The 115343-nt window shown below is 61.1% G+C and carries 97 protein-coding genes and 1 tRNA gene (2 of these 98 only partly in view); 44 read left to right on the top strand and 54 right to left on the bottom strand.

Features of this window, described 5'->3' with window-relative positions; translation table 11 throughout:
- On the bottom strand, window positions 1-265 hold the 5' end (the start) of the coding sequence (locus D0Y96_RS06740; RefSeq protein ID WP_117298550.1) for a sigma-70 family RNA polymerase sigma factor. Its footprint begins 329 nt before the window's first position; the window shows 265 of its 594 coding nt (coding positions 1-265); it begins with the start codon at window positions 263-265; its stop codon lies off the left edge, out of view.
- A gap of 103 nt (window positions 266-368) precedes the next feature.
- Between D0Y96_RS06740 and D0Y96_RS06735 the strand changes: the two genes are divergently transcribed.
- On the top strand, window positions 369-1115 hold the full coding sequence (locus D0Y96_RS06735; RefSeq protein WP_117298737.1) for a TlyA family RNA methyltransferase: 747 nt from the start codon (window positions 369-371) through the stop codon (window positions 1113-1115).
- A gap of 685 nt (window positions 1116-1800) precedes the next feature.
- On the opposite strand, the gene D0Y96_RS06730 is transcribed toward D0Y96_RS06735, so the two are convergent.
- The 8 genes from D0Y96_RS06730 to lpxD form a co-directional block, all read right to left on the bottom strand.
- On the bottom strand, window positions 1801-3969 hold the full coding sequence (locus D0Y96_RS06730; protein ID WP_350448992.1) for a CHAT domain-containing protein: 2169 nt from the start codon (window positions 3967-3969) through the stop codon (window positions 1801-1803).
- Between the two features lie 311 nt (window positions 3970-4280).
- Entirely contained in the window at window positions 4281-5093 is an 813-nt protein-coding gene (locus tag D0Y96_RS06725; RefSeq protein ID WP_117298548.1) for a choice-of-anchor P family protein, read from the bottom strand.
- 169 nt (window positions 5094-5262) lie between these two features.
- Window positions 5263-5958 (bottom strand): zf-HC2 domain-containing protein, encoded by a 696-nt coding sequence (locus D0Y96_RS06720; RefSeq protein WP_117298547.1) that lies wholly within the window; start codon window positions 5956-5958, stop codon window positions 5263-5265.
- A 91-nt stretch (window positions 5959-6049) separates the two neighbouring features.
- Complete coding sequence (locus D0Y96_RS06715; protein ID WP_158562265.1) at window positions 6050-6682, bottom strand: RNA polymerase sigma factor; 633 nt, start codon at window positions 6680-6682, stop codon at window positions 6050-6052.
- Window positions 6683-6991: 309 nt separating this feature from the next.
- The gene (locus D0Y96_RS06710; protein WP_147324953.1) at window positions 6992-8869 is read right to left on the bottom strand and encodes a sensor domain-containing diguanylate cyclase; all 1878 of its coding nucleotides are present in this window, start codon (window positions 8867-8869) and stop codon (window positions 6992-6994) included.
- Window positions 8870-8996: 127 nt separating this feature from the next.
- Window positions 8997-9371 (bottom strand): hypothetical protein, encoded by a 375-nt coding sequence (locus D0Y96_RS06705; protein WP_252263524.1) that lies wholly within the window; start codon window positions 9369-9371, stop codon window positions 8997-8999.
- Window positions 9368-10120 (bottom strand): response regulator, encoded by a 753-nt coding sequence (locus D0Y96_RS06700; protein ID WP_350448991.1) that lies wholly within the window; start codon window positions 10118-10120, stop codon window positions 9368-9370. Before D0Y96_RS06700 ends, D0Y96_RS06705 begins: the two co-directional genes overlap by 4 nt.
- 126 nt (window positions 10121-10246) lie before the next feature.
- On the bottom strand, window positions 10247-11251 hold the full coding sequence (lpxD, locus tag D0Y96_RS06695; RefSeq protein WP_117298735.1) for a UDP-3-O-(3-hydroxymyristoyl)glucosamine N-acyltransferase: 1005 nt from the start codon (window positions 11249-11251) through the stop codon (window positions 10247-10249).
- Between the two features lie 187 nt (window positions 11252-11438).
- Between lpxD and D0Y96_RS06690 the strand changes: the two genes are divergently transcribed.
- From D0Y96_RS06690 to D0Y96_RS06680, 3 genes are all read left to right on the top strand, one after another.
- Complete coding sequence (locus D0Y96_RS06690; protein WP_117298543.1) at window positions 11439-13922, top strand: ABC transporter permease; 2484 nt, start codon at window positions 11439-11441, stop codon at window positions 13920-13922.
- A 239-nt stretch (window positions 13923-14161) separates the two neighbouring features.
- Window positions 14162-15745: an acido-empty-quinoprotein group A gene (locus D0Y96_RS06685; protein WP_252263523.1), complete on the top strand. Its 1584-nt coding sequence runs from the start codon at window positions 14162-14164 to the stop codon at window positions 15743-15745.
- Window positions 15746-15975: 230 nt separating this feature from the next.
- The gene (locus D0Y96_RS06680; protein ID WP_147324951.1) at window positions 15976-17571 is read left to right on the top strand and encodes a PQQ-binding-like beta-propeller repeat protein; all 1596 of its coding nucleotides are present in this window, start codon (window positions 15976-15978) and stop codon (window positions 17569-17571) included.
- Window positions 17572-17585: 14 nt separating this feature from the next.
- Here D0Y96_RS06680 and D0Y96_RS06675 read toward each other — a convergent pair whose 3' ends face one another.
- From D0Y96_RS06675 to hpt, 7 genes are all read right to left on the bottom strand, one after another.
- Window positions 17586-18956, bottom strand: coding sequence for an MFS transporter (locus D0Y96_RS06675; protein WP_117298540.1), 1371 nt, complete (start codon window positions 18954-18956; stop codon window positions 17586-17588).
- A 152-nt stretch (window positions 18957-19108) separates the two neighbouring features.
- A complete protein-coding gene (locus D0Y96_RS06670) occupies window positions 19109-19900 on the bottom strand; it encodes a biopolymer transporter Tol (RefSeq protein ID WP_215601611.1) in 792 nt (263 codons plus the stop codon).
- 51 nt (window positions 19901-19951) lie between these two features.
- A complete protein-coding gene (hpf, locus tag D0Y96_RS06665) occupies window positions 19952-20641 on the bottom strand; it encodes a ribosome hibernation-promoting factor, HPF/YfiA family (RefSeq protein ID WP_117298539.1) in 690 nt (229 codons plus the stop codon).
- Between the two features lie 64 nt (window positions 20642-20705).
- Entirely contained in the window at window positions 20706-22463 is a 1758-nt protein-coding gene (locus D0Y96_RS06660; RefSeq protein WP_117298538.1) for an RNA polymerase factor sigma-54, read from the bottom strand.
- A 194-nt stretch (window positions 22464-22657) separates the two neighbouring features.
- Entirely contained in the window at window positions 22658-24472 is a 1815-nt protein-coding gene (locus tag D0Y96_RS06655; RefSeq protein WP_350448990.1) for a SpoIIE family protein phosphatase, read from the bottom strand.
- Between the two features lie 153 nt (window positions 24473-24625).
- Complete coding sequence (gene deoC, locus D0Y96_RS06650; protein WP_117298536.1) at window positions 24626-25405, bottom strand: deoxyribose-phosphate aldolase; 780 nt, start codon at window positions 25403-25405, stop codon at window positions 24626-24628.
- Window positions 25406-25435: 30 nt separating this feature from the next.
- Complete coding sequence (gene hpt, locus D0Y96_RS06645) at window positions 25436-25984, bottom strand: hypoxanthine phosphoribosyltransferase (protein WP_117298535.1); 549 nt, start codon at window positions 25982-25984, stop codon at window positions 25436-25438.
- Window positions 25985-26078: 94 nt separating this feature from the next.
- On the opposite strand from hpt, the gene D0Y96_RS06640 reads away from it, so the two are divergent.
- The gene (locus D0Y96_RS06640; protein WP_117298534.1) at window positions 26079-26873 is read left to right on the top strand and encodes a prolipoprotein diacylglyceryl transferase; all 795 of its coding nucleotides are present in this window, start codon (window positions 26079-26081) and stop codon (window positions 26871-26873) included.
- Between the two features lie 49 nt (window positions 26874-26922).
- Here D0Y96_RS06640 and D0Y96_RS06635 read toward each other — a convergent pair whose 3' ends face one another.
- From D0Y96_RS06635 to D0Y96_RS06615, 5 genes are all read right to left on the bottom strand, one after another.
- Window positions 26923-27369, bottom strand: coding sequence for a type II toxin-antitoxin system VapC family toxin (locus D0Y96_RS06635; protein WP_199480194.1), 447 nt, complete (start codon window positions 27367-27369; stop codon window positions 26923-26925).
- A complete protein-coding gene (locus tag D0Y96_RS06630) occupies window positions 27362-27640 on the bottom strand; it encodes a FitA-like ribbon-helix-helix domain-containing protein (RefSeq protein ID WP_117298533.1) in 279 nt (92 codons plus the stop codon). Before D0Y96_RS06630 ends, D0Y96_RS06635 begins: the two co-directional genes overlap by 8 nt.
- A gap of 172 nt (window positions 27641-27812) precedes the next feature.
- Entirely contained in the window at window positions 27813-28499 is a 687-nt protein-coding gene (locus D0Y96_RS06625; protein WP_117298732.1) for a M48 family metalloprotease, read from the bottom strand.
- A 90-nt stretch (window positions 28500-28589) separates the two neighbouring features.
- Entirely contained in the window at window positions 28590-29543 is a 954-nt protein-coding gene (locus D0Y96_RS06620; protein ID WP_117298532.1) for an alpha/beta hydrolase, read from the bottom strand.
- A complete protein-coding gene (locus tag D0Y96_RS06615) occupies window positions 29543-29719 on the bottom strand; it encodes a hypothetical protein (RefSeq protein ID WP_158562263.1) in 177 nt (58 codons plus the stop codon). The genes D0Y96_RS06620 and D0Y96_RS06615 overlap by 1 nt, the downstream gene beginning before the upstream one ends.
- A 98-nt stretch (window positions 29720-29817) precedes the next feature.
- On the opposite strand from D0Y96_RS06615, the gene D0Y96_RS06610 reads away from it, so the two are divergent.
- Window positions 29818-30126: a Rieske (2Fe-2S) protein gene (locus D0Y96_RS06610; protein WP_117298531.1), complete on the top strand. Its 309-nt coding sequence runs from the start codon at window positions 29818-29820 to the stop codon at window positions 30124-30126.
- 213 nt (window positions 30127-30339) lie between these two features.
- On the opposite strand, the gene tpiA is transcribed toward D0Y96_RS06610, so the two are convergent.
- Window positions 30340-31092 carry a triose-phosphate isomerase gene (gene tpiA / locus D0Y96_RS06605; protein ID WP_117298530.1) on the bottom strand — a complete coding sequence of 251 codons (753 nt, stop codon included), beginning with the start codon at window positions 31090-31092 and terminating at the stop codon, window positions 30340-30342.
- A gap of 141 nt (window positions 31093-31233) precedes the next feature.
- On the opposite strand from tpiA, the gene D0Y96_RS06600 reads away from it, so the two are divergent.
- Together D0Y96_RS06600 and D0Y96_RS06595 are read left to right on the top strand one after the other, a co-directional pair.
- Window positions 31234-31461 (top strand): type II toxin-antitoxin system Phd/YefM family antitoxin, encoded by a 228-nt coding sequence (locus D0Y96_RS06600; RefSeq protein ID WP_117298529.1) that lies wholly within the window; start codon window positions 31234-31236, stop codon window positions 31459-31461.
- Window positions 31458-31901, top strand: a complete 444-nt coding sequence (locus D0Y96_RS06595) for a type II toxin-antitoxin system VapC family toxin (protein WP_117298731.1) — start codon at window positions 31458-31460, stop codon at window positions 31899-31901. The genes D0Y96_RS06600 and D0Y96_RS06595 overlap by 4 nt, the downstream gene beginning before the upstream one ends.
- 31 nt (window positions 31902-31932) lie before the next feature.
- On the opposite strand, the gene D0Y96_RS06590 is transcribed toward D0Y96_RS06595, so the two are convergent.
- The 4 genes from D0Y96_RS06590 to gap form a co-directional block, all read right to left on the bottom strand.
- A complete protein-coding gene (locus D0Y96_RS06590; RefSeq protein WP_117298528.1) occupies window positions 31933-32652 on the bottom strand; it encodes a GIY-YIG nuclease family protein in 720 nt (239 codons plus the stop codon).
- A 308-nt stretch (window positions 32653-32960) separates the two neighbouring features.
- Window positions 32961-34175, bottom strand: a complete 1215-nt coding sequence (locus D0Y96_RS06585) for a phosphoglycerate kinase (protein ID WP_117298527.1) — start codon at window positions 34173-34175, stop codon at window positions 32961-32963.
- An 83-nt stretch (window positions 34176-34258) separates the two neighbouring features.
- A complete protein-coding gene (locus D0Y96_RS06580) occupies window positions 34259-34633 on the bottom strand; it encodes a RidA family protein (RefSeq protein WP_117298730.1) in 375 nt (124 codons plus the stop codon).
- Between the two features lie 302 nt (window positions 34634-34935).
- Complete coding sequence (gap, locus tag D0Y96_RS06575; protein WP_117298526.1) at window positions 34936-35940, bottom strand: type I glyceraldehyde-3-phosphate dehydrogenase; 1005 nt, start codon at window positions 35938-35940, stop codon at window positions 34936-34938.
- Window positions 35941-36298: 358 nt separating this feature from the next.
- On the opposite strand from gap, the gene D0Y96_RS06570 reads away from it, so the two are divergent.
- The 5 genes from D0Y96_RS06570 to D0Y96_RS06550 all read left to right on the top strand — a co-directional run bounded on the left by D0Y96_RS06570 (window position 36299) and on the right by D0Y96_RS06550 (window position 40181).
- Window positions 36299-37042, top strand: coding sequence for an AAA family ATPase (locus D0Y96_RS06570; RefSeq protein WP_434090773.1), 744 nt, complete (start codon window positions 36299-36301; stop codon window positions 37040-37042).
- A 155-nt stretch (window positions 37043-37197) separates the two neighbouring features.
- Window positions 37198-37974, top strand: coding sequence for an ATP-binding cassette domain-containing protein (locus D0Y96_RS06565; RefSeq protein ID WP_117298728.1), 777 nt, complete (start codon window positions 37198-37200; stop codon window positions 37972-37974).
- The gene (locus tag D0Y96_RS06560; RefSeq protein ID WP_117298525.1) at window positions 37971-38651 is read left to right on the top strand and encodes an ABC transporter permease; all 681 of its coding nucleotides are present in this window, start codon (window positions 37971-37973) and stop codon (window positions 38649-38651) included. The genes D0Y96_RS06565 and D0Y96_RS06560 overlap by 4 nt, the downstream gene beginning before the upstream one ends.
- 88 nt (window positions 38652-38739) lie before the next feature.
- Window positions 38740-39597 (top strand): glycine betaine ABC transporter substrate-binding protein, encoded by an 858-nt coding sequence (locus D0Y96_RS06555; RefSeq protein WP_350448988.1) that lies wholly within the window; start codon window positions 38740-38742, stop codon window positions 39595-39597.
- Entirely contained in the window at window positions 39597-40181 is a 585-nt protein-coding gene (locus D0Y96_RS06550) for a DinB family protein (RefSeq protein WP_117298523.1), read from the top strand. Before D0Y96_RS06555 ends, D0Y96_RS06550 begins: the two co-directional genes overlap by 1 nt.
- A 184-nt stretch (window positions 40182-40365) precedes the next feature.
- Here D0Y96_RS06550 and D0Y96_RS06545 read toward each other — a convergent pair whose 3' ends face one another.
- The 6 genes from D0Y96_RS06545 to argJ all read right to left on the bottom strand — a co-directional run bounded on the left by D0Y96_RS06545 (window position 40366) and on the right by argJ (window position 48343).
- Window positions 40366-42123, bottom strand: coding sequence for a capsule assembly Wzi family protein (locus D0Y96_RS06545; protein WP_350448987.1), 1758 nt, complete (start codon window positions 42121-42123; stop codon window positions 40366-40368).
- Window positions 42124-42502: 379 nt separating this feature from the next.
- Window positions 42503-45199 carry a pyruvate dehydrogenase (acetyl-transferring), homodimeric type gene (gene aceE, locus D0Y96_RS06540; RefSeq protein ID WP_117298522.1) on the bottom strand — a complete coding sequence of 899 codons (2697 nt, stop codon included), beginning with the start codon at window positions 45197-45199 and terminating at the stop codon, window positions 42503-42505.
- 82 nt (window positions 45200-45281) lie between these two features.
- Window positions 45282-45665, bottom strand: a complete 384-nt coding sequence (locus D0Y96_RS06535; RefSeq protein ID WP_117298521.1) for a hypothetical protein — start codon at window positions 45663-45665, stop codon at window positions 45282-45284.
- Window positions 45662-45970 (bottom strand): hypothetical protein, encoded by a 309-nt coding sequence (locus D0Y96_RS06530; protein ID WP_117298520.1) that lies wholly within the window; start codon window positions 45968-45970, stop codon window positions 45662-45664. Before D0Y96_RS06530 ends, D0Y96_RS06535 begins: the two co-directional genes overlap by 4 nt.
- On the bottom strand, window positions 45967-46911 hold the full coding sequence (locus D0Y96_RS06525; protein WP_117298519.1) for a thiamine pyrophosphate-dependent enzyme: 945 nt from the start codon (window positions 46909-46911) through the stop codon (window positions 45967-45969). Before D0Y96_RS06525 ends, D0Y96_RS06530 begins: the two co-directional genes overlap by 4 nt.
- A 211-nt stretch (window positions 46912-47122) precedes the next feature.
- On the bottom strand, window positions 47123-48343 hold the full coding sequence (gene argJ / locus D0Y96_RS06520) for a bifunctional glutamate N-acetyltransferase/amino-acid acetyltransferase ArgJ (RefSeq protein ID WP_117298518.1): 1221 nt from the start codon (window positions 48341-48343) through the stop codon (window positions 47123-47125).
- 52 nt (window positions 48344-48395) lie between these two features.
- On the opposite strand from argJ, the gene D0Y96_RS06515 reads away from it, so the two are divergent.
- On the top strand, window positions 48396-49178 hold the full coding sequence (locus tag D0Y96_RS06515; RefSeq protein WP_117298517.1) for an ABC transporter ATP-binding protein: 783 nt from the start codon (window positions 48396-48398) through the stop codon (window positions 49176-49178).
- 83 nt (window positions 49179-49261) lie between these two features.
- On the top strand, window positions 49262-49516 hold the full coding sequence (locus D0Y96_RS06510; RefSeq protein WP_350448986.1) for an ASCH domain-containing protein: 255 nt from the start codon (window positions 49262-49264) through the stop codon (window positions 49514-49516).
- 33 nt (window positions 49517-49549) lie between these two features.
- Here the strand turns inward: D0Y96_RS06510 and D0Y96_RS06505 are convergent, their stop codons facing one another.
- The 3 genes from D0Y96_RS06505 to D0Y96_RS06495 form a co-directional block, all read right to left on the bottom strand.
- Window positions 49550-50014, bottom strand: a complete 465-nt coding sequence (locus tag D0Y96_RS06505) for a VOC family protein (protein WP_117298515.1) — start codon at window positions 50012-50014, stop codon at window positions 49550-49552.
- Between the two features lie 92 nt (window positions 50015-50106).
- Window positions 50107-50922 carry a helix-turn-helix domain-containing protein gene (locus D0Y96_RS06500; RefSeq protein WP_117298514.1) on the bottom strand — a complete coding sequence of 272 codons (816 nt, stop codon included), beginning with the start codon at window positions 50920-50922 and terminating at the stop codon, window positions 50107-50109.
- Window positions 50923-51045: 123 nt separating this feature from the next.
- On the bottom strand, window positions 51046-52026 hold the full coding sequence (locus D0Y96_RS06495) for a hypothetical protein (RefSeq protein ID WP_117298513.1): 981 nt from the start codon (window positions 52024-52026) through the stop codon (window positions 51046-51048).
- A gap of 532 nt (window positions 52027-52558) precedes the next feature.
- Here D0Y96_RS06495 and eno point away from each other — a divergent pair.
- Both eno and gpmI read left to right on the top strand, forming a co-directional pair.
- Window positions 52559-53851 (top strand): phosphopyruvate hydratase, encoded by a 1293-nt coding sequence (eno, locus tag D0Y96_RS06490; protein WP_117298512.1) that lies wholly within the window; start codon window positions 52559-52561, stop codon window positions 53849-53851.
- Between the two features lie 91 nt (window positions 53852-53942).
- Complete coding sequence (gene gpmI, locus D0Y96_RS06485) at window positions 53943-55544, top strand: 2,3-bisphosphoglycerate-independent phosphoglycerate mutase (protein WP_117298511.1); 1602 nt, start codon at window positions 53943-53945, stop codon at window positions 55542-55544.
- 115 nt (window positions 55545-55659) lie between these two features.
- Here the strand turns inward: gpmI and D0Y96_RS06480 are convergent, their stop codons facing one another.
- Entirely contained in the window at window positions 55660-57189 is a 1530-nt protein-coding gene (locus D0Y96_RS06480) for a carbohydrate porin (RefSeq protein ID WP_252263521.1), read from the bottom strand.
- 115 nt (window positions 57190-57304) lie between these two features.
- Between D0Y96_RS06480 and D0Y96_RS06475 the strand changes: the two genes are divergently transcribed.
- Window positions 57305-57580 carry a metal/formaldehyde-sensitive transcriptional repressor gene (locus D0Y96_RS06475; RefSeq protein WP_117298510.1) on the top strand — a complete coding sequence of 92 codons (276 nt, stop codon included), beginning with the start codon at window positions 57305-57307 and terminating at the stop codon, window positions 57578-57580.
- A gap of 48 nt (window positions 57581-57628) precedes the next feature.
- Here the strand turns inward: D0Y96_RS06475 and D0Y96_RS06470 are convergent, their stop codons facing one another.
- From D0Y96_RS06470 to D0Y96_RS06460, 3 genes are all read right to left on the bottom strand, one after another.
- Window positions 57629-60220, bottom strand: a complete 2592-nt coding sequence (locus D0Y96_RS06470; RefSeq protein WP_117298509.1) for a [protein-PII] uridylyltransferase family protein — start codon at window positions 60218-60220, stop codon at window positions 57629-57631.
- Window positions 60221-60602: 382 nt separating this feature from the next.
- Window positions 60603-60941: a P-II family nitrogen regulator gene (locus D0Y96_RS06465; protein ID WP_117298508.1), complete on the bottom strand. Its 339-nt coding sequence runs from the start codon at window positions 60939-60941 to the stop codon at window positions 60603-60605.
- 39 nt (window positions 60942-60980) lie between these two features.
- Window positions 60981-62357, bottom strand: coding sequence for an ammonium transporter (locus D0Y96_RS06460; protein WP_286676387.1), 1377 nt, complete (start codon window positions 62355-62357; stop codon window positions 60981-60983).
- A gap of 346 nt (window positions 62358-62703) precedes the next feature.
- Here D0Y96_RS06460 and D0Y96_RS06455 point away from each other — a divergent pair, with 346 nt between their 5' ends.
- From D0Y96_RS06455 to D0Y96_RS06440, 4 genes are all read left to right on the top strand, one after another.
- Complete coding sequence (locus D0Y96_RS06455; RefSeq protein WP_117298506.1) at window positions 62704-63276, top strand: NADH-quinone oxidoreductase subunit B; 573 nt, start codon at window positions 62704-62706, stop codon at window positions 63274-63276.
- Window positions 63277-63597: 321 nt separating this feature from the next.
- Window positions 63598-65295, top strand: a complete 1698-nt coding sequence (locus D0Y96_RS06450) for an OmpA family protein (RefSeq protein WP_117298505.1) — start codon at window positions 63598-63600, stop codon at window positions 65293-65295.
- Between the two features lie 214 nt (window positions 65296-65509).
- Window positions 65510-67501, top strand: coding sequence for a WD40/YVTN/BNR-like repeat-containing protein (locus D0Y96_RS06445; protein ID WP_252263520.1), 1992 nt, complete (start codon window positions 65510-65512; stop codon window positions 67499-67501).
- 10 nt (window positions 67502-67511) lie between these two features.
- Window positions 67512-68024: a GNAT family N-acetyltransferase gene (locus tag D0Y96_RS06440; RefSeq protein ID WP_158562261.1), complete on the top strand. Its 513-nt coding sequence runs from the start codon at window positions 67512-67514 to the stop codon at window positions 68022-68024.
- 6 nt (window positions 68025-68030) lie between these two features.
- On the opposite strand, the gene D0Y96_RS06435 is transcribed toward D0Y96_RS06440, so the two are convergent.
- The gene (locus tag D0Y96_RS06435; protein ID WP_147324949.1) at window positions 68031-68579 is read right to left on the bottom strand and encodes a hypothetical protein; all 549 of its coding nucleotides are present in this window, start codon (window positions 68577-68579) and stop codon (window positions 68031-68033) included.
- 266 nt (window positions 68580-68845) lie between these two features.
- Between D0Y96_RS06435 and mqnE the strand changes: the two genes are divergently transcribed.
- Window positions 68846-69982 (top strand): aminofutalosine synthase MqnE, encoded by a 1137-nt coding sequence (gene mqnE / locus D0Y96_RS06430; protein WP_434090771.1) that lies wholly within the window; start codon window positions 68846-68848, stop codon window positions 69980-69982.
- Window positions 69983-70069: 87 nt separating this feature from the next.
- Here the strand turns inward: mqnE and D0Y96_RS06425 are convergent, their stop codons facing one another.
- The 4 genes from D0Y96_RS06425 to D0Y96_RS06410 all read right to left on the bottom strand — a co-directional run bounded on the left by D0Y96_RS06425 (window position 70070) and on the right by D0Y96_RS06410 (window position 74743).
- Entirely contained in the window at window positions 70070-70702 is a 633-nt protein-coding gene (locus D0Y96_RS06425; protein ID WP_117298501.1) for a cation efflux transmembrane domain-containing protein, read from the bottom strand.
- Between the two features lie 26 nt (window positions 70703-70728).
- A complete protein-coding gene (locus D0Y96_RS06420; RefSeq protein ID WP_117298500.1) occupies window positions 70729-71889 on the bottom strand; it encodes an OpgC family protein in 1161 nt (386 codons plus the stop codon).
- 173 nt (window positions 71890-72062) lie between these two features.
- Entirely contained in the window at window positions 72063-73256 is a 1194-nt protein-coding gene (locus D0Y96_RS06415; RefSeq protein ID WP_117298499.1) for an acyl-CoA dehydrogenase family protein, read from the bottom strand.
- 89 nt (window positions 73257-73345) lie between these two features.
- On the bottom strand, window positions 73346-74743 hold the full coding sequence (locus D0Y96_RS06410; protein ID WP_158562257.1) for an oligosaccharide flippase family protein: 1398 nt from the start codon (window positions 74741-74743) through the stop codon (window positions 73346-73348).
- Window positions 74744-75205: 462 nt separating this feature from the next.
- Between D0Y96_RS06410 and D0Y96_RS06405 the strand changes: the two genes are divergently transcribed.
- The 4 genes from D0Y96_RS06405 to D0Y96_RS06390 all read left to right on the top strand — a co-directional run bounded on the left by D0Y96_RS06405 (window position 75206) and on the right by D0Y96_RS06390 (window position 79317).
- Window positions 75206-76291 carry a M24 family metallopeptidase gene (locus D0Y96_RS06405; protein ID WP_117298724.1) on the top strand — a complete coding sequence of 362 codons (1086 nt, stop codon included), beginning with the start codon at window positions 75206-75208 and terminating at the stop codon, window positions 76289-76291.
- 67 nt (window positions 76292-76358) lie between these two features.
- Window positions 76359-76862: an acetyl-CoA carboxylase biotin carboxyl carrier protein gene (gene accB, locus D0Y96_RS06400; protein ID WP_350448985.1), complete on the top strand. Its 504-nt coding sequence runs from the start codon at window positions 76359-76361 to the stop codon at window positions 76860-76862.
- 2 nt (window positions 76863-76864) lie between these two features.
- Window positions 76865-78229 carry an acetyl-CoA carboxylase biotin carboxylase subunit gene (gene accC, locus D0Y96_RS06395; RefSeq protein ID WP_117298496.1) on the top strand — a complete coding sequence of 455 codons (1365 nt, stop codon included), beginning with the start codon at window positions 76865-76867 and terminating at the stop codon, window positions 78227-78229.
- 677 nt (window positions 78230-78906) lie between these two features.
- Window positions 78907-79317, top strand: a complete 411-nt coding sequence (locus tag D0Y96_RS06390; RefSeq protein WP_117298495.1) for a hypothetical protein — start codon at window positions 78907-78909, stop codon at window positions 79315-79317.
- Between the two features lie 96 nt (window positions 79318-79413).
- On the opposite strand, the gene D0Y96_RS06385 is transcribed toward D0Y96_RS06390, so the two are convergent.
- Window positions 79414-80046 carry an FMN-dependent NADH-azoreductase gene (locus tag D0Y96_RS06385; RefSeq protein WP_158562255.1) on the bottom strand — a complete coding sequence of 211 codons (633 nt, stop codon included), beginning with the start codon at window positions 80044-80046 and terminating at the stop codon, window positions 79414-79416.
- Between the two features lie 109 nt (window positions 80047-80155).
- On the opposite strand from D0Y96_RS06385, the gene D0Y96_RS06380 reads away from it, so the two are divergent.
- Complete coding sequence (locus D0Y96_RS06380) at window positions 80156-81352, top strand: BaiN/RdsA family NAD(P)/FAD-dependent oxidoreductase (protein ID WP_350448984.1); 1197 nt, start codon at window positions 80156-80158, stop codon at window positions 81350-81352.
- On the opposite strand, the gene pyrF is transcribed toward D0Y96_RS06380, so the two are convergent.
- Both pyrF and D0Y96_RS20590 read right to left on the bottom strand, forming a co-directional pair.
- Window positions 81349-82119: an orotidine-5'-phosphate decarboxylase gene (pyrF, locus tag D0Y96_RS06375; RefSeq protein ID WP_117298493.1), complete on the bottom strand. Its 771-nt coding sequence runs from the start codon at window positions 82117-82119 to the stop codon at window positions 81349-81351. The genes D0Y96_RS06380 and pyrF overlap by 4 nt on opposite strands.
- Before the next feature lie 40 nt (window positions 82120-82159).
- Window positions 82160-82663, bottom strand: coding sequence for a septal ring lytic transglycosylase RlpA family protein (locus tag D0Y96_RS20590; RefSeq protein WP_117298492.1), 504 nt, complete (start codon window positions 82661-82663; stop codon window positions 82160-82162).
- A gap of 274 nt (window positions 82664-82937) precedes the next feature.
- Here D0Y96_RS20590 and thiD point away from each other — a divergent pair, with 274 nt between their 5' ends.
- Window positions 82938-83765, top strand: a complete 828-nt coding sequence (gene thiD, locus D0Y96_RS06365; RefSeq protein WP_350449000.1) for a bifunctional hydroxymethylpyrimidine kinase/phosphomethylpyrimidine kinase — start codon at window positions 82938-82940, stop codon at window positions 83763-83765.
- 10 nt (window positions 83766-83775) lie between these two features.
- Here thiD and D0Y96_RS06360 read toward each other — a convergent pair whose 3' ends face one another.
- Window positions 83776-84057 carry a hypothetical protein gene (locus D0Y96_RS06360; protein ID WP_117298490.1) on the bottom strand — a complete coding sequence of 94 codons (282 nt, stop codon included), beginning with the start codon at window positions 84055-84057 and terminating at the stop codon, window positions 83776-83778.
- Window positions 84058-84101: 44 nt separating this feature from the next.
- Complete coding sequence (locus tag D0Y96_RS06355) at window positions 84102-84644, bottom strand: TlpA family protein disulfide reductase (RefSeq protein ID WP_117298489.1); 543 nt, start codon at window positions 84642-84644, stop codon at window positions 84102-84104.
- A 12-nt stretch (window positions 84645-84656) separates the two neighbouring features.
- Between D0Y96_RS06355 and D0Y96_RS06350 the strand changes: the two genes are divergently transcribed.
- The 6 genes from D0Y96_RS06350 (at window position 84657) to truB (ending at window position 88914) form a co-directional block, all read left to right on the top strand.
- Window positions 84657-85751: a glycosyltransferase family 2 protein gene (locus D0Y96_RS06350; protein WP_117298488.1), complete on the top strand. Its 1095-nt coding sequence runs from the start codon at window positions 84657-84659 to the stop codon at window positions 85749-85751.
- Between the two features lie 112 nt (window positions 85752-85863).
- Window positions 85864-86322, top strand: a complete 459-nt coding sequence (locus D0Y96_RS06345) for a hypothetical protein (protein WP_199480192.1) — start codon at window positions 85864-85866, stop codon at window positions 86320-86322.
- A gap of 56 nt (window positions 86323-86378) precedes the next feature.
- Window positions 86379-86786 carry a 6-pyruvoyl trahydropterin synthase family protein gene (locus D0Y96_RS06340; protein WP_117298487.1) on the top strand — a complete coding sequence of 136 codons (408 nt, stop codon included), beginning with the start codon at window positions 86379-86381 and terminating at the stop codon, window positions 86784-86786.
- 75 nt (window positions 86787-86861) lie between these two features.
- Complete coding sequence (locus tag D0Y96_RS06335) at window positions 86862-87299, top strand: 6-carboxytetrahydropterin synthase (protein WP_117298486.1); 438 nt, start codon at window positions 86862-86864, stop codon at window positions 87297-87299.
- Between the two features lie 32 nt (window positions 87300-87331).
- The gene (folE, locus tag D0Y96_RS06330; RefSeq protein WP_117298485.1) at window positions 87332-87940 is read left to right on the top strand and encodes a GTP cyclohydrolase I FolE; all 609 of its coding nucleotides are present in this window, start codon (window positions 87332-87334) and stop codon (window positions 87938-87940) included.
- A 98-nt stretch (window positions 87941-88038) separates the two neighbouring features.
- Complete coding sequence (gene truB / locus D0Y96_RS06325) at window positions 88039-88914, top strand: tRNA pseudouridine(55) synthase TruB (RefSeq protein WP_117298484.1); 876 nt, start codon at window positions 88039-88041, stop codon at window positions 88912-88914.
- Window positions 88915-88921: 7 nt separating this feature from the next.
- Here truB and D0Y96_RS06320 read toward each other — a convergent pair whose 3' ends face one another.
- On the bottom strand, window positions 88922-89542 hold the full coding sequence (locus tag D0Y96_RS06320) for an arylesterase (protein WP_117298483.1): 621 nt from the start codon (window positions 89540-89542) through the stop codon (window positions 88922-88924).
- Between the two features lie 52 nt (window positions 89543-89594).
- Between D0Y96_RS06320 and D0Y96_RS06315 the strand changes: the two genes are divergently transcribed.
- Complete coding sequence (locus D0Y96_RS06315) at window positions 89595-90293, top strand: ABC transporter ATP-binding protein (RefSeq protein WP_117298482.1); 699 nt, start codon at window positions 89595-89597, stop codon at window positions 90291-90293.
- Entirely contained in the window at window positions 90290-92875 is a 2586-nt protein-coding gene (locus D0Y96_RS06310) for an ABC transporter permease (RefSeq protein WP_117298481.1), read from the top strand. Before D0Y96_RS06315 ends, D0Y96_RS06310 begins: the two co-directional genes overlap by 4 nt.
- A 109-nt stretch (window positions 92876-92984) precedes the next feature.
- Here D0Y96_RS06310 and D0Y96_RS06305 read toward each other — a convergent pair whose 3' ends face one another.
- The 4 genes from D0Y96_RS06305 to D0Y96_RS06290 all read right to left on the bottom strand — a co-directional run bounded on the left by D0Y96_RS06305 (window position 92985) and on the right by D0Y96_RS06290 (window position 98768).
- Window positions 92985-96071 (bottom strand): efflux RND transporter permease subunit, encoded by a 3087-nt coding sequence (locus D0Y96_RS06305; protein WP_117298480.1) that lies wholly within the window; start codon window positions 96069-96071, stop codon window positions 92985-92987.
- Window positions 96072-97154 (bottom strand): efflux RND transporter periplasmic adaptor subunit, encoded by a 1083-nt coding sequence (locus D0Y96_RS06300; RefSeq protein ID WP_117298479.1) that lies wholly within the window; start codon window positions 97152-97154, stop codon window positions 96072-96074. It lies immediately after the preceding gene.
- On the bottom strand, window positions 97151-98404 hold the full coding sequence (locus D0Y96_RS06295) for a TolC family protein (protein WP_117298478.1): 1254 nt from the start codon (window positions 98402-98404) through the stop codon (window positions 97151-97153). Before D0Y96_RS06295 ends, D0Y96_RS06300 begins: the two co-directional genes overlap by 4 nt.
- 91 nt (window positions 98405-98495) lie before the next feature.
- A complete protein-coding gene (locus D0Y96_RS06290) occupies window positions 98496-98768 on the bottom strand; it encodes a hypothetical protein (protein WP_147324947.1) in 273 nt (90 codons plus the stop codon).
- A gap of 387 nt (window positions 98769-99155) precedes the next feature.
- Between D0Y96_RS06290 and D0Y96_RS06285 the strand changes: the two genes are divergently transcribed.
- The 7 genes from D0Y96_RS06285 to D0Y96_RS06255 form a co-directional block, all read left to right on the top strand.
- Window positions 99156-99229, top strand: a tRNA-Gln gene (locus tag D0Y96_RS06285).
- Between the two features lie 856 nt (window positions 99230-100085).
- The gene (locus D0Y96_RS06280) at window positions 100086-102875 is read left to right on the top strand and encodes an RNA polymerase sigma factor (RefSeq protein ID WP_117298475.1); all 2790 of its coding nucleotides are present in this window, start codon (window positions 100086-100088) and stop codon (window positions 102873-102875) included.
- A gap of 35 nt (window positions 102876-102910) precedes the next feature.
- Window positions 102911-106792: a TonB-dependent receptor gene (locus tag D0Y96_RS06275; RefSeq protein WP_117298474.1), complete on the top strand. Its 3882-nt coding sequence runs from the start codon at window positions 102911-102913 to the stop codon at window positions 106790-106792.
- 19 nt (window positions 106793-106811) lie between these two features.
- Window positions 106812-108191, top strand: a complete 1380-nt coding sequence (locus tag D0Y96_RS06270; RefSeq protein WP_147324945.1) for a hypothetical protein — start codon at window positions 106812-106814, stop codon at window positions 108189-108191.
- On the top strand, window positions 108188-109462 hold the full coding sequence (locus tag D0Y96_RS06265) for a hypothetical protein (protein ID WP_147324943.1): 1275 nt from the start codon (window positions 108188-108190) through the stop codon (window positions 109460-109462). Before D0Y96_RS06270 ends, D0Y96_RS06265 begins: the two co-directional genes overlap by 4 nt.
- A gap of 152 nt (window positions 109463-109614) precedes the next feature.
- Complete coding sequence (locus tag D0Y96_RS06260; protein WP_158562254.1) at window positions 109615-114021, top strand: Ig-like domain repeat protein; 4407 nt, start codon at window positions 109615-109617, stop codon at window positions 114019-114021.
- A gap of 583 nt (window positions 114022-114604) precedes the next feature.
- Window positions 114605-115343, top strand: partial view of a hypothetical protein gene (locus tag D0Y96_RS06255; protein WP_147324942.1) — the start only. 1064 nt of this gene lie beyond the right edge of the window; the window shows 739 of its 1803 coding nt (coding positions 1-739); it begins with the start codon at window positions 114605-114607; its stop codon lies off the right edge, out of view.

Below are 115343 nucleotides of genomic sequence, written 5' to 3'. Positions count from 1 at the left end.
GTCCTGCAACAAAGGCTCCGGGGCTTTTCCAGAGCTGAATCAGGATCTCCTGCATGACGTCTTCGGCCTCAGCCGGGGTGCGCAGCACACGGAGCGCAACCGAGTAGACTAAAGAGGCGTAGCGATCGAAGAGGACGGACATGGCGGACTGATCTCCGGCCTGGATCAGCGACAGAAGGACGGAGTCCTGCTGCTCTGTGGCTCGGGGAGCTCTGTCGGAGGAACGGGACAGAGAACCTGCCGGATTTTCAGAATCCTTCGACATGCCGCAAGAACTCAAGGTATTCCATCGTTACAGATCATTGCAATAGATGCAGATCGCCGCGATACCGCCGTCTGCGGGTTTTACAGCATCGATTTTTCCTCTCATGAAAATACGCCTCGACAAGTTGTTGATGGATCGCGGACTGACGCCGACACGGGAGCGGGCGCAGGCGATGATTCTTGCCGGACGCGTGCTGGTGGACGAACAGAAGGTCGAGAAGCCGGGGCACAGCGTGTCTGCCGATGCCGTGCTGCGGCTGCTGGGAGAAGAGCCGCGCTACGTGAGCCGCGGTGGAATCAAACTGGAAGCTGCGCTGCAGCGCTGGTCTATCGATCTGACGGGACGGTTTTGTCTTGATGTGGGCGCGTCGACCGGCGGGTTCACCGACTGCATGCTGCAGCACGGCGCGGCCAGGGTGCTGGCAGTGGACACCGGCTACGGCCAGATCGCGCAATCGCTGCGAAGCGATGCACGGGTCACGCTGATGGAGCGCACGAATGCGCGTCTTCTGAAGCCAGGGGCGCTGCCGGCGGGAATATCCTTCCTGTCGATGGATGTGTCGTTTATTGCAGCAACGCTGGTGCTGCCGGCTGTGGTGCGGGCGATTGCCCGGGAGACTGGACAGGACGCAGGGCTGGAGGCGGTGGTGCTGGTGAAGCCGCAGTTCGAGGCGGGCCGCGAGCATGTAGGCAAGGGCGGCATCGTGCGCGACGCTGCGGCGCATCGTCTGGCGGTGGAGCGAGTCAGGGAATGCGTGACGGCGCTGGGCGGCAGCGATGCAGATGTGATGGAGTCGCCGATTACGGGAACCGAGGGGAACCGCGAGTTTCTGCTGCACTGCCGGTGGTGATCAGGAAGCGCTGCCGTGCATGATGCAGGCAGCCGCAACCATGGTCAGCCGCATATCTTCCTTCTGCACGGCTACTTATCCTGCAATAACAACAGACTAAAAGCAGGATGATGTCAGCATGCCCTGGCAAACCGGTTCGGCACGCCCGTTGAGCCATGCGCAGCCGGATAACTGTCAAGGAACTGAAGTACGCGTTCCATCAGAGGCATGTCGGAATAAGTTATATCTTCTTTTGTCCTGGACGGATAACTATAGTTATCTTTGCAGCATTCAGTTCGTTGGTGAGATGGGGGAGCCGATGACCGGGAGCTGTTGCTGAATTGCAGACTGTCGTGCTCTTGCCGAGACATATCATCTCCTGCGAAATAATTTCTCCACAACGTCCGGTCGAATCGCATAGTGCGGATTTTTTCGGACTTTGAGAACCAGGCATCATGCAGCAAAAAAGAGAAACAAGGGGAGTCGAACGGTCTCGTGCGGGCCATTATGCCACTTTACGGACCATTGCAACGGATAAATCTGAGCTATGAGGGAGTAGTTACCAGGCCGACAGCGAAATCATTACCCCGGAGTCCTGCTTCCTCCGAGGGTATGGAACAGGGCAGTTTCGATCAGGGTACCTGCTTCATCCTGCCTGTGGGGTAGTGAGATCAGCAGTCATTTCGTTACAGATATCCCTGCCGGATCAGACGCCGCCATAGAGCTGGAAGGTTGCCCAGTAGAGCGGCTTCCGGTAGATGCTCCGCGAATGAATGACGGAGAGCTTGGCGTCGCGCAGAGCGGAGTCGGGAGCCTGGCCCTGGGCGAGCGCGCTGTAGAGGCGATCCATGAGCTGGGGCGTGGAGGCGTCGTTGGCCTCCCAGAGTGTGCCGATCACGTAGTGCGATCCGGCGCGGAGGAAGGCCCAGGAGAGGCCGATGAGGCCTTCTCCGGCGTACTCGCGCGAGCCCGAGCCGTAGCAGGCGGAGATCGTTACCAGGTCGGCATGAATGGGATGGCGGATGATGTTGCGCGCGTAGAGCTTGAAGTTGTCCGGATCGCCGGGCGTGCGGGAGAGCACGACGGCGGAGTCGAGCGGGCTGAGGCGGCTGGCCATGCCGTGAGCGACAAAGTGGATGTAGGAAAACTCCGCGGGATCGCTGGCCGCATAAGCGGCGGGGACGGCTTGCCGCCCGGTCAGCACGAGGCGCTTGGCGGCAGGGAAGTGATCTTCCACGTCCTGCAGCTCGGTTGCGGCGTTGGGAAGGTTTTCGTACTCGGCGCCGGGAGAGACAGGATTGCCGATGAGGAGCAGGTCCTTCGGCGTCTTTGCGGCGCGATGCGTGGCGAAGGCGTTGAGCATGCGCAGCGAGTCGGCGCTGGTGAGGGTCACGTCCTCGATCCAGAAATGCGGCACGGGCCGGGGCACGAGCAGGGTTTCGAAGTTGAGCTCGTCGAGGCTGCCGTCGGAGATGATGAAGACCTTCGATCCTTTGGGGATCATGGCGGCGGCGGGAGCGATGAGCATGTTATAGAGCGCGAGACCGTTCCTGTCGCCCGTCGCAACGACGTCGGAGGAGCTGAGGATGGCGTCGCCGTAGGCGCGGATGCGGGCGGCGATCTCGGCCTTCGGCGGCAGACGGTAGAAGCGCACCTGCGAGCCGCTGACGGCCCAGAGCCAGGACTCGTCGTCGCCGAGCCACCAGGAGAGGATGACACCGTGCAGCTTTCGTGCCACGGCTTTGGGATCGAGGCCCTGCTCGAAGAGCGAGTGGGGAAGTTTTGCGGTGACGCCGAGTCCCATCTCGAGCGTGCGGGCGCGACCGAAGTCGAGGAGACGGAGAGCGTCTTCGGTTTTGCCGCGGCGAATGAGCCAGCCGGCGTAGTCGCTGTAGATCTTGTCACCGTTGGCGAAGAAGGGAAGGCTGGACTCCTCGCTGGCGACGGGGGGACGCTGCGCTTCGAAGGAGCCGATAGCTTTTTTGTACCAGGTGTCGGTGGCGGCGGCCTGGTTCTGCTCGGCGTAGACACCGGCGATGCGGTCCTCGAGGTCCCAGTGCAGGTCAGGGTAAGGCGTGGAGGAGGCGTGCACCTGGAGGAAGGCCTTCAGCGCAGCGGAGTGGTCACCGGTCTTGTCGGCGATGGCTCCCTGAAGGGTCTGCAGGTCGAGCATGGCGCGCTGATCGTGAATCGACTGCGCGGTGTTGAGGGCGGCAGCGGCATAGCTGCGGGCCGCGTCGGTCTCGCCGGACTGGAAGGCGAGATAGGCAAGATTGACCTGGATGGCGGCGATATCGGGAGCATCATGAATGGCTTCAGCAAGGACGAGCGCCTTCTGATGCAGGCCGATGGCGTCCTTGAGATTGCCCAGATACCAGGTGTCATGTCCAGCGGCAGCGGTCCATTTCACCTGGTCCTGGACAGCGCCGAGTTTTTCCGCCTGCTCCCTGGCCTGCTCATAGCTGGCCAGAGCGCGTTCGTAATCTCCCATCTCGTGATAGGCCCAGCCGATGTTTCCAAGGTTTCTTTCAAGATGCAGGCGGGCGCGAATAGATCGAGCGATATCTGATGATTCGTTCATCCGGTCAAGAGCTTCATCAAAATGTTCTTCGCGTAGAGCTACGACGCCGAGATTCGAGAGGGCTCTAACTTCGAGATATTTGTCCTGTTGGTGGCGTGCGACCGCCAGGCTTTGCTGGAATTTCAGCTCTGCATCAGATAAATCGCCACGGTTAATACTTACAATTCCACTGATGCCAAGAAGTTCCCCCCGCAGTGGACAGCGATCATCTGAACATAATATGCGCGCACGCTGTAGCTCCTGTTCTGCCTGGGAGATGCTTCCCTGACTCACATATGCCCATGCCTGAAGCATCCTCTGCCGAATCAGAAGATCATCTGACATTGCCTTGGGGGGGAGCTGGGTTTTCAGGATGACAAGAGCATCTGAAGATCGCCCCTGCTGGAGACGGATAGTGGCTTCCAGAAAGCGAAACTTCCAAGCCCAGCGAGGGCGTGTTTTTTCAAACTCGAGAGAGAGTTCGTGCGCCATTGTCTGCGCTTCAGTTAACTCTCCATGTAGATAGAGAGTTTGAACCGTCCGGTATCCTGCTTCAGGTTGCGGTAAAGATCTGTGTTTGCAGCCTGGAAGCAGGAGTAGGAGGGGAAAGATAATCAAACGGAAAATCAGCCTGAGGTGCTGCCATTCACGCCGCCGGTGGCCACGCTCACTTTGCCCGAGACGGGGCAGCCGAGCTCGGCCTGCAGCATGATCACGCGATACGAGTTCTGGTCCAGAACCACTTCGCCAAAGTAGAATTTGCCGACATCCGGAATGTTCACGCAGTGACCGTAGGTCTCTCCCGGAAATTCGCCATAAATTGTGTCGACCAGCGAACAATGGAGATAGCCTCTCTCATGCAGCTCTTCTTCGGATTCTACCCAACCGTAGCGTTCATGTATCCATTCGCGCAGGGTCTCGTGGCCGCCGCGTGATTTGTGCTGCTCACGGATGGCTTTGCGGAACTCGCGGTCGTAGTAGACGGCGGTGTCGGGAAGATTGGGCGCGGGCGTGAGAATACGGGGATTGATTTTGGGAATGATGGGCTGGCCGGCAATGCGCAGATTGACGTACTGCGAGCCGATGAAGTTCACCTTGGGATGGCGCTTTTCGTGGCGCGGGTGTTCGACGGAGATCTGGGCCACGATGCGGTCGGCGGTGACGATCTCCAGAATGTTCAGACCCTCGACGACGGAGCTGATGAGGGTGGTGAAGTTTCCGTTTTTATCGCTGACCGAGCCGAGGGCGTGCGTGTAGGCGTTCTCAATGCGGACGATTTCGCCGTAGTTGAAGTTGCCGGTGCGTTTTGAGGTGAAGCCGCCCGCCGCGGGTAAAGAAAGCTCGGCCTGGGAAGGCACGACGCTTCCGAGCGGGTGATTGAGCGTGCCGCCGAGGGCATTGCCGTCGGCGTGGTAGTAGTGAACCCTGTCCGTTGCCATAATTCCTCTTTCGAACGGTCGTATTGCGGCTGCACTTACCACAATAGAAACGCCCTGGGGGAAGGTCAACGAATATAGAAGTGCGAGCCGACTTTACGAGCGCATTTTTACATCGGAGGCCGGAGAACCGGCCGGAGGCCCGTGCGCTGCTCCCTGACCGCTGCGAAGGTCAGGAGCGAATGGTGAGAAGAAACGAGTCCCGCGAGAGATCGACGGGGGTCGCGTCCCCTCCGGATTTCGGAATGCCCTGAATGATCAGCGTATTGACGCCGGCCTTCGTGGTATCGGGGGAGATGCTGATGGGTACGGCGTCTGTGGTGCGGGAGGCCGGGATGGTCATCGTCCAGATACGCGAGCCGGAGGGGGAATAGAGCGAGCAGGTGTATCTGGAGAAGCGATCCTGGGCAGGGATATCCACGGAGAGCACAAAGCGCTGATGCGGCTGCGTGACCACCTCGGGCGTGGGGCCGCCGCGGCTGCTGCCGTCGGCCAGGGCCACGGAGGAGAGAAGCTGCGGACGGTCGAGAGAGGCGACGTCGCCGCGCAGAGAGGGAACCGTAACGGCGTTCTGGAAGACGATAATGGCGAGCATGGCGGCCATGGCGGGAATGAGCACGGCCGGCCTCATGAACAGCGGGAAACGGATCAGCTTTTTATCTTTACTGACGGCAGGCGCCATGACTTCCGGCTGCCTGGCGAGCTCGAGTTTCGCCGCGTCCAGAAACAGTTGTGCGGAGCGCAGATCGGAGAAGCATTCTTCGCAGCCGAAGTAGTGCTCTTCGAAGGCGTCGCGCTGTTCGGGTGTCAGCTCGTGCAGCAGGTATTTCTCAACTGCCGATATACCAATTGCATCCTTGTGGTCCATGGACCGGTTCCTCAATATGAGCGGCGCCGAAATCGCTTTGGAACGATCTCCTGTGCTTCTTACTTCCGATTCCGCTCAGCTCAAAATCACTTCAATTTAATAGTGCAGCAGGGGCGTAAACGTGTCGTCCAAAACTCGATCCACTTCCACCGGAACCCGGAGGTGATTTTATCTGTTTGATATAAGACGATTTAAACGATTGTTTGGCGCGATGCACCAGTACCCGAAGATATTCCCTGTCGACGCCGAGCTCGCGGCAGATCTCGTCTTTGTCGCGCTCCTCAAGAAAAATGCCCTTCAGCAGGAGGCGGTCGCGGGCGGGAAGCTGGTCGAGGATGCGGCCGACGATTTTACGGGTGTCCATGGAGATGACTTCGCCGAGGACGCTGCGTCCTTCGGCAGGGATGTCCATCTCCGAGGCATCCTCCATGGAGTCGCTGCGGTCCTGTGAGCGGTACTGCTCGAGGAGCACATTGTTGCAGATAGAGTTAACGAGAGCGCCGAGAGCGGCGGCGTTGCGGATGCCTTCTTTGCCGCGGAGAAGGGCGAAGACACGAGCGAAAGTCTCCTGCCGCACGTCTTCGATGGCGTCACGGGAATTCAGGCGAGAACGCAGCTTGAGATGAATGAGCTCGCTGAAATAGCTGACAAAATGCGCCTCGGTGCGAGGATCACCGACGCGAAGATTCTCAATATAAACTTCATCGAACTTATGGAACTCCAAGCTATGGTCCTCAAAACAGAGTACTTCAGTCTCATTTGGGGGAGGGAATGAAACACAACAGGAATGATACATGCTGCAGAGCAGATGGGGTAAGGAATGTTGCGGGGGCATCCTGGATGGCATGATCCGGGGAAACGGACAGCGGGGCGACGGGGTGAGGCGGCAGGCCTGTTGCCGGTGAATCGTCCATTACCGGGCAGTGGCTGAGGCGGCGAACGCTGAAGATCGTCCCACGGGTACCGTAATTACTTTGCCAGGTAAATTTTCTGCATTTCTCTGGCCGGAGGGCCCCGAGAAGAGCAGGAGGCGTCACGCGGTTTCTTCCGGATGGCCGGCGGACGGGAGAGAGTGCCGGCGGGTCTTCACTCTGTTTCTTCCTTCGTGCTTGGCCTGGTAGAGCGCTTCATCGGCGAACTCCACGAGCGTGACCGCCTTGCTGCCCCGGGGGGGGACGACCGCGGTGCAGCCGATGCTGACGGTGACGATGCCGGGCTGGTTACCTCCGTGCTCGATCTCGCGGCGCATGACGGCTTCGCGAATCTCTTCGCCAAGAGCGGCGGCGCTGGTTTCCTCTGTATCGGGCAGGATCACGGCGAACTCTTCACCGCCGAAGCGGGCCACGATGTCGGCGGAGCGGCGCACGACTTCAAGGGCGGCGGCGGCAATCTCGCGCAGGCAGGCATCGCCGCGCACGTGGCCGTAGATATCGTTGTAGGACTTGAAGTGATCGACGTCGATGAGCAGCAGGGCGAGAGAGGTTCCGGAGCGGACGGCGCGGCGCCACTCATGATCGAGCGCATCGTCGAAGCGGCGGCGGTTGGCGACGCCGGTGAGGGCGTCGACGATGGCCATCGCTTCGAGCGTCTCGTAGGCATTCTGCAGCTCTTCTTCGGCGGCCTTGCGTCTTGAAACGTCGCGCGCCACTTTGACGAAGCCGATGGGCTCGTCGGTGAGGCTGTCGCGATAGAGACTGAGGCTGGCCTCCATCCAGACATACATGCCGCCTTTTTTCCGGCAGCGGTAGATGATGATCTGGCCGCGGTCGAACTTGCGCACTTCGTCAAGGGTCTGCTGAAAAGCGGGACGATCGTCGGGGTGGATGACATCGGTGTGGAAGGAGCCGCCGACCAGATCGCGCGGCGCCCAGCCGAGGATGGGCGTGACGGCGGGCGAAACGTAGAGCCTGCGTCCGTCGAGATCGGTGAGAACGATGACGTCACGCGCGTTCTCGGCAAGCATGCGGAAGCGCCGCTCATTTTCGCGGGTGAGGTCGGTGTGCCTTCTGCGCTCATGAAAGACGAGCGAGACGACATTCACGCTGACGATGATGGCGGCGAGAAAGGCCTGCAGCACCAGAAGGCGCTGCAGCAGCGGCGGATACGGCAGCGGTCCGACACGGTAGCGGTGGAGCGTCATGAGGCTGGCGGCGAAGGCGATGAAGGGAATGCCGATGACTCCGCCGGCCCAGCCGAGCTCGAGCACGACGAGAACGAGCGGCGGGAAGATCAGGAAGCTGAGAAAGAATCCCCCGGTTGAGAATGCGGTGATGGAGACGAGGATGAGGAGGGAAAGCAGGAGCAGCGTTTTGCGGCGGCGGCCCGAAGCGAAGAGGCGCAGCGGCTCCTCGCCGAAGAGAGCGAGGACGGCCGGGGCCACTGCGGCGATGCCCAGAGCGTCGGGCAGAAAGAGCCAGAGGAAGGCATTCCGCCAGGGGACGGCGTGCGGACGGCGAAGAATGAGGGTGGCGAGGAGAGCTCCGGCGGCGGGTCCGATGAGAACGCCGTAGAGGGCGAAGCGCAGAAGCTGCGGGGAGTGTGTCAGATCTGTAATTTTCTTCCCGGAGCGGGTAAGAAGCCAGGCGGCCAGAGTAACTTCGGCGAGATCACAGAGGCTGAGACAGAAGTTATCGGCGAGGGCGCTTCGTGTTATGAGATGAGAAAGAAGAAAACCGGTGAAACCAATCGCCAGGAAACCCGGCCAGCGCCGCACAGGGTTCAGGAGCAGGAAGGCGAGAAGCAGGCCGTTCGTGCTCCAGAGCGGAGCGATGTGATCGAAGCCCGCGGTGTACCGCAATCCCACCCAGGAAGCCGCGATAACGAGGATGAGCAGGGCCGCCAGGGTTGCAGGGTTTTGTGCGGCCGGGTGATTTCGCCCGGTATCTGAGGTGAGCTGCATCTGTGAGTACAAGTGTGCTTAACAGCCTACCCGTAAGAATACAGGCGGGCAAGAAAGTTCAATTACGGCTATAACTGCCGGAATATCCGGCTGGCCTGAGTCATACAGGCAGGCATGTAATTCAATTATCGAGCTGTATTTACGGTTTTGTAACCAGATCCGTCGCCCATTTTACGTGGTCTCCGGCTTCGACAGAGACCTGCAGGGTGCCCTGCTCGCCTTCGGACAGCTGGGGACCGGTTGCATTCGTGGGTTTTCCGGAGTCACCGGTGAAGGTGATCGTCACGGGGCCCGAGCCCTGGACCTTGAAGCGATAGTGGAATGCCTGCTGCGGCGCGATCTGATCGGTGCCGAAGCTGGCGCTGGGGTAATCCACTTCGATCAGCCGCAGAGGGGTATCCGTGTGATTGGTGATGGTTGTCTGCACGTAGCGCGAGCGGCAGCCGCTCAGCAGGCAGATCCCTACAGCGGCCGGAAGGAGCATGATCCGGCCCTTTTGCAGAAGGAGATTCATAGGATGGTCTTTCGTTCGAGGATTCGCGCCGTCAGCACCACGCCGGTTTCGCGGGTGTGCAGCGTAATGGGGAAGATGAGCACGTTCCAGACCCATTCGACGCCTCTGCGCGGCAGATTCAGCAGGCCCCTCCAGGTGCGGTCCATGTAGGTTTCGCGCGTCTCGGCGACGGTGCGGATGGTTTCGAGCCAGTCGGGGACGAGCTCCGGCATCTCCTCGAACATGTTGCGCCCCTGGAACCATTCGCGAGGATGTTCGAGCAGGCGGGCGCAGGTCTCGTTCACATACTGCCAGTTGCCTTCGGCGTCGAGGATCTCGAGCACGACGTCGTCGCCCATCGCCATATTGATGCGCGAGTAGAAGAAGTCGCGGGCGTCGACGACGACCTGTTTGCCGCGGAGGCGGGCCTCGAAGGAGCGCAGAGCCGTCAGCAGATCGTCGATGGAGCTGTAGCCCTTCAGCAGATGCATATCCTCGACGCCGCCGAAGCGTCGCTCGAGGGTGGCGGAGAGGATGATGATCGGGACTTCCGGGCGCCGCCGCCGCAGCTCGGCAGCGACATCGGTGCCGAACTTACCGGCGCCGAGGTGGTAATCGAGGACGGCGATGTCGATGCCGTCGAGCATCTGCCCGGCCTCCTCCACGGTGCTGGCAGTTTCGGTGAGATAGCCGTACTTGCGGAGGATGGTGGACCGCAGAAGAAGGTTCTCCGGATGATCGTCGAGCAGCAGAACGCGGACCGGCTCCACGACTGCCTCACTGCTTCCGCCCGCTCCTTCTGTTTCCGTGTCTCTGTACATGAACTTTGTTTGATGCGATTCCGGCAGTATATGCCGCCATGACATTTATATAGACGGCGTTCCAATGGTAATAGGTTACTCAGGGTTCTTCTCCCGCCGCTGGAGCTGTTTGATCAGCTCGGGCAGACGGCTGAAGATGGCGGTGGAGCGGAGCCACTGGCGGTTGTCGAAGGCCGGCGATCCGCTGATGACCTTGCCGGGCGGCACGTCGTGGGAGACGCCGGACTGCGCGGTCATGATCACGCCGTCGCCGACTTTGCAGTGACCGGCAACGCCGACCTGGCCGGCGAGGATGGCGTTTTTTCCGATCTCGGAGGAGCCGGCGAGGCCGACCTGGGAGCAGAGCAGGGTGTTTTCGTCGACCGAGGAGCCGTGGCCGACCTGCACCAGGTTGTCGATCTTTACGCCGTCGCCGATGCGGGTTTCGCCGACGCTGGCGCGGTCGATGCAGGAATTGGTCTGCACCTCGACCCGGTTGCCGAGGATGGCGGGGCCGGACTGCACGATCTTGAACCAGCGGCCGGTCTCGTCCTTTGCGAAGCCGAAGCCGTCGGAGCCGACGACGGCGCCATTCTGCAGGACGACATCGTCTCCGAGGCGGCAGTGCTCGCGCACGACGGAGTGAGCGTGGGCGAAGAAGCGATGGCCGATGGAGACGCCGGGATAGATCACGACATGAGGCAGGAGGACGGCGCTGTCGCCGAGGATCACGTTCTCGCCGATGACGACATAGGCGCCGATGTGGGCGTTGCGGCCGATCTTTGCCGAGGCGGCGATGACGGCGGTGGGGTGGGTGCCGGGCTCCCATGCGGGAGGGCGGTAGAAGATCTCGACGGCGCGAGCAAAGGCGAGGTAGGGGTTCTTTGTGCGCAGGGTCGCAGCTTCGATCTCGGGAAAGTCGGGCGCGACGAGCACGGCTCCGGCCTGCGTGGTGCGGGCGAGGCTGGAATACCGGGGATTGGCGACGAAGGTGATCTGGGACGGGCCGGCCTGCTCGATTCCTGCCACACCGGTGATCTCCGCCTCTGCATTGCCGCGGCATTCGCAGTCCAGAATGCCGGCCAGTTCCGCTAACTTCATGCGCCGATTGTACCAGGCGTGGTTTGCTTCGGGCAGCCGGTTGTCCGCATCCGGACAGAGCAGTACGGTTCCGGACAAGGGCGGAAATAATTTTGCTCATGTGGAACAAGGGTTTAGCGGCCCGCGTATGTGGTGACAGACGTGCATTCGTCAGGGTGAAACTTTCACCTGAGGATGTGTGGAGCGAATGGTTCACGATCTGAAATTCGTATTCCGGCAGCTGCGCAAGTCGCCTGGGTTTTCGGCGATGGCGATAGTGATGCTTGCGCTCGGCATTGGGGCGACGACGGCTATTTTTTCGATTGTGGAGGGTGTGCTGCTGCGCCCGCTGCCGTTTCCGGAGCCGACCCGGCTGGTGGTGCTGGCGGATCACCTGCAGGGAACGGACTTCGGCGGCAACGGCGAGTCGGGGGTGACGGGGCCGGATATCGTCGCGTACACGCGCGATACGCACAGCTTTTCGAGCCTGGGCGGTTATCAGCAGACCGGGTATGAGCTTTCAGGCAAGGGCGAGCCGGAGGTTCTGAGCGCGGCGCGGCTGGGCAGCGGGGTTTTCCCGGCGCTGCGCGTGGCTCCGCTGCTGGGGCGCACCTTCACGCAGCAGGAAGATCAGCGGCACGAGCGGGTGGTGGTGCTGAGCTATGAGCTGTGGCAGAGCCGCTTTCACGGCGATGCGGGCGTGGTGGGCTCGACGATTCAACTCGACCGGAATCCGTATGTCGTGATCGGCGTGATGCCGCGGGGCTTTGAGTTTCCGCTGGTGCCGGGGCAGCTGAACCAGAGCCAGTTGTGGGTTCCGCTGAGCCTGCAGCCGGACGAGGTGGGCAACGGCGGGCAGGCTTCGTGGAACTTCCAGATGGTGGGGCGTCTGCTGCCGGGTGTTTCTCCGGCGCAGGCGCAGCAGGATGCGGAGCGGGTGGCCGAGCAGACGATGCGCGGGTATCCCGCGTTCATGAGCAGCCTGCACATCAGCGCGCTGGTGCATTCGCTGCAGGAAGATACGGTGGCCGCGGCGAGGCCGATGGTGCGCACGCTGTTTCTGGCCGTGGTGGTGGTACTGCTGATTGCCTGCGCGAACCTGGCGGGGCTGCTGCTGGTGCGCGCGATCCGGAAGCGGCGCGAGATTGCCGTTCGTCTGGCGCTGGGGGCACAGGCTCCGGCGATTCTCCGGCAGACGGTGCTTGAAAGTCTGGTGCTGAGCACGGCGGGCGGCGCACTGGGCCTTCTGCTGGCGGGCGTGGCGCTTCGTGTGGGCACTGGACTGTTGCCGGAGACGCTGCCGCGTGTGCAGGGTATCGGGCTGGATTGGCAGGTGGTGGCGTTTGCGTTGCTGATCTCCGCGGCGACGGGCGTGCTTTGCGGGCTGGCTCCGGCATTTGCCGCGATGCGCACCCGCGTGAACGACGCGCTGAAGGAGGGCGGACGCACCGGCAGCGCGGGCAGCGGGCATGCGCGGCTGCGCTCGGCGCTGGTGATTGCCGAGGTGGCGGTGGCGCTGGTGCTGCTGACGGCCTCCGGACTGCTGCTGCGCAGCTTCGAGAAGATGCGCGAGGTGAATCCAGGCTTCCGTCCGGATCACACGGTTGCGGCCTCGTACGGCCTGCCGGAGAAGCAATATACGACCCAGGCGCAGGTGGATGCGTTCAGCAAAGAGCTGTTGAGGCGGCTACAGGAGCTTCCGGGCTATCAGGCGGCGGGTCTGACCACGCTGCTGCCGGCCACGGGGAGCAATTCAAACAGCGCATTTGTAGTCGATGGCTACGTGCAGCCGAAGGGCTCGCCGCTGAATCTGGGATGGCCGTCGCAGGTGATGGGAGATTACTTCCAGGCGATGGGGATTCCGCTGCTGCGCGGGCGCTTTTTTACCGAAGCGGACAAGGCGGGGTCGCAGCTTGTAGTCATCGTGAACCAGAAGGTCGCCGAGCGCTTCTGGCCGGGACAGGACCCGATCGGCAAGCGGCTGCGCTGGGGGATGCAGGAGACGCCGACTCCGTGGATGACGGTAGTGGGTGAGGTGGGGAATGTGAAGCAGGGCTCGCCCGATCAGGACACGAGCGACCAGCTTTATCAGCCGGTGAGCCAGATGGTCGCGTCCTTCGGGACGTTCGTTTCCTCGTCGATGCTCTCCGGAAACAGCGGCAACATCGCGCTGCGCTCGGCGCTGCCTCCGGAGCAGATGGAGAATGCGCTGCGCTCGGTGGTGCACGCGATCGATCCGCAGCTTGCGCTGAGCCAGGTGCAGACGATGGAGCATGCGATCTCGGACTCCGAGGCGCCGCGCCGGTTCAATACCGCTCTGATCTCCGCGTTTGCGGCGGCGGCGGTGCTGCTGGCGATTCTGGGAATCTACAGCGTGATTGCGTTTTCCGCCGCGCTGCGCACGCAGGAGATGGCGATTCGCATGGCGCTGGGCTCGCAGCGGTCGGGCGTTCTGGGACTGGTGCTTGTCTCCGGAATGAAGCTGGCGGGGGTGGGCTGCGCGATCGGCCTGCTGGGAGCCGTTGCCGCCGCGCATCTGCTGCGGTCATTCCTGTTCGAGCTCAGCCCCTTCGATCCGCTGGTGCTGAGCCTGGCCGCAGCCAGCGTGCTGCTGCTGTCCATTGCCGCTTCGCTTTTGCCGGCTCGCCGCGCCGCCTCGATCGATCCGATGCGGGCGCTGCGATCAGAGTAATGAGAGTTTTCGCTCCTGCCCTTCTGGAGTTCCGGAACGGTCAAAGAGCGTCTCCGGGCTGCGCTGGTCAACGGCGCAGCCTTCCTTTTTTCCGTGCACAAGGGCAGGACAGCCGGAATCTGTTCTTCCGCGCGCCGGAGTCCCCTAAAAGGCGGCCGATGTGAAATACTTTTGCCGACCCTGAAGCGCGGCCCGGACGGGCCCTGTAGGGAGTTTCTGTTTCCGCAGCTATGAAGCAAATGAAAACGATATCAATGATCGCAATGTGTGCGGCCGTACTGGCTGCGGGGGCCGGGCATCCGGCGAAGGCGCAGGATGTGACCAATAAGCTGCTGCTGCATCCGACGCCTGACAGCTGGCCGTCGTATCACGGAGATTATTCGGGACAGAGGCACAGCAGGCTGACCCAGATTACGCCGGCGAACGTGCACGATCTTTCGCTGGCATGGGCCTTCCAGACCGATCAGCCGGCGGGCATCAAATCGACGCCGATTCTGGTGGATGGAATACTGTACTTCACGGTGCCGGACAACCTTTGGGCGGTGGATGCGCGGTCGGGGCACATGCTGTGGCACTACCACTATCCGCCGAACAAGGGAGACCATATCGGGCAGCGCGGCGTCGCGATCTATAAAGACTGGCTGTACTTTATGGGGCCGGATGCGCACATGATCTCGCTGAACGCGAAGGACGGCTCGGTGCGCTGGAATGTGCAGATCGCCGATGTGAACAAGGGCTACTGGACGACCGAAGCTCCGCTGATCGTGGGCAACCACGTGATTGTGGGCGTGGGCGGCGATCTGGATAACCTGCCGACCTTTGTGAAGGCCTTCGATCCGGAGACGGGCACGCTGCAGTGGAAGTGGGACGTGGTTCCTCCGGAGTCGGGCGACAAGGCGACGGGCGGCACGACGTGGATGCCGGGAACGTACGATCCGGAGCTGAACCTGCTGTACTGGGGCACGGGCAATCCGACGCCGGTGCTGAACGGCAATGCGCGGCCGGGCGATAACCTGTACACCTGCAGCATCGTGGCGCTGAATCCGGATACGGGCAAGCTGGTGTGGGGATTCCAGATCTCGCCGCACGACACGCACGACTGGGACGCGGTGGAGACGCCGGTGCTGGTGGACGGGACGTTCCACGGCAAGCCGCACAAGATGCTGATGCAGGCTTCGCGCAACGGCTACTTTGTGGTGCTGGACCGGGCGACAGGGAAGGATCTGCTGACGACGACCTTCGGACCGGTGAACTGGAGCCTCGGCGTCGACAAGCGGGGCGAGCCGATTCCGAATCCGGCGAAGGAGCCGGCGCCGGATGGGCGGATCATCGCGCCGGACGAGGGGGGACTGACGAACTACCGCTCTCCCAGCTTCGATCCGAAGACAGGGCTTTTCCTCGTGGACGCGCACCCGAGCTGGAGCATTTACTTTTCGAAGCCCGCGGACGGAGCCTATGGCTGGGCGGGCGGCGATTACGGCGTGTGGGGCAAGGGCGTGCTGGAGGCGATCGATTACCAGACGGGAAAGATTCGCTGGAAGCATGAGCTGGGGCCGCATGGATCGGGCGCGGGCGTGCTGACGACGGACTCCGGGCTGACTTTTACGGGCGATGCGCAGGGCAACATGCTGGTGCTGCGGACGAGTGACGGCAGGACGCTGTGGCATGCCGGTCTGGGCTCGGGCATGGCGAGCTCTCCCATTACCTATATGCTGGACGGCCACCAGTATGTGCTGACGGGCAGCGGCAACGTGCTGTTTGCGTGGCGGCTTCCGGAAGAGGCGGCAACGCATGCGCTGCCGGCAAAGACCGGAGGACGCTGAAGAGAAACCAGCCGCGTGGCCCACATCCGATGAATCGGGTGTGGGCTTTGTGGTTTATGCGGGAGAAAATTCCGCCGCTACGCGCAGCGTGTTCCCTGCAGAAGAGCGGCGTTTCACGGAATGGGCCGTGCAGTGAGCAGCGCCGGGAGCTGAAGCTGAATGCGGGCTGTCTCCGGAACCAGGATTGCATCGGTACAGGGAAGAGCTTTGTCGATTGCCGCGAGGTGAGCATGAAACGGACTGCGCTGAGAAATTCCGGCTGGTGCTGGGGTGTTGCTGTGCTTGCCGCCGGGCTGTGCGCCCAGGCGCAGATGACGACCTCGCAGTATGACAATGCGCGGACGGGAGCCTACCTGCATGAGAGGACGCTGACGCCGCAGAATGTGAACGCGCAGCAGTTCGGAAAGCTGTTTACGTTGCGGGTGGACGGCGACGTGTACGCCCAGCCGCTTTTTCTGAGCGGTGTGGAGGTTCCGGGCAAAGGCCGTCACGATGTGCTCTTTGTGGTGACGGAGCATGACAGCGTCTACGCCTTTGACGCTTACGGCAGGCCTGCGGCGCCGCTGTGGCATGTGAGCTTTCTGAAAGACGGCGCGACGCCAGTTCCGGCGATGGATGTGCAATGCCCGTTTATCCGTCCGGAGGTGGGGGTTACCTCGACTCCGGTGATCGACGCGAAGACGGGAACGCTGTATGTGCTGGCGCGGACGAAGGACGGGCAGGGCTCAGGGAGCGAGTATCACCAGCGGCTGCATGCGCTCGCGGTGACGACGGGCGCGGAGAAGTCAGGCGGTCCGGTGGAGATTCGCGCGTCAGTGCAGGGCACCGGCGATGGCAGCGCACGCGGCCGCGTGAAGTTTGAGCCGCTGCGGGAGAATCCGCGGGCGGCGCTGCTGCTGGTGAACGGGATGGTGTATCTGACATGGGCGTCGTCGTGCGATGTGGGGCCGTATCACGGATGGGTAATGGCCTACGATGCGCAGAGTCTGAAGCAGAGGGCGGTCTTCAACGATTCTCCGAATGCCGATGATGGCGGTATCTGGGCGAGCGATACGGGGCCGGCGGCGGACGGAGCAGGCAATCTCTTTGTGGCGACGGGCAACGGGCGCTTCGATGCGGCGAAGGGCGGACACGATTATGGGGACTCGCTGCTGAGAATGAGCCTGACAGGCGCAGGCCTGAGAGCGGTGGACTACTTTACGCCGTTCAACGTGGATGAGCTGGATAAGACGGACCGGGATCTGGGATCGGGCGGGCCGCTGCTGCTGCCGGATCAGCCGGGAGCGCATCCGCACGTGGCGCTGGTGGGCGGCAAAGGGCCGATGATCTATGTGGTGGACCGCGACCGCATGGGGCAGTTTCACGCGGGCGACAACAGCCATGCGGTGCAGACGATTGCGACGGTGGGCGGGATCTTCGGATCGATGGCGTACTGGAACCACCACGTATATGTGCTGAGCGACGGCGATGCGCTGCGCGATTACGAGGTAAAGGACGGACGGCTCACCTTCCGGGCGGCGAGCAACTTCCGGTTCCCGGTGGATGCGGCGACGCCGACGGTTTCAGCCAACGGCGACAAAGACGGAATTGTGTGGGTGATGAGCTCGAAGGCATGGGATGCGACGGCGGGAACTCCGGTGCTGCACGCGGTGGACGCGCTGCATGTGACGCACGAGCTTTATAACAGCGCGCAGAATGCGGCCCGCGATGAGGCGGGAGCGGGGACGGCGCTGCGATTCAATCTTCCGATGGTGATGAACGGGCACGTGTATGCAGGCGCCAAAGGCGAAGTCGATGTCTATGGGCTGCTTTCGACGAAGCACTGACGCGGCGTGAGCCTCTATCCGGCGGAGAGCTCGGGATCGGGAGCGGCGGCGCGGGGATGCGGTCCGCGGCGATTGAGCATGGCGATGAGCAGCGCTCCGGGGAGCGTGAAGACGGCGAGCGAAAAGGGTCCGGCGAAGTGCGTATGGAAGTGGGCTTCGGCCCAGACCTTGATGTTGGGAGCGACGAAGCCTCCCAGATTGCCGAGGGCGCTGATGAGAGCGATGCCGGCGGCGGCGCTGCTGCCGGAGAGGAAGCCGGTGGGGAAGGTCCAGAAGAGCGGCTGCACGGCGATGAGGCCGGAGGCGGCGACGCAGAGCGCCAGTAACGCCATGATCGCCGGTGCGGTGGAGAGATCGTGGATGCGGATCAGGCTCTCTGCGATGGGCAGCAGGAAGATGGCCAGGCTCGACGCGAGCAGCGTGAGCGAGGCGACGAGCCGGTGGCTGCGATAGCGGTCGCCGAGCAGCGGCAGCCCGAAGGTGGCGGCGACGGAAAAGACCCAGGGAACGGCGGAGACGATGCCGACACGGAGCCCGATGGAGGTTCCGAGGATGATGGAGACGTTGCTGGGCAGGTAGAAGACGACTCCGTAGACGCCGACCTGGATGAGGAAGTAAATCAGCGCGAAATAGAGAACGCGGGGATTGCCGAAGGTGGCGAGAAGCGATGAGGGACCGTGCGCGCGGCGCTCGTTCTCTTCGCGCGTGAGCACGGCGAGGAGCGCCTGCTTTTCCGGCTCGGGCAGCCACCGTGCGCGATCGGGCTTGTCGTCGAGGTAGAGAAACGACATGACACCGCCGATGACGGCGAGCAGCCCTTCGACGAGAAACATCCACTGCCAGCCCTGGAGATGGAGAAATCCGTGGAAGGGCGCGATGTGGAGATCGAGCAGAAAGCCGGAGAGAGGCGCTCCGAGAACGAAGGCGAGAGGCACTCCCAGGTAGAAGATGCCCATCATCTGGCCGCGGATGCGGTTGGGAAACCAGTAGGTGAGATAGAGGATGACGCCGGGAAAGAATCCGCCTTCGGCTGCGCCGAGGAGCAGACGCAGAAAGCAGAAGGAGCGCGGGCCGGTGGTGAAGAGGGTGGCGGCGGAGATGAATCCCCAGACAACCATGATGCGGGCAAGCCAGATGCGGGCGCCGACGCGATGCAGGACGAGGTTGCTGGGGGTCTCGAAGAAGGCATAGGTGAGAAAGAAGAGTCCGGCGCCGAGGGCGAAGGCGGCGTCGGAGACATGAGCCGACGTCAGCAGCGCCTGTTTGGCGAAGCCGATGTTGGCGCGGTCGAGGAACGACACGATGTACATGAAGAGCAGAAAGGGCAGGAGTCTGCGCCGGGAGCGGATGATGGCGTGTTGGAGCAGGGGCTCGGCGTCAGACATGATGGCCTAAGGGCGGTGCGCAGCAGCGGGAGCTTTCCCTGACGCTGCGACCCGATCAGGGTAAATTACGGATGCACTGGCGGGAAAACTCCACGGGCAGAGGATGTTCCCACACAGGCGAAAGAAGCCTGTGTGGGCCAGCCTTTTTCCGCTCAGCGGACTTTGCCGGCGGCGTTGCGGAAGAGAACGTCGGAGAAGTCGCCGGTGTCGACGGTGGCGGCCAGATGCGAGCAGAAGCCGATGCCGACGTAGAACGGGCCGTCGAAGTGAAGCTGAATGGGCGGGCCGAACTGGTGCATGGGCTCTCCCTGCAAGGAAACGAAGATGGCGATGGAGTCGCCGCGCTTTTCGATGCCGATGCGCTTCGCTTTGATGCCGGAGATGGTTCCGCTGAAGCGGTACTGCATGTCCTTGATGAAGGCTCCGGGATCGGGGCGCCAGGCGAGGTGGATCATGCCGGTGCCGTGCTCGCCGAGCATCGCCTCCTTCGCGTCGTCGTCGAGGCTCTGGCGGATGACGAGGACGACTTTGCGGTCGCCGTAACCCTTCGGGTCGGGGAAGGAGGCGTCGGCGGCGAGAGAGATGTCTCCGGAGGCTTTTCTCCAGAGGAAGCGGAACTCGTCGCGCGAATACCAGATGTTATAGCCCGCGGAGTGGATGGTGTACTGCTTCGTCGCGGGATCGTAGGTGGATGAGCCGGGGACGAGCGCTCCGCCCACGTCGGACTGGCCCTGAAAGATGCCGATGGGCATGTCGGAGGTGCGGGTGGGGCGGTGGAAGCCTGCGGGCGGCGGCACCTGCACGTGCGTCGCTGAGCCGGGGAGAGCCCATTCGGGAACCTCGGGCGTCTGCGCGCGGAGATGCGGCGCGGCACAGAGCAGGAAGGTAGAGAAAAGTGCGGGCAGGGCGAGACGGAGCGCGGTACGAGCGGGGTGAATGGCCATAGGAGAGAACTTTAGCAAATTCACGCGCTCGTACGCGGCTCCGGTGCGATTTTAAGGAGCTTCGATCAGCTCCATCCTGCCGTCGCGCTTGCGGTGCAGAACGCAGACGTTGCCTTCATTGTTGCGGAAGACGAAGACTTCGCGGTCGCGGAACTCGGCCTCCTTGACGGCCTCTTCGAGGGTCATGGGGCGGAGCGCGACGGAGTCGACGGAGCGAACGATGTGCGGCTCATGGATGGGAGCCTTCGCGGGAAAGGTGTGGACGGTGACGGGCAGCACCGGCTGACGGCCGGCGGGCAGAGGCTTTTTGCCGTTGGCGCGGGCGCGGGACGATGCCGCTGCGGAGTGTCCATTGGACGGCGCGGCAGGCTCGACCGGCTCGGGCGCGGTGCGGGCTGCGGCTCGGCGCGCGAGCTGCGGCTCGGCAGGAAGCTTTTCCGCCCTGGGCTGACGCTTGACCGACTGCAGGCGCTTTTTGTAGCGGATGGCCTGGGCCTCGGCCTTGTCGAGGGCTTCGCGGAGCGCGGTATCCATGCTGGTGGATTCGGCGATGCCGACGATGTTCTGCTGACGGGTTTTGATCGTAAGCTCGGCGCAGTGACGGTACTTTTCCGATGAAAGAACGAGATGGACGGAGGTAATGCGGGGCAGGATTTTGGAGATACGGGCCAGGCCTTCTTCGGCCAGTTTACGCAGGGCAGGTGTAACGGTGACTTGCCTTCCGGTGTACTCGATTTGCATTTGGGCTCCCTCCCGGAGGGGACTGTGAAAGCACAGAAAGCGAGATTGTAGCTCCTGCGGCGCGTTAACTGCGAACGCGGCGCTGATGCGTGCTTGGGATGCGCAGGTCTTCGCGATATTTGGCTACAGTGCGGCGGGTGACGTCGATGCCCTGGCTCTGCAGCATGGTGGCGATCTGATCGTCGGTAAGAGGTTTGCCGGGGTCCTCCTCTTCAATGAGCTTTTTGACGCGGCGTTTGAGCAGCACGAGCGGCGTGGCGGAGCCTTCGGGTCCGTTGACGCCTTCGGAGAAGAAGAAGCGCAGCTCGAAGACACCCTGCGGCGTGTGCACGTATTTGTTCGAGACGGCGCGGCTGACGGTGGAGGGGTGCACGCCGATCTCTTCGGCGACCTCCTTGATCATCATGGGGCGCATAGCGTCGACGCCCTTTTCGAGGAAGTCGGTCTGGCGGCGGACGATGGCCTCGCAGGTGCGGAGAATGGTGTTCTTGCGCTGCTCGATGTTACGCATGAGCTGGAGCGCGGAGCGGTAGCGCTCGCGGACGTAATCCTTTACATCTTTTTCCGCGCCATCCTTTGTCAGCAGGCGGCGGTACCCCTGGTTGAGACGCAGGGTGGGAAGATCTTCCTCATTCATGACCACAACGTACTCTTCACCGCGCCGTACGAAGGCGACGTCGGGCTCGATGAGGCGGGCTTCGTCGCGGTTGTAGCGCTGGCCGGGGCGCGGATCGAGGGTACGGATGAATTCGACGGCGTGCTGCGTCTCTTCGACGCTGCAGCCGACGGCCCGGGCGAGCTCGCGGTGATCGCGCTTCTGCAGCTGCGCCATGTGACGGTCGATGATGCGGGAGGCAAGGTCGAAGACGGCGGTGCGGGGATCGGAGGGTCCGGAATCAGCCGATCTGGTATCAGCCGATCTGGGATCAGAGTGTCTGGCCGGGGCCGCGGGAGGGTCGCCGGCTGCTGCAGACACGGTATCGGGCGAGGAATCGGATGCGGCTTCGGCGTGATGGCCGTTGGCGGCAGCGGTTTCCGCAGCGGCGTGGCGGCGGCGGAAGATGAGATCGAATTCACGACGCTGCGCCTCGATCTGAAGGAGAAGGCACTCGCGCAGATCGCGGGTGGCGACGCCGATGGGGTCGAGCTGGCGGACGGTGTGAAGGGCGGCGGCGAGCTGGTTGCGGGCGCGATCGATTATCGCCTGCGGAACGGCCGGCAGCGCTGCCTCCGGCGCCGGCGCGGGCCGGTGCGCGGCGTCTTCGCTTCCTTCTTCAGGGTTGAGCTGCTCGCGGAGATAGCCTTCGAGGAGCTCCGCATCGGTCGCGGTGAGATAGCCGTCCTCATTGAGGTTGCCGATGATGAATTCGGCGGCTTCGCGGAGGGCAGGCGAGAGGCTGAGCGAGCCGAGCTGCCAGAAGAGATGGTCGCTGAGCGTGCCGGGCGAAGAGAGGAAGTTTTCCAGCGAGGGGCGCTCGATCTCCTCGAAGCTGCCGGGAGAGCGGAAGCCGGGGTCGAGATAATCCTGGAAGTAGGAGCCGAAGTCGATCTCGTCGAAGGGGTCTTTTTTCTCCGGCTCAGTGGCGGAGGCCTGGAGATCGACGGGGCGGTCGCGCTGTTCTTCCTCGCGGGCGACGTCGTCAAGGAGCGGAACGTGCTCCTCGAGCTCCTCAAGGACGGGATTTTCAACGATTTCGGCGGCGATCATCTCCTTCAGCTCCAGCTTGTTCAGCGCGAGGACGCTGACCATCTGCATCAGGCCGGGCGTGAGAATCTGCCGTTGTGAGACCTTGAGGCTCAGCCTGGGTTGGAGAAGTGGCATACCGTTTGCTTCCGTCGAATCTGCTGAAAAGTGAAGATATTGGTCAAAGTGTAACTCGCGGACGCGACTCCTGCCGATCTTTTCGGCGTCCCGAATGCAACTTCAGTACCATACGATGCCGCTTTGGGAAAAGCGTCTCGGTGTGGAAATTTTCACAGATCCTGGAGCAGGGCTTGTGATATGAAGCGCCGGGGTCAGAGGACTCGGAGGACGACGACGGTTTCATCGTCGAAGCGCTCGCGTTTGCCCTGGAACTTTGCCACTTCGCCGATGATAGCTTCGGCGATCTTCGAGGCGGATTTCTGATGGTTTTTACGCACGCAGGCGATGAGGCGCTCGTTTCCATACATCTCGCCGGCGCTGTTCTGCGCGTCGGGGATGCCGTCGCTGAAGAAGATGAGCGAATCGCCGGGCTGGGTGGCGAGGCTGAACTCCTCGTATTCGGCGTTGGGGAACATGCCGAGGGGGAAGCCTTCGGCCTTGATGGTCTCGACCTCGCCGGAGCGGCAGAAGAGCGGCTGGACGGCGCCGGCGTTGGCGATCTGGAGGGTGAGGTTCTCGTCGTTCCAGACGGCGAAGAGCATGGCGACGTACTGCGAGTCGAGGCGGCGCTCCTGGAGGGCGTCGTTGAGGGTGCGGAGCATCTCGGAGGGCGAGAGATGCTGGTTCGACACGGAGCGCATGATGCCGCTGACCAGGGCGGCATAGAGCGCGGCGGGCGCGGCCTTGCCGCTGACGTCGCCGAGGGCGATGGCGCTGCGGTTTTCGTCGTACTGCAGGAAGTCGTAGAGGTCGCCGCCGATGGTGCGGGCGGGGACGAAGCGGGCGGAGAACTCGGCGCGCCTGTGCTGCGGCTTCGCGGGCGGCAGAAGGCGGAGCTGGACTTCGCGGGCCATGGAGAGATCGCGCTCGAGGCGCTGCTCCTGCTGGGTGACGCGCTGGTAGAGGCGGGCGTTCTCGATGGCGATGGCGACCTGGGCGGCGAGGGTGGTGACGGCGCGCTCGTGGTCTTCGTTGAAGTAGCTGGTGCGGGTGTGCTCGATGTCGAGGACGCCGATGACGGCGCCTTTGTGGATGAGCGGGACGGCCATCTCGGAGCGCGTCTCGGGGTTCATCATGTGGTAGCGCGGGTCTTTGCGCACGTCGGGGATGTTGACGACGCGGCGCTCGGCGATGGCGATGCCGCAAAGGCCCTCGTCGACGGGCAGCTTGACGGTGATGTCGAGGCGCTCGCCGAAGCGCGTGGCGAAGCGGGCCTCGAGCAGGCGGTCGCGCTCATTGACGAGCCAGACGGAGAACATCTGATAGTCGATGATGCGGCGGAGAAGCTGGCCGATGCGCTCGAGCAGCTCGTCGAGGTCGAGGATGGAGGTGAGCTCGCGGCTGATCTCGTTGAGCACCTGAAGGGTCTGCGCCTGGCGCGCCACGCGGGTGTAGAGGCGGGCGTTTTCAATGGCCTGAGCGATGCGCGAGGCGGTGAGGGTGAGCAGGCGCTGATGCTCGGTGGAAAAGTAGCCGGGCTGTTCGGACTGAATGTCGATGACGCCGATGAGGCGGTTTTTGACGATGAGCGGAACGGCGAGCTCGGAGCGGACGTCGGGGTTGGCGTTGATGTAGTTCGACACCTGCGTGACGTCATTGAGGAGGATGGGCTCGCGGCGCTGGGCGACATCGCCGACGACTCCCTGGCCGATTTTGATGCGCATGCGCTCGACCTCGGGCGTGTGTCCGAGCTGGAAGCGCATGCGGAGATCGCCGGTGCGGTCGTTGAGCAGCAGGATGGCGAAGATGCGGTAGTCGATGACGGCGCGGACGAGCGAGGCGGTGCGCTCGAGCAGCGTCTGCAGGTCGAGGGTGGTGTTGAGGGCGTCGGCGAGGCGGATCAGGAATTCGGTCTGCAGGGGATCGACGCGCGCCTGACCAGGGCTGGTCAGCGCCTCGGGAGAGCTGGGCCGGTAGTCTCCTTCAAATACTTCTTCGCCGGGCTTGTTCTGAGACTGTTCGGACACGATTCTCCTGTCGACGAAAAATGATACAGGGCTCAGCGCTCCCGAGGACAGGGTACCGAATACAAGGCGGAGCCTGCAGCCACTTTTGAGTTATATCCTGATGCGAACCATTTTCCTGGGATAGCGGTTGCGCACAGAGACGGACGGCGTTTCTCAGTAGCCGCCGGTGTTTTGAGCGCCGCGCTCTGAACCCTGGGTCAGCTCGCGGACGATGGCGACGGAGGCGCTGGCGCCGATGCGGCTGGCTCCGGCACTGAGCATTCTGCGCGCGTCGTCGAGGGTGCGGATGCCGCCTGAGGCCTTGATGCCGCAGCGGCTGCCGGCCACGCCGCGCATGAGCGCGATGTCTTCCGGGGTGGCTCCGCCGGTGGAGAAGCCGGTGCTGGTCTTGAGGAAGTCGGCTCCGGCGGCGATGGCCAGCTCCGAGGCGCGGAGCTTCTCTTCGACATTCAGCAGGCAGGTCTCGAGGATGACTTTGACGATGGCTCCGGCATCGTGGGCGATCTCGGCCACGCCGCGGATATCCTGCTGGACGGCCCGGTTGTCGCCGGACCTGAGCAGTCCGATGTTGAGCACCATGTCGATGTCGTGGGCGCCGAGACGGACGAGGATCGCGGTCTCGTCGCGTTTGGTGGTGGCCAGCGACGCGCCGAGAGGGAAGCCGATGACGACACCGGCGGGAACGCCGGAGCCGGCGAGCTCGGAGCAGGCGAAGGCTGCCCAGACGGGGTTGACCATGGCACAGGCAAAGCGGTATTCGGCGGCCTCGCGGCAGAGCTTTGCCACCTGATCGCGAGTCGCTTCGGGTTTGAGCAGCGTGTGATCGAGGACGGCGGCAAGGTTTTGCGGAGAGGCGAGCGCGTGGCCGGCGAAGGCTTCGGCGTCGAAGCTGCCAGCCTCCAGCTCAGGATCGTCTATCAGAGGTGCGCTCATGCGTTGTACTCCTGGGGAAGATAAGGTGCGCTATTCGGGGAAATCGGGCGGCATGAGGCAGATGTCGGGCAGATTGCGAAAGCGCTCCGCATAATCCATTCCATAGCCTACGACGAACTGGTTCGGAATGGTAAAGCCAACGTAATCGGCGTCGATTTTTTCGAGGCGGCGGGAGGGCTTGTCGAGCAGGGCGGCGATGCGGAGCGACCTGGGCTTGTGCTGCTCGAAGAGACTGCGCAGGAAGCAGAGGGTGAGGCCGGTATCGAGAATGTCTTCGACGATGATGACGTTTTTGTTCTCGATGTGCGCGTCGAGGTCTTTGATGAGGCGGACGGCGCCCGAGGTGCGCTGGCCCTTGCCGTAGCTGGAGACGGCGACAAAGTCGAAGGTGTTTTCAATGGAGATGTTGCGCGCAAGGTCGGAGAGAAAGATGGCGGCGCCCTTCAGCACGCCAACCAGGATGATGCGCTCACCGGCGAAGTCCTGATCGATCTGCCGGCCGATTTCGGCGACGCGCTGATGGATCTGTTCACGGCTGAAGAGGATTTCGAGTCCTGCGACTGCGGTCGGTGTGCTCACACCTCAAGTTTAGCGTGAAACCGCCTTGTGGAAGAGCGGACGCGGGAGGCGGCGCGTGTGGACGGATATACTGGAGGATAGACTTTCTTAACTTATGTATCCATTTATTCACCTTGGCCGTTTTTCCCTGGGAACGTTCGGCATTATGCTCTGGCTGGCCGCGGTGTGCGCCTGCTGGGTGCTGCATCGCAACTTCCGGCGCTGGAAGATTGAAGCGGATGCGATCAGCATCGTTGCCGTGGCGACGGTAATGGGCGTGATCGGCTCGAAGCTGTGGCACGTGCTGGAGACGCCGCACGCTCTGATGCTGCATCCGGCGGATCTGCTCTTTGATCGCGCGGGCTTTGCGTGGTACGGCGGGCTGATTGCCTCGATTCTGACGCTGATGTGGCAGGGCCGCGTGTACAAAGTCGGCAGCCTGGCGATGCTGGATCTTTCGGCCTCGGCGGCGGCTGTGGGATACGGTGTGGGGCGGCTGGGGTGCCTGGTCTCCGGCGATGGGGATTACGGGATTCCGACGAAGCTGCCGTGGGGCATGGGCTTTCCGCATGGGCTGGTGCCGACGCCTCCGGGCGTGAGGGTGCATCCGACGCCGATTTACGAGCTGATCGCGGCGCTGGTGATTGCCTGGGTTCTGTGGCGGCGGGGACGGCCCGAAGTCGCCAGACCGCTGGGCGAGATGACGGGCGAATACCTGATCTACACCGGGATCGCGCGGTTTCTGGTGGAGTTTGTGCGCATCAATCCAAAGCTCTACTGGGGCATGAGCAACGCGCAGATGGCCAGCATCGGCGCGGTGATTGTGGGCGCGGGCCTGGTGATGTGGGCGAAGTCAAAGGCGCTGCCGGTGCTGCCTGGGAAAGCAAAAGCGACTGCGGCGGCAGGATAGAAGGATTGCCCTGCGGTTCTTCCTTTCGGGAAGAATGGACCCAGATTCGCTACTTCGTCTCCCAGGGATTGATAAGGCGGATGCCGCAGCCTTCAAAGTCGCGGATGTTGCGGGTGGCGAGCGCTGCGCCGCGGGAGCGGGCGATGGCGGCGATCTGATTATCGAACTCTTTGAGAGGCCGGCCTTTCGCTTTTCTTTGAGCAGCAATGTGCGCATACGCTGCAGTATCTTCGCTGGCGAAGGGGAAGATTCTGCCGGCGAAGTCTTCCCTGAACATGGCTTCAGCGTGAGCGTAAAGATTTCTGCGCCTTCGGCCTGCAGGCATGCGCTCAATTCCCGAAAGAATTTCCGCCTGGGTGATCGATGTGGTGTACAGACATTCCACAGGCTGCTGCGCCAGCCATCGGAGCACGATGGCAGAGGGCTTAGGACGCATCGCTTCGGACAGGACGTTCGTATCGACGATCAGAATGGGATCGGGAGTGGCACTACTCATCGTCGTATGTGCCGTACTCGGGCCCGCTGAAATCGACTGGCTCACGCGCCATGAGGCGCTCAGGAAGGTTCAGCTCGACGCCGCCGAGCGGGGCGAAGCGACGGCGGATACGGTCGGCCATGTTCATTTCACGCGGTACCGGCGAGGGTGCGATCGCATCGCTCAGGATCTCCCGCGCTTCCTCTTCCATGGAGCGGCCGTGCTCGGCGGCGCGGATACGCAGCTTTGCCTTGACGGAGTCGTCGAGTTTGCGGATGGTAAGTGTAGCCATACAGCAATGATAGCATTGACTGCATTGCATGCATAAATCAGTCAGGAGAAACACGGCCAGTGGTGAAACGGCCAGCGATAAGACGGCTGGTTAAATCTGAAATAAACCACTGATGTTTTTGGGGCTGATCGCTTTTTCCTGACCGCTTCTGCGCTGGCCGCTCTGTGCCTCCTTACAGTGTCTTCAAAAAGGCGAGGGCGCGGTCGAGATCGGGGAAGAGTTTTTCGTCTGCCTGGAAGGCGCGGGAGTGGACGCAGCGCCGGCCGTTCTTCGATTTCACGGGATGACGGAGGTGCAGCATCTCGTGGTACATCAGGTATTCGATGGCGTAGCGCGGCGTGTTCTTCCGGTCGAAGGCGCGGCTGATCATGATGGTGTTGTGCGCCGGGTCGTAGTGGCCGAGGAGGCGCTTCGCGGTGTACTCGCTCCACGTAAGCTGCGGGCGGCCCATGAGCCCGTGGAAGAAGCGCTGGTTTAAGCTCTCAAAGACTTCATCGAGATCGTACTGATCGCCCTTCGGAGTGGAGATGCGCTTGCGCCCGCGTGTCTGGCGGATGCGCTCGCTCTGGCGGACCATGGCCTCGCTGGTGGTGAAGCGGCGGTAGCGTCCGGCGTGCGCGGAGTCGATGGGTTTGCGGTAGAGCTTGGCGACGAGGATGTGCGCGATGGCGCGCAGGATGGCCTCCGGAGCGCCTTCGAGCAGGTCGGAGAGCGAGACCTTCATATGCCCTTCGCGCAGGCGGATGGTGGTGTTGAGGCTGGTGAAGCGGCGGAAGCGGACCTCGATGGGAGGCATGGGCGCACGCGGACGCAGGGCGCGGTATTCCTCCTGAAAGATACGGATGAGTTCGGGGTTCACGTAATTCAAGGATACAGGGGCTCAGGGATTCGCCGTCCTCGCGCGCGCTCTTCGGGCGCAAAGACCTGGATGGGTATGGGCGCTCCGGATTCAGAGCCGCGAAGCGGTGTCCGCCGGTGCTGCGAAGACCTGGTCGAGGAAGCGGCGGAGGGTTTCGTCGCGGAGATCGCTTCCGGCTCCGCGCAGATCGGAACAGATTTTTGGATCGGAGGCGGCGCTGCAAAGCTCGGCGGTACGGGCGTGAGCGGAGCCTGCATCGAGGAAGAGTTTGGGTGTGCTCAGGCGTGCGAGTGCAGGCGCGGGGTCGAGGAACTCGTTTTGTAACAGCCACAGTGGCAATATGCGGGCGCGGGCATCGGCATGGAAGATTACACGAGCGGGCGGGTTGGGGTCTTCGAGGATGACGGCGGGCGGCGCATAGCGCACGGCCAGAGCGGCGGCGAAAGTGGCTCCCGTGCCGCGGCCGTAGACGGCGATGGAGCGGACGGGGAGATGGCGTGTGTCGGTAAGGTACGACCAGGCGGCTGCGGCATCGTCATTCGCGGTGCGCTCGGTGGGATGCGCGCCGGAGCTTTTGCCGAAGCCGCGGTAGTCGAAGGCGAAGACACTGATGCCGAGACGGTGCAGGGCGGTAAGCTGCGGAAGGCAGCCGGAGAGCGAGCCTTTTCCGTCGTGCAGGTAGAGGATGGTGTCGGCACTGTAGCGGGCGTTGGGCGCGGCGGGAATCCACCAGCCGGTGAGGCGCGCGAGGCCGGTCTCGGTGTAGTCGAAGCGGATATCGTCGTAGTGGAGACCGGCAGAGGATGGTGTCTGCGCGACGGATCGCGAGGGGTGGAAGAGCATCTGCCACTGGCCCTGGTAGAAGAGCAGGCAGAGCGCTCCGTAAGCGCAGGCTGCGGCTGCGGCGAGCATGATAGCGATGGCGGAGAGCAGCCACCGGCCGCTGACGAGAGGCTGCTGCGGCGCGAGCGGATCGATCCATCCGGGAGGATGCTTTGCGGCTGAAGGTTTTGCGGCTTTCCGCGATGGAGTTTTGGAGGACATTATCCGAAGGCCAGCTCGTCGGGAGACTCGAGCGGAGTGCCGCAGACGCGGCAGATGACGGCGGAGCAGTCTCCGCAGACGAGCGGATCGCTGACGGAGCGGGCGCAGACGGGACACCACAGGCCGGTGGCGGGCTGAGCGGGCGCGGGTGGATTCGCAGGCGGTACTTCAGGCATTCTGGATTGAGCGTAGCACGCTGTGTTGCTGGTTCGCTCCATGCGAATGTGAGACGAAATTTCATTTTGCGATGACCAATCTGGGGAGTGTGAGAAAGATGGCGGAACTGGTGAGGATTTGCAGTAAGGCGGAGCTGCCGTGGGAGGGCGAGGCAAAAGAGTTTGAGGTTGGAGACCGGCAGATCTGCGTTGCGATGGCGAATGGAAAGCTGTCGGCGATGAATAACCTGTGTCCGCACCGCGGAGGGCCGCTGGGGCAGGGGCTGGTGGAGCAGGGAAAGATTGTGTGTCCATGGCACGCGTGGACCTTCGATCTGCAGACCGGAGCGGCAGTGCACAACCCTGACGTGAAGGTGACTCTGTACGAGCTGAAGGTCGAGGGCGAGGATGTATTGGTTCAGCTGTGAAGCGGACAGCTGATGAAGCAGTCAGCTGATAAAGCAGCCAGCTAAAGTCCGGTCAGCTAAAAAGCGGTCAGCGAAAACAGAAAGGCTGCGGTCGATGAAACCGCAGCCTTCTTTTGTCTCTGTCGTGTTTGGTTTTCTGCAGTTTGCCATCCGGCCTTCGGCTGTCCTCTTTATCAGCTGACCGATTCTTCGCTGACCGTTCCTTCGCTCGTCTTAGTACTTCACGATCTTTGCGAAGGAGTTCGGATCGAGGCTGGCGCCGCCGACCAGGGCTCCGTCGATCTCGGGCTGGTTGAGGAGCGCGGTGGCGTTGTCGGGCTTCACACTGCCGCCGTAGAGAATGCGGATGCTGTCGGCGATGTTGCGGCCGAGGCGGCGGGCGATCTCGCTGCGGATGAGCAGGTGGGCTTCAGCGGCCATCTCGGGCGTGGCGGTCTTGCCGGTGCCGATGGCCCAGACGGGCTCGTAGGCGACGACGATGGCTTCAGCGTCTTCGGGCGTGACGCCGGTAAGGGCGAGGGTGATCTGTTTGCGCAGGACTTCGTCGGTGTGTCCGGCTTCGCGCTCGGCGAGAACTTCACCGATGCAGACGATGGGCGTGAGCTTGTGCTTCAGCGCGGTGGCAAGCTTTTTGTTCACCATCTCATCGGTCTCGTTGAAATACTGGCGGCGCTCGGAGTGGCCGATGAGGATGTGCGTGGCGCCGATGGCATTGAGCATGAGCGGCGAGGTCTCGCCGGTGTAGGCTCCCTCATCCGCGAAGTGCATGTTCTGGCCGCCGACGGCGATATTCGATCCGGCGACGGCGGGGATGACGGCCGCGAGCGACGTATCGGAGGGGCAGAGCACGATCTCATCGCGGTCATGGCCGGCGACGAGCGGCAGAAAGGCGGAGACGAACTCCTGCGCCTGAGCGGGGGTTTTATACATTTTCCAGTTGGCGGCGATGAGTGGTTTGCGTGACATGTTTTTTTTATGAATTCCTCGACTTGATTTTAGTGGATGAGCTCGCAGGATTGGAAAACAGGGCGACTCGCGCGGCAGGCAGGTTTTCATGGGCGTAGAGTATAATATGACTATAGTCGGTGACTATGGGAGGAAGATGCTGTGTCTACCACAATCGGGGCAGGGGAGTTCAAGTCGAAGTGCCTGAAACTGCTGGATGAAGTTGCGCGGACGAATGAGCCGCTGGTGATTACCAAACATGGCAGGCCGGTGGCGAAGGTGGTGCCAATGCCGCCTGAGGGCGACCTCGTGGGATCGATGCGGGGAAGCGTTGTGTGGCAGGGCGACATTATTTCTCCGCTGGAAAATGAGTGGGAAGCGGCGCAGTGACAGAGCCGGCCTCGCGGAAAGCGCCTTCCCTCCTGCTCGACACGCATGCTCTGGTGTGGTCGGTCGAAGGGAATCCGAGGCTGGGACCGCAGGCCAAACGGGAGATCAACCGGGCGGCGCGGGAGCAGCGAATCGCGGTCTCGGCGATTTCGCCCTGGGAGATTGCACTGCTTGTCAGCAAGGGACGGCTGAAGCTGAAGGCAGATGTCATGGAATGGCTGCGCGAGGTGCTGGAAAAGCCGGGCATCCGGCTGATTGCGCTGGAGCCGGAGATTGCGGTTGCCAGCACGCGGCTGCCGTGGGAGATGCACTCTGACCCGGCGGACCGGATACTGGTGGCGACGGCGCGGCATCTGGGAGCCACGCTGGTGACAGCGGATAAGGCGCTGCTGGAGATGTCAGGGCAGGGGCATTTCCGGGCGATGAATGCGGCGGGGTAATGAATGGGGAAAGCGCTGCGCATTCGATCCTTTACATAAATTTTCTACGCCTGAAGACTGTAATGTCTTCCTGCGTTAAAGAAAACCATTCGCCGTTCGCGCGCTTATTTGCATACCGACGGTGCCAATATTGTTCTATACCCTCTGGATCATCGGTTCTAATTTCGTGAACGAGTATCCCTTTTTCCGGGAGTTGAATCCGAAGGTCGTAACTTCGTCGGCCCATATCTCTGGTATGGCCAATTTTGTAGAACTTGCCCGACCGGAGTAAATAAACCGATCCATCAAGTTCTGATTTGTGAGAATAATTAGCTGATTTACCGTCGTGAATTTCAGGAGAAACTGGCAAAAATTCGACGATATCTCGAAATTCATCGCGATCTTGACAAAAATCACGAACTAAACGAATCAATGTCGCCTTAGCACCAAGGCGCCTAATAACGCTGTCCCATGGAAATTCGGGATCAATTTGCTTTTCCATCCGAATTTCCGTACTAGTTGGAAAGCGCTCCTTTTTTCTGATAAGGCCAGCAAGTTTAGATAAGACCAGATCCTTTGCGTATGCAGCCTGAAATTCACGAGGACTGTATCCAGCTTCGACGATTGCCTCAGACCACTTAAGCCAGTAAATACCGCGCCACTTGCTTTCGCGGATGCCAGTCTCTTTTTCAAATTTGTCTCTTCCGGGTGCAATCCCTCCATCAGATTCTGCAATGCGGCGAATTTCGTCGATGATGACTTGCTTGTTCATCGGTACATTCAGTAGCTTCTGTAACCGCAGGATAATTCTTCGAGGCTAAAGCCCGGGCACATTTTCTGATGTCTGCGGCACGACTGAAGTCGTGCCCTGATACAAAACCAATTTCAATCGGCCCACTATCTGATTCCAGCAGCGTTTGACAAATGATAAAGAAACGGTCCAGGGCTAAAGCCCCTCGAAAATCCTGGCTTTATTCACCGGGCTGAAGCCCGGTGCTTCTACCGGTAAACCGGGCTTCGATTGAGTTTTTGCTTTGTCAGATGCGGCCTGTTAGGCATCGTTTACTTGTTGTTTGTTCTTTACTTATTCGTCAGTGCTTCGACGCCGGGGAGTTTTTTGCCTTCGAGGAATTCGAGGCTGGCTCCGCCGCCGGTGGAGATGTGTTTGATCCGGTCGGCGACGCCGGCCTGTTTCACCGCTGCGACGGAATCGCCTCCGCCGACGATGGTGACTGCATCCTGATTAGCGGCGACGGCTTCGGCGATCGCGTTGGTGCCGACAGCGAAGCGGGGGAACTCGAAGACTCCGGCGGGGCCGTTCCAGACGATGGTTTCGGCTTCGGCGATCTCGGCGGAGAAGAGCTTTACGCTTTCGGGACCGATGTCGAGGCCCTGCCAGTCGGCGGGGAAGTCTTTGCTGGTATCCCAGGCCTGGGTTTTGGCGTCGGGGGAGAAGGCATCGGCGAGGATGTTGTCGACGGGCAGCAGGAGGGTCACGCCTTTGGCCTTTGCCTTATCGAGCGCCTCTCTGGCGACGCCGATCTTGTCTTCTTCGACGAGCGATTTACCGGTGGTGACTCCGAGGGCGCGCTGGAAGGTATAGGCCATGCCGCCGACGATGATGAGGGTGTCCACCTTGTCGATCAGGTTATTGATCACGTCGATTTTGCCGGAGATCTTGGAGCCGCCGAGGATGGCGACGAAGGGACGGGCGGGCTCTTCGAGGGCCTTGCCGAGGTACTGCAGCTCCTTCTCCATGAGCAGGCCGGCGGCGGACTGCTTTACGAAGTGGGTGATGCCCTCCGTGGAGGCGTGGGCGCGGTGGGCGCTGCCGAAGGCGTCGTTGACGTAGAGCTCGCAGAGCGAGGCGAGCTGTTTGGCGAAGGCCGGATCGTTGGCCTCTTCCTGGGCGTGAAAGCGCAGGTTTTCAAGCAGCAGAACCTGGCCGGACTCAAGCTGGCGCGAGAGCTCGGTGGCGATGTCGCCGACGCAGTCGGGAGAAAACGCAACGTTGATCTTTTCGCCGAGGTGATGGTCGAGCAGGACGCGGAGCCGGTCGACGACGGGGCGCAGGCTGTACTTCGGGTTCACCTTGCCCTTGGGGCGGCCGAGGTGCGAGGCGAGGATGAGCTTGGCCTTGTGGCGCAGCGCGTATTCGATAGTAGGCAGGGTCTCGCGGATGCGGGTGTCGTCGGTGATCTCAGAGCCGTCGTCGGTGAGCGGCACGTTGAAATCCACGCGCATGAAGACATGTTTATGCGCAAGGTCGAGGTCGCGGATGGAAAGTTTCGACATATTCGATTTCCGGAAGTCTTTTTCAGGGACACAGATCCCTGGTTGTTTCAGCGGTTGAGGTGCGGGCGGGAGGCCCGTACCCTTCAAAGGCTTTCGATAACGGCGTCAGCCTCGATCTCGATGCGCCAGGAAGGGTTGAGAAGCGCGGCTACAACCACCATGGTTGCCGCAGGACGGATTGAGCCGAAGAATTCGCCGTGTGCGCGGCCTGCCGCTTCCCAGTCCTCGGCCCGGGTGAGGTACATACGCGTACGCACAACATCTTCGAGCTTTGCGCCGGATTTCTCAAGCGTGGCGCGGATGATTTCGAGGATGTGGCGGGTCTGGCCGGCAACATCGGCCTGGTCGGCTCCCACGGGCCCGGTGCCGGAGACATGTACGGAGTTGCCCACGCGGACGGCGCGGGAGAAGCCGATGATGGGTTCAAAGGGCGATGAACCGGAGATGTTCTGACGCATGGAGTACTCCAGGAAAGTGCGTACTGCCGATGAATACTGAGAAGCATATCCCTCCGCTGCCTCTTTCACTTCGCTCAGAGTCCGGCCGGGATGGCAACTCTTAAGAACCTTCAGTCCCGCATCCGCCCATGGATGACCGATGCGGGGTTTCTGCAGTTTGCCGGAAGCCCATCTCTCAGCGGCTAAAGCCGCGCGATTTTGAGATGGTTGTGGCACGGCTAAAGCCGTGCCCTGATACAGAACGTTTTCCGGGACTGCCAATGCAGTCCCGGAGACTAATACAGTCCCGGAAAACGGATAGTTTACAGACCCTTCTTCGCGAGGAAGAGGATGAGGTCGCGGACGCGGTTGGAGTAGCCCCACTCGTTGTCGTACCAGCTGATGACCTTGACTGACTGGCCGACGACCTTGGTCAGCGGAGAATCGACGATCGAGGAGCGGGCGTCGCCCTTGAAGTCGCTCGAAACCAGCTCGCCGGTCTCGTAGCCGAGGATGCCCTTGAGCTCGCCTTCGGAGGCGGCCTTCAGCGCGGCGTTGACGGTCTCGACGGTCGCGGGCTTCTCGGAGATGAAGGTGAGATCGACGACGGAGACGTTCGGGGTTGGGACGCGGATGGCGAAGCCGTCGAGCTTGCCGGCCATCTCGGGGATGACGAGCCTGAGGGCCTTGGCGGCGCCGGTGGAGCTGGGGATCATGTTGATCGCGGCAGCGCGGGCGCGGCGGAGGTCCTTGTGCGGGAAGTCGAGGATGACCTGATCGTTGGTGTAGCTGTGGATCGTGGTCATGATGCCGCTGACGATGCCGAACTGCTCGTGCAGCACCTTGACGACGGGCGCGAGGCAGTTGGTGGTACAGGAGGCATTCGAGATGATGTTGTGCTTCGCCGCATCGTACTTGCCGTCGTTGACGCCGAGGACGACGGTGATGTCCTCGTTGGTGGCCGGGGCGGAGATGATGACCTTTTTCACCGAGCCCTGGAGGTGCGCCTTCGCTTTGGTTGCGTCGGTGAAGATGCCGGTGGACTCGACGACGATCTCGGCGCCGGTGGAGGTCCAGTCAAGCTTCGCGGGGTCGCGCTCGGCGAAGACGCGGATCTTTTTGCCGTCCACGGAGATGGAGTCTTCGCTGGCGGTGATCTCGTTCTTCAGGTTGCCGAGGATGGAGTCGTGCTTGAGAAGGTGGGCCAGAGTTGCGGGGCTGGTGAGGTCATTGACGGCTACGATTTCGATGTCGGAATTGCCGAGCGCTGCGCGGAAGACGTTGCGTCCGATACGGCCGAAGCCGTTGATGCCAACCTTGACTGCCATGTATTGCTTTCTCCTTAAGGTCAGTGGTTCAGAGTGGAACAGGAATAAATGTGGCACAATCCGTTCTGTTATGCGGGACAGCGAATGCCCGCGGGCCACCAATTACAGATGCTATCAGGGTTGGTCAATGGGATGAAAGTTCCATCCTGGATTTCGCTGCCGGGAAAAGGACGCGGGAGTGATGAGCGTGGTACCAAATGTACGGCGGATTTGAGGCGCGGAGCGGTCTGTGTTACAGACTAAGTATGCGCGAATTGCGCGACGATATGCTATGCGCGAATGGATGCGCGGACTCATGAGAAAACGTTCGAAGCGTGGACCGAATAATTCGGAAGCCACAGGAAAAACAGGCCGGGAGATACCGGTGGACCAGCCTACGCCTCTGCGGCCGTCGTACGAGTCGGAGGGCAAGGGCGCCAAACCGGAGCCGGAGGATCTGCCGGAAGAGTCGGCAGCGGAGCCGGAAGAAGCCGAAGACGGAGCCGCCGCGGCGGAGCCTGAAACGGTTGCCGAGGCAGCAGCGGAGCCGGCGGGCAGGCTGGTTGTGGAGACACAGCCGGAGTCGCCCTCGACGCCTCCGCCGGAGCCGCAGGCGGCCGGTGTGGCGCGGAACCCGAAGGGCTTTGTGGTGCTGGCGATCGGGTTGCCGGGCTCGGGTAAGACAACTTGGTTCAAGCGCCGGGGCGTGACGCCGCTGTCAAGCGACATGCTGCGGTCGATTCTGTTCGACGATATTACCGAACAGCGCTACCAGGGACTGGTGTTTTCGACGCTGCGCTCGCTGCTGCGCGCGCGGCTGATTGCGAAGATGCCGTGGAACTACGTCGACGCGACAAACCTGTCGCCGCACGAGCGGCGGCAGTGGATCAAGATGGCCAAGAGCTTTGGATACGAAGTGCAGGCCGTCTTCTTTGATGTTCCACTTGAAGTGTGTATGGAGCGGAACAGCCGTCGCGAGCGTGTGGTGAGCGACGAAGTGATGCAGAAGATGGCGGAGCGGCTGAGACCGCCGTCGTTCAAGGAAGGCTTCTCGAAGATTACGCTGGTGCGGGTGAAGAGCCCGGCGGCGGGTGGTGCCGCGACGGAAATCGAAGGCGCGTAGTTCCACACAGAGAGAATGCTGTCGAAAGCCGGGCTTTGGCCCGGCTTTTGTCATTTGCAGAGGATTTGATTCCTGCATCCTGGGATTTGGGCATGGCGTCTTTCGAGAGAGCACCGGGAAAAGCGGATCTTCAGGCAGCGCTTACACTGGAGAGCATGCCGGCCGCGATTGCATTTCGGAAGGTGACGCTGACGGTCGCGGACGGACGGCGGCTTCTGGACGATCTGAGTCTGGTGCTCGAGGAGGGCTCGACGACAGCGGTGCTGGGGCGCAGCGGCGCGGGAAAGACGACGCTGCTGCGGCTGGTAAACCGGCTGATCGATCCGACGGAGGGCAGCGTGCTGGTGCAGGGGCGCGACGTAGCCGGAGAAGACGTGACAGCGCTGCGCCGGGGCATCGGATACGTGATTCAGGAAACGGGGCTGTTTCCCCACTTTACGGTAGCGCGCAACGTGGAGATTGTTCCGGAGGTGAAGGGCGCGTCTCGCGAGGAGCGCGCGGCGCGTGGCCGCGAGCTGCTGGAGCGGGTGGGGCTGGCTCCGGGGGAGTTTGCGCAGAGGTATCCGCATCAGCTCTCCGGCGGGCAGAGGCAGCGCGTGGGTGTGGCGCGGGCGCTGGCCGCTGATCCGTCGATTCTGCTGATGGATGAGCCGCTGGGCGCGCTGGACCCGCTGACGCGCGCGGAGATGCAGCAGATGCTGCGCGATCTGCTGCGGCAGCTGAAGAAGACGGTCCTGATGGTGACCCACGATCTGGAAGAGGCGCTGTATCTGGCGGACCGGATTGTGCTGATGGGGGCAGGGCGTGTGCTGGCGGACCTGCCGGCGCATGATTTTCTGAACGCGGAGCATGAAGAAGTACGGGCGTATGTGAAGGCCTTTCGCCGCGGCGAAGACGCGCTGCAGAGCGGCGCGGCGGGAGGACGGCGATGACCCTGTCTCCGGCGCTGTCAGCGGGCTTTTGGGCGCAGGGCTTTTTGTCGCAGCATGGCGCGGAGATCGTGACGCTCACGGTGGAGCATCTGTGGCTGACGGGGGCGGCAATGCTGCTGGCCGCCGGGATCGGCGTGCCGCTGGGGATATGGCTGACGCGGCATCCGCGCTGGGCGGGGCTGGTGATCGGACTTGCGAATGTGGTACAGACGATTCCGTCGCTGGCGATGTTCGGCTTTCTGCTGCCGCTGCCGTGGCTGGGCGAACGGGCGGCGCGGATCGCGATCGTCGCGCTGACCGGCTATGCGCTGCTGCCGATATTGCGGAATACCTATGCGGGGATTCGCGGGATCGATCCGGCGGTGACGGAGGTGGCGCGGGCGCTGGGGCTGACGAACCGGCAGCGGCTCTTCAAGGTGGAGCTGCCGCTGACGGCGCCGTTTCTGCTGGCAGGGCTGCGCACGGCGACGGTGACCTGCGTGGGCATTGCCACGATCGCGGCGGCAGTGGGCGCAGGCGGACTGGGTGAGCTGATCTTTCAGGGTGTGGCGTCGGTGGATAACCGGACGGTGCTGGCGGGGGCGATTCCGGCGGCGCTGCTGGCGCTGGCAGCGGATGCGATGCTGGGGCTGCTGGAGCGGTGGACGAGAGTGCCGGGCGCGGCGCGGGGTGTCTGAAGTGAAGCGGAAAGTGGGTACAGACCCACATCCGAAAATCCGGATGTGGGGCACCCGGCAGGCATGGCGGATATTTGTCACTGTCGTTGTGACGATTTTCTCTCTGCTGATGGCGAGCTGCGGACCGCCGCGGCCGGATCATCCGGTGATCGGAGCGAAGAATTTTACGGAGCAGGTGGTTCTGGGCGAGCTGCTGGCGCAGGAGATCGAAGCGAAGACGGGGCTGAAGGTCGAGCGGCACTTTTATCTTGCCGGCAGCTACATCTGCCATCAGGCGCTGATCGCAGGGCGGATCGATGCGTATGTGGAGTACACGGGGACGGCGCTGACGGCGATTCTGAAGCAGCCGGTGGATCGTGACCCGGCGCGGGTTCTCGATACGGTGCGGCGGCTGTATGCGCAGAAATATGACGTAACGGTGGCGCAGCCGCTGGGATTTGAGAATTCGTTTGCGATGATTGTGCGCGGGGACGATGCGCGCCGCCTGGGAGTGAAGACGCTGAGCGAGGCGGCCCGCTATGCTCCGAAGTGGCGGCTGGGCGTGGGGTATGAGTTTGAGGAGCGTCCGGATGGCTTACAGGGATTGAGCCAGGCGTATGGGCTGAAGTTTGCGGCTCCGCCCAGAGTGATGGACCTGGGATTGTTGTACCGGGCGCTGAATCAGAAACAGGTGGACATGATTGCGGGGAATACGACGGACGGACCGATTGCGGCCTTCGGGCTGACCGTTCTCGAAGATGATAAGCACTACTTTCCGCCGTATCAGGCGGTTCCGCTGGTGCGCGAGGATGCGCTGCGGCGGTGGCCGCAGATACGGACCGCGCTCGATGCGCTGGCGGGTAAGATATCCGCTGACGACATGCGCGGGATGAATGAAGCCATCGATGGAGAGCATCGCGACGTGGCAATCGTAGTAAGAGAGTTTCGACAGAAAAGGAGATTGTGATGAGTGAACATCCCACCAGCGAGCTGCGCTCGCCGGGGACCCCGATACAACCGGAACCGTGGCTGCGGGGAACGCATGGCGATGTGCCGGCAGCGATTCGCGCGGTGGTGCATGCGCTGGAGCTGGCGAAGGAAGATGTGGAGCTGTGGTGCGGACCACTGACGGAGGAGCAGCTGAATGCGCGTCCGGCGGAGATTGCTCCGGTGGCGTTTCATCTGCGGCATATCGTACGGAGCCTCGACCGGCTGCTGTCGTATGCGGAAGGGAAGCAGCTGAGCGGCGAGCAGATTGCGTCGCTGAAGACGGAGCTCGATCCGGGAGCGGCGCACGATGCGCTGTTCGCGGAGTTTCGAGCCGGCATAGACGATGCGGTGCGGCGCACGCAGGCCTTTGCCGGGGCGAATCTCGAAGAGGCGCGCGGCGTGGGGAGAAAGATGCTTCCGACAAGCGTTGGAGGGCTGCTGGTACACTGCGCCGATCACACGCAGAGGCATGTAGGGCAGGCGGTGGTGACGGCGAAGATTGCCGGGAGCTGCGAAAAAGCGGTCAGCGAACGTCCGGCCGGCCAGGAAACGGCCAGCTAAAACCGGCCAGTGAAGAAGCGGTCAGGGATGAAACGGCCAGCAGCCAGTATCTGACTGGCCGCCGTATCGCTGACCGACATTGTGCCTGGCTGCTGACCGCTTTTTAGCTGACCGGAGTTCCGCTATCCGCTTTATCCGCTTTATCAGCTAACCGCTTTTCAGCTGACCGTTTCTTCGCTCTCGTTCAAAACTGCTTCGACTCGTGATGCGGATACCAGGTGAACTGTGCGGTCACGGTTGTATCGCTGTGAGCGCCGGGCTGATAGATGGGGATCTTCCAGCCCTCGTACTGGACCCAGGCATGCACTTCATAGTCCTTCATGAAGCGTTTCGTCACTGAGACCTCGTAGTCGTTCTGTGTTGAGCCGTAGGTGAAAAATTTAGGAGAGGCCTTGGCATTGCGATAGGTGAACTGAATGTTCTCCTGCGGCGAGAGATGCCAGGTGAGCCACGCCTGACCGCCTTTGTCCTGACGGCCGATCCAGTCGCCGACGAGGAAGCCCTTGTTGGTGGGACCCTGCTTCTGCACGGCCTCGTAGTAAAGGAAGCGGCCATTATTCAGGGCGCTGCTGACGGGCTCGGTGGATGCGGCTTCGACGCGCATGTCGAGATGCGGAAGGCGGGGGAAATGGGAGAGATAGATGCCGGGGCGAATGCCGGAGCGGCGCGGCGCGCTGATGGGGCTGACATCGTCGTGAACGAGCGAATCGCTGTAAAGCGTGAGCCAGTTGCGCACGAAGGGCAGACGGTAGCTGAAGTCGAAGGTGCCGAAACGGGCGCCAGGGTCGTCACGACCTAGCTTTTCAGCAGCGGTAACGTTCTGGAAGCTGAAAAAGCTCTTGAGAAAGGTGTGAATTGTAATGGGCGTGTGGTCTTTGCCGCCCCAGATGACGAGGCGGTCGAAGCCAAACTCAAGATCGCGCGTGGGCTTGAAGCTGACCTTCTCCATGTGTACCCAGGGCGAGTTGGGATCTGTATGGCCCTTGAGGCTGCCGACGAAGAAGTCGTAACGGAAGGGGCCGGTAATACGGGAGAGCAGCGGAATGCGCAGCGGCTCGACGCGATCGATCTCGAAGTCGTAGATGTCTTCGGCGTTGTTGCTCCAGAGCATGCTGGCGCCTTTATCGGGGCCGAGCCAGTGATCGTTTTTACCGAAAGAGACTTCGTGATTGAGGATGTGATACGAGAGGTTCGCCTCGAGGACGCGTGAGCTGTCGGCCGATGGGATGATGCCCGCAGGGATGGTGTCCTGACGCTGGCCTGGAATCCAGGGAACTCCATCGACCGTTTCCGAGAGGTACTGGGCGAGAGACGTGTCGTAGCCGGTATAGCCGGGAGCGTGCTGATATTCGCCGCGATAGTAGAGCGTGAGGCGTCCGGCCTCGGCGCGGGCGCTGAAGCCGGTGTAGTTGTTGAAGCCCTCGGCATAGGGGCGGCCGTAGTCGTCAACGAGGGTCTGGCCCAGGTGATAGCTGTCGCGGAGCGGCGTTCCGCTGATGCCGCGGAACTGCGAGTAGACGCTTTCGAGCTCGGAGTGAGGGTGCTCGATGGCCGTGGAGCTGTCGATGTCCGGCTGCACCTCGCCGAGAACGGCGAGATAGATCTCGCGCGCATCGTCGTCGCTGGTGTCGGCGTCGATGCGGTCGGCGGATTCCTGAAGCATGTGCGCGATGCTGAGGCGCGTCCAGGGGCGCAGGCCGAGAAAGGCGGTATCGACATAGCCGAGTCCGTGCAGGCGGTCGAGAGCCGGGTAGATCCAGCTGTCCACGGGGACGTAGGTGGAGCCCTGTGCGCTGGTGTAGATCACGGAGGGTTCCGGATGGTAGCTGACGGGAGCGGGGGACTGATTTGCCGCCGGCGAGGAAGCCGTAGTCTGCGCCGAAAGGGCGGGCAGGATGGTTCCAAGCGCCAGAAGCGTGCAGAGAGAAGAGAGAAGTTTCACTCACACCTCAAGTCGTAGGGGAATTTGGTGCCGGCCTGTGCGGCGGAGCGTTGCGTCAAAGGATCTCTTTGTCAGGCTAGATGAATGCGTGGGCGAAAACAAGTTTTGCCGCGCACTCCGGAGAGAGATGAAACTGCGTAATAAACCCTGCCGGAACAATACGATGATCGCAGAGCAGGATGACGGAATCTTCATCTGAGGCGTAAAGGCTGGTGAGAAGGAACGACCCTGTGCCTTCGCTTCGATGCCTCCGGTGAAAGATGGGTGGTCTGTGTTGTGTCGCGGCGCAGACGAAACCAGGCTCAGGCAAAACGGGCACCCGCTTTCACGGATGCCCTTGTTTTCCGCTGACGGAAAATGCCTGCAGCGGAGATGGGGTTCAGAGACGGGCCGGGTCGCCGCCTTCGGTGTTGATGCCGAGATCGGCAAAGGCAGCCTGCGCCTTCACGGCGTCGAATTTGCCGTCGCGGGCCAGCTTTGAGAGCGTGGCGGCGACGATGGATTCGGCATTGACCTCGAAGTGGCGGCGCAGATGCTCGCGGTTGTCGCTGCGGCCGAAGCCATCGGTGCCGAGCGTGACAAGACGCGTGCCGAGCCAGGGAGAAAGCTGGTCGGGCATCACCTTCATGTAATCGCTGGCCGCGATGACCGGGCCTTTGGTCTTCAGCAACGCGCTGACGATGTACGGAGTCTTCTCGGGCTCGGCGGGATGGAGGCGGTTCCAGCGCTCGACGGAGAGCGCATCGCGGCGCAGCTCGTTGTAGCTGGTGACGCTCCAGACATCGGCCTGCACGCCGTACTTCTCCGCCAGGATATCCTGGGCGCGAAGCACTTCGTTGAGAATGGGACCGCTGCCGAAGAGCTGGGCAACCGGCTTGCCGGCGGGCGCTGCTTTGAGCTTGTAAATGCCGCGAACGATGCCTTCACGCACCGCCTCGACGTTCGTCTCAGGCAGAGCGGGCATGGCGTAATCTTCGTTGTACATGGTGATGTAGTAGAAGACCTGCTCGTTCTCCTGGTACATGCGGCGGAGTCCGTCCTGAAGAATAACGGCGAGCTCGTAGACATAGGCCGGGTCGTAGCTGACGCAGGTGGGGACGGTCGAGGCCAGAACGAGGCTGTGACCATCCTGATGCTGCAGACCCTCGCCGAGCATGGTGGTGCGTCCGGCGGTTCCTCCCATGAGGAAGCCCTTGCCGCGCGAGTCGGCGAAGGCCCAGATCATATCGCCGACACGCTGGAAGCCGAACATAGAGTAATACATGTAGAACGGGATGGCGGGAACGCGATAGTTGGACCACGCGGTTCCGGCGGCGGTGAAGGAGGCCATCGAACCCGCTTCGGTGATGCCCTCCTCGAGAATCTGTCCATCCTGCTCTTCGCGATAGTAGAGCAGCATGTCGACATCGTGCGGTTTGTACTTCTGGCCTTCGCTGGCATAGATGCCGACCTGGCGAATGGCGGACTCGAGACCGAAGGTGCGGCCTTCATCGGGCACGATGGGCACGATGAATTTGCCGATCTCGGGGTCCTTCAGAAGATGGCGCAGCATGCTGACGAAGCCCATGGTGGTAGAGACTTCGCGTCCGCGCGAGCCCGAGGTCCACTCGCTGAAGTAGTCGAGAGTGGGCGCCTTGAAGTTCGGCGCGGGCGCTTCGCGGTGCGGCATGTAGCCACCGAGAGAGCGGCGGCGTTCGTGCATGTAGGCGATCTCGGGGCTGTCCTGAGGTGGACGCAGGAACTTGCCCTGTTTTGCGAGATCTTCGGGCACAGGAATATTGAAGCGGTTGATGAAGGCCATGATGGCATCGTCGGTCAGCTTCTTTTCCTGGTGGGTGGCGTTGCGGGCCTCTGCGCTGCCGAGACCATAGCCCTTGACGGTCTTGGCGAGAATGACGGTGGGCCCGCCCTTGTGCTCGACGGCGCGCTTGTAGGCGTTGTAGATCTTGGTGGCGTCGTGGCCGCCGCGGTGCAGGTGGCCGACCTCGTCGTCGCTGAGATGATCGACGAGTTTGAGCAGCTCAGGGTACTTGCCGAAGAACTCGCTGCGGATGTAGGCTCCGCCCTTTGCCTTGAAGGCCTGATAGTCGCCGTCGACGCACTCTTCCATGCGGCGCAGCAGCAGGCCGGTGTGGTCGCGCTCGAAGAGCGGGTCCCAGTCGGAGCCCCAGATGACCTTGATGACGTTCCAGCCGGCTCCGTGGAAGGTGCCTTCGAGCTCGTCGATGATGCGCTTGTTGCCGCGCACCGGACCGTCGAGGCGCTGCAGGTTGCAGTTGACGACGAAGACGAGGTTGTCGAGCTTTTCGCGCGTGGCGGCGGAGATGGCGCCGAGGGTATCGACCTCGTCCGTTTCGCCGTCGCCGATAAAGGCCCAGACCTTGCGCTGCGTCTTCTCGATCAGGCCGCGGTTTTCGAGGTAGCGCATGAAGCGCGCCTGATAGATGGCGTTGAGCGGCCCGATGCCCATCGAGACCGTGGGGAAGCGCCAGAAGTCGGGCATGAGCCACGGGTGCGGATAGGAGGACAGGCCGGGAGTGTCGCGCAGCTCATGGCGGAAGTTCCCCAGGCGCTCTTCGTCGAGGCGGCCTTCGAGGAAGGCGCGAGCGTAGACACCAGGCGAGGCGTGGCCCTGGAAGTAGATGAAGTCGCCGGGCTGATCCTGACCGGTGGCCGAGGGATAGCTGGCGTGAAAGAAATGATTGAAGCCGACTTCAAGCAGGGTGGCCAGCGAAGAATACGTCGAGATGTGGCCGCCGATGCCCGCATCCTTTTTGTTCTGGCGATGCACCATGGCCATGGCGTTCCAGCGGATGAGGCTTTCGACGCGGCGCTCGAGCGAACGGTCGCCGGGGTAAGGCACTTCCTCGTGCTTCGGGATGGTATTGAGATACGGCGTTGTGAGCTCGCTGGGGGAGGAGATGCCGGCTTCGCGGCCGCGGCGCTTCAGCGCTGCGAGCAACTCCGCGCCCTGTTCCGGGCCCTCGGCGACCACCATGTCGTCGAATGCCTCAATCCACTCTGCGATCTCTTCGGCAAGGTCGTTCTGTGCGGGAATGGTAAGTTTTGTGCTCATGAGAAGTCCTGGTGCGCCCGGAGGCCGGACTTCTGCCCGGCACGGCCCCACTCTTTGTTATACAACGTGCGTTGGTCGAGGATCAGGCGGTCTTGTGAAAGCGGTCAAAGCGGTACCGTGCGGCGACAGAGTCGAGCGCGTCCCGGGTGCGTCTGCTTTCTTCGACGGCAAAGCCCATGCGCGCAGGATATTCTCCGGAATCAAGCTCAGCCAGCACGGTAGTAAGCGCGTTACGCACCGCCAGCAGATCATCCAGCGAAAAGGTCTGCATCTGATTCGATGACGCATGGTGCAGACGTTCGAGAAGCGTCAGAGCATGATCTCTGGAAACGCCGATGGCGGCGGGAAAATTAGCGACGGTGAAACCGTTGCAAACCTCATTGAGTGCGTTGTTCCACTGTTCAATCTCATCTTCGTCGAGGCGGAGGATGAGGCTCTCATTTTTTTGTGCTTCGACTGTCATCATGGCTCATCACGCTTTCGCAATGCATTGAAATAGCGTTTGCCCTCAGCGGGACGAAAGGCCGTGCCGTAGTCCTCGCTTTTATAGTCTACGATCACCAGCGTCTGGTGCGCATCGCTCCAGAACGCTTCCCGGTTTCTGCGAAGCGGGGAAGTCGCAGAGGGATTCGTCAGAACGTCGAAGATAAGAGTGAAGAAGTCATCATGAGTTTTGACTTCAGGGAAACGCTCATCTCGCAGGACGTGGGTTTCCCAGGCATGACCCGCGGAGATTCGTCCGGCGATATTCCGCGCGTCGTCTTCCTTCATTTCTTCTTTTGTGGGACGCCCCCGGCCTTTTTCACCGCTTTATCCAGCTCTCGCGTGAAGTCGCGGACGAGCTTCTGCTTCCAGCGTTCGGAGAAGAGATGCTTGCCGGTGAGATAGTGCTCCATGTTGTGGATGGGATCAGAGGCTGCATGGCCGCTGCCGGTGGAAGCATTGTGGCGCAGGCCGATGCCGGATCTGCATTCGATGAGCGCGGGACCATTGCCCTGACGCACCCGCGTGATGGTCTCATAAGCGACACGGTAGACGGCGACGACGTCGCTGCCGTCGACCGGTATGCCGGGAAGTCCGCAGTCGAGCGCGACGCGGCTGAGGTCGGCATCGCCTGCGGTGCGGACGACACAGATCAGAGGAAGACGATGAGCGGCGGCAAAGTGCAGCGTCTCCTGCCAGAGAGGCTGCGGCGCGGAGACATTTCCGCAGAAGGCGACGGCGATGCTGCCGTTCTGCTTCAGCTTTGCCGCGAAGGCGGCTCCGGTAGCGATGCCGAGTTGTGCTTCCAGCGTGGGCGCGGGCGGAATAAGAGGCAGCGGCGCGTGACCGTTCGAAGAGGCTTTGCTCTTTTCAGGCGCGGATGCGTGGCCATTCCGCGCGGAGGCGCTGCCGTTGCGCAGAGAAGCCAGCATGGCTCCGGGAGACGCGCCTCGGAGCATGGCAGCGATGAGGTCGCCATGTGATGCCGCGAGGATGTCGTCGGGAAGCAGGTCGATGGCAATACCGACGGTCGAGGCTTCGTGCCCGATGGACGATGCATGGCCGCTGCGCGCGCTCCGCTTTGCGGAAGGGCGCGAATGCTCCTGCAGCATGCGGCATTTGAGCATCCATGCGTAAAGCTCGCGAAGCTTTTCATCGCCGATGAGAGAAAAGCTCTTCTTCGGAGCGGCTGAGGAAGGAGTTACCTGTTCCCTGAGCGTGGCTGACATGCGTATGAACGATTTCCTTTGAGTGTCGATTGTAACGCAGGTGCTGTGCTGTTTCAGGCGGCGCGCGAACAGCAAAAAAGGGGCCTTCCGCAACCGGGGTTTTCAACAGTTTTGTGAATAACTCTGTGTATTTCGGCTTTAAGCAGGCCGCAACGTCAACACTGATGCGGCCCTGAGCGATCTGCACTTTTCGTGATGCAAAAAGGAAAATTTATGTGGAGTAGTCGGCATTGATGCTGACGTATTCGGCGGTGAGATCGGTGGTCCAGAAGCGGCATGTACCGGAGCCGATGCCGAGGTCGATGCGCACGGAAAAATGACGCTGCTGCAGCCAGGCATGCGCCGTCTGCTCGTCGAAGTGCGGCGAGCGTCCGCCGTTGACGCAGATCTGCTGTGGACCGAACCAGATGGCGATGCGCTCGGGCTCGATGGCGACACCGGAGTAACCGATAGCGGCCATGAGGCGTCCCCAGTTGGGATCGGAGCCGGCCCATGCGGTCTTGACGAGGGGCGAGTGAGCGATGGACTTTGCGATCTTCAGCGCATCGGCGTCGGAGGGAGCGCCTTCAATCTGCAGCTCAACGACGTGCGTGACCCCTTCGCCGTCGTCGACGATCTGCTTCGCCAGCGAGGTGCAGACCTCGGCGAGCGCCTGCGAGAAGGCCGCATCTCCGGAAGCGATGTTGACGCCGGAGGCTCCGGAGGCAAGCAGAAGGACCGTATCGTTGGTCGAGGTGTCGCCGTCGATGGAGATGCGGTTGAAGCTGACTTCGACTGCGCCGCGCAGGTATGTGTCGAGCACGGCGGGCTCGATGGCCGCGTCGGTGAAGACGTAGACGAGCATGGTGGCGTGCGGGACGAGCTGCGGATGGATCATGCCGGCGCCCTTGCAGACTCCGGCGATGCGGACTTCTTTACCGTCGACGGCGATGGTGGCGTGCGCGACCTTGGGCTTCGTATCTGTCGTGAGGATGGCGCGGGCGAAGGCAGAGAGGCCTTCAGGCGTGGCGGCCAGCGCGGCGCTCACTTCGGGCATGGCGGCGACGAGCTTTTCCGCGGGCAGAGGAACGCCGATGATGCCGGTGGAGGATGGAAAGACTTCGTGCTCAGGGCAGCCGAAGGCGGCAGCAGCCGCGGCGCAGGTCTGCTCGCAGGCGCGCAGGCCGGCCTCTCCGGCGGCACAGTTGGCGTTGCCGGCATTGACGGCGACGACGCGAACCTGTCCGCTGCTGCGAACCAGATGTTTGCGTCCGATGGTAATGGGCGCTGCCTGCACGCGATTTGCGGTAAACATGGCAGCGGCCGAGGCGGCGCTGTCCGCGACCGCGACCGCGAAGTCAGGACGCCCGCTGGCCTTGATTCCGGCCTTTACGGCAGCAAAACGGAAACCGCGCGGCAGAGCATGAGAGGAGAACAAAGAGGAATCGGACATGTGCGGTTTTACTCTATCAGGAGAGGAGAGTCGATTGTCTGAAAACGGGAAGATGTCCGACGGTACGTTTCTGGAGATGCGGCAGGTCACGGTAGCGCGTGGCGACAATGTGGTGCTGCACGAGATCACGCTCAGGATTGCGCGGGGCGAGCATGTGGCCATTCTGGGGCCGAACGGGTGCGGGAAATCGACGCTGATCAAAACGATTACCTGCCAGGTGTATCCGATGGTGACGCCTGAGATGCGGATGGAGCTGCTGGGGCACGAGCGGTGGGATGTCTCGCAGCTGCGGCAGCACCTGGGGCTGGTGAGCGCCGATCTGCCGGGCGAGCGGACGCCGTTGACGCGCGGCGTGGATGCGGTGGTGGCGGGGTTCTTCTCGGCATCGACGCTGTGGCCGAATCTGCACGTGACGCCGGAGATGCGGGAGCGCGCGCACGAGGCGCTGCGGCTGATGGAGGCGACGCATCTTGAAAACAAGCTGGTGGGCGAGATGTCGGCCGGCGAGCAGCGGCGGATCATGATTGCGAGGGCGCTGGTACACCGGCCGGAGATGCTGCTGCTGGATGAGCCGTCGAATGCGCTGGATATTGCGGCGCAGCGCGAATTGCGCGATGCGCTGCGGAACGTGGCGCAGCAGGGCACGGGCATCCTGATGGTGACGCATCACCTGGCGGATATTCTGCCGGAGATCGATCGCGTGATCATGATGCGGCAGGGGCGGATCTTTGCGGATGGTCCGCGGGGCGAGCTGATCACGGCCGGCAAGCTGCGCGAGCTGTTCGGCGTGGAGGTAACGCTGATGGAGCGCAACGGTTACTGGCACTCATGGTAAGCCGGGGCCGGGCGTAGACTGCCTGCATGCACTTTACGAAGCGCCTTCGCGAGGGAGTGCGGTGCGGGGAGATTACCTGCAGCGTGCGCATCTGGCACAGTCCCCGTGTGACGGTGGGGAAGCGATACCAGATGGAGGAAGGCGAGATCGAGGTGGATTCGATTGAGCCGATCGGTTTTCCGGATATTACGCCGGAGCTGGCGCGCGCTTCAGGGTTTCTCGGCGTGCTGGATCTGCTGAAAGTGGCAAAGCACGGCAGCGGCGACAGGATCTACCTGATCCGCTTTCATTACGTGCCACCCCGCGCAAAGAGGCCGGCGCGCAAAAAGACGGTGTAACCTGCGCGCTGGTCTGCGGCGCTGTTTACGGTGTCATGAGGGCTTGATCTGCGCGGCGGCCGCCTGCATCTCCTCTGTCGAAACATCTTTGATGTGCGTGGCGATCCACCACTTGTAGCCGAAGGGGTCGAGCACACCCGACATGCGATCGCCGTAGAACTGGTCGGCGGGCTCACGCAGACTTTTGGCTCCGGCAGCGAGGGCCTGCTGATACGTGGCGTCGCAGTCTTTCACGTACACCATGATGCTGACGGGCGAGCCGTGATAGTGCTCCGGGCCGAAGGCCTGCATCGGCTCGTTTTCGTCGGCCATCATGATGACGGAGTCGCCGATCTGAATCTCGGCATGGCCGATGCGGCCATCCGGGCCCTTCATGCTGAAGCGCTCGGTGGCTCCCAGGACCTTCGTGTAAAAAGCGATGGCCTCGGCGCAATTTTTGAACATGAGATACGGCTGGACCTGATGATAGCCATTCGGAACGAACGGGACAGTGGACATAGTGTTTCTCCTGACGGCACCCATTGTCGTACATGGTGAGCGCCTGGGATTGTAAAAAACTGAACGGCAGCAAAACCGCGCAGCTAAAGCTGTCAGGCGATGGGGACGTGGTTGAGGTGCTCGGTGGCGCGGGCGTGATATGCGGTCGGAGTGAAGCCGGAAAAGGCCTGAAAGTCGTGGATGAAGTGCGGCTGGTCGTAATAGCCGCAGTTGAGGGCTACTTCGGTCCAGTCGATCTGGCGCACGCGGTGCACAGTTTCCAGCACGCGCTGAAAACGCCGTACGCGGCAGAAGGCTTTGGGCGTGATACCGATCTGGTTGCGGAAGATCTCGATGAAGCGGCGCTGGCTGAGACCGGTTTTGTCCATGACCCGGGAGACGGTCGTCGCGTGCGGCTCGCGGCAGAAGAGCGCGCGGGCATAGTGAACGGCCGGATGCAGCTCAGGCGGGCGAAGGAGCTGTTCGAGAAGGCAGCGCTCCATGAGCGCGAAGATGACGTCGAGGTTCGGCGCAGCCAGAAGCTGTTCGCGCAGATCATTTGCTGTGGAGGGCCACAGACCGGCGAGAGGGAGCGAGGTATTTTCAAACTCCGATGCCGGCATGCGGAAGAAGGGAAACGAACCGCCGGGGTGAAACTGAATGCCCACGACGCGATCCTGCTGCGCGGTATCGATGACGAAGCTGCGGGTGTGTGCTCCGGAGAGAACGGCATGGCCGAAGGTGCTGTACCGGTCTGTATCGCCGCTGTCGTAGATGCGGATGGGGTCGTTGCGCAGGTTAAAGATGATGGCCGGCTCACCGTTAGGCATCAGCCGCTCTTTGGTGTGCGTCTGTGGAGCGCCCTCCCAGTACCAGAAGCACTTGACGAGAGAGCCGAGGGGCCCGGCGGGATGGTGGAGGCGGTTCATTGCGAAGACGCCGCCAGTGTATCCCGGTTGCAGGAGAGAAGGATGGATGGATTTGCGTAAAAGCAAAACGGGAACGCCGAAGCGCTCCCGTCTGTGAGGTGTTTTGAAGACCCGGTAAAAAGCTTAATTGCGGGTGGGTGTCAGCGCCATGGGCTCGGTGAGGCTGAAGACGATCTCCGATCCCTCGGGAACAGTGGCGGCGCGCGGATGCTGCATGAGCAGATGCGCGGTGACGACGCCTGCACCGACGAGTCCGCCGACGAGCGCACCCTGGGGGCCGGCGATCTTCGCGCCGACGAGGGCCCCGGTGCCGGCGCCTGCTCCGTACTCGATGCTGTCCTTCTTCAGATTCGAGCTGGGCTGGATGCCGCCTTCGTCATCGGTGCGTGTGCCGGGCGCCTGCGACTGCACGACCTGCGCGTAGAGATGATAGGCGGTGCCGTCGGGCAGAAGAACCATGTCAGGACGGAGGCGCAGCGTGGCGTGCGAGCCGATGTGATGACCCTGGGTGACGCCGACGACGCGGCCGCGCAGCTCTGAGCCCGCGGGAATGATGACACGCCCGTTTTTGTAAACGTTGTAGGCCACGACGCCCTTGAAGGACTGGCCGGAGCTGGTGCTGGTCGTCGAAAGGCCCTGCGAGAGGCGCACGCGGATGTTGGTGCCTTCAGCGAGCTCGTTGCCCGAGGAAGGAATGATGTGCACGATATCGTCGTCGGAGTCCGCTCTCATTGAGCGCCGGCTCAGGGTCGCGCCGCCCGAGGCATCCGCATCTTCGTCGGGGTGCGCGGGAACCGAAGAGACGATGCCGTAGTTGGGATCATTGGCCGGATTGACCGGAGCTGCCGCGGGAACCGATGCGACGGGCTGAGCGGGGGGCGGCGGAGGAACGGCCGGGACCGCAGCCGACGGTTTTGGCGCCGGACTGGACATGTCAGGGCTGGCGGTGATGGTGTCGTCATTGGGCGGATGTGACACACCCGAATACTGATCCTGCGCCGCCTGCGGCTGCGTGTTCTGTGAGCTGTTCTGAGCGAAGCCGGCGGAGACCAGAAGGGTGCTTCCGACGGCGGCATGCAGAAGATACTGACTGAATTTGCTCATAATGCGACTCCGTGATCGTCTCTCCAGCTCGTCATGCTTTACCTGATGTGAGCTGCCGGCCCTGGCCACAGCGGCCGCCGCGCTTCCGTTTTCGAAGGGCCCACAGCCATATCAACACCTGTTGGATGCTCCGGTTGCGATGCATTTTAAGTGCGCGCACCGCTGTTTCCCGATTCCGCGCTTTCGGTTCTGTTGCCCGATCCGGCGCGCCAATACAGGCTATCTGCGGCTAACTATAACGAAAAGCTACAGGAACGGGTGCGCTGAAAGGCAAAGATCACAAGGATTGCGAACCACGGCGGTTACTGGCGGTTAAACGTTTGCATAACGTTTGCAGGAGGGCCGCTGCGGTTCTCCGCGATCGAAGCGGCTTTGTTAGAATCGGCTGGGACACCAGAGAAATTTGCGGAAGGCTGCAGGAACTGCGATGAGCTTCATCGACACGATTGGCGGGACTGCCGGTGAGTGGATTCGCGTGGATCGCCGTCCAAAACTACGAGACCGCTTACAACACAGGATTCTGAGGAGTGATATGACGGAGATTGCTGCGATTCATGCGCGCGAGATTCTGGATTCGCGTGGAAACCCGACCGTGGAAGCCGATGTGGTGCTGGCCGACGGCACGCTGGGCCGGGCCGCGGTTCCCAGCGGAGCATCGACGGGCGAGCACGAGGCGGTGGAGCTGCGCGACGGCGACAAGAGCCACTATCTGGGCAAGGGCGTGCTGCAGGCGGTAGAGAACGTGGAGAGCGTGCTGGCTCCTGAGCTGACCGGCATGGACGCGGCGAACCAGCGGCTGCTGGATGCGACGATGATCTCGCTCGACGGCACGCAGAACAAGGCCCGGCTGGGCGCGAATGCGATTCTGGCGGTCTCGATGGCGGCGGCGCGGGCCTCGGCGAATGCGCTGAAGATTCCGCTCTACCGCTACCTGGGCGGCGTGAATGCGGCGATCCTGCCGACGCCGATGATGAACATTCTGAACGGCGGCGCGCATGCAGACAACAACGTGGACTTCCAGGAGTTCATGGTGATGCCGGTGGGCGCAGAGCGTTTTTCGGATGCGCTGCGCTGGGGCGCGGAGATCTTTCACACGCTGAAGGGCGTGCTGAAGAAGAAGGGCTATAACACGGCGGTGGGCGACGAGGGCGGCTTTGCTCCTTCGCTGAAGTCGAACGTGGAAGCGATCGAAGTGATCCTCGAAGCGATCGACCTTGCCGGCTACAAGGCGGGCGAGGATGTGGCGATTGCGCTCGATCCGGCGGCCAGCGAGTTCTATGACAAGGACTCGGGCAAATACATCTTCAAGAAGTCGGACAAGAGCGAGAAGACGAGCGAGGAGATGGCGCGGTACTGGCAGGATTGGACGCGGCAGTATCCCATCGTCTCGATCGAAGACGGCCTGGCCGAGGATGACTGGGAAGGCTGGAAGATGCTGACGGAGCTGGTGGGGCAGCGGGTGCAGCTGGTGGGCGACGATCTCTTCGTCACCAACACCGAGCGTCTGCAGCGCGGCATCGAAGAGGGCGTCGCCAATTCGATTCTGATCAAGGTCAACCAGATCGGCACGATCAGCGAGACGCTGGAAGCGATCGAGCTGGCGCGGCGGTATGGCTACACGTCGATCATCTCGCACCGCAGCGGCGAGACCGAAGACACCTTCATCGCCGATCTGGCGGTGGCTACGGGTGCGGGGCAGATCAAGACCGGATCGGCATCGCGCACGGACCGCATTGCGAAGTACAACCAGCTGCTGCGCATCGAAGAAGAGCTGGGACAGGCCGCGGAGTTCCTCGGCATCGAGTCCGTCAACTTCGGTGAGTAATTCATTCTGAGCCTGCGGCGCGGCGGCGAGAGAGCTGTCGCGCCGTTTGTTTCTCTGCAGCATCTGCATCTGGAGAAGAGAATTGTCCGTATTGAAGAAGCCGCTCGTTCTGACCATCCTGGATGGATGGGGTTACCGCCCGCAGGTGGAAAACAACGCGATCGCACTGGCGCGCAAGCCGGTTTATGACAGGCTGCTGGCCGAGTATCCGAATACGCTGATTCGCGCGTCGGAGCACTTTGTGGGCCTGCCGGACGGGCAGATGGGCAACAGCGAGGTCGGGCATCTGAATATCGGCGCGGGACGCGTGGTGCGCATGGACATCACACGGATCGACGCGATGATCGCGAGCGGGGAATTCTTTACGCATCCGGTGATCGTGGATGCGATGAAGCGCGCTCTCGAAAGCGGCCGGCAGCTTCATCTCTTCGGGCTGCTCTCGGACGGCGGCGTGCATTCGCATCAGAACCATCTCTACGCGCTACTGAAGACGGCGAAGCAGCTTGGGCTGGAGCGGGTCTTCGTGCATGCCTTTATGGATGGGCGCGACACGCTGCCGACGAACGGCGCGGGCTATCTGGCGGCGCTGGAGCAGAAGATGCGCGAGTACCAGGTGGGTAAGCTGGCCAGCGTGTCAGGCCGCTACTACGCGATGGACCGCGACCGGCGCTGGGACCGCGAAAAGAAGGCCTTCGACGCGATGGTGACCGGGCAGGCCGAGGGCGGAGCGTATCAGGACGCCGTGGCGCGGGTGAAGGAGCTGTACAACAACGGCACGACGGATGAGTTTATTGTGCCGTTCGTGGTTACAGATTCGCATGGGCATCCGAATGGCATGATTCGCGATGAGGATGTCTGCATCATGTTCAACTATCGCGCCGACCGTGCGCGGCAGATTACGCGGGTGCTGACCCGCAGCAGTAACCTGGCGAAGGATGGCGGTATTTCTCTCATCGCCGCGGCGGAGCTGGATGAGACGATTCCGCGCAGCGAGATTCCGAAGAACCTGCACTACGTGTGCATGACGCAGTACGACAAGAATTTCACGCTGCCGATGATCATCCTGCCGGAGTCGATGGAGAACCTGCTGGCAAATCTGCTGGCGCAGGCGCAGCTTCGCAATCTGCGCGTGGCGGAGACAGAGAAGTATGCGCACGTGACCTACTTCTTCAACGGCGGCATCGAGACGCCGTTTCCGGGCGAGGATCGCGAGCTGGTGCAGTCGAAGAAGGTGGCGACGTACGATCTGGCTCCGGAGATGTCCGCGGATGGCATTGCCGATGTCGTCGTCAAAGCCGTGAACGACACGGCCTTCGATCTTGTCGTCGTGAACTTTGCCAATGCGGACATGGTCGGGCATTCGGGGCAGCTGGCTCCGACGATCAAAGGTGTGGAGGCGGTCGATGCGAGCCTGGGACGGATCTATCAGGCGATCCGGCAGCACGGCGGGTCGATGCTGATTACCGCCGATCACGGCAATGCGGAGATGATGGTCGATCCGGTGACGGGCGGGCCGCACACGGCGCACACGACGAATCCGGTGCCGTTTATTTACGCCGCCGAGGATGCGCAGAAGTACACGCTGCGGCCGGATGGATCGCTGCGCGATATCTCACCGACGATTCTGGGGATTCTGGGGCTCGATCAGCCTGGACAGATGACCGGTGGAGATATGCGGGTACGCCTGGGGTAGAACACCCGTACTTCACCCATGTCCGAAGATCCGGACATGGGGCACCCATACCGTATCGATGTCTAAAGATCCGGGCCCTTCGGCTGCGCTCAGAGCAGGGTGCGGGCGCCCGGCTCTAGAAGTCGACGTGGGTGCGCACGCTTTCCACCCAGACCGGGCCGCGGTCGCGGTTGTAGCCGGGGTTGTCGACGTGCTGCACGTCGAGTGAGAAGAACAGGCCCTTCCAGGCGTGGTACGTGTAGTAGGATTCGAGGATATTTTCGCGGCCGTAGTTAAGGCGGCCGTCGCCGAGCAGGAAGCCGAGTCCTCCATACCTCAGATAATTCTGGTGGTCGCGCTTGATGGCGTTGCTGACAAAGGCTGCGCCGATCTTGTCGTTGGGGCGATGCCATCCGGCGCCGGCGTAGTCGCCTCCAAAGGCCACGGTCTGGTCGACTTCGGTGTAGGCAAAGGACTCATGCTGGCCTTCGTTCCAGCCGAAGCGGCTGTAGACGCGGAGATTCTGCGTGAGCTCCTGCTCATTGTTCCAGGTAAAGCCGTACTTCACGGCTCCGAAGTGCTCGTGCGCGGTGATGGTCGGAGTGGAATCGACTCCGGCGAGGTAGGCTTCGACCGCCTCGCGATAGCTGCCCATGTGGGCATTGTTGACGTAGCCGAGAATGCGGGTGACGCCTTTGCGTCCGGGAAGGACGGAGCGGCGCAGCTCGAATTCGATGTTCTGTCCGCGCGCGCGGGAGAATGCCCAGTCGAGATCGATGCCGTTGGCGACGACGGGCATGGCGAAGAGGCCGTAGCGGGCGCTCCAGTCCTTGTCGTCGTATTCGAGCATGGCGCCGACGGTGTAGCCGCGGGTGTCGGCGGCGTAATCCCATGCGCCGTTGTTGTCGATCGTCCAGTTCATGAACTGCAGGTGACTGTCGCTGCCGATGGAGTTGAGGTCGAAGGCGTCGGGCAGGCTCATCTTGCCGATGCGGAATTCAAAGCGCCGCTCGGGCACTTTTGCAGCGAGGGAGAAGTATCCGCGCTCGGCGTCGGTCATGCGGTCGGTCAGGCCGATGGTCTGATGGATGATGCCGCGCGCCAGGTAGGGGGTCGAACCCAGATTGGGGTTGCGCACCACATCGAGGTTGGTGAAGCCGGCGAGGCCGAGGGCTTCGCTGAGTCCGCGCCCGCCCGCGCTCTCGAAGTCGACGATGAAATCGGTGTTGTAGCGCAGGTTGTGGTGGGGCTGGTAGCCGAGAAAGAGCGTACCTACCAGCGAGGTCTTGTACTCGCCGGCATTGCGCAGGCTGTTCGGCCCCTGATAGGCAGAGTGGAAGCCGGGGTGCGCCTGGAAGATGATATTGGCCTGGCCGGAGACCCACCAGGGAGCCGTCTGGCTGTGAGGGAAGAGCGTGACTTCATTCGTGTCCGCGGGCTGTTCCGGAGAGACGCGCTCGGAGGAGGTGGCGGCATCGGGCCGCGGCTGCGTGCCGAAGTCCTGCGCCTGGTAAAGCGAGGCGATTTTATAAAATGATGCCCGTTCCCAGGAAGCGGGCGTTCCCTGTGCGTTCTGCGGCATGGGGGTCTCCGGCAGTCCGTTGGAGGACTGCGCGGCGGCCGGCAGGCAAAGCAGGATGCTGAAGAAAACAGGGTAGATACGCAAGGTGTCTCCGGGAACTCTCTACGATGCTGAAGGAGAGAGTTTTCAGCAGTGTTAATCCGGAATGGTTCCGGTCAGGAGTATTTATAACATATCCCCCTATGGTATAAGGGACGGCATGAGTCATAAAGAGAAGGAAAAGCAGAAGCTGGTGGCGAGGGTGAGGCGGATTCGCGGCCAGGTGGACTCGATCGAGCGGTCGCTGCAGAGCGAGTACAACTGCGCGGATATTCTGATGCTGCTGGCGAATGTGCGGGGCGGGATCAACAGCCTGATGGGCGAGGTGCTGGAAGACCATATCCGCAACCACATGATGGCGCCCGAGGGGGAGCCGCTGCCGAATCTGGAGCTGGCGGAGGATCTGATCGATCTGGTGCGGGCGTATCTGAAGTAAGCCGGATCGAGTGAGAAGGAGTGCGCTGCTGACGGCGGGCGCGGGCCTTCAGCGAAGTTTTTCGAGGGCCTGCCGGAGAGCGCGCGAGAGCACCTGCTGCGCTGCCTCGGTAAGCCGGACGCCGTGGGCGGTGAGGTAGAAGACGTCGATGGCGATCTCGCCTTCCGTATCAATGAGGGCCACCTGGATATCACAGTTGCAGGCGGCGAAGGTGAGCGCGATCTCGCGCAGCAGACCGGGCGTATCCTCGGCGACCACCTGAAGCAGGGTGCTGTGCGTGGAGGCCGCGTTGTCGAATTCGAGGCGCGTTTCCATCTCTACCTTTGCCGCCGTGCGTCTGGATGCGTGGCTGCGGGCGCGGAGCAGCTTTTCAAGCGAGGCATGGATGGAGAGGCCTTCACGAATGCTGGAGAGGAAGCGGTCGATCTCTGACGGGTTGAGCTCGAGGGTTTTGTAGGGATCGGTGAACTGGAAGGTATCGACGATGACGCCGGCTTCGTTGGAGAAGGCATCGGCCTTCACGATATTCATGCCCCAGGCGGAGAGCACGCCGGCCATGTCGGCGAAGAGCAGCGGGCGGTCGGGCGTGATGAGCGTGATCTCGTGGAGCTGGCGCACGGTGCGGAAGGCAAGCTGGATGGGCTCGCGGGGCAGATCAAGGGTCATGCGGAAGTGGGCGATGATCTGCTCGGGCAGGCGGGTCTGCAGATAGCGCTGAGGGAGACCTTCGAGGAAGAGGCGCAGCTCATCGGAGCGCTCGGGCATGAGAGCGACGATGCGGTTGAGAAGCGCGGGATTGGCGGCTGCGTGATAGCGGGTCTCGTCGACGCTGCGGTCGAAGAAGTTGGACGCGCTCATGTAGAGCTGCCAGAGGCTCTCGGTCTTCCACGGGGTCAGCGCCTCGGGTGAGACGGATTTGATGTCGGCATAGGTCATGATCGTCAGCATTTTGAGCTGCTGCGGGCTGGCGATCTTTTCGGCAAAGGTGCGGACGTTTTCCGGATCGAAGATATCGCGGCGCAGGGCCGCCGACATCTCCAGATGGTTGCGGATGATGCGGCGGATGGTCTCGCGCTCTTCGGAGTCGAATTCAAGACGCGCGAAGAGGCTTTCGCAGAGCTCGACGCTGGAGGTGGCGTGATCGCCGGTGCGGCGCGCCTTGCCGGTGTCGTGCATGAGCAGGCCGAGGAGGAAGAGGTCGGTGCGGTCGAGTTCGGGCAGAAGGCTGCCGAGGCGCTTCTCCCATTCATTCTGCGGCTGCAGCAGCCGGTGCACGTTGTCGATGACGAGGAAGGTATGCTCGTCGACGGTATAGCGGTGCCATGAGTCGCGGATGACGAGCGAGTCGATGCCGTGGAATTCAGGGATCAGCAGCTCGAGAATGCCCAGGGCATGCATGGTGCGAAGAGCGTGCGCTGCCCAGGGGCCGAGCAGGACGTCGCGCAGGCAGTTCCACAGGAACGGGCCTTCGGGCATCTGCACGGCGAGCACGGGAAGGGCGTCGGTGATCTGGTCTTCGGCGGCCTGGCTGAGCTTGTAGCCGTGTCTCGCGATGAAGCCGAAGATCTGCAGCATGCTGTCGGCGTCATTGACAGTGGCGCCTTCGGCGAGATCAAGGCGGCCGTTTTCGAGAAAGAAATCTGTTCCCGGGACGGGTGTGCGGCGGCGGCGGAACTGGCGGTAAAAGGAGCGGCGCGCCGGGGGCACGGCATCCAGCAGAAGGCAGGCGCGCCGGAAGACCATGCGCGCTTCCCGGTAATAGGTGCGCATCCAGTAGGCGGGGTCGGAGGTACCGCGGGTCTCAAGACCGATGCTGAGAGCCGCGGCCTCGTCCTGCGCCTGCCAGCTCAGCGTGTTGTCGTCGCGCCCGCTGCGGTAATGGAGAAAACATCGCGTGGCGGCGAGGAAGTCGTAGGCGGACTCGGGCTCATCGTGCGTGCCGTAGAAATCGTTGGTCGGCGGCGGCCACTGCTTGTGATCGTGCAGGGTGTTCAGCAGCGTAAGCCATTTGGAGAGGTGATAGTCGCGCAGGCCGCCGGGGCATTCCTTGATGTTCGGCTCGAGGTGATGGATGGTGTTGCCGTATTTGGTGTGGCGGGCGCGCGCGATCTCGGCCAGGTTCTGAATGATGGTGTTCCACTCGCTGAGAACGACGGAGGGGAGCAGGTCGCCCTCGAATTTTCTGTAGAGACCGAAATCGCCGGCGAGGAAGCGGCGGTCAAGGAGCGAGATGGTGAACTCGAGATTGTCGGGATTGACGCGCTCGCACTCTTTCATGGTGCGGGTGGTGATGCTGGCGCGGAAACCGATGTCCCAGAGGGACTGCGCGACGACGCGAATGGTTTCGCGAAAGTCCTGCTCGATCTTTTCGGTCGCGCACAGGCAGAGCACGTCGACGTCGGAGAAGGGAAAGAGCTCGCGGCGGCCGAAGCCGCCGGTGGCGATGAGCGCGACTCCGGCATCGGCGGCCTGCGGAGCCAGATCGTCCCAGAGCTGCGAGAGCAGGCGGCCTGCGCTGAGGGCACGCCGCCGGATCGCGGCCGAACCGTCGCCGGTGCGCTCGAAGGCCTGACGCAGCTGTGCGGACTCCTGCTGATAGAGGTTTCGCAGACGCGTAACAGCGGCGGGCTCAGAGATCATGCGGCTTCGTGGGTTGGTCCATCTCCCATGTTGTCCCTGAACAGTGTCGGGCAGGGCAGAGGAGCTCTCTGAATGAAATCGCCGGTCTGCTGCAATGGCTGAACGGACCGCGGGAAATGTACTCCCGTCAGAGAAAACTATTGTCTCAGAGTCCGGAGCTTCCGAGAGTGTCGATGTGCAGCACGGCTTCGGCCGTGTCTGGTGCAAATCCTATTTTGAAGAGAGTCTGTGACCGGATCACCGGCTCTATGCGGACATTTCTGCAGCGCTGCGAACTCCGCGCCGGTTTCAGAAGAGGTTTCGGCTCAGGCGAAGCAGAGATCCGGAGTCCGGTTTCCCGGTCTCCGGAGAGACTGTTTCCCTGATGCGCGGAAGCCGCGGATCAGAGGGCCGAAGTGCCGCGCTCGTCGTTGCGGATGCGGATGGCTTCGTCGATCTTCGAGACGAAGATTTTGCCGTCGCCGATTTTTCCGGTGCGCGCCGAAGAGAGGATGGCCTGAATGGCTTTCTCGACCAGCTCGTCGGGCACCACCATCTCCAGCTTGATCTTGGGCAGGAGGTCGACGGTGTATTCGCGGCCGCGGTAGAACTCAGTGTGCCCCTTCTGGCGGCCGTGGCCCCGGGCTTCGAGGATCGTCATGCCTTCGATTCCCGCCTCGAGGAGGGCATCCTTGACGGCATCAAGCTTCGAGGGCTGAATAATGGTTTCGATCTTTTGCATAGTTTCGGTTCCGGATATCCAAGGTATCAGGTTAGTGGCCTACGATGCGAAATCGTAACCTTCTTCGCCATGCTGCGTCACGTCGAGACCTTCGATCTCCTGCTCGGTGGTGACGCGCAGACCGACGACCATGTCCACGATCTTCAGCAGGATCAGCGTGCCGACGATGGAGATGCCCCAGGCAATGGCGACGCCCACGAACTGATTCAGAAGCTGGTGCCAGTTGCCGTCGACGACGCCGGAGGGCAGGGTAGCGCCGGCGGCATTCTTGAAGATCGGATTGATGGCGCTGGTGGCGAAGACCCCGGTCAGGATGGCTCCGAGGGTGCCGCCCGCTCCGTGAACGCCGAAGGCGTCGAGGGAATCGTCGTAACCGAACCACGACTTGACCTTGACCACCATGAAGTAGCAGAAGATTCCGGCGATGAGACCGATGATGATCGCCGACATGGGCTGCACGAAGCCGGCCGCGGGGGTGATCGCGACCAGTCCGGCGACCGAGCCGGAGATGGCGCCGAGGGCGCTGGGCTTGCCGGCGCGAATCCATTCGGCTGCGGCCCAGCTGATGGCTGCCGCTGCGGCGGCGAAGTGGGTGTTGACGAAGGCGCTGGTGGCGAGGGTTCCGGAAGAGAGAGCGCTGCCCGCGTTGAAGCCGAACCAGCCGACCCAGAGCATGCAGGCTCCGATAACGCTCAGCACGACGGAGTGAGGCGGCATGGCTTCGCGCGGATAGCCGACGCGTTTACCGAGATAGAGCGCGCAGACGAGGGCTGAGACACCGGAGGTGACGTGGACGACGGTGCCGCCGGCGAAGTCGAGGCAGGGGAAGCGTCCGCCGAGCGAGGCATTGAGCAGGCCGCCTTTCCCCCAGACCATGTGCGCCATGGGCGAGTAGACAAAGATGGCCCAGAGGGTGAGGAACAGGGCCATGGCGCTGAACTTCATGCGCTCGGCGAAGGCTCCGGTGATGAGCGCCGGAGTAATGATGGCGAACATGAGCTGGTAGACCATGAAGGTCTGCAGCGGGATGGTGGCCGCATAGGCCGGATCGGGGGCGAGGCCGACACCGTGCAGGAAGAGATTATGCAGGCCGCCGATAAAGGCGGAGCCGGAGCCGAAGGCCAGACTGTAGGTGAGCAGCGCCCAGAGCACGGTGATGATGGCCATCATGGCGAAGCTCTGCATCATGGTGGCGAGGATGTTCTTTTTACGAACGAGGCCGCCGTAGAAGAGGGCGAGTCCGGGGCCGGTCATCAGAAGCACCAGCGCGGTGCTTACCAGCATCCAGGCGTTGTCGGCAGAGGACTGAGCGGCGACAACCTGATTCTGGATGGTTTTCAGCTGGTCGGCGACAGAAGGGGTTGCAGCCGTCTGCGCGATTGCCGCGGAAAAGCTACAGAAGAAGAGAGACAACATCAAAAACAATCTGACGGTACGCGGACGCATAACACTCCGTGAAAGATGCTTTGAAAACAAATACAGACCGGCTCGGCGCCCGCCTTTCCGGGCCGGTGCCGATGAACGGGACCTGCGGGCGGGACGTCCGGGATGCCGCAGAACCGTAATCCTTTGTTGCGTTGCAGTTACTTTTACACATTTTTCGCAATCGGCAACAAAGAACAGGGGGCCATCCAGATAATTTATCGGCCGCATATACGACGCATATATCGCGGGCAGAAACCGGCCTGAAAAGCGGCGAAGATATTGACACAAATGGCGCAGGCGGCGTTCCGCGGCGCGCAGGCGGAGGTATAGTAGAGGCATGAGCGAAGAACTGCGTGACCGGTATCTGTTCGGGTCACTGGAAAGCAGCGGCAAGAACCGCGCCAGAGTGCAGGAAGCAAGCTACGGCTACGAGGAGCCGGAGGGGGTTTTCCTGACCACGGTCGATTCGGCGATCAACTGGATTCGCAAGAACTCGATCTGGCCGATGACTTTCGGACTGGCATGCTGTGCCATCGAAATGATGTCGATGGGAGCTTCGCGGTTTGACGTGGCGCGTTTCGGTGCGGAGGTATTCCGCGCCTCACCGCGGCAGTCGGACCTGATTGTGATCGCCGGACGCGTCTCGCAGAAGATGGCGCCGGTGATTCGCCGGCTGTATGACCAGATGCCGGAACCGAAGTGGGTGATCTCGATGGGGGCCTGTGCTACCTCCGGCGGCGTATTTAATAACTATGCGCTGCTGCAGGGAGTCAACCAGGTGATCCCCGTTGACATCTATGTTCCTGGGTGTCCTCCGCGTCCCGAGCAGCTGCTGTATGCCATCACGCTGCTCCAGGAAAAGATTCAGCATGAGCGCGGAAGCCTGAAACGGGTTCTTAACTTGCAATAAATTTGATTTTTCAGTAATTTAACTGACTGTAAAGAAGATTGTTCCATTGTCTTCGTCAGCGGGATTACTGGCCGTATGATCCGGTATTTGTAATTATCGCAGGCACACTATGGGGTAACCGCCATGATACGTCGCAGGAAAGTGCGACTTGCAGGGCGGCCGGACGACGGAATGATGCTCTAAGCTATCTGAAAGTGGTAATTTTTTTAACGCTGTGGTTCTTCGGACGCATTCGTTTGCGATGTTGTCCGCTTAGCTTCTTGACATTTTAATCCGATCGTCGATTTTTCTGACTTTTGAGTAGTTGCGGAGGATAGACGCATGAATTCTCGTCCGTTGAGTATTTTGGGCCGGGTTCTGCTTGCAGGGTGCACAGTAGCTTTCAGTGCAACGACTCTCTTCGGGCAGAGTTCGTCTTCGACGCCTGCGGCCCCGGCCGATCAACAGGCTTCCCGTATTGACATCTTCGCGGGTTATTCGTACCTCGCTCCCCACGGCACAGTCACCACGCCGCTGGTGAACGGAGGTTCGCTTCCCCTGACATATTCGTCCATCGATGAGGGCGCAATTGCCAGTGGCGCCTACTACTTCAACCGCTATGTCGGCGGCCAGGTGGAGTTCGGCGCTCATCCCAGCGGCAATAACGATGGCGCGTACACCATGCAGGGCGGTCTGATTTTCCGCTATCCCACGCAGGGCATGGTTCCCTTCGTGCATGCGCTGGCGGGTGCAGTACGGCTTGCCGGACCAAACGATGAGCCTTTCGCGGCGCACAGCTGGACCTGGGGCCCGGCGCTGACGGTGGGCGGCGGTCTTGATTACGACCTGCCGTTCTTCAATCATCACCTCGGACTTCGTCTTTTCCAGGCGGATTACGAATACTTCCACGCCGACTTTGGTCCCGAGGTCGCCTTCGGCGGCCGCGCCAATGTGGATTCGGCGCGTCTGAGCACCGGTCTGGTATGGCACATCGGCAGCATCGTTCCGCCGCCTCCGGTGCAGTATGCCTGCTCGGCGAGCCCGGCCTCCGTCTTCCCCGGCGACCAGATCACGATTACCGGCACGGCATCGAATCTGAATCCCAAGAAGACTGCAACCTACAGCTGGACCGGTCAAGGTCTGACGGTCAGCAGCACGAGCAACACTGCGACGATCGACACCGGCAGCCTGGCAGCTGGCTCCTATACCGTCACCGGTCATGTGACCGAGGGCGCGAAGGCCGGACAGTCCGCCGACTGCACCTCGCAGTTCACGGTGAAGCAGTTTGAGCCGCCGACGGTCAGCTGCGTTGCGAATCCGTCCACAGTAAAGCCCGGCGACAGCGTCACGATTACGGCCTCCGGCGTGAGCCCGCAGAATCGTCCGCTGACCTACAGCTACTCGGCGTCCGCTGGATCAGTGAGCGGCACCGGCAACACGGCGACCCTGTCGACCTCCGGCGCACCAGCTGGCTCGATTACGGTCACCTGCAGCGTGCAGGATGACAAGGGTCAGACTGCCTCCTCCACCACCACGGTCGACGTTGAAGCTCCGGCGCCTCCGCCGCAGCCGAAGACGCAGACGCTGTGCTCGATTCAGTTCGATCACGACAAGCGTCGTCCCGGCCGCGTAGACAACGAAGCCAAGGCCTGCCTCGATGATGTGGCGCTCAACGCGCAGCGTCAGTCCGATGCATCCCTGGTGGTTGTCGGCAACCAGACCGAGAAGGAGCAGGCTGCAGAAGAGCGTGAGAGCAAGCGTCATCGCCACCACGTTGCTGTGGATCTGGCAGCGCAGCGCGCGGTCAATACCAAGGAGTATCTGGTCACCGACAAGGGCATCGATCCGAGCCGCATTCAGGTGCGCACCGGAACGGCTGCTCAGGGCGAGGTCGAGAACTACCTGGTTCCTGCGGGAGCGAACTTCGACTCCGATATCCCGGGCACGACCGCCGTGGATACGACGGCAGTCAAGGCACAGCGCCGCACCGCCGCCCCGGCTCACCACCACCACCATCACCACGCGGCTAAGAAGCAGTAGTTCCGCTGCGGGGAGAACAACCCGTTCTGTGAAAGCAGGCGGATCAAAAGGCCGACCGGGAAACCGGCCGGCCTTTTTCTTTACGGTTTCTTACTGAAAAGATGCTCCTGCCGCCTGCCGTACCCGGACCGCGATACGATAGATTCAGCCGTGTCTTCCCGGCACTCTGAATCTCACGATGAAGCGAACGCAGTTGCGAATTTTTCTTTCCGCCTTGTCCCTTTTCCTTTTGGCGCTCGTTGTTCCGGCACATGCGGCAGAGACGTGGTGGCCGAGCGTCGGTCCGGACGGCGGCGATGCCAGGAGTTTTGCCTCCGATCCATCGAGCCCGGGGCATCTCTATCTCGGCACGACGAATGGATGGATCTATGCTTCGAGCGATGCCGGAGCGAGCTGGTCGAGGCTGGCGCGGCTGGACGGAGATGACGATCTGGTCGTCGACAGCCTGGTGGTGGATGAATCCGACGCGAAGACGCTGATTGCGGGCGTGTGGGAGCTGGGCCACGCCGGAGGCGGCGTTTATATCAGCCAGGACAGCGGAGTGACGTGGACTCCGAGCGCTCCGATGAAGGGGCAGTCGGTGCTGGCCCTGGCGCAGGCTCCGTCGAACCCCAAAGTGCTGGTGGCGGGAACGCTGAGCGGTGTTTACCGGAGCGAGGACAAGGGCGCGCACTGGAGCGAGATCAGTCCTCCGGGCAGCACGGAAGTGCATGAGGTGGAGTCGATCGCAATCGATCCGTATGATCCGCACACGATTTATGCGGGCACGTGGCACCTGCCGTGGAAGACGACGGACGGCGGCAGGAACTGGTTCAACATTCACAAGGGCGTGATCGATGATTCGGATGTTTTTTCGATCGTCATCGACCCGAGCCGTCCCAGCGTGGTCTTTGCCAGCGCCTGTTCAGGGATCTATCGCACCGACGATGGCGGAAGCGAGTTTCGCAAGGTGCAGGGCATTCCCTCGACGGCGCGCCGCACACGCGTGCTGATGATGGACCCCAAAGATCGCAACACCGTATACGCGGGCACGACAGAGGGCCTGTACAAGACGACGGACGGCGGCACGAACTGGACACGCACGACGGGGCCGGATGTCATCATCAACGACGTGTACATCGATCCGCGGGACCCGAAGCATGTGGTGCTGGCGACGGACCGCAGCGGAGTGCTGTCGAGCGAGGATGCCGGGGCTACCTTTGAGGCGTCGAATGCCGGGTTTTCGCAGCGCCAGGTGGCTGCTCTGCTGACCGGCTCATCGGGCAGCGACACGATGTATGCCGGGGTGGTGAACGACAAGACCTATGGCGGCGTCTTTGCCAGCAGCGACGGCGGACATACCTGGAAGCAGCAGAGCTCCGGCCTTGACGGGCGCGATGTGTTCAGCCTGGCGCAGACCACCGATGGCACGCTGCTGGCCGGCACCAGCCGCGGCATCTTCCGGTGGAACGGATCGGCCTGGATGCCTTCGGGAACGGTCGCTTCTGTGGCGGCTCCGGCAGAGCACAGGCGCAGCAACAGCAGGAACGCGCGGACGAACCATCGTGGCCGGCACGCGCCTCCGAGCGCCGCACCGGTTGCGGCTCCCGATGCCATTATGAATGGGAGAATCCATTCGCTCTCGCTGACGGGCGACGTGTGGTATGCGGCGACCTCGGGTGGGGTGTACCGGAGCACCGATCAGGGGAATTCATGGCAGGCGACGACGCTGGCGGCAACCGACTACACACTGTTTGCGGTGAATGGATCGACGGTTTTTGCCGGGCGGCGCGTGGGCATGATGGTCTCGCATGATGCGGGGCGGTCCTGGGAGCTGACGGCCTTTCCGCGCGGTCTGAGCTCGCTGCAGGCGCTGCTGTTCACGCCGGACGGCACGCTCTGGGCGGGAGGCCGCGAAGGCATCTTTTACAGCACCGACCAGGGGCATACGTGGACCTTCAAAAAGGAAGTGCCGGTGGTGGCCGTGAACGGCCTTTCGTGGGATTCGGAGAGAAAGCGCGTGATTGTGACCTCGAGCCAGACGACGCTGATCTTCGCCGTGCCGGCCAGCGGCGGCGACTGGAAGTGGTGGAACACCGGATGGAAGGTGCATACGGTGCGCTCGCTCAACGGCCACATGGTGGCGGCATCGCTCTATAACGGTGTGGTGATGCAGCCGGAGCATGCGGCCGAGGGTACTCCGGTAGCCGTGAACGCGAAGCGATAAAGGCCTGGAAGTGCGAAGCGAAGTCCATCTTCGGGCAGGCATCGTTCTTCGCGAGATACGCCGCGAAGATCTGGACGCGCTCTTCGTGCTCGACCAGGTCTGTTTCCGGCCGGGGATTGCTTACTCCCGAACCGAGCTGCGCTATTTTCTGCTGCATCCGAAGAGCATCTCTCTGCTCGCGGAGGAGTGCTCTGCCGGACCGGAGAGCGCGCGTATTGCGGGCTTCGTGATTGCAGGCCGCGTCTTTCATGAAGGGTGCCCGCTGGGCCACATCATCACGATCGACGTCGATCCGGCGCTGCGGGGCCGCGGCGTGGGCAGCATGCTGATGGAAATGGCGGAGCATCGTCTGCACGAGGCCGGAGCGGCGTCGATTCGTCTGGAAGTAGCGGTGGACAATGTCGCCGCGCAGAAGTTTTATCTTCGCCACGGCTACAAACAGACGGGACGGATTCGAGGGTTCTACATGGGAACGCTCGATGCTCTGGTGATGGAAAAGCCGCTCTCGGCGGCGAAGCGATAAGAGCCGTCAGTTCTGATGCGTGGCTGCGACGGCGGCCAGAAGCGACGCTTTCTTTTCCGGAGTGAGCGGGCCGTAGGCCTGCCAGAGAACGTGTCCCTGCCTGTCGGTCAGCAGAAGAGCAATCTGACGCTCGTCGGGAATCTGCAGGCTTTGGCGGAAGCTGTTCTTGTCGACGAAGAGGGGAACGATCCAGTGCCAGGTTTCGGGATCGGTCTCGTCGCTGCGCATCGAAGAGACCTCCCACCAGCGAAAGAGCATATTTTCGCGAGCGGAGACGGGCAGGCGGTAGTAGCGGAAGCTGAAGTTGGAGTGCTGAATGGCCTGAGCGACAGGAAACCAGGTTTCGAGATCTTTCTGCTGCTCGGCCTGGAAGGAGATCATGAGCAGATCAATCTGCCCTTCGAATCCCGAAGGCATATCGACCTTTTGCCGGTCGAGGCTGTAGCTGGTGAGCGATGGAAAGACCGCGGGCTTTCGCGCCTGGGCCGACAACGCGATTCCGCTGCCGCACAGCAGCACGGCAGACAAGGCCAGTTGAGCAAGGAATCGACGCAATCAGCTCCCACGAACAGCGATGTGATGTAGACACTTCCCCTGTCGAATATACCGGTTTCGGTCAGGAGCAAGGCAAAATAAACCGGTAGCGGCAGCCGTGCTTTGCGGCTGCGGTTCCGGCAACAGGTGCAAACGCTATCCTATCAGCGGAGCGTACGACACGCTGTGAGCGCCCGGCTCTTTGCTTCCACTGGACCAGCAGGACGAGGACACGAACCGGAGTCTGCGCGCGGGTTCAGTGAGCGAGCTGAAGTATCATAAAGAAGATGATGACTACGGAACGGCGTCCCTTTCAGACAGACGATTCGCGGCTGCACAGAGTTGCCGATAAGGTGTTTGCCGGTGAGCGCCTCAGCGCGGAGGATGGCCTCGCGCTGTATGGCTCGTCCGACATTCTGGCTGTGGGATGGCTGGCGAATAATGTGCGCGAAAAGCTGCAGGGAGATGTGGCGTACTTCAACGTCAATCGTCACATCAATCCCACCAATGTGTGCGTGGCAGCGTGCCGCCTGTGCGCCTTCGGCAGAAAGAAGGACACTCCCGGCTCATACACGATGGCGCTGGAGCAGGCGTGGGAGACGGCGGCTTCGGGATACAGCGAAGCGGTGACGGAGTTCCATATTGTCGGCGGACTGCATCCGGACCTGCCCTTCGAGTACTTTCTCGATCTGGTGCGCGGGCTGAAGGTGCGGTTTCCCCAAGTGCACATCAAGGCATTCACGATGGTCGAGATTGCGTTTCTGGCGAAGCGCGCGAAGCTGACGATTCCGCAGACGCTCGAGAAGCTGAAAGAGGCGGGCGTGGATTCAATGCCGGGGGGCGGCGCGGAGATCTTTGCCGACCGCGTGCGGCACATCATCTGCGATCACAAGATCGACGGCGACGAGTGGCTGGAGACGGCGCGGATGGCCCACCAGGCGGGGCTGAAGTCGAATGCGACGATGCTGTACGGGCACATCGAGAACGATGAGGACCGCGTGGATCATCTGCTGAAGCTGCGTGCGGTGCAGGACGATACGCACGGCTTTCAGACATTCATCCCGCTGGCATTTCATCCGGACAACACGCCGCTCGAGCATCTGCCGCGCACGACGGGACTGACCGATATCCGGCAGATTGCGGTGAGCCGGCTGCTGCTCGACAACTTCCCGCACATCAAGGCCTACTGGCAGATGATGACGGCGAAGATTGCGCAGATCGCTCTGCGTTTTGGAGCCGACGACATCGACGGCACGGTGATCGAGGAGAAGATTTATCACGACGCCGGCGCCACCACGCCGCAGGGGATGCGCCGCCAGGATCTGATGCGGCTGATCACTGAGGCCGGGCGCGTTCCGGTGGAGCGGGACACGCTCTATCGCGCGGTGACGCGGACGGAAGACAGCTTTACGGTGGCCGTGTAAGAGCTGTCCCTGCACAAACTGCTTATCTTTGCCTGAACCCCCTGCGTCCGGACGTGCTGCTGCTGCGCTTGTCGAACGCAGAGGCTGTCAGCAGCAGTGACAGACGTGTCCCTGGCGTGCTGCGCGGCCTTCCTTTATGAGAAAGGGAACGGCGGCGAGCGCGGCGAGGGAATCAAACCACGCGATGTGAAAGAGCGCATTCACGGCGAGGCCGGTGAGTGCGATGGCCGCAAGGTATGCGCAGGTTGCGGACTGCACCGCATCTGCGGCGAGCGCGGCATTGCCGCTGCGGCGCGCCTCTCTGCGCTTGAGCCCGGCGAGCAGAGGCATGATGACGAGCGCGGCGAGGGTGGTGCCGATGCCGACGCAGCTCGTCTCCGGATGTTGATGAAGAATGAGTGAGGCAGCGGCGATAACAGAGACTACGGCGGCAAGAACGTAGAGCAGAATTCCGGCGATGCGGGCCGCGCGCAGCTCGGAGAAGGCGATTCCCGGCAGCAGAGGCAGGAGAACGACGGTGGCGGAGAGCAGCTCAACAAGGCTGTCCGAGCCGAAGGCGAACATGGCCGGACTGTGCGCGGAGGCCGCGGCATAGAGCGAGAGGCCGCACTCGATAAGCATCCAGAACAGGGTGATGCCCTGAAGCCAAAAGACAACGGAGCGGCGCGCAGGGCGGCAGGCTGCAGAAGACGGCGAGCCGATCCGGGTGAGCTCAGACATACCTGCATCTCAGCATAACGCGGGCGCTATCGCGAAACGCTTTGCGGCTCGGCAACGTGCGGCGTGGCGGGCTGGTTCTTTTTGTCGCGGCGTTTGCGGACCTCGCGCGCGGCGACCCAGGTGAGCGAAACAAAGGTGACGACGAGGAGAATGACGGCGGTCCAGCCGTGGAGCTGCTCGACCTCTCCATAGAGCAGCGCGAGGCCCACGAAGACGAAAAAGAGATGCGCGCAGAAGACCTGCAGCGAGGCTTTGCCGAGGGTGAGCAGCGGCTCGCGCGAGACGACCCGGATGACATACTTGCGCAGCCAGTAAAAGACGATGGTGAAGCAGATGAGATTGACGACGCGCAGCGGGCCGATCTGCCACTTATCGAGCTGCAGACCGAAGGACTGCGGCGTCATGTTCGGGCCCAGCCAGCTGAAGCGGATTCCGATAAAGAGAAGACAAATGAGAAAGCAGATGGCGACGGCCCAGCGAGGCACTTTGCGGAGCGGGAAGCGGTCGTAGGCCAGCTCGGCTCCGAGCCAGAGGCCGACGGTCCAGACGGCCTGCCATGCAAAGAGATTGAAGGCTCCGGTCTCCTGCAGCGGGATGTGAAGGTGCGTGAGGTGAACGATCCAGTTGTGAACGTAGTCGCGCAGGCCGAACTGCGCGAGCAGCCAGACGAGAGCGCTTGCGGCGAGAATCTTCCTCCAGCCGAAGCGCACGGCCGCGGAGAGAACGACTGGGGTGAAGACAAGAAAGATGACGTACATCGGCAGAATGTCGAGCAGAGGCGGACAGTAAAGCAGCAGCACCGAGCCGACGATGGCGGTCGCGGGGTGCGCGAGGTAGAAGTCGAGCAGGTTGGTGAGCGCGGCCTTGTGCGTATGCACGGCATAGGCGGCGGCGATGGTGAAGGCGAAGAAGAGAAGGAGCAGGTGGTAGCCGTAGATCTTCAGCGAGCGCTTGAAGAGCTTACGGTGAACGCCGGCCTCGTCGCCCTGCTGGATTTCGCGGATATAGATGCGGCCGACGAGCAGAGCGGACATGAAGACGAAGCCCTCAGCGGAGGAGAGAAAGCCGATGGGCTGGTTGACGAGATCGGCAAAGCGCGTCGGCAGATGCGTCAGCGTCATCCATACGAGGAACAATCCTCGCAGCGCGTCGAGTTCGGGCCGTCGCTCAAGCCGTGGCAGATGCATAAAGGTGCGTGAGGAACTACTTCTCACTTAGACGCCGGAACCACGGAGGCGTTGCGCAGACGGCGCAGTTCTCCTGCGCTGCGCGAGAGGAGAGCAGAAAGTTTATCTGCGGCTGTTTTTTATGCCCGGATTGAGCCGGATTGTCCGGCAATTTGGCGATATGGACGGCGGCTTCAGTACGCCGGTATACCGGTGAGGCTCTGACCGATGATGAGGGTATGGATATCGTGTGTACCCTCATAGGTTTTCACCGATTCGAGGTTCATCATGTGGCGCATGACCGGGTAATCGTCGGTGATGCCATTGCCGCCGAGGATGTCGCGGGCAAGGCGGGCGCATTCGAGCGCCATCCACACATTGTTGCGCTTGGCCATGGAGATGTGCTCGTGGCCGACGCGGCCTTCGTCTTTCAGGCGGCCGACCTGGAGGGCCAGAAGCTGCGCCTTGGTGATCTCGGAGATCATCCAGGTCAGCTTTTCCTGTACGAGCTGGTGGCCGGCGATGGGCTCGTCGCGGAACTGCTTGCGCAGCAGCGAGTACTGTAAGGCGGTATCGTAGCAGGACATAGCCGCGCCGATGGCTCCCCAGCTGATGCCGTAGCGAGCCTGATTGAGGCACATGAGCGGCGATTTGAGGCCGCCGGTTCCGGGCAGGAGATTCTTTGCCGGAATGCGGACGTCCTGAAGCGACAGCCCCGAGGTGACGGAGGCGCGCAGAGACCACTTGCCGTGGACATCGAAGGCGGTGAAGCCGGGGCGGCCGGTCTCGACGAGGAAGCCGCGCACCAGGCCATCGCCTGTCTCCTCTCCATCTTCCTTTACTTTGGCCCAGATGACGGCGACGTCGGCAATGGTGCCGGAGGTGATCCACATCTTTTCGCCGTTGAGGATGTACTCGTCGCCGCTTTTCTCGGCGCGGGTGCGCATCCCGCCCGGGTTTGATCCGAAGTCGGGCTCGGTCAGCCCGAAGCAGCCGAGTTTTTCACCGGTGGCAAGCTTTGGAAGCCACTCGTCTTTCTGCTCGGCGGAGCCGAAGGTGTAGATGGGGTACATGACGAGAGCCGACTGCACGCTGACGAAGCTGCGCACGCCGGAGTCGCCGCGCTCGAACTCCTGCATGACGAGGCCGTATTCGACATTGGACATGCCGGCGCAGCCGTAGCCGTGCAGATTGGCGCCGAAGAAGCCGAGCTGGCCCATCTGCGGGACGAGCTCGCGGGGAAAGCGGCCTTCGCGGTTGCACTCCTCGATGATGGGAATGAGATTGTCTTCGATGAACTGGCGGGCGGTGTCGCGGGAGAGACGTTCATCGTCGCTGAGCAGACGGTCGAAGCCGATGAAGTCGACGCCTTTGAATTTGAAGGCCATGGGTGGACACGCTCCGGGTGGAGATGAAAACTCTTCAGCGTATCAGAGCGGCAGGGAGGGGAAAAGCGCGTCGGAGCCGGGTGAGCGGTTCAGTGCGCGCCGTGGAAGGGCAATCCGAGGCCGAAGGCCATGCGGAGGGCCAGGGCTCCGGCGAGCGTGACGATAAACCCGGCGGTGGTCAGCACATCCTGCAGGAAGGTTCCGACCCCCTCGCGGTATGCGGCATAGAGCACGACGAAATAGACGGGCAGATCGCTGAGGGCGACGGCGACGACGGCTCCCAGCATGCCGTAGTAGTGATAACCCAGCGGAATGAGGGTGAAGAGCGTGATGCAGTAGGCGAGGTATCCAGCGGCGTTGTAGTGCGCTTTCGAGAGCGAAAGAATGGCCGGATTGATGGTGCTGTAGAGCAGAGTGTGCCAGAGACCGGCGGCGAGAATGCCGATCATCCATGCGGCCTGGTGATAGCGGTGGTCGTAGACGTGCACGATGAACTTGTCGCCGATGCAGATGACGAAGATGATCATCAGCCCGCCGACGGCGAGCACAGGCAGACGGTATTTGAGCAGGATTCTGCGGTATTCGGCGCGGGACTGCTCGGCGAAGCGCGCGATGAACGGGAAGCCGACGCGTGTGCAGAACTGCGAAATGATCTGGCGGGGAAGGTCGGAGAGCGAGAAGGCGATGCCGTAGACGCCGAGCAGCTCAAAGGAGATGAGCTTACCGAGGATGAGCCGGTCGGACTGCTGGGCGAGGAAGGTGAGCGCGGTGCCGACGAGAATCCATTTGCCGAAGTGCATCAGGGTGCTGACGCACTCCTTGTCCCAGGCGAAGCTGGGCCGGAGCTCGGGCATCATGAAGTAGCTGGCGATGGTGCGCGCCAACTCGGCGGCGATGCGGCCGCCGACCAGTGCCCAGAGCGTGGGCTGGTAGAGCGCCCATCCCAGAGTGACGATGAACTGCACGAGCTGCGCCAGCAGCTCAAGAAAAGAGAGCTTGCCGACGCCCATGTGGCGGGAGAGGGTGAGCAGGCTCGGCGAGCTGACTCCGGCAATGACGCAGCCGAAGCCGAGGGCCGGGAAGAGCGCGATCATGCGCGGCTCGTGATAGAAGGCGGCGACCGGCCAGGCGAGGGCGATGGTCATGACCCAGAGCCCGACGCCGCGCAGCACCTGGAGGGTCCATGCGGTATTCAGAAAGAGCGGCTCGTCGCCGCGCGCATTCTGAATGATGCTGTCCTGCAGTCCGATGTGCGAGAAGAGATTGAGGCCGACGAGTACGGTCGTCAGCAGCGCCATGACGCCGAAGTACTCCGGCGTGAAGAGGCGGCTGAGGACGATGCTGCTGAGCATGCGCAGCGACAGCGCGACAGCATAGAAAAAAACGATGTAATACGTGCCCTTGAGTGCCCGCGATTCCAGATTTTTGGTCTGGACCGCGTGCTCTTCCTGGGTCAGAACGCTCTCCGCGCTGGAGCCAGTTGTCATGCTGTGAAATTCACTCCGGGCCCTTTGGTTGCCGCTTTGCCTGAAGATTCCAGTGCCGGAGCAGGTAGTCCTGTCCCGGAGCTGCGGAAAATTCAGAAACGGTCTGTCAGTTTCAAAAACAACGTCCACAGCGGGGGGAGTCTGTGGGGATATCGTGCTGGCGGAGGCTGTGGCTGCGCCGGTCATTTATGCCGGCCAGATGCGCCTCTAAACAGAATCAGGCGTTTTTATTATGCACGTTCGATGGCGGGGGCACACTCCCCGGTTGGTAACCCCCAGGTGCACAGTATGGGTATGCCGTTGTACCGAAATGGGCAGATAAAGACGGCAGCGATCTGTAAGGGGCTGGTATGAAAGCAGGTTCGGGCAGCGTGCAGCAATCCGGCCGGAACGTTACCATCTATCCTGATGAAAGCTGCCGTACGTCCTGCCCTGATGAAGTCCGCTGAAGATTCCGCCGTGATGCATCACACTGCCCGTCTCCGCGCGCTGCGCCGAGCGCTTTTGCGGCAGGGAATTGAATCCCTGCTGGTCACTCATCTTCCGGATGTCCGCTGGCTGTGCGGTTTCACCGGCTCAAACGCCGCGCTGGCGATCACATCGCGCAAGGCTGTGCTGTTTACTGACGGCCGTTATACGGCGCAGGCCAAAGAAGAGACGCAGGCCGCGCGGGTGGTGATTGCGAAGGGCTCGGCACTGAAGGAAGCCTGCGCGCTGCTGGAGGCTTCCGCCGCCGGGGCGGCATTCGATCCGGAGCAGACGACGGTCAGGCAGCTTGGCATGATGCGCGAGGCGCTGCCGGCGAAGGCGCGGCGGAGCTTCTTTCAGCCGCTGAAGGCGCCGGTCGTCTCCGAGCTGCGGATGGTCAAGGATGCAGACGAGCTGCGCGTGATGGAAGAGGCCGCGGCGGTGGGGTGCACGCTCTTCGACGCGATTCTGCCGCACATTGTGCCGGGCGTTCCGGAGACGGAGATTGCCGCGACGCTGGAGTTTTTTGCGCGCAGTCTGGGCGCCGAGGGCATGTCGTTCGAGACGATCGTGGCTTCAGGGCAGCGCTCGGCGCTGCCGCACGGCCGCGCCACGGAGGCGAAGCTGCCCCGCAACGGCTTCGTTACATTGGACTTCGGTGTTATCCTCAAAGGTTATTGTTCGGATATGACGCGCACCGTGTGCCTGGGCAAACCGGATGGCGAGGCCCGCCAGGCGTACGACGCGGTGCTGGAGGCGCAGCAGGCGGCCGTTGAGGCGGTGCGTCCTGGAGCGACCTGCGGAGAAGTGGATGAAGCAGCCCGCGCGGTGCTTCGCAAAGCCGGGCTTGCGCAGTACTTTACGCATTCCACCGGTCACGGCGTGGGACTGGAAATCCATGAATTGCCGCGTGTTGCCGCGGGGCAGCGCGCAGAACTTGTGCCCGGTATGATGATTACGATTGAGCCGGGAATTTATCTGGCTGGAAAGTTTGGAGTTCGCATCGAAGATATGGTTGCCGTCACTGACCGTGGCCGCCGAGTGCTGACTCCGGCGGTCAAAGCCCTGATTGAGCTGTAACGCCGCGTCACGAACGAGCGCGAACCAGAGTAAGGCGAACGAGAGCGAAACGATGAATCCGGAAGAGATGAAGGAATTAAAGGAACTGATCGAGTTCCTGAAGGAAAACAAGATTGGCGAATTTGACCTTGAACGCGGCGATCTGAAGGTCCGCATCAAGTTCGCTCAGGAAGGCGGAGCCGACGCGGCCGGCCTTGCCCGTCTGCTGGCAGCGGCGCAGCAGTCGGTAGCTGCTCCGGCGGTTGTTTCGACGGTGCCGGTGGTGCACGCTGTGCATGCCTCCGCTCCGGCGTCTGCTGCGGCCGAGGCTCCGGTGGATGAGAATGCCGGACTGCACATCGTCAAATCGCCGATCGTCGGCACGTTCTACGAGTCGCCCTCGCCGGGCACGCCGGCTTTTGTGAAGGTCGGCGACCAGGTGGAGAACGGACAGGTGCTGTGCATCGTCGAGGCGATGAAGCTGATGAATGAGATCGAGAGCGACGCCACGGGTGAGGTTGTGAAGCGGTTTGTCCAGAGCGGCCAGCCGGTCGAATACGGTCAACCCCTGTTTGCGGTGCGCCAGCGATAGCCATGTTCAGAAAAGTCCTTATCGCCAATCGCGGCGAAATCGCGCTGCGCATTATCTGCGCCTGTAAAGAGATGGGTATCCGCACGGTGGCGGTGTACAGCGAGGCCGACCGTCACTCGCTGCATGTCCGGTTCGCCGATGAGGCGATCTGCATCGGGCCGCCGCGCTCGGCGGAGAGCTATCTGAGCGTTCCGGCGGTGATCAGCGCCGCGGAGATCGCGGACGTGGATGCCATTCATCCGGGCTACGGCCTGCTGAGCGAAAACGCCAACTTCGCCGAGGTATGCCGGGTCTCGAATATCAAATTTATCGGGCCGCCTCCGGAAGTGACGCGGCTGATGGGCGAAAAGGAAAAGGCGCGGCAGGCGATGAAGCGCGCCAAAGTGCCGATTCTTCCCGGCTCGGATGGCGTGATTCAGTCAGAGGGTGAGGCGCTGGAGTGGGCGAAGAGCGTCGGCTACCCGGTCATTCTCAAGGCCTCAGCCGGCGGCGGCGGACGCGGTATGCGCGTGATCCGCTCTCCCGAGGAGCTGCCCGCGCTTTTCCAGGCGGCGCACACCGAGGCTGCGAATGCCTTCGGCAACGGCGACCTCTACATGGAGAAGTTCGTCGAGCAGCCGCGCCACATCGAATTCCAGATTCTGGCCGATGAGCACGGCAACGTGATGTCGCTGGGCGAGCGCGAGTGCTCGATCCAGAGACGGCATCAGAAGCTGATCGAGGAAGCGCCGTCGCTGCAGGTGACGCCGAAGATGCGTGAAGAGATCGGCAAAACGCTGAAGAAGTCGCTCGAAGCGGTCGGCTATCAGAACGCAGGCACGATCGAGTTTCTGATGGATGAAGACGGCAAGCTCTACTTCATCGAGATGAACACGCGCATTCAGGTGGAGCATCCGGTCACGGAGATGGTTACCGGGATCGATCTGGTGAAGGCGCAGCTGCGCATCGCCTCCGGCGAGAGGCTTTCGAGCATCGTGCCGGGACCGGTTTCGATCAACGGCCACGCCATCGAGTGCCGCGTGAATGCCGAGCATCCGGAGAAGTTCACGCCATCCGCGGGAAAGATCACGGCCTTCAACGTTCCCGGCGGCAACGGGGTTCGCGTGGATACGGCGCAGTATGCGGAGGGCGTGGTTCCTCCGTATTACGATTCGCTGATCGCGAAGCTCATTACGCATGGCAAGGATCGCGAAGAGGCGATGTCGCGGATGCGCCGGGCGCTGGAGATGTTTGTGGTGCAGGGCATTCACACGACGATTCCTCTGCATCGGCGCATCTTCGAGGATGAGGATTTCCGGCAGGGACGCTTCGATACCAAGTTCATGGAGCGGTTTTTAGCAAAGGGCAAAGAGCAAAGTTCCTCATAGAACGGCCGTACGGCTGTTTGTCACCGGATTTGCACAGCACAGCCGCAGTGCAAGCTCTTTGCCGCAAAGAATGTGGATGGTATTTCCACAGTAAGGCCGCCATTTCCACACCAGGAAATCTTTGACAGCCTCTGGCATTTTTCCGGAAGGCGAGTACTATTCATTGCAACGGAAGAGAGATCTTCCAGAAGGAGAAAGCGGACAAGGGGACGCTGCGGGGGCCGGCAACGGAGCCTGCGAGGCAATCGGGAAACCGGAGGCCGAAAAGGTGAAACCAGGAAAGCTTTTATGACCGGCGCATGGAGGGATCATGCGGAAAGCGCAGGCGAAAGCCTGCAGAGACCGAATGACTCCGAAGTGAAAGCAGGTTGTGATCCGGAAGCCGAACCGGATCTTCGAAAAATCGGACAGAGGGGGCGAGATTCCGCAAGGAAAATCGCCCCTTCGCTTTTTTCCCGGTAATGCACTGAGGCTTCCATTCTCAGTGTCTGAGCGATGAGCGACCGCTTTCGCTTCACCGGCTGGCGTTTCACCACAGAGGACACGGAGAGCACAAAGAAATCCTGCGCTCCCGCGCTTTCTTCGGGGAAATGGTCAGAGCAGCACGTTACTGATCGGATAACGACGCATCCTTTCCCCCTCTTCGGCGCATCACGGAATCAGGTAGACTGCCCACGATGAGCGCTTCCATGTACATCGTCGTTGAAGGTGAAGACCCGGGATACGATATTTTCGTGAACGGGCACGCTCTGGCGCGCAATGAGGATGCGCTTGAGAAGCTGGCTGAGCGGCTTGGCATCAAGCCGATGCTCGAGTTCTTTTCCGCCGATGAGAATTCGATGGCTCTGCTGCTCGAAGAGGGCGCAGGCGACCCGGAGTGGGCCAAGACGCTGCCTCCGCCGCAGTGGTATACGCCGGAGGACGGGCTGGTCACGATCGGCACGCTGCTGGATTTTCTGAAGGACGCTCCCATGTCGCTCGGCAGCGAGACGGCTCCTGTGATGAGCGAGCTGGAGGAGTATGAGCGCGTGCTGCGCAAGACGGCGCTGCGCAGTCTGCGCTGGCACCTTGCCGTGAGCTGGCGATAGCGCGGAAGGTGAAAAGCAGAAAGGCCCGCAGATTCGCTGCGAGCCTTTTCCTTTTTACAATGAAAAGCAGGATTTACCGATAACGTTGAGCGGGATTCAGACAGAGGCGTGAGCGAGCACGCGCTCCAGCGTGGGCGCGATGTGCTGATCGAGCGGCACCTGCCCCTGCATGACTTTGGAGAGGCCGTCGGCGGCGATGAACTCGACGTTCGTGATGCCGATGAAGCCGAGGATGGTGCGCAGATACGGGATCACAAAGTCCATAACGGCGAGCGGAGTGTCAGGCTGGTAGACGCCGCCGCTGCTGATGATCACGGTCGCCTTTTTCCCCTTGATCAGGCCCTCGACGGAGCCGCCGGAGGTGTAGGAGAAGGTGCGGCCGGCGCGAACGACCTGGTCGATCCACGACTTGAAGGCCGCGGGGATGGAAAAGTTGTACATAGGAACGCCGAAGACGTATTCGTCGGCGGCCTGGAGCTCCTGGATCAGGGTCTCGGAGACGGCCAGAGTCTGATTCTGCTCGGGCGTGCGGGCTGCGGGCGGTGTGTAGGCCGCGCCAATCCAGTTGACGTCGACCAGGGGCAGCGGAGAGGCTCCATAAAGGTCGCGCTCGATGATCCGGGCATCAGGGTGATGTTTAAGCCAGCGGTCTGCGAAAGCCGCGGTAAGCTGGCGCGACACGGAGGCGTCTCCGCGCGGACTGGAATCGATCTTCAGAAGTGTGCTCATGGCTGAGACCTCACATTTGGACGCCAACATATGGCGTCTAAGCAACAGATGTTAGTTAATGGAAAGCGATGCAGAGATTTTGGCAGGGATGCGGATGGGGTATGGAGCGGTGAATTCTCAGCGCGGAAGGTCCCGTGATGTTCTCGTGCTGGGGGCCGGAGCCGCAGGGCTGATGGCGGCGATCGAGGCGGGGCGGCGCGGGCTAAGGGTGACGGTGCTGGACCATGCCGAGCGGCCAGGGAAGAAGATCCTGATCTCAGGCGGGGGTCGGTGCAATTTCACGAATATCCACTGCCGGCCGGAGAATTTTCTTTCCGAGAATCCGCATTTTGCGCGGTCGGCGCTGGCTGGGTTTACGCCGCAGGATTTTCTGGAGCTGGTGCACCGGCACCGCATTCCGTACCACGAGAAGACGCTGGGGCAGCTTTTCTGCGATGGATCGGCGCAGGCGATTCTCGATCTGCTGCTGGAAGAGTGCGCGGCGGCGGGCGTGGAGATTGAGCTGCGCCAGAAAGTGACCGCCGTGGGGCACGGCTCCGGCTTTACGGTGGAGACGGAGAGCGATTCATTCGGCTCCTCGGCGGTGATCGTCGCGACGGGCGGGCTGTCGATTCCGAAGATGGGCGCGACCGGGCTGGCCTACGAGATTGCCCGGCAGTTTGGGCTGAGAGTGGTCGAGCCGCGGCCGGCGCTGGTGCCTCTGACACTGGATGGAGCAGCGCGGGAGAGCTGGTGCGATCTGGCGGGCGTTTCGGCAGAGGTGGTGGCGTCGACGGGAAAGCAGCGCTTTCGGGAGAAAATGCTGGTCACGCATCGCGGCCTGAGTGGTCCGGCGATTCTGCAGATCTCTTCGTACTGGCGGCAGGGAGAGACGGTGGAGATTGACTTTGCGCCCGGAGAGCCGGTCTATGCAGGGCTGCTCGCATTGAGCGCCGGGCGGCATACGGCGGCAGCGGAGACGGCATTGCGGCAGGTGCTGCCGCAGCGGCTGGCGGAACGGCTGCTGGCGCTCGATCCGCCGCAGGGGTGGAGCAATCGTGCGCTGGAGGCGGCGGAGCAACGGCTGCACCGATGGCCCGTCGTGCCTTCGGGAACGGAAGGCTTCGACAAGGCCGAGGTCACGGCGGGCGGAGTCGCCACGGCGGAGCTTTCAGCGAAGACGATGGAGGCGAAGCGGGTGCCTGGTCTCTACTTCATCGGTGAGGCCGTCGATGTGACAGGCCATCTGGGCGGGTTCAACTTCCAGTGGGCGTGGGCTTCGGGCGCGGCGGCGGGAAGGGCGGTAAAAGCAGGGATTAGGGATTAGGGATTAGAGATTGCCGACGCGATCTCGCCGAGGATGGCTTCGGCGGCCTGTGCCGGGTCAGGAGCCTGAGTGATGGGGCGGCCGACGACGAGGAAGCCGGCTCCGGCGGCGATGGCTGCGGCGGGGGTGGCGACGCGCTTCTGGTCGCCGATGGCGGCTCCGGCAGGGCGGATGCCGGGGATGACCAGAGTAGCTTTGGGCAGATGGCTGCGCAGCGCGGGAAGCTCTTCGGCGCTGGCGACAAATCCGCGGATGCCGGAGCCCCAGGCCATTTGGGCGAGGCGCAGAACCTGCGAGGCAGGTGGATCGGTGACGCCGGTGGCGGCAAGCTGCTGCTGATCCATGCTGGTGAGGACGGTGACCGCGAGGAGCTTCGGCGCGTGCGGAGTCGAGGCGGCTTCCGCAGCGGCCGCGAGCATGGCCGGTCCGCCGGAGGCATGGACGGTGAGCATGTCTGCCCCGCAGATGGTGGCGGAACGGACGGCTCCCGCGACGGTGTTGGGGATGTCGTGGAGCTTGAGATCAAGGAAGACGGAGAAGCCGCGGCGGCGCAGGGTCTCGACGATGCCGTTGCCGGCAGCGAGGTAGAGCTCGAGGCCCACTTTGAACCAGCCGCAGAGACCGCTGAGACGGTCGACGGCGGCGAGCGCCGAGACCGAATCCGGATAGTCGAGGGCGACGATCAGGCGGTCCCGTGCCGAGGTGTTTTCGTTCCCGGTGTTCTGCGCAGGCGACAGATGCAGCGCGGCTTCCGCAGCGGAATTCATTGTGAATTCAGTGTACGCTGCGGGCCGCCATGCGGAGCGATCAGCGTGCAGCAGCAGGAGTAAGCGGCCAGCTGAGCTGAGCCACTTCGGGATTTGCGCGGATCAGTTCGACGCGCACCGGGGCCGTTCCCCTTTGGCTGAAGCCGAGAAACCTGGCTGCCGCATACGAAAGGTCGATCACACGGTTCTCCGGCAGCGGCCCACGGTCATTGACGCGTACGACGACCGATTTATGGTTGCGGAGATTGGTGACACGGACCAGGGAGCCGAGCGGCAGAGTGCGATGCGCACAGGTCAGCTCGTTCATGTCATAGACTTCACCGCTTGCTGTGGTGCGGCCCTGAAAGAACCGTCCATACCAGGAAGCGCGTCCGATTTCATACCAGTGGTGCTTCGGCGCATTGGCCGACTGATGGGTTTGGGTACTGTCGGCCGGGGAAGCGGCCTGCACTCCGGTGATACCCACGATGGTGGCGAGCAGGGTTCCGGCAATGGTCCAGAGTCGTCGAGGTCGAGCCGTGATTTTGGGTTCGATAGAAAACATACTCCTCCTCACAAAATTGTATGGAGGCAGATAGAGCTAAGTCAAACATTCTGAACAATTTAATTTCTCGATTTACTTGCATATCTTTACTCATTGTGATAGGCCGGAAGGGCTGGAGCAGAGGAGCGGGAAGGCCTTCTGAGGCATGTAAAGGTACGATGAACTGGGAGCTGAAGGCGATGCCAGCCACGAATCTTTCTCCGGTCAGACAGACTAGACCTTGAAAACGAATGAGACAACCATTTCCGGAGGAGCCCCGCCGGTCGCTTTGACTGTGGCCGGATTCGATCCGGGGTCGGGTGCCGGAATCACGGCCGACCTGAAGGTCTTTGCGGCGCATGGGCTCTTCGGGGTCTCGGCGATTACGGCGCTGACCGTGCAGTCGACCCAGGGGGTGCGGCGGGTCGAGCCGGTTGCGGGAGCGCTGCTGCGGGAGACGCTGGATTGCCTGGCCGCGGATGTCGAGATCGCCGGGGTGAAGATCGGCATGCTGGGAAGCACCGAGGTAACTGAGGCTCTGGCCGGGTTTCTGGCCGCGTCGGGCATTCCGCGCAGCCGTGTAGTGCTGGACCCGGTGCTGCGGTCGAGCTCAGGGAAGGCGCTGCTGGAGGAGGCGGGCGTCAGGCTGCTGCGGGAAAAACTATTGCCTCAGGTGGGATGGGTCACGCCGAATCTGGCTGAGCTGGCCGTTCTGACGGGGCTGCCGGAGCCGGCGCAGCCTGCGGAGATTCCGGAGGCGGCGCGAGCGCTGGCCCGGATGGCGGCGGAGACTGGAAGGGCGGCGGCCGGAGAAGCCGGACTCCATGTTGTGGTGACGGGCGGGCATCTGGACCGGCCGGATGATTTTCTGCTGGCTGCGAATGGGGAGGAGCGCTGGTTTCCGGGGACGCGGGTTGAGACTTCGGCGACCCATGGAACGGGCTGCGCCTTTTCGTCGGCGCTGCTGAGCCGGGTGCTGCTGGGAGACGGTCCTGTGGAGGCGGTCGCCGGGGCGAAGGCTTATGTGCGGGCGGCGATGAAGGCTGCGTATCCGATCGGCAAAGGCCGGGGGCCGATGCATCATCTGTATGCGCTTGAGCCGAAGGCAGGCGAAGGCCGGTAGGGCCCGGCGGCTATTTCTGTGCTGCAGGAGCAGCGGCGGCGGCTTCTTCGGGCGCGGGCTGCGGCGGGATCAGGGAGATTTCCTCGACGATGCTGATACCGGTGCGGCGCAGAAGCTGCAGGACGATGGGCTTGGTAAGGCGGGTGGCGTCGTACTCGACGCGGATGGTCTTTGCTGCCTCATCGACACGGATACGGCGAATTCCATAGACCTCGCGGGCGTTGCCGAGGGAGAACATGGCGGCTTCGTCGGGGTGGTGCTCGTAACGATAGAGGACTTCCAGCTGCGTCATGGCTTTGATGATACTTCATCCGGAACCGGGACCGGGCGGCGCGGTCAGAGGCGCTGCAGGTAGTTCACGATCTCGGGGCTGGTCCAGTCCTGCGGGCCGATGAATTTGCGGCGGATGACGCCATGCGCGTCGATGATGTAGGTCTCGGGGGGACGGGTGGTGCCGTAGGCGAGGTTCGACTTCTGCGAGAGGTCGAGCGCGGTGACCAGATTGTCGATGTGGTTGTCGGCAAGGTACTGGCGGTAGGCGTCCGCGTCCTGATCGAAGCTGACAGCCAGGACGACGATGCCGGGCATCTGGCGCTGGAGCTGCATGAGCGAAGGGAACTCCTCGAGGCAGGGCGGGCACCAGCTGGCCCAGAAATTGAGCACGACGGTTTTACCGCGGTACTGGCTGAGGCTGACGTTTTGCGATCCGTCATGGATGGTAAAGGCGGGGGCGGCTTCGCCGACCTGGATGGGGTGGTCGCCGCGGTTGCAGCCCGAGGCGGCCGCGAAGAGCAGCGCCAGGCTCAGAGCGCACGAAGCGGTCTTTGCGATGCGTCGCGCGGCGCATGTGGCTCCGGCAGGCAGGCGGGTCGAAAGCATGCTTCTATAATAATGAGTCGACTGGTCTTTGATAGCAGCAGTGATCCATACCCTGTGAATACATTCCTCGAAACGGCCTCCTCATACTCGCTCAGCGTGATCGTTCCTGCCCGCAATGAAGAAGACTGCGTGGGCGATTGCCTGCGCTCGCTTGCCGCACAGTCGGAGCCGGGCTGGGAGCTGGGGCGGGAGTGGGAGATTCTGCTGGTGGATGACGGCTCGACCGACCGCACGCGCGCCATTGCCCAGGGGATTGCGGGTGTGACGGTGATGGAAGCGGCGGCTCCGCCGAAGGGGTGGACGGGAAAGGCCCATGCCTGCTGGACGGGCTGGCTGGCGGCGCGCGGCGAGTGGCTGCTGTTTACCGATGCGGATACGGTGCATGAGCCGGGTCATCTGCGTCTGGCGATGATCGAGGCCGAGCGGCACAAGGCGGGCATGCTGTCGTATTCGCCGCGGCAGGTGGTGACGGGGCTGGCGCAGCGCACGCTGATGCCGCTGATCTTCAGCGAGCTGTCGATGACGTATTCACCGGCAAAGATCAACGATCCGGAGACCCATGTGGCGGCGGCGAACGGGCAGTTTATCCTGGTGCGGCGCGAGGTGTATCAGCACATCGGAGGACACGAAGCGGTGGCTGACACGGTGCTGGAAGATGTGGCGCTGGCGAATCTGGTGAAGCGGCGCAAACTGGGGCTGCGCTTCCGCTATGCTCCGGAGGCGGTGTCGGCGAGGATGTACCGCAGCTTCGGCGCGATGTGGGAGGGGTGGACGAAGAACCTGGCGCTGCTCTTCGGGAATCCGCTGCCGATGGCGGGGATGAAGCTGGTGCAGTTCGCGGTGATCGTGGGTATACCGCTGCTGGCGTGTTTTATGTGGCAGACGACGGGACGCTGGACGGTGGCGGGTTTATTGCTGCTGGTGTGGCTGCGGGCGCTGTGGGGCTACTATCGCAGAGTGGCGAAGTCGCATTTTCCCTTCGTCGATTGCCTGATCAGCCCTCTGGGGGTGCCGCTCTTGGCCGCGCTGCTGTGGCGAAGCTGGTTTCAGCACACGATGACCAGACGGGTTTCGTGGAAGGGACGTGAATATGCCGGCGGACGTTAAGTGAAGCGCCACCGGGCTGTGAGGCATCCATCAAATATGTCCGTCTAAAATCATGTGCCTGACGTACAAAAATGGATTATGACAATGGATTTGCCCTGCCCTGGAGGAGAACGTGACGGAAAATCATACCCGCTTTGAAAAGGTCGACTATAAGACGTTGAATGCTCGACAAAAAGAATTGTTCAACTTCCAGAAGATAGCGGCTACGCTTGCCGACTATGGATTTAACTGCATCAAGCTCGCCGACGATTGGCAGGGAGCAGATTTCCTTGCGTACCATGTAAATGGGACGAGCACATTGAAAGTGCAGTTGAAGTCGAGGCTGACAATTGACCGGAGATACTCCGGCAAAGACATTTGGATGGCATTCCCGCACGGAGGCCATTGGTATCTTGTGAAGCACGATTGCTTAATCGAAAAGGTCCTGGCGAACACGGATTGGCTCAGCAGCAGTTCATGGAAGGACAAGGATAAGGGTAAATACCATTCGATCAGCATCAATCCGGAACTGTTGGAGAGCCTTACAGAATACAAACTTGGACCGATTTATGGTCTTGTTTTACAGGTCTGAAACTGTGCCCAAATTTTCGAATTTTATGACAGATAAGCTGTTTCGAGTTTGATCCTATGATTCTGCTGACGAGACGGGCGGAGTTTTCCGCTTCGCATTTTTACTGGAACGACGACTGGAGCGCGGAAGAGAATGAGCGCGTCTTCGGAAAATGTGCCAATCGTAACGGTCACGGACACAATTACACGCTGGAGATCACGGTGTCGGGCGATGTGGACGCGAAGACCGGATTCGTTGTGGACCTGAAGGAGCTGAAGGAGATTCTGGAGCGCGAGGTGGTTTCCGTCTACGACCACCGGCACCTGAACTATGAGGTTCCTGAATTTCGCGATGCGATTCCGACTACGGAAAATATTGCGATCGCCGTGTGGAAGCGGCTGGACGGAAAGATTCCCGGCGCAAAGCTGGAACGCGTGCGCGTGTATGAGATGCCCGATCTGTTTGCCGAATATTACGGGGATTAACCGCGCAGGCAGACACGTCTTCTGCGTGGAGGAAAGGACGATGGCCGGATACATGAGGACGCGAGGGACAGAACGGTGAGGGCCTGGCTGGGGAGGAGATATCGGCTGAGCGCGTCGCACCGGCTGCATACCGATGCGCTGAGCGAGGCGGAGAACCGCGCCATCTACGGCAAGTGCAATAACCCTCACGGGCACGGGCACAACTACGTGATCGAAGTCACGGTAGGCGGCGAGGTCGATCCGAAGACGGGGATGGTCTGCGATCTGGCCGCGCTCGATGCCTGCGTGCAAAGGAAAGTGGTGGAACCTTTCGACCACATGAACCTGAATACGCTTCCATGCTTTCAGGATCGTGTGCCCACCACGGAGAATCTGTGTATGGAAGTGCATCGACGGCTAAAGGACGCGCTTACGGGAGTGGAGCTGGCGCGGGTAAGGGTGGAAGAGACGTCGAATAATTTTTTTGAGTATCGCGACGGCGCAATACCATCCGGGAAAGGCAACAGGGCATGAAGAATGGGGTAAAGGGCAGAGGGGCTGTTTCGATGGCCCTGGTGGACAGACTGGTGGAATCCACGGGGCTGGAAGACTGTTCGACGCAGGATATTTACCGGGAGCTGATCCGGCGCTTCGATGAAGACCCGACGCGGGACGGCCTGCTGCGCACGCCGGAGCGGATGGAGAAGACCATCGCCTTTCTGACCAAGGGGTATCACGAGGACCCGACTGCGATTCTGCGCGGCGCGATGTTCGATGTCGATTACGACGAGATGGTGATCGTGAAAGATATCGAGATGTTCTCTCTGTGCGAGCATCACATGCTGCCCTTCTTCGGCAAGGTGCACGTTGCGTATATTCCGAATGGCAAGGTGATCGGACTGAGCAAGATTCCGCGGCTGGTGGAGGTGTTTGCGCGCCGCCTGCAGGTGCAGGAGCGGCTGACGCGGCAGATTGCCGATGCGATTCATGACGCGATCGCTCCGCAGGGCGTGGGCGTGGTGATTGAGGCGCGGCATCTGTGCATGATGATGCGCGGCGTGGAGAAGCAGAACTCCTCGACGGTCACCTCGGCGATGGTCGGCGTCTTCCAGAAGCAGAACACGCGGGCGGAGTTTCTGTCGCTGGTGCGGGAGCGTATGCAGGCGAGCGTGTAATCCGCACGCCGGCTTTGCCTGGCGAGCCGGAAACCTGTATCTGCCGCGCGACGGGAAACATATATCTGCCGTGCAGCAGGAAACATATAGTAGTAGACGTGAACGGGCTTCTTATTCTCGACAAGCCGGGCGGCATGACCTCGCACGATGTGGTGACGCGGGTGCGGCGCGCGACCGGCGAATCTTCGGTAGGACATCTTGGCACACTGGACCCGATGGCGACCGGTGTACTTCCCCTGCTGCTTGGCAAATACACACGGCTGGCGCAGTTCTTCGGCGCGGCCGAAAAGGCCTATACCGGAACGATCCGCTTCGGCTTTGCCACCGACACGTATGACGCGGAGGGCAAAGCGGCCTCCGAGGTACAGGCGGTTGCGCTGACGCTGGAACAGGTGCGCGCCGCCGCATCGCGCTTTCACGGCGAGATGGAACAGATGCCGCCTCCATTTTCGGCGAAGAAAGTCGACGGCAAGGTGGCGCACCGGCTTGCGCGGGCCGGTGAGATGCCGAAGCTGAAACCGGCGCGGATCACCATTGCCGAATTTTCCATCGACTCCGTGGATGGCGATGTTGCCGCATTCACGATGCGCGTCTCGGCCGGAGGATATGTGCGGTCGGTCGCGCATGAGATGGGCCTGGCGCTGGGATGCGGCGCGCATCTGGCGAGCCTGCGACGCACGGCCGCGGGGCCGTTTACCCTGGCCGGTGCGCTTTCACTGGAAGAGATGGAATCGCTGGCGAGCGCTGGAGCTCTGGAGACGCGGATGCCGCACCCGCGCACGCTGCTGCCGGAGATTCCGCCGGTTGCCGGAGACGAGCAGACGCTGGGCCGTCTGCGCAACGGCATGCAGGTGAATCTGCCGGAGTTTTCAGGCGCTCCTCTGGTGAAGATCTTTGAAGGACAGCGGGAGCTGGTTGCGATTGGGAGACGCGTGGCCGGGACCCTGTTTCAGCCGAATGTGGTTCTGGTCTGAGCCGGTCTTATTTGTGCAGCATGGGCAGCAGCAGCGGAAGAAAGTTCTGCGCGATGAGCTCAGCGCCCTTTGCCGTGGGATGAATGCCGTCTTCCTGGATGGTTCCGGGGACGGTGTAGACATTGGCATAGAGCATGGGCAGCAGCGGGACGCGATATTTTGCCGCGACCGCGTGGTACATCTCATCGAACTGGTGGATGTAGTCGGGACCGTAGTTGGGAGGAAGCGTGATACCGGCGAGCAGCACGCGGCTGCCTGCTTTGCGCAGCGTGCCGACGATGGCGTCGATGTTATCGCGGGTGACGCTGAGAGGCAGGCCGCGCAGTCCGTCGTTGCCGCCGAATTCCACGATGACAACAGCAGGATGCAGCTTCAGCACGTCTTTCAGGCGGTTGACTCCGTCTTTGGAGGTGTTGCCGCTGATGCCCAGATTGACCACATGGTAGCGATAGCCGCGGGCGCTGAGAGCTTTCTGGATATAGTCGGGGTAGCTGTGGCCGGGCTCGGCGCCGTAACCGGCGGTGATGCTGTCTCCAAAGCAGACGATGGCCGGAACGGGCGCAGCGGGCGCTGCGTATATAGGGAGAGGAAGCAGCAGCGCGACGAGCAGAAGAAAGCGGCGACGCATCACTGCTTCAGTGTAGCAACGGCGGATAAGCAGGCGGCACGGAGAGACGGGAATGATTGAGGTGCGGGGGCTGAAGAAGTCCATTCGCAACGGAGCACGAACGGTGGAGATTCTGCGCGGGATCGATCTGACGATTCCGCGGGGTCAGTTTGTCGTCATCATGGGCGCGTCGGGAAGCGGAAAGAGCACGCTGCTGGGGCTGTTGGCGGGGTTGGATTCTCCGACGGAAGGCGATGTGATTCTGGATGGCGTGACGATCAGCCGGATGGAGGAAGACGATCTGGCGCAGGTGCGCGGCAGGAAGATCGGATTTGTCTTTCAGTCGTATCAGCTGATTCCCACGCTGACAGCGCTTGAAAATGTGCTGCTTCCGCATGAGCTGAATGCGCGCGGCGACGGACGAGCAAAGGCGCAGAGCCTGCTGGAGGCGGTGGGACTGGCAGACCGTCTGCATCACTATCCTGTGCAGCTTTCAGGAGGCGAGCAGCAGCGTGTGGCGCTGGCGAGGGCGTTCGTGCTCGATCCGCCGATTGTGATGGCCGATGAGCCGACCGGCAATCTCGATTCGAAGAACGGCCAGCATGTGCTCGACCTGCTGACGGACCGGCAGCGCAGCGCGGGCACGACGCTGGTGATGGTGACGCATGATCCGCAGATCGCCACATGCGCCGACCGGCAGATTCATGTGCGGGACGGAGTGGTTGTGGCCGATGAAGTGACGGAGGAGCGCGGCGGGGTGCGGGAACGATGAGCGGCCGCGGCATATCGGAAGACGCGAAGCCGGCTTTGCCGTGGATGACAGCGGCGCGCATTGCATGGCGCGAGCTGCATGCGTCGAAGGCGAAGTTTGTTTTCGTGCTGCTCTCAGTAGCTGTCGGCGTGGCTGCTCTGACGGGCGTGCGCGGCTTCAGCGAGTCGTTCCGCAGAACGCTGCTGACGCAGGCGCGGAGCATTATGGCCGCCGATCTCTCGGCGCGTATGAATCAGCAGGCGACAGCGCAGCAGATGCAGCAGCTGCAGGCCCTTCAGACGCATGGCGTAACCACGACGGCTGTAACGGAGATGGTCTCGATGGCGTCGCGCGAGGGCGATCCGGTCCCGCTGCTGGTGTCGCTGAAGGTTGTCGATCCTGCGATGTATCCGTTTTACGGCGCGGTTGTGCTTAGCCCCGCGGGCGATCTGCGCAGCGTCCTTACAGACGCGACGGTTGTGGTGGATGACAATCTGCTGGTGCGTCTGCAGGCGAAGATCGGCGACCGGCTGAAGGTCGGCGGGAAGTATTTCCGCATCGCCGCGGTGATTGCACGCGAGCCGGATCGCATCAACTCCGGCGTGGGACTGGGGCCGCGCGTGATGATGACTCGCGGCGCCGTCGAAGAGACGGGACTGCTGCAGGCGGGCAGCCGTGCGACGGAGCGCTATCTGTTTCGCATCGATACAACAAAGGCCAGCGTGGCCGATGTGCGCACGGATCTCGAGAAGATCTTGCCCGAAGCGCAGATTACGGACTTTCGCGAGACGAGTCCGGCGCTGACGGAGGGGATCGATCGCTCGACGGGATTGCTGAGCCTGATCTGCCTGGTGGCGATGGTGCTGGGCGTGATCGGCGTAGCGATGGCGATGCACGCGCATCTGCAGCAGAGGATCGAGGTGCTCGCGATCATGAAGTCGATCGGGGCACGCTCTTCCGATATTTTGCGAATCTATCTGCTGCAGACGCTGTTTCTGGGCGTGGGCGGCGCGCTGATCGGCGTGGCCATCGGCGCGGGCGTGGAGTATGCCTTTCCCTCATTGCTGGGCTCGCTCGTTCCGGTGCATACCGAGATTCATCTGCCGGTGAAAGTGATCCTGGCGGCGGTGGGAACGGGTGTGCTGACGACATTGCTGTTCTGCCTGCCGCCGCTGCTCGATGTGCGAAGGATTCGCCCGGTAGTGGTGCTGCGGAGGGTGATCGAGTCGGGTGAAGGTCAGCGCAGTTTTGTAGCACGCGTGAAGGAGCGGAAGCTGCAGATCGGCGCAATAGTGGTGATTGTCGCGGCACTGGGCGGGATTGCGGCGGTTCTCTCCGATTCGATGCTGGTGGGGAAGTGGTTTGCGGTCTGTCTGACGGCGCTGCTGGTGGTGATTCTGGGATTGTCTGCGCTGACGCTGCGCGGGCTGCGGCTCTTTCTGGCGCGAACGCGGCTGTATCTTCACTCGGCGGTGCGGCACGGGCTGGCGAACCTCTACCGGCCGGGAAATCAGTCGTCGGCGGTGCTGGCCGCGCTGGGTACAGGCGTAATGCTGATTCTGAGCGTCTTCTTCATGCAAAGCTCGGTGCTGGCCGCGCTGCGCGAAGGAGCGGGGCCGAAGACGCCGAATCTTTTTCTGGTGGATATCGGCAGCGAAGAGCTGCAGGGCGTGGAAGCGCTGCTGAAAAAGCAGCCGGGGCTTCAGGGCCCTCCGGAGATGATTCCGATCATCTCTTCGCGCGTGGTTTCCATCGACGGCAAATCGGTGGAGTCACTGGAACTGGAGCATTATCCGAAGCGTTTTTTGCGCTCAGTCCCGATCAGCTGGGCCGATGCCGTGCCGCCGGGAGCAAAGGTCGTGGAAGGGAAGTGGTGGCAGGACGCTTCGGTCTCTGAAGTAGCCGTTGTGAACCGCGTGGCGCAGAGGCTGCATCTGCACGCGGGATCGCAGGTGACCTTTGCGGTCGGCGAGAAGGAGATTCCCGTGCGCGTTGCGGCGATCTATAAGGTGGACGGCGAGCATGCTTTTGCGCGCAGCGAGTTCGTGCTTGCCTCTGGATTGCTGCGCGACCAGCCGACGGTCTGGTACGGAGCGGTGCATGTGCAGCGCGGCACGATTCCCGACTTCGAGCGGGCGATGTTTGCGGCCTATCCTACGGTGACCGTGATCAACATTGCGGACATTATCGACACGGTGCAGGGTGTGATCGACCAGATCACGATTGTGATCCGCTTTCTGGCAGGATTTTCGATTTTGTCAGGGCTGGTGATTCTTGCGTCGAGCGTGGCCAGCACGCGCTTTCGCCGCATTCGCGAGGTCGTCGTGCTGAAGACGCTGGGCGCGACGCGTAACCGTATCGCCGCTGTCTTCAGCGTGGAATTTCTTGTGCTGGGTCTGCTTGCAGGCGGTGTGGGCGCGCTCTTCGCGAATCTGCTTTCGCGGATTCTGCTGCACCGGATGGATGTGACGTTCCATACGAACTGGCAGGGAACGCTGATCGCGATTCCGGCGACCGCGCTGCTGGCTATCCTTACGGGGTGGATTGCCAGCTTTCGCATCCTCGGGCAAAAGCCGCTCGAAGTGCTGCGCGAAGAAAACTAGCCGCCCGGGTGAACCGTCTGACGGCGCAAAAGGCTGCACGGGGCTTCTTCAAAGCGCGTACTTTTCCGAAGCGCCTGTGCAGCTTTTTATCCGCGCATGCCGTTCTGCCTTATTCACTCACTCCGTGATCGAACTCGTCGCGCGAGCTAAAGCGGCGCACCAGCAGCGGCATGACAAAGAGAATCGCGAAGACGGTCGTGACCATTCCGCCGACCACAACGCGAGCCAGCGGCTGCTGTGCCTGGGCGCCAATCTCGCTGGTGACAGCGGCCGGAAGCAGACCGAGTCCGGCCGCCATGCAGGCCATCACGACAGGACGCATCTCGTCGAGACAGCCTTTTTCAAGGCCATGATCGAAGCCCTCCTCGCGCTGCGCACGGCGAATTCCGGAGAGGAAGACGACGGCGCCGAGCGTGGCCACGCCGGTGAGCGAGGTGAAGCCGACGGCCGCGGAGATGCTGAAGGACGTGTGCGTGAGGAAGAGTGTGAGGATTCCTCCGATGGCTGCGAAGGGCAGCGTGCCGACGACGATGAAGGCGTCGCGCCAGGTGCGGAACTGGATGTAGAGCAGCACCAGAATGACGACCAGGCTGACGGGAATGATGAAGGCCAGACGAGCCTGCTCCTTGCGCAGACTGTCAAACTCACCGGCCCATGTGTATTCATAGCCGGTGGGCAGCTTGATCTGCTGAGCCATGCGGCTTTGCAGATCCTGAATAGCGCTGGCGAGGTCGCGCCCGCGCACGCTGAATTTGATGGGGATGTAGCGACGGCCGCCTTCGTGATAGATCATGAAGGCTCCGTTATGCAGCGTGACATTGGCGACGGCGCCGAGCGGAACCTGATTCCCGTCGGGTGTTGCGACGAGGATTCTGCTGATGGCGTCGGGGGTGTCGCGGTACTGCGCAGCATAGCGCACGGAGAAATCGAAGCGGCGGTCGCCGTCGATGATCTGCGTAACGGGCGCTCCGCCGACGGCGGCCTGCACGACATTGTTGATGTCCTGCGCCTGCAGACCGTAGCGCGCGGCTTTGGCGCGATCGATGGAGATCATGAGGCTGGGCTGGCCGGTGACGTCGAAGACGCCGACGTCGGTAATACCGGGAACCGACTTCATGATGCCCTGGATTTTGTCGGCGATCTGCGTCAGCTGATCGAAGTCGCTGCCGAAGAGCTTGAGCGAGTTCTCTCCCTTGACGCCGGACATGGCCTCTTCGACGTTGTCCTGAATATTCTGCGAGAAGTTGAAGTCAATTCCGGGATACTTTTTGAAGCTGCTCTGGATCGCAGCGATGAGTGCGTCTTTATTGCCGTGAAACTCGGGACGCCACTGCGAGGCGGGCTTGAGATCGGCAAGAAATTCGATGTTATTGAAGGTGCTGACGTCGGTGCCGTCATCGGGGCGGCCCATCTGCGAGATGACCTGAGAGATCTCAGGATAGGCACGCAGAGTATCGCGGATATCGTCGGCGAGGTTCGATGAAGTCTGGAAGGAGACGTCCTGCTGCATGGTGGCGCGAATCCAGAGGTTGCCTTCTTCGAGCGCCGGCATAAATTCACCGCCGACAAATTTAAAGAGAATGACGGCGCCGATCAGACAGGCCAGCGCGATCATCCAGGCCGTTTTACGGAAGCGCAGCGCGCTGCGAAGTCCGCGGTCATAGTGACGGCGCAGGAAGGCACTCAGCCATGTTTCCGTGGCAGCGTGCGGCTTTGCTTTCTTCGGTGTCATGATCGCGCCCAGGACGGGAGCAAAGATCAGGGCGAAGATCAGCGCGCCGGTGAGAGCGAAGCCGTATGTGACCGACATCGGCGCAAAGATCTTGCCGGGCACGCCCTGCATGGTGAAGAGAGGAATGAAGGCGACCAGGATGATGAGCGTGGCGAAGAGCACAGGCTTTGCGGCCGCGCCGACGCCTTCGGTGATGAGGTCGCCGACCTCTTCCCCTTCGACTCGTCTTGAAACCTTTCGGTGCACATTTTCGAGAACGACAATGGACGCGTCCACGAGGATGCCGAAGTCGATGGCGCCGATCGAGATGAGGTTTGCTGAATGGTTCGTCAGCACCATCATCGTGAAGGAAAAGAGCACGGCAAAGGGAATGGTGATGGCGGCGATGAAGGTGATGCGGAGATCGCCGAGCATGCTGAGCAGCACCAGCGTGACCAGAATCAGCCCGGTAATGATGACGTGGCGGACGGTCGTGGTCGTGGTGTTGATCAGCGTGGTGCGGTCGTAGAGGGTCTTGATCTGCATGCCGGGAGGCAGCAGGTTGCCGTGGTTGAGCTGATGGATTTTTTCACGCAGTCCGGCGAGCGCGGGCAGCGATTTTTCGTTTTTCTGCAGCAGGACGATGCCTTCGACGATGTCGGGGTCGCCGTCGCGGCCCACTTTGCCGAGCCGCGGCTGATGGCCTTCCTGCACGGCGGCCACGTCGCTGAGCAGCACGGGAACGCCGTTGTGCTCGGCGACGACGATATCCTTCATGTCATCGACAGAGTGCAGCAGTCCGATGCCGCGCACGTTGACGCTCTGACTGCCGAGGGTGAGATAGTTGCCGCCCGCATTCGCATTACTGTTCTGCACAGCGTTGACGACCTGCGTCATCGTTACGCCGTAGGTGAGCAGCTTATTGGGATCGACTTCGGCCTGGTACTGACGAGTGGAGCCTCCGAAGGTGGCGACGTCGATGATGCCGGGGACCTGCTTGATCTGACGGACGACCAGCCAGTCCTGCGTGGCCTTCAGCTCATTGAGAGAGTAGCCTGCGCCGGTCAGCTCGTAGCGGTAGATCTCTCCGATGGGGGATTCCGGCGAGAGCTGCGGCTGCAGATTGTTCGGCAGGTTGACCTGCTGAATACGGTTCAGCGCTTCCTGACGATCGACGAAATAATCGCTGTCGAAGGTGAAGTACATCTTCACGTCGCTCAGGCCGAAGATGCTGATGGAGCGGATCTGATCGAGCCGGGGCGTTCCGTTCAGGCCGGTCTCAAGGGGAATGGTGACCTGCTGCTCCATTTCCTCCGCGGACCAGGAAGGGTTCTGCGTGATGAACTCGACCATCGGTGGCGATGGGTCAGGGTAGGCCTCGATGTCGAGCTGACGAAAGGCGAAGATGCCGATGGCGAGCCCGGCAAGAAAGAGGATCAGTATGACGTTCCGGTAGCGAAGAAGAACTCGAATCAGCGTCTGCATTTACTGCCCCTCTGATTCGCGCAGAAGCTCTGCTCCGGTGGAGACGATCTGGTCCCCATCGTTCAGCCCCTGGGTGATCTCATCTGATTTTTCGTGTATGGCGCCGAGCACGACATTACGCCGCTCATATTTACCGGGCGAAGTCTGCACGAAGACGAATGTTTCCTGTCCGCTCTGAATCACCGCTGTGGACGGGACGACGATCACGTCGCGCTTTTGATTGGTAACCGCGATGGTTGCATACATCTGCGGCTTGAGCTTGTGCCCGGGGTTGGGCAGCACCACGCGAACTTTGAGAGTGAGCGAGGTGGGATCGACTGCGTCGGAGATATTGCCGATGACGCCGTGCAGCGTCATATCCGGATAACCGTTGACGCTGATGTTGACCGGCTGGCCGACGTGAACGCCGGCCTGATCGCGCGGATAGAGATCGCCCATGATCCATACGGTGTCGATATCGGCGATGGTGGCGATGGCGTTGGCATTGTCGAGCGAGCGCTGCAACTCGCCGGGACCGGTGTTGACGTCGAGCACGACACCGGAGATGGGCGAGGTGATGGGCACGATGTCGGACGTATCGTTTTCCGAGAAACCGAGGAGGCGAAGAGCCTGCCGCGCACGCTCCAGCTCCGCATGGTCGGAATCGTCGAGAGCCTTCAGATCGTCGTAGTCGCGCTGCGCCATGACCTCATGCTGCAACAGCTCTTTGGCGCGGCTGAGCTGGAGGTCGGCGCGAGTGGCTTCGATCTTTGCTTTCTCAAAGTCGGAACGGGCCTGTGCGGCATCGCTGCTCTGCAGTGTGCCGATCTGCTGTCCCTTCTTCAGCTCCTGCCCGGGAAGGACACGGAGGGAGAGAACGCGGCCGCTGATGAGCGGGTAGACATGCACGATGTCGGTGGGGTTCGCGGTGATGCGCGCAGGCAGCATCAGCTGATCGGCCACGTGTTGGTGGCTGACGGTGATGGTATCCACCATCGGCTGCTTCGGAGTGGCCGTTTCCGGCGCGGTTTGCTCCTGTTTATTGCAGGCCGTCAGCGGCAGCAGGATGAGAACGGAATACAGGAGAAGACGATGGCGGCTCATGGGACGATCTCCGTTGCGGAAGCGAAGCTGAGTTGGTGGAGGCTGAGCCAGACCTGCTCATTGGCATTCAGCGCATCGAGGTTGACCTGCCGGTAGTCGCGCAGCGCATCAAGGTAGTCGAGCAGCGTGGCGCCTCCGTGGCGATAACTGAACTCGAGATTGTCGCGCACGCGGGTGGCCTCGGCCGCGTAGTGGCTGTTGTAGCGTTTGGCCACGTTCAGCGCTGCGTCGTAAGCGGCCCAGGCCTGGTCCACATCGCTGATGACCTGGTTGCGCGCTGCGATCTCGGCGAAGCGGCTCGACTGCGCCTCATAGCGCGTGCGCTCCTTTTCGCCCTGGTTGCGGTCGAAGATGCGAAGAGGGATGGAGACCTGGAAGCCCGCGCTGTTGTACGTGCCCACCCGCTCATACTCGCCGCCGACGGTGGGATCGACCGTTCCGTCGGCGACGGCCAGTTTCACGTTCGCATCGGCGAGCTGTACCGACTGCCGCGCGGCGAGATAATCGGGTCTCGCGGCGAGCGCCTCCTGTTCGATCTGCGGCAGCGCGACGGTGATCGATGGCGGATCGAGCGTGCCGGCGATGTCGAAGGCATCGGCCGGTTTTTCGACGCCGAGCAGAAGCTGCAGCGAGTCGCTGGCCTGCACGAGATTGAGGTGCGCGTTGTCATAATCCGATTCGAACTCGGCCTGCTGAAGGTCGATGCGCTCGAAGTCGGTATTGCTGATGTCGCCGGCATTCAGGCGCGCCCGGCTGAGATCGACGGTTTTGCGATAGCCGTCGAGATTATCCTGCGCGATCTTCAGAGCGGCCTTCGCGGCCAGCATGTTGGTGAAGGACTGCTTTACCTGCAGGATCGTCTGCCGCTCGGTGTCACGATACTGGCTCTGCGTCACATCGGTGGTGGCATGCGCGATATCGAGGCGCCAGCGCCGCTTTTGTCCGCGCTCGAAGAGACGGGAGACGTTGGCGGAGTAGCCATAAGGGCTGCTCGGGTTATCAGCGGGAAGGGAAACGTCGGCTCCGGAGACCGTGAAGTTCGGGTTTTGACGAAGCCCGGCGGTGATCTCGCTGGCCTTTGTTGCCGTTACGTGCTGCTGACCGGAGAGCAGTGTCGGATTTTTAGCGCGGGCAATGTCAATTGCCTGCTGCAGTGTGAGCGGCGCGGGGCCGGCCTGAGCATGAGCTGAGGCAAAGACGAAGGCCATTACCAGTAAAAGGGCCGCGCCTCGAACAGGAGAGAATCTCATACGCACATCCAGGGATCGCAATAAGCGATCGGGCGATTAACGAGAGTGAATTCAATATGTGACTGCGAGTGAACGGAGCCTGAGTCGGGGATCAGGCGAAGACAGGCGGTGGCCGAATAGCTGCGGACTGAATGTGGCCCATTTCCGTCTTCCCGAACACAGGATCGGGCGGCGGAAATTCAAGACAATGCAGAAGAGAAATGTCCTGATGCAGAGAAAAGCCGGTTACGGCCAGCACAATGGTGTGCAGAAAGATATCGTGAGCCGGGAGCAGAGATCCACGGCGGGAGAGATGCTCTGCCTCCACGAGGGTTGCACCGGTGTGCAGGTCGTCGGTGAGTGAAACCACAGGCAGGAGGATCACGATCAGCAGAGCAACAGCAATCAGCTGTATCCCGATCGGGGATGACGAGAGATGGCTGCGGCTGCCACGCCGAAGACGGCAGTAACAGAAAAGCCACAGACTCAACAGGCCGACCGAAAGGGCCAGCCATACCAGATTGGAAAAACACTCTGCCAATTTCTGTGATTCTACAGGAGGGTTATTGATATTTCCATGAATCGGCAGTTATGAGCACAGTTGTACCTTCGAGAGAAACAGGTTTTAAGAGGTGGCTTGTACCAGCCCTCGACCAGCCTGGATCGGCTCATTTGTGAAGGCCGCAGCCAGGTTTGACGATAGATTGCAACACCTTTACTATAAGGAAGCGGTTGTGAAGGCGATTGTCATCCTGCCGTCTTGCCTGTGCATTGCCCCCTCGTTCAATGGTAGGACATCTGCCTCTGGAGCAGAGTATCGGGGTTCGAATCCCTGGGGGGCAACCAGAACTACATTTCCTGAAATTCTCCCAAACCTCTTCGCACAGCAAAAAAATTCCAATAAATCAATGATTTAAGGGTATTTTTTGTTCAGGAGCGTCCGAGGGCGTGCGCCTGGAGCCTTCAATAGCCGGGGAAGCTGGCCCATCTCACGAAAGCCAGCCAGATTCCGCTCCCCATTCCGAATCAGGTGCGAAGCAAACGCACGGCGTCAGCATCCTCAGATGATGGAGACGCTGCTACCCGGCGGGCTTTTCCTCTTCAACGATCTCGATGGTGACGACACCCGACCATCCGCAGGTGGGGCGCGTAATGATCCCAGTCGTAATCGCTCGAAGACCTATGTCTTTCAGGTTGACGATATATCCACATTTCGGACACCTATGGACGCTCTCTCACTCTTTCTCTGCGTCGGGACCTGGGACTCGAAGACTCATGGACTCCTCGGTGGTGTGGACGTGAGTGCGACTAACGGCCTGATGCGCTGAACCAGGAACGGTCGGGCTGAAGCCAGGACGGCCAATCCCACAACGTCTTACTCGATTCCGTGTCCAGGCGCTCTCCGCGCCACAGATGACATCCGTCTGGTCGCTCTATTGCTATCTCTCCGCAGAAGCGTCTTTATCCGATTGAAACAAACGAGGCGCGAGATTCGCGTGGCCCTGTTTAGGGGGCACGATGCTGCGTCAAATCGTGTCTTCAAAGTAGGAAGTGCCCAGGAATAAATGTTTTAGAAGAATACGGCGTGGAACTATGCGCAAGGGAGATCGTGGCTTCGCGGGCCCCGCTAAATGAAAGGTTAGTGAATTGTCGGCAAGTTGTCGTATGAAGGCCCTACATCGGGAAGATAGAGGTATACGCCATGCACCTCATCAAGCCAAACCGCGAAGAAGCCGTCGTGTCTCTGGAGGCGATTTTCGCCGCGAGATACGACTGGCTGCTGAGATGGGCCTTGCAGTTTGCCGAGGGCAATCGTGCAACCGCCGAGGACATGGTGCAGGATACGTTTGTCCGTTTCATTGTGGCGCAGCCGGATGTCAAAGACCCTGAGAACGCGGAGCCGCTTCTCTACACCTATTTGAGGTATGTCCATCTCGCCCATCAGCGCCGTACCCGCCGTCATCTGCTGCATCATCTGACGATTATTGATTTCGACTCCATCCAGTTGGCGGTGCGGGAAAATCCCAGCACGGATGCGATCGATATACAGGATGACCTGCGCCGTGTCGTCGCCTATCTATCCTGGCGAAAAGAAACTGCTAAGTCGGCAAGCATCCTGATCCTCCGGTTTCTTCATGGTTATCGCCGTGAAGAGATCATGCAGCTCGCTCTCATCTCTAAACAGGCCGTGGCCAATGGGTTGTTGCTTGCTCGTGATGAGACGAAGCGGTATCTCGAAGATGCAGCCAGTATGCGGGTCCTGCATCACCCTGCGCCGCCGGACCCACTCCCCAGGCAGATCGCCGTGCCGCTGGAGCAGTTGTTGGCAGAGCTGCGAAACACCATCTTTGACGCCTGCCAAACCTGCTGTCTTCCGAAAGACGAACTGTTACAGCAATACACCAACCTGAATCCGAAGCCGCTCGATACGGTTCTCCTCGCGCATATTGTCAGTTGCAGGCGATGCCTGGATCTCGTTAACGACTTCCACCAGATACCGCGCATCGATCTGCGTTCGCCCGATGATGCGACCGCCTCGACACGGCGGACGAAATCCGAGTCGAGAAAGAGGAGCGGCAAAAACGCAGCGGAACCGAAGATCGTTATCCGCAAGGCGTACCAGCGGCTCCGTGAACTATACGATCATCGGCCAGAATCCATCAGCATTGCAGTCAACGGCCACATCCTCGCCGCGCGCGACATTAGTTCGACGGTGAACCGGCTTGAGGTTGAGGTTCATCCCGAGACCCGTATCGAATTCATTGAAGTGTTGAGCGAGCAGGGTATCTGCCTGTTGGCAATTCCTGTCGTCTCCGAGCCGCCGCAGAGTGAACCGGAGATTCGCTACGAGGTGTTCCTGGGAGATGCCTGCAAGCTGGAGCTGCTCGTGAAATTTATGGGCAACGGGCCTCTGATCGAAGTTCTTTATCACGATGAGTCTTTGGCCTCGGAGCAGGAGCCGGGTGCAGAGGATGCATTGATCTCGATGCGACAGGAAGTGGTCTCCTCTCCGCTGGACAGGCCCTCTCTTCTCCCCAAAACGAAGTGGCAGACGAGGCTGAGGCGGAGGGTCAGGCGTATCTTCACTCCTTCTTTGAGTCCCGTCTTCACGAGCGCAGTCATTCTGGGCGTGGCTTCGCTTGTGTGCTTCGGTATCTGGTGGAAGAACCGCCCGCATATCACCCCTCACGAGATTTTGGCGCAGTCGGTGAAATGGGATCATGGCGTTCCGGGAAGCAGCCAACCTGGAGTGATCTATCAAAAGATACGGGTTCGGACCTCGACGCAAACTGTCGAGCGTTCGATCTACCACGACGCCCAGGGCAAACGGCGTCTGAAGCCACAACCGATCACCCCGAATCTCGATCAGTTGCGCACGAAACTGTCCGGAGCCGGTGTGCCCTGGGATGAGCCTTTGTCGGCGGGCAGCTACCAGAGCTGGCATGACCATCAACAGATACGGAAGGATCAGGTGGTTCGCTCCGGCGAGAATCTGCTTACTTTGACCACTCAGGTCGAAGGTGGAGACATTGCGCAGGAATCGTTGACCATTCGTGAGAGCGACTTCCATCCGGTGGGCCGCACGATTGAGTTCCGGCAGACCGGAACGGTCGAAATCGCGGAGCTGAATTACGACCTGATGCCGTGGGGCGAGATGAACGATGAGCTGTTCGAGCCGATCGGCCAGCCTCTCGCTGCTCTGCACATGCACGCGCCAGCTATCCATCTTCCTCATGTCCTCTCCGACCTGGAACTGGACGAAGCGGAGCTAGCGACGCGTCTGGTCCTGAACCAGTTGGGAGCGGACAAGACGGAACGTATCGACCTCGTTCGTTCTTCGGACGGCGTTCAGGTCAAAGGAATTGTCGCAACCACGGAGCGCAAGAACGAAATCGAGTCCCGTTTGCGCCTGGTCCCTCATGTCATTCCCGTGATCTACACCTTTCAGGAATTTGACGACCACACGCACGGCACCGAAGGAATTACCGGAATTCAAACTGCATCGGTCATCGCCGATGTAACGCCGCTGGAGAAGTACCTGCTGGACAAAGGCCGAAGCCGCGAGGACGTTCGTCGCATCTCGGTCCAGCTTTTCAACGACGCGGCTTCGCTCACGCAGGACGGAAAGGCCATTGATGATTTACTGCAACGCTTTGACCAGGATCAGCGACTCACGCCGGAAGCCCACGGTGCTCTTACTCAATTACTTGCCAGGCATCAGGCCAGCCTTCTCTCGTCTCTGGACGAAGAGGACAAGCTGGTCGCCGAACTCGGCATCCCGGCAGGGGATGCCAACCGTGCTCCTAATGACGTGGCGGGTTCTCTCAGGAATGAGGCAGAGCAGAACATTCACCTTTGCAAAGAGTTGATCTCAGGCAATGGTGATTCGGCAAGGACTGCGGACGCAATCGTTCCAGACCTTCTTGCCTCCGTAAGGCGTCTGCGCGTGGCTGTTCGCCAGGCGGATAGCAACGACGCCCAAAGGCATTAAACAACAGCTTCATCAGTTCATAGAAAGCCCTGGAAATGCGCCGATCATTTTTACATTGCCTGATGTGTGTCCTGATTCTGACAGGTTGCCACTCTGCCTGGGGGCAGAATGCAAGATTTACCGGACACGTTACAGACCAGCAGGGAGCCTCCATCCCGAATGCTCAAGTGCAGCTTCTTAACCAGGATACCGGGGTTAAGTTTGAAACCAGGTCGGATGTCTCCGGCGCGTATACCATCCCCTATCTCACGGCGGGGCAATATCAGATCGAGATCGACGCTCCGGGGTTCAAGGCCGCCGTGAACAATGTCAGTCTCGGGATGGGACAGGCATTTGTCTATGATGTCCAACTGGCGGTCGGTTCAGCCCAATCGACAGTGAACGTTGATGCAGGGGCGTCGTCCGTATCCCAAGTCAACACCGAGAATGCGGAAGTGAGCGGCACGATTACCGGGAAGGAAGTCGCTGGTATCCAGCTCAATGGTCGCAACTATTCTCAGTTCCTGGCGCTCGCGCCCGGTGTCAGCAACCAGACCGGCCAGGACGAGGCCCGCGTCGGGATGGCCGGAAGCGTCAGCTACTCCATCAACGGTGGACGTACCGAGTACAACGCGTTTCTCGTGGACGGCTCCGAGACGCTGAACGTCGGTATCAACAAAGACCATACCTCGCTAATTGTCACGCCCAGCATCGATGCTATTCAGGAGATCAAGGTATTGACCTCCAACTATGGCGCGCAGTACCCAAGCACCGGCGACGGCACTTCCATCGTCACCACCAAGTCCGGCACCGACCAGTATCACGGCAATCTCTACGAGTTCATCCGCAATGAGATGTTCAACGCCAAAGGCTACTTCGATGTGACCAACGGCGCGCCGCTCTATCGCCGCAATGATTTCGGTGGAACTATTGGTGGTCCGCTCTCGATTCCGCACCTCTACAACGCCAGGGGCAAGACACACTTCTTCTTCTCGGAAGAGATGCGGCTCGAAAAAGATCCTTACCCATATCGGCAAGGCGTACCCTCGCTCGCTGAGCGTGCGGGCAATTTTAGCGACGTGTGTCCGGCTGCGGCGCCGGGAGTTGAAGTGGGGTTCAATCCCGCGAACTATCCGGATTGTCCCCGTATCCATGGGATATTCAATTCCGGTCTGTACTCGACGGGAACCTTTCCCGGAAATTACTCCATCCCTAATCGAAATGCTGCCGCTCTATTGAATACCGGCATTATTCCTGAGCCCAATGCGACTACCGGCTGTACGTCATCCATCGGCTCCTGTTACAACGCCGAAGTCTATCTACCAACATATTGGCGTGAAGAGCTCTTCCGCATCGATCATCAAGTCAACGAGAAGGCCCAAATTGGCTTTCGCTATATTCACGACGAATGGGACGAGACTACTGCCATTCCTCAGTATGGTTTTGTTACAAATAATTTCCCAACTATTCAGAACAGATTTTATGGTCCGGGCTTGAGCCTTGTAGCTCGCTCTACCTATATTTTCTCGCCTTCACTGCTCAACGAATTTATTGCGAGCTATACCAATTCCTATCTCACGTTGTCGGATGTGCCGGGCAGAGGCGTCGATTTGCAGCGCCCGCCCGAACTCGATGCTCCGTGTGCTCTCAATGGCACTGGCACCCAGGAATGTGGCATGGGGTCACTCTTTCCCGGCAATAATAACGCGGGCCTGAACGGCATTCCGAAGATGCCCGGTATCGCTATCGCCGGCAACAATGCCGAGTATGGTGGATACGGTTTCGCCTCGGACCCGGGCTATATGCCCTGGGAACATTCGAATCCAACATACAGCTTTATTGACAACATAACCAAAACCTGGCGAAAGCATAATTTTCAATTCGGCGCGCAGTGGATCGTCTTTCAGAGGAATCAAACCAACGGTCCCATTGGAGCTGCAACTGGCGAGCCTCAGGGCGTGATGACGTTCAGCAATGTCAAAGCTCTCTTCTCCACGGGAAACTCATTCGCCGACTTTCTGAATAGCAACGTCTCGAGCTTCCAGCAAGACAGCACGCAAACGAAGTATCGGCAGAGGTATCAGATTGTTGAGCCGTACGTCCAGGACGACTGGAAGATTACGTCGCGGCTGACTGTGAATCTCGGTCTGCGCGTCAGTCTTTTCGGAACCTATTACACAGCCAATCACAATGCATACAATTTTGTTCCATCGGCCTGGAGCGCAGGGTTGGCTGCCACTGTGACCGTGAATCCATCTCTTGGTAACCTGGTCGATGGTTTGACTTCCAAACCGATCCCTCTGAATGCGATCAACCCATCCCAGGACCTCGACCCACGCGTCAGGAACGGCATCGTGCGATGTGGGGTAAATGGCGTTCCCGCGAGCTGCATGGATGGACATCTATGGAGTCCGGCTCCGCGCATAGGCTTCGCCTGGGACCCGTTCGGCAATGGCAAAAACTCCATCCGGGCTGGCTACGGCATATTCTTCGAGCACGGCACCGCAGACGAGGCCAACACAGGATCGCTTGAAGGCAGCGCTCCGATGGTTCTCGATATGACGCAGTACAACACGTCTTTTGCAAGTATTGGTGCAGGTGCCAATGGGGCTCCATCGCCGTATGCGGGGACATCAGGCCCGGTCGCATTTCCCTTGAACGTAACCGCAATTCCCACGCAGGCAGTGTGGCCTTATATCCAGCAATGGAGTTTCAGCATCGAGCGGCAGCTTCCGTGGAACATGCTGCTCACAGGGGCATACGTGGGCGGCAAGGGAACACACCTGACGGCCGAAGAGCAGATCAACCAACTCAAGCCGATCGCAAGTGGACAAAACCCTTATGGTCCTGGCGATCCCTTTCTCACGTCGGATTGCAGCAGCACAACCGGGCTGCTGCACAACGGCAACCCCATAACCAATGCGGCAAGGGTGAATCTGCAAGCGGCATGTAATGTCGATCCCAATGTTTTGCGAGAAGCGTATCCCGGCATGGGCCAGATATTCTCGCTCCAGAACGTGGCGACCTCGAACTATAACGCATTTCAGTCGGTGCTTCGCCGTACTCAAGGGCCTCTGTTCATGGGCGTGTCCTACACGTATAGCCATTCGCTCGACAATTCTTCCGATCGCTCCGACGCGACCTTTGTAAATTCGTTCGACCTGCGTTCCAACCGCGCCAGCTCTAACTTCGATCAGCGGCACTTACTACATATCAGCTACATCTACGATCTTCCGCTTCGCCGCTTCCTTCAGCATCTTCTCGCCAGCATCGACGGCGATCCCGATTCGGAACGCCAGGCAAACGACCGTCCCGCGTCCGGCTATCTCAACTCGCATATCGGGAAATTACTCACCGACCACTGGCAGTTGTCCGGATTGACTCTCTACGAAACAGGTACGCCGTTCTCTGTGGTGAATAACGGCAGCCCGAGCGGCATTGCGACACAGGACAACGCCGGAGTGGCCAATTCTACGGGTTCAGGTTCATACCCTGACCTCTCGGGAATATCCGCGCGTTCAGCGGCTCCCGCCGCAGGCAATAACAGCCGAAGCATTGGACCACTGTTGCTCAATCCAGCCGCTTTTGTAGCGCCACGCGGCTTCACCTTCGGCAATGCAGGGCGCAATTCGCTCAATAACCCGAGCCGGTTGAATTTCGATATGACGCTCGTGAAGGTGTTTTCACTCAGGGAAGGAAGCAACTTCGAGTTTCGCGCGGAAGCCTTCAACGTCTTCAATCAGACGCAATTCCGAATTTACGACTCGACACTCGGCAATCAGGCAAACAACACGGTGAGCTGCTATGGCGATTACGGTACACACTACTCCGCTGCCGGCGGCAATGGCACGGACTGCTTAACGGGAAGTTCCTTTCTTCATCCGATCGACGCGCATCGTCCGCGCACGATGCAGTTTGGTCTTAAGTATGCATTTTAGCCGGGTAGGGAAGGTAATTATGTGTGAGTTCAAGTCGATGGGACGGATTTGGAACGGAGATAGAAGAGTGGTAGGCGAGAGCATCGACGCGCAAGGGTTAAGAAAATGGCGCTGCCGCAATGTAACGAATGTTCTCCATGCTTCATTGCTGCTGTGCGGCGTAGTACTGAGCGGATGCGGCAATGCTACACCGGCAACTCCAATGCCTTCCAATGGGGGCACGGTTCGCACCTATCAAGGTGTCAGCAATATGATCCAGGCGACCTATGGAGCACTTGGGAGCGTTCCTTCCTGGAGCCTGGTGCTGAGCTCGACCGAGAGTTCTTTCAGGCACAATGACGCATATTCCAGCGACGTACTTCCTGTTACGGGAACCTATTCAAGCGACAACGGCTATCTGTTGCTGACCAGCTCTGGACAGCCACCAGCAGGAGAGGGACAGGGGTATTCACTCGTGCTCCCTGGTGAAGCTGCGCTTCTCCGGCCTGGCGATTCTACGTTCGCGCCGGTGATTGCTGCTGACATGGAAAGCTGCCCTGCCATCAAGAACAATGAAACATTCCTTTTTGTCGCCCTGCCTGGACTGTTCTGGAACAATGCCACATCGGCAGCTTATGGAACGGTGCAGGCCGCCACGGATACGACAGGCGTCAGCTGGAGTTTCTCGAGTCAGAGCCAATCGCTGCTGACAGGAAGCGGCTCTCCGCCGAGTTATCCGACGTCGTTCTCGGGCACATGCGGTCAGGGCATCAACGGCTACAACATCGGCTATGGCATCAGCATTCTTCCTACGGCAAAAACGCCATATTACAGCCCGACGATCTCGGTAAGTCCGGGCGGTCTCTTCACCGAGTCTGCGACAGGAGCGGCGGTCACTAATATCAATGCGCCAAACAACTATCCTCAGCAACCTCTTGTAGGCGTAGCCGCTCCTTCGTCCGCACTGGACACCAATGGTCTTGCTGCCGGCAAATATCTCGGATTCATGTATCAGTCCCTGCCGAATTCCAATTCAGCCGACCAGACTCAAACTACACAGCTCATTTCCTTCGGGACGATCACTCCCGGTGCCGGCACGACAATGACCGGCGGCGTGTTCCCGAAAGATGATCCGTCACAAATGCCCGCAACGAACGTCGTCGTGAACCTGGGAGCCCAGAGCGCATCGCAGAACGGTCTGTACACCGGCGTGAGAGTGACGATGCCGGACACGAGCACTGTCGCAGGTACTTGCGCTAAATACGGTGGCAGCCCCGGCATGACAGCCGGTGGCAGTCTTACGTGCAGTTTTCCAGCAGTCGCAGTGGCCGGGAATCCCGACAACAAGTTCGTCATCTTCCTGATCGGTCAGAACCCAATACAACAAGCGCCGTTTGGCCTTTACCTCTATCAGCAGTGAAACCGGAGAAGCGAGATCGACGCATGACTAACAAGACAAAAAGAAAACGAATCTCATCCTCTGGTGGGCTTCTTGTTGCGATTGCAACAGGAGTAGCACTCGCGGTTGCAGGTTGCAGCTCTGGAGGCTCCTCCAGCGCCAATTCCGCCGGAGCCACATGGCCGCCATCGACTCCTCCTGCTACTGCTCAGAAGAATATTTACGTTGGCACGCAGAGCCCTGGCTGGTACACGATCACCATCGATCACACGAGCAACACCTTCAGCTATCAGGACCTTTCCGCAAATACTCCCGCTGTCTCCGGCACCTTCACTACAACCGCAAACGGCTTCATGGTTCTGAGTACAAGCGCGGGAAGCCTAGCGGGTTATGCGTTGGAGCAGCTCAGTCGCGCGGTCTTGCTGGTTCCAGCGGCCGAGTCAGTCAATGGTCGCTTTCCGTTGACGGGAAACGCAATCTTCGCAATCACAGCTCCTTCGTGCCCGGTAATTCCTGACAGGACGAAGTTGGAATACCTCGGCTCCGGAAATGCGAACTTCCAGACACCTGGTGTCAACGAAACGAATGTTGGCTCAGGACTGGTTTACGTATCCACTGACAGCAACGGAATGAACTGGACATTTGGCGGGCAGCTCCAATACATCCTGCCGAGCATATCGCTCCCAGCCATCGGCTCCATCTCGCCTACACCTGATCCTTTCAACGGTGCCTGCACCGGCAACTCCGGGTTTTCATCAATCCAGACAACCATTACCGAACCGAACTCACTGCCCGCAAATTTTGCTATCGGGCCGTCCGGTTTTTTTGTCGAAGACCGTTACCAAAGCGATCAGATGGCCTTTATCGGGGCAGCCATGCCCGCATCGCCCATCGACTTGTCCGGCCTGAGCGGAGCCGCTTTTCTTGGGGTGAATATGTCCGGAGGAGAAGGAACAGCAAACCAGGCGAATCTTTCCGCGCCGCAGCTGGTCTCTGCTTCCGCAGCGGCGGATGGCTCCGGGAAGAGTATCAGGCTTGTTGGCGGAGCGTTTCCATCGAATGATCCAACACAGACTTCCGTCAACACGTTCAACATCACTCTCGGTACGCAGGACAGCGTAAACAACGGCTATTTCCCCTCGGCTACCTACCTCTTTACCGGTCCCAACAGCGCCGGACAGAACGACCCCGCATACGCGATCGTGACTCAGGTCGGCGGGAAATACACCATCTTTGTGCTGGCGGAGACAGGATCAGGCATTGAATCGGGATGGATTTTGTTTCAACAATGACCGATCTCGCGCAGGTTCTTTTCTGAAGTTTATGCAACAACGACATGCAACAGCCTTGGGAGGGTAAGTTCATGCAGCAGATTTGGAAATTGAGGGTGTATCGACTTGCGCAAGCCGTCACATTGTTGACGTCGCTTGTCATGTTAAGTGGCATGTGTGGCGCGCAGACGCTGGCTTTTCAACCCGGACTCACGGATCTTGTCGCAGGATCGATACAGGGAGCTGCGGGGTATACCTCAGTCTTCGACTTAGCCATATCCCCCGCCAACTACGTTGGGCCTGCCATCGGTCTCGTCCCACAATCACCAAGCGGCTTCGTATCCGAGGCGACGGATAAGAACGGGAACATCTACATAGCAGATGCAGGCGGAAATATCGTCCGCGTCATCGCTTCGGGCAACGGCGCGATTCCAACTTTACCCGGCGTGACCCCCCAGGCTGGCTATGTGTATACGGTGGCTGGCACCGGTTTGGACCTAAATCCCGCGGACGCGAACTACTTTTCTCCGAACCCGGTCTCTTCCAGTTGCAGTCCTCCCGCGGCCCCTACAGGCGATGCCTACGGCGACGGCTGTCTGGCAACACAGGCTGTTTTTGAAGGTGGGGGCGTCGCAGGTCTGGCGGTCGACGCCAACGGTAACGTGTACATCGCGGACGGAAATGCGGGCCTCATTCGTGTGGTCTATGGAGGAACGGGTTCTATTCCCGGCCTGACGGGCCTGATGCAAGGCTATATCTATGCGGTCGCCGGCGTTGCCGACAACTATAACTACACTGGGCAAAGTGGCCTGGCAACAAGCACCCCGATCAGCCTTCCCTATTTCGGCGTTGCAGTCGACCCGAATGGAAATATCTACTTTCCTATCTATGACACAAATACCAGCCATGCAGCTCTGCTCGCTATTTTCGCAAGCGGCAGTCTGCCGGGGATTTCCAATCCCACGACAGGGTATGTCTATACCATCTCGGGAGAGAACGGCGTTTCTGCCAGTGGCCGCCAGGCTTCGCAATTCAGTTTTCAGAATCCTAATGGCAGCATAGCCAGTGACTCTTCAGGGAATATCTACATTCCTGACCACGGCACTGGTTCAGTCTGGGTGCTTTATACAGGGTCAGGCTCAGTGCCTGGATTGAGCAACCTGACTTCGGGTTTTGTGTACCAGGTTGTCGGCGGAGGCACGAACCGCACCAATTCTTTCTTTACTCCCAGGTCCGCGAGTCAGGTCCAGATCTCCCCCACCGGGGTAGCCATTGATAATGCCGGGAGTCTGTATATAGCGGATACAAGTACCGTCGACAAAATCGATCTCTCTGGAAACCTGGTTACTGTATATGGGAAGACGGGCGACGACAGCACGTACACTTGCTCCACCCCGGTAGATCAGTATAACGACGGCTGTGCAGCCGACACTGCAACAACGGCAGCCGGCCCGACTGCAATCGCGGTGGATCCGCAAGGCAATTTCTTCATGCCAGATCAATTCGGTCTGTTGCGTGAATCGAATGTATCCACGTCTTCGCTCTATTTCACTCCAACGCAGACAACGCAGACCATTGCCATCTATAACACGGCAAGCCCGGACACCACTGGCGGTCATGCAACTGACCTGAAGATAAGCGGCCTGGCTGTCTCCTCCTCTGCATTTAACGTCGTTCCCTTATCCACGCTCCCTGCGGGGATTTCAGATTGCAGCGCCACACCCTCACTTGCGCCCGGCCAAAGCTGCGAAATTCAGATTTCGTATACAGCCGGTTCGTCGACTGCCACCGGGACGCTTACTGTCACCAGCAATTCCGTCAACACCAATGGGACGAACACGATTCAGTTAGTCGGGGAAAGTTCGACCGACGCGGCAAAGACACAGAGCAAGTTGACTTTTGTTTCACCCTATCCGGGCAATACTGCTGACGCCGGCACAATGGTTAATGCCAACTTCAGACTGAGTTTCGGACTTGGGCAGTCAGCGCCCGTGACCGGCCAAGTCGTGTTGTACAGCAACGGCGCCGCTCTCCCCGTGTCCGCGCCGTTGGTAGCGAATGGCAACAGCTTCAACATCAGCTTCAACAGTATTCTGCCTACCGGCAACAACCTCATCTACGCCGCTTATAGTGGCGATTCAAACTACGCCCCATCACAATCCACGCAAGTACTGGTAACGGTCAACGGCGCGGCATCGACGACGGCGCTGACCGCAACACCAAATCCCGCTGCAACGAGCGCAACCGTCACCGTCACCGCCACGGTGAAGTCAACTTCCGGGAGCCCAGGCGATGGTACTGTTACCTTCAAAAATGGCAACACCGTAATCGGCCAGCAAGCACTGAGCGGAGGCTCGGCGTCGCTGCAAACCACAGCCCCATCCACGGCTGGCACGGCCACGTACACCGCCAGCTATGCTGGTTCTACCACCTACAATCCTTCCACCTCTAATGCTGTGCAAGTGACTGTAGAGGCACCGATCAACACCACGATGGCTGTCTCAGCTTCGCCCACTGCCCCCGCCGATGGTGCGAGCGTGACCCTCAGCGCGATGGTCTCAGCCGCCTCCGGCACGACCGCTCCCACCACCGGCACTGTGCAGTTTTACTACGCCTTCAATGGCGGTGCTGCGATGGCCCTTGGGAGTCCCGTCGCGGTTACTTCCGGCAGTGGCACTACCGCCGTGGCCACGTTGAACAACGTCACTACTTTGCCTGTGGGCACGGACACCATCACTGCGACCTATAGCGGCAGTACGGACGGTCTCTTCCAGGCATCCTCCACAATGCCAGCGATGTCCGCCACGGTCAAAGTAGGTTTGCCTGCTACGACGACGATGATCACACCCCCAACCGGCAATATCACCTACGGCAGCAGCTACACGTTCACAGTGAATGTTGCTGCGCAGGTAGGCAACACCGTCCCGACTGGAACAGTGACCTTTACAGCGGGAAGCACAACTCTAGGTTCGCCGGCCACACTCAGCGGCGGCAGTGCAACATTCACCACCACTCTGCTTCCCGGCGGGTCGAATCAGGTGACAGATACGGTGACAGCAACCTATAACGATCCGAGCAACACCTTCGCTTCCTCATCAGGTACAGCCTCGGTGTCGGTGACTCCGGTGGGGACGACGACGAGCACGCCCACTTCATCCAACCTCAATCCTGTTTCCGGACAGACGTTGACGCTGACGGCTATGGTCGCAGCAACGGGAAGCAGCGCACAGCCGACCGGAACAGTGACCTTCTACAACAACGGGACTCTGGTCCTGTGCAGCGCAACGCTGGGTAGCGGTTCAGCGAGTTGCCCAACCTCCTTACTGCCTCAAGGTGCGGATTCGGTGACGGCGGTCTTCGAGGGAGGGAATGGATTTACAACCTCTACGTCCTCGGCGTTGTCGCTGACCGTCGCACCTCCGTCGGCATCTACGGCCACGGCGCTGACGGCATCTACGACAACGGCTTCTACCACCCAGCCCGTAACCTTTACTGCAACGGTGACAAACACTACAAGCGGATCAACCGGCATACCTACTGGCGTCGTGACCTTCCAGTCAGACTCAAACGTGCTGGGCACCGGATCGTTGAACGCAGGCGGAGTGGCCACATTCACGACCACCTTCACTAAGGCCGGAGCCTATCCTGTGGTGGCTATCTATCAGGGCAACTCCTCTTACACGGGTTCCACTTCGTCTTCGGAGACGGTCAATGTGAGCACGGCTTTGGCGATGAGCACGACTTCGCTGACGCTTTCATCCTCCGCTGTGCAGCAGGGCAACAACGTGACCTTTACCGCGACAGTCGCGCCTGCCTCGACATCCACAACAATCACACCGACGGGAACCGTCACCTTCTACAACGGAGGTCAGCAGATTCCCAGTTCGACGAGCACCCTGAACGGTGGAATCGCAACCTTCTCCATAGCGACCCTCAATGCAGGCACGTACTCTGTGACGGCGGAGTATTCCGGCGACGTCAACTACAGCGGTTCAGGCTCGACCGCTGCATCCTTGACGGTCGGAGCGCCGACGCCCTCCTTCACCCTGAGCGCGACGCCGGCCAACCTGACGCTTACAAGCGGCCAGAGTGGAGCGGCGATCATCACGCTGGTTCCGACGTATGGTTACACGGGCACGGTGGCGCTGAGCTGCGGAACTCTCCCCGCAAACGTAACGTGCAGCTTCTCGCCGGCCAGCCTTACAGCTGACGGCAAGAACGATGCGGTGCAGAGCACGTTGACGATCACGACCAGCGGAGCAGCTACGGCGGCAGCATCGGCAGTTCACGCTGACGGCGCAGGACGGAACGGTTCGATGCGGTCACTCGCATTCCTCTTCCTTCCGAGCGGTCTGCTGTTGTGGGGCTTCGCGGCGCGCAGGAAGCGGGTTGGCTTGTACCTGCCACTGCTAATGCTTGGCCTGCTCACTGCAGGTCTCGTGGGGCTCTCCGGGTGCGGTGGCGGTAACGGTGGCAGCTCGCAGAACGCCGCTACCGGCACGTCGAAGATCACGGTGACGGGGGCAGGCTCAGCCGGAAGCCAGTCGCAGACGGTCAATCTCAACATCACGATTCAGTAGAAGTGGTGGAGGCCCCTGTCGGGGCCTCCACTTGTTTCGCTGAAGAGAGGCCAACGATATTCGGTGCGGGATGGAAACTCGGGATTCACTTGTGGCTGACGACCGTGGCTTCTCGTATCGTCGCAGCGGGGATACTGAATCTGTTATGAATCGGCGCTGCCTGTGCAATGACGGTTCTGTTGCCGGTATTGATCGGGGCATGGGCCACTCGTCCTGCCTCCAGGTTGAAGACACCCGCGCCCTCAAATCCGTTCCGGCTGCAAGGAGTTCTGTAGGCAAAGGCCACGGAGTCGGATGAATTGGAGGGTGACGGAGTGGTTTGTACCCCTGCCGAGATACTGCTGCACGAATTTCCGGTTCCGCATCAAGTCCCGCGAGGGAGTGTAGAGAGACCGTGAAAAAGATCTCCGCATAGAACCTCCACTGCGGCGTCGTACCGACTCCGGCTCGACGCCGATTTTCAAGTGTAGGCAGCAGACACAACATGACAGCTTGACAGGCTCGGCTCGCTGACCCACCTCAGCGACCACGGGAAGGCTTTGCCTTTTTTCAATCGCACGACAAGGAGAAAGAGACGATGAACATGAGCAAGAGAGTATTAAGCGCATTGCTGCTTGCGGCAAGCGTTGTCGCAGGGCAGGCGCAGAGTACGACAGCTCCGAAGAAAGAGAAGCCGGAGACCGAAGAACAGAAACGTCTGGACCAGGTTACGGAGCAGATGTTGCAGCTCCAGCGTCAGTTGGATGCGATGAAGGAGCAGTTGCAGCAGGCGAAGGATGCGTCTGCCGCAGCCCAGGCGAGAGCGGATGAGGCGGAGAAAAAGAGCGACGCCGTGCAGCAGGGGCTTGGAGAGAACAGCCAGGCGGTGAGCGGTCTTCAGACCTCTGTGAGCGATCTAAAAGCCAGCACCTCCGTGATCGTCCAACAGGCCGCGGACGGCCAGAAGAAGATTCTGGCCGAGCAGAAGAAGACGAACGAAACGCTCGATCATCCCGACGTACTGCACTATAAGGGCGTGACGCTCTCACCGGCTGGAAGCTATGTCGCGGGTGAAACGGTATGGCGTGCGCACTCCACCGGCGCGGACATCCCCACGCCGTTCACCTCGATCCCGTTCCCGCAGGCCGAAGGCTATCACCTGAGCGAGTTCGACGGCACCAGCCGTCAGTCGCGCATCGCGCTGATGGGCGAAGGCAAGACCACCTGGGGCACGATGCGTGGGTACTGGGAGGCGGACTGGCTCGGCACCGGCATCACCTCGAACAACAACCAGTCCAACAGCTACGTCTTCCGCCAGCGCGTCATCTGGGGCCAGGCTTTGC

It is taken from the genome of Paracidobacterium acidisoli, assembly GCF_003428625.2.
In the GTDB taxonomy this organism is placed as follows: domain Bacteria; phylum Acidobacteriota; class Terriglobia; order Terriglobales; family Acidobacteriaceae; genus Paracidobacterium; species Paracidobacterium acidisoli.
The sequence above is the reverse complement of the archived record's forward strand: the minus strand, read 5'-3'. Positions and strand labels throughout refer to the sequence as shown.

Coding starts and splice junctions, on each gene's coding strand:
- tpiA (WP_117298530.1), bottom strand. CDS start 31,092: ATGTCACGCAAACCACTCATCGCCGCCAACTGGAAAATGTATAAAACC.
- eno (WP_117298512.1), top strand. CDS start 52,559: ATGACGGAGATTGCTGCGATTCATGCGCGCGAGATTCTGGATTCGCGT.
- accB (WP_350448985.1), top strand. CDS start 76,359: ATGAAGGAATTAAAGGAACTGATCGAGTTCCTGAAGGAAAACAAGATT.
- D0Y96_RS06420 (WP_117298500.1), bottom strand. CDS start 71,889: ATGCATCTGCCACGGCTTGAGCGACGGCCCGAACTCGACGCGCTGCGA.
- accC (WP_117298496.1), top strand. CDS start 76,865: ATGTTCAGAAAAGTCCTTATCGCCAATCGCGGCGAAATCGCGCTGCGC.
- aceE (WP_117298522.1), bottom strand. CDS start 45,199: ATGAGCACAAAACTTACCATTCCCGCACAGAACGACCTTGCCGAAGAG.
- D0Y96_RS06550 (WP_117298523.1), top strand. CDS start 39,597: ATGAGTGAACATCCCACCAGCGAGCTGCGCTCGCCGGGGACCCCGATA.
- D0Y96_RS06455 (WP_117298506.1), top strand. CDS start 62,704: ATGAGCGAAGAACTGCGTGACCGGTATCTGTTCGGGTCACTGGAAAGC.
- lpxD (WP_117298735.1), bottom strand. CDS start 11,251: ATGAAGTTAGCGGAACTGGCCGGCATTCTGGACTGCGAATGCCGCGGC.
- D0Y96_RS06590 (WP_117298528.1), bottom strand. CDS start 32,652: ATGAACAAGCAAGTCATCATCGACGAAATTCGCCGCATTGCAGAATCT.
- D0Y96_RS06515 (WP_117298517.1), top strand. CDS start 48,396: ATGTCCGACGGTACGTTTCTGGAGATGCGGCAGGTCACGGTAGCGCGT.
- D0Y96_RS06705 (WP_252263524.1), bottom strand. CDS start 9,371: ATGAATCTCCTTCTGCAAAAGGGCCGGATCATGCTCCTTCCGGCCGCT.
- D0Y96_RS06470 (WP_117298509.1), bottom strand. CDS start 60,220: ATGATCTCTGAGCCCGCCGCTGTTACGCGTCTGCGAAACCTCTATCAG.
- D0Y96_RS06565 (WP_117298728.1), top strand. CDS start 37,198: ATGCCGGCCGCGATTGCATTTCGGAAGGTGACGCTGACGGTCGCGGAC.
- D0Y96_RS06425 (WP_117298501.1), bottom strand. CDS start 70,702: ATGTCTGAGCTCACCCGGATCGGCTCGCCGTCTTCTGCAGCCTGCCGC.
- D0Y96_RS06320 (WP_117298483.1), bottom strand. CDS start 89,542: ATGCGTCGCCGCTTTCTTCTGCTCGTCGCGCTGCTGCTTCCTCTCCCT.
- D0Y96_RS06525 (WP_117298519.1), bottom strand. CDS start 46,911: ATGTCAGCCACGCTCAGGGAACAGGTAACTCCTTCCTCAGCCGCTCCG.
- D0Y96_RS06465 (WP_117298508.1), bottom strand. CDS start 60,941: ATGCAAAAGATCGAAACCATTATTCAGCCCTCGAAGCTTGATGCCGTC.
- D0Y96_RS06340 (WP_117298487.1), top strand. CDS start 86,379: ATGATTCTGCTGACGAGACGGGCGGAGTTTTCCGCTTCGCATTTTTAC.
- D0Y96_RS06530 (WP_117298520.1), bottom strand. CDS start 45,970: ATGAAGGAAGACGACGCGCGGAATATCGCCGGACGAATCTCCGCGGGT.
- D0Y96_RS06275 (WP_117298474.1), top strand. CDS start 102,911: ATGCGCCGATCATTTTTACATTGCCTGATGTGTGTCCTGATTCTGACA.
- D0Y96_RS20590 (WP_117298492.1), bottom strand. CDS start 82,663: ATGTTTTCTATCGAACCCAAAATCACGGCTCGACCTCGACGACTCTGG.
- gap (WP_117298526.1), bottom strand. CDS start 35,940: ATGGCAGTCAAGGTTGGCATCAACGGCTTCGGCCGTATCGGACGCAAC.
- D0Y96_RS06310 (WP_117298481.1), top strand. CDS start 90,290: ATGAGCGGCCGCGGCATATCGGAAGACGCGAAGCCGGCTTTGCCGTGG.
- pyrF (WP_117298493.1), bottom strand. CDS start 82,119: ATGAATTCCGCTGCGGAAGCCGCGCTGCATCTGTCGCCTGCGCAGAAC.
- D0Y96_RS06720 (WP_117298547.1), bottom strand. CDS start 5,958: ATGGACCACAAGGATGCAATTGGTATATCGGCAGTTGAGAAATACCTG.
- D0Y96_RS06405 (WP_117298724.1), top strand. CDS start 75,206: ATGCATCACACTGCCCGTCTCCGCGCGCTGCGCCGAGCGCTTTTGCGG.
- D0Y96_RS06690 (WP_117298543.1), top strand. CDS start 11,439: ATGGTTCACGATCTGAAATTCGTATTCCGGCAGCTGCGCAAGTCGCCT.
- D0Y96_RS06450 (WP_117298505.1), top strand. CDS start 63,598: ATGAATTCTCGTCCGTTGAGTATTTTGGGCCGGGTTCTGCTTGCAGGG.
- D0Y96_RS06475 (WP_117298510.1), top strand. CDS start 57,305: ATGAGTCATAAAGAGAAGGAAAAGCAGAAGCTGGTGGCGAGGGTGAGG.
- D0Y96_RS06280 (WP_117298475.1), top strand. CDS start 100,086: ATGCACCTCATCAAGCCAAACCGCGAAGAAGCCGTCGTGTCTCTGGAG.
- folE (WP_117298485.1), top strand. CDS start 87,332: ATGGCCCTGGTGGACAGACTGGTGGAATCCACGGGGCTGGAAGACTGT.
- D0Y96_RS06495 (WP_117298513.1), bottom strand. CDS start 52,026: ATGAGCAAATTCAGTCAGTATCTTCTGCATGCCGCCGTCGGAAGCACC.
- D0Y96_RS06660 (WP_117298538.1), bottom strand. CDS start 22,463: ATGCCACTTCTCCAACCCAGGCTGAGCCTCAAGGTCTCACAACGGCAG.
- D0Y96_RS06390 (WP_117298495.1), top strand. CDS start 78,907: ATGAGCGCTTCCATGTACATCGTCGTTGAAGGTGAAGACCCGGGATAC.
- D0Y96_RS06295 (WP_117298478.1), bottom strand. CDS start 98,404: ATGAGATTCTCTCCTGTTCGAGGCGCGGCCCTTTTACTGGTAATGGCC.
- D0Y96_RS06725 (WP_117298548.1), bottom strand. CDS start 5,093: ATGGCAACGGACAGGGTTCACTACTACCACGCCGACGGCAATGCCCTC.
- D0Y96_RS06580 (WP_117298730.1), bottom strand. CDS start 34,633: ATGCGTCAGAACATCTCCGGTTCATCGCCCTTTGAACCCATCATCGGC.
- D0Y96_RS06305 (WP_117298480.1), bottom strand. CDS start 96,071: ATGCAGACGCTGATTCGAGTTCTTCTTCGCTACCGGAACGTCATACTG.
- D0Y96_RS06350 (WP_117298488.1), top strand. CDS start 84,657: ATGAGTCGACTGGTCTTTGATAGCAGCAGTGATCCATACCCTGTGAAT.
- D0Y96_RS06270 (WP_147324945.1), top strand. CDS start 106,812: ATGTGTGAGTTCAAGTCGATGGGACGGATTTGGAACGGAGATAGAAGA.
- argJ (WP_117298518.1), bottom strand. CDS start 48,343: ATGTCCGATTCCTCTTTGTTCTCCTCTCATGCTCTGCCGCGCGGTTTC.
- D0Y96_RS06635 (WP_199480194.1), bottom strand. CDS start 27,369: ATGAGTAGTGCCACTCCCGATCCCATTCTGATCGTCGATACGAACGTC.
- D0Y96_RS06560 (WP_117298525.1), top strand. CDS start 37,971: ATGACCCTGTCTCCGGCGCTGTCAGCGGGCTTTTGGGCGCAGGGCTTT.
- D0Y96_RS06620 (WP_117298532.1), bottom strand. CDS start 29,543: ATGTCCTCCAAAACTCCATCGCGGAAAGCCGCAAAACCTTCAGCCGCA.
- D0Y96_RS06500 (WP_117298514.1), bottom strand. CDS start 50,922: ATGAACCGCCTCCACCATCCCGCCGGGCCCCTCGGCTCTCTCGTCAAG.
- D0Y96_RS06385 (WP_158562255.1), bottom strand. CDS start 80,046: ATGAGCACACTTCTGAAGATCGATTCCAGTCCGCGCGGAGACGCCTCC.
- D0Y96_RS06685 (WP_252263523.1), top strand. CDS start 14,162: ATGAAAACGATATCAATGATCGCAATGTGTGCGGCCGTACTGGCTGCG.
- D0Y96_RS06535 (WP_117298521.1), bottom strand. CDS start 45,665: ATGATGACAGTCGAAGCACAAAAAAATGAGAGCCTCATCCTCCGCCTC.
- D0Y96_RS06640 (WP_117298534.1), top strand. CDS start 26,079: ATGTATCCATTTATTCACCTTGGCCGTTTTTCCCTGGGAACGTTCGGC.
- D0Y96_RS06610 (WP_117298531.1), top strand. CDS start 29,818: ATGGCGGAACTGGTGAGGATTTGCAGTAAGGCGGAGCTGCCGTGGGAG.
- D0Y96_RS06675 (WP_117298540.1), bottom strand. CDS start 18,956: ATGTCTGACGCCGAGCCCCTGCTCCAACACGCCATCATCCGCTCCCGG.
- D0Y96_RS06355 (WP_117298489.1), bottom strand. CDS start 84,644: ATGCTTTCGACCCGCCTGCCTGCCGGAGCCACATGCGCCGCGCGACGC.
- D0Y96_RS06680 (WP_147324951.1), top strand. CDS start 15,976: ATGAAACGGACTGCGCTGAGAAATTCCGGCTGGTGCTGGGGTGTTGCT.
- D0Y96_RS06300 (WP_117298479.1), bottom strand. CDS start 97,154: ATGAGCCGCCATCGTCTTCTCCTGTATTCCGTTCTCATCCTGCTGCCG.
- D0Y96_RS06615 (WP_158562263.1), bottom strand. CDS start 29,719: ATGCCTGAAGTACCGCCTGCGAATCCACCCGCGCCCGCTCAGCCCGCC.
- D0Y96_RS06410 (WP_158562257.1), bottom strand. CDS start 74,743: ATGACAACTGGCTCCAGCGCGGAGAGCGTTCTGACCCAGGAAGAGCAC.
- D0Y96_RS06315 (WP_117298482.1), top strand. CDS start 89,595: ATGATTGAGGTGCGGGGGCTGAAGAAGTCCATTCGCAACGGAGCACGA.
- D0Y96_RS06630 (WP_117298533.1), bottom strand. CDS start 27,640: ATGGCTACACTTACCATCCGCAAACTCGACGACTCCGTCAAGGCAAAG.
- D0Y96_RS06730 (WP_350448992.1), bottom strand. CDS start 3,969: ATGCTTCAGGCATGGGCATATGTGAGTCAGGGAAGCATCTCCCAGGCA.
- D0Y96_RS06360 (WP_117298490.1), bottom strand. CDS start 84,057: ATGACGCAGCTGGAAGTCCTCTATCGTTACGAGCACCACCCCGACGAA.
- mqnE (WP_434090771.1), top strand. CDS start 68,846: ATGATGACTACGGAACGGCGTCCCTTTCAGACAGACGATTCGCGGCTG.
- D0Y96_RS06460 (WP_286676387.1), bottom strand. CDS start 62,357: ATGTTGTCTCTCTTCTTCTGTAGCTTTTCCGCGGCAATCGCGCAGACG.
- D0Y96_RS06585 (WP_117298527.1), bottom strand. CDS start 34,175: ATGTCGAAACTTTCCATCCGCGACCTCGACCTTGCGCATAAACATGTC.
- D0Y96_RS06415 (WP_117298499.1), bottom strand. CDS start 73,256: ATGGCCTTCAAATTCAAAGGCGTCGACTTCATCGGCTTCGACCGTCTG.
- hpf (WP_117298539.1), bottom strand. CDS start 20,641: ATGCAAATCGAGTACACCGGAAGGCAAGTCACCGTTACACCTGCCCTG.
- D0Y96_RS06505 (WP_117298515.1), bottom strand. CDS start 50,014: ATGTCCACTGTCCCGTTCGTTCCGAATGGCTATCATCAGGTCCAGCCG.
- D0Y96_RS06735 (WP_117298737.1), top strand. CDS start 369: ATGAAAATACGCCTCGACAAGTTGTTGATGGATCGCGGACTGACGCCG.
- deoC (WP_117298536.1), bottom strand. CDS start 25,405: ATGAGCGCACCTCTGATAGACGATCCTGAGCTGGAGGCTGGCAGCTTC.
- D0Y96_RS06670 (WP_215601611.1), bottom strand. CDS start 19,900: ATGGCCATTCACCCCGCTCGTACCGCGCTCCGTCTCGCCCTGCCCGCA.
- D0Y96_RS06260 (WP_158562254.1), top strand. CDS start 109,615: ATGTGTGGCGCGCAGACGCTGGCTTTTCAACCCGGACTCACGGATCTT.